The organism is Ruegeria halocynthiae (genome assembly GCF_000743705.1).
Lineage (GTDB): Bacteria > Pseudomonadota > Alphaproteobacteria > Rhodobacterales > Rhodobacteraceae > Ruegeria > Ruegeria halocynthiae_B.
The window spans coordinates 1-115343 of record NZ_JQEZ01000003.1; the positions used below are offsets into that span (position 1 = coordinate 1).

Annotated in this window: 95 protein-coding genes (1 of these 95 running past the window's edge); 51 read left to right on the top strand and 44 right to left on the bottom strand. The window is 59.3% G+C overall.

Features of this window, described 5'->3' with window-relative positions:
- The 6 genes from gcvT to glyA form a co-directional block, all read right to left on the bottom strand.
- A partial coding sequence (gcvT, locus tag JT51_RS10915) for a glycine cleavage system aminomethyltransferase GcvT (RefSeq protein WP_037314029.1) occupies positions 1 to 831 on the bottom strand: 831 nt, incomplete at its 3' end.
- A 16-nt stretch (positions 832 to 847) separates the two neighbouring features.
- Complete coding sequence (locus tag JT51_RS10920; protein WP_037312269.1) at positions 848 to 1270, bottom strand: universal stress protein; 423 nt, start codon at positions 1268 to 1270, stop codon at positions 848 to 850.
- A gap of 78 nt (positions 1271 to 1348) precedes the next feature.
- Positions 1349 to 2767: an alanine/glycine:cation symporter family protein gene (locus JT51_RS10925; RefSeq protein ID WP_037312272.1), complete on the bottom strand. Its 1419-nt coding sequence runs from the start codon at positions 2765 to 2767 to the stop codon at positions 1349 to 1351.
- Between the two features lie 25 nt (positions 2768 to 2792).
- Positions 2793 to 3737, bottom strand: a complete 945-nt coding sequence (gene lipA, locus JT51_RS10930) for a lipoyl synthase (RefSeq protein WP_037312275.1) — start codon at positions 3735 to 3737, stop codon at positions 2793 to 2795.
- Positions 3738 to 3751: 14 nt separating this feature from the next.
- A complete protein-coding gene (lpdA, locus tag JT51_RS10935; protein WP_037312278.1) occupies positions 3752 to 5134 on the bottom strand; it encodes a dihydrolipoyl dehydrogenase in 1383 nt (460 codons plus the stop codon).
- Positions 5135 to 5145: 11 nt separating this feature from the next.
- Positions 5146 to 6399, bottom strand: a complete 1254-nt coding sequence (gene glyA, locus JT51_RS10940; protein WP_037312281.1) for a serine hydroxymethyltransferase — start codon at positions 6397 to 6399, stop codon at positions 5146 to 5148.
- Between the two features lie 146 nt (positions 6400 to 6545).
- Here glyA and JT51_RS10945 point away from each other — a divergent pair, with 146 nt between their 5' ends.
- The 8 genes from JT51_RS10945 (at position 6546) to JT51_RS10980 (ending at position 14762) form a co-directional block, all read left to right on the top strand.
- The gene (locus JT51_RS10945; protein WP_037312283.1) at positions 6546 to 7151 is read left to right on the top strand and encodes a helix-turn-helix domain-containing protein; all 606 of its coding nucleotides are present in this window, start codon (positions 6546 to 6548) and stop codon (positions 7149 to 7151) included.
- 203 nt (positions 7152 to 7354) lie between these two features.
- The gene (locus JT51_RS10950; RefSeq protein WP_037312285.1) at positions 7355 to 8980 is read left to right on the top strand and encodes an AMP-binding protein; all 1626 of its coding nucleotides are present in this window, start codon (positions 7355 to 7357) and stop codon (positions 8978 to 8980) included.
- A 137-nt stretch (positions 8981 to 9117) separates the two neighbouring features.
- Positions 9118 to 9822, top strand: a complete 705-nt coding sequence (locus JT51_RS10955) for a TetR/AcrR family transcriptional regulator (protein ID WP_037312288.1) — start codon at positions 9118 to 9120, stop codon at positions 9820 to 9822.
- Between the two features lie 224 nt (positions 9823 to 10046).
- Positions 10047 to 10511, top strand: a complete 465-nt coding sequence (locus tag JT51_RS10960; protein WP_037314039.1) for a MaoC family dehydratase — start codon at positions 10047 to 10049, stop codon at positions 10509 to 10511.
- Positions 10512 to 10520: 9 nt separating this feature from the next.
- Positions 10521 to 12155, top strand: a complete 1635-nt coding sequence (locus JT51_RS10965) for a PHA/PHB synthase family protein (protein ID WP_051927505.1) — start codon at positions 10521 to 10523, stop codon at positions 12153 to 12155.
- Positions 12156 to 12166: 11 nt separating this feature from the next.
- Positions 12167 to 12982: a poly(3-hydroxyalkanoate) depolymerase gene (gene phaZ, locus JT51_RS10970; RefSeq protein WP_152563331.1), complete on the top strand. Its 816-nt coding sequence runs from the start codon at positions 12167 to 12169 to the stop codon at positions 12980 to 12982.
- Between the two features lie 11 nt (positions 12983 to 12993).
- Entirely contained in the window at positions 12994 to 14247 is a 1254-nt protein-coding gene (locus JT51_RS10975) for a DUF445 domain-containing protein (protein ID WP_037312294.1), read from the top strand.
- A gap of 104 nt (positions 14248 to 14351) precedes the next feature.
- Positions 14352 to 14762, top strand: coding sequence for a phasin family protein (locus JT51_RS10980; protein WP_037312297.1), 411 nt, complete (start codon positions 14352 to 14354; stop codon positions 14760 to 14762).
- Positions 14763 to 14852: 90 nt separating this feature from the next.
- Here JT51_RS10980 and JT51_RS10985 read toward each other — a convergent pair whose 3' ends face one another.
- The 5 genes from JT51_RS10985 to cyoA are packed head-to-tail and all read right to left on the bottom strand — an operon-like array spanning position 14853 to position 19685.
- Positions 14853 to 15566, bottom strand: coding sequence for an SURF1 family protein (locus tag JT51_RS10985; RefSeq protein WP_037312300.1), 714 nt, complete (start codon positions 15564 to 15566; stop codon positions 14853 to 14855).
- Entirely contained in the window at positions 15563 to 15919 is a 357-nt protein-coding gene (cyoD, locus tag JT51_RS10990) for a cytochrome o ubiquinol oxidase subunit IV (protein ID WP_051927507.1), read from the bottom strand. The genes JT51_RS10985 and cyoD overlap by 4 nt, the downstream gene beginning before the upstream one ends.
- Positions 15916 to 16557, bottom strand: coding sequence for a cytochrome o ubiquinol oxidase subunit III (gene cyoC / locus JT51_RS10995; RefSeq protein WP_037312305.1), 642 nt, complete (start codon positions 16555 to 16557; stop codon positions 15916 to 15918). The genes cyoD and cyoC overlap by 4 nt, the downstream gene beginning before the upstream one ends.
- The gene (cyoB, locus tag JT51_RS11000; protein ID WP_051927508.1) at positions 16557 to 18590 is read right to left on the bottom strand and encodes a cytochrome o ubiquinol oxidase subunit I; all 2034 of its coding nucleotides are present in this window, start codon (positions 18588 to 18590) and stop codon (positions 16557 to 16559) included. The genes cyoC and cyoB overlap by 1 nt, the downstream gene beginning before the upstream one ends.
- A 33-nt stretch (positions 18591 to 18623) precedes the next feature.
- Positions 18624 to 19685 carry a ubiquinol oxidase subunit II gene (gene cyoA, locus JT51_RS11005; RefSeq protein ID WP_037312307.1) on the bottom strand — a complete coding sequence of 354 codons (1062 nt, stop codon included), beginning with the start codon at positions 19683 to 19685 and terminating at the stop codon, positions 18624 to 18626.
- Positions 19686 to 19872: 187 nt separating this feature from the next.
- Here cyoA and JT51_RS11010 point away from each other — a divergent pair, with 187 nt between their 5' ends.
- Both JT51_RS11010 and JT51_RS11015 read left to right on the top strand, forming a co-directional pair.
- Positions 19873 to 21132 carry an MFS transporter gene (locus tag JT51_RS11010; RefSeq protein WP_037312310.1) on the top strand — a complete coding sequence of 420 codons (1260 nt, stop codon included), beginning with the start codon at positions 19873 to 19875 and terminating at the stop codon, positions 21130 to 21132.
- 103 nt (positions 21133 to 21235) lie between these two features.
- Positions 21236 to 21715 carry a MarR family winged helix-turn-helix transcriptional regulator gene (locus JT51_RS11015; protein WP_081894661.1) on the top strand — a complete coding sequence of 160 codons (480 nt, stop codon included), beginning with the start codon at positions 21236 to 21238 and terminating at the stop codon, positions 21713 to 21715.
- 36 nt (positions 21716 to 21751) lie between these two features.
- Here JT51_RS11015 and JT51_RS11020 read toward each other — a convergent pair whose 3' ends face one another.
- The 7 genes from JT51_RS11020 to JT51_RS11050 form a co-directional block, all read right to left on the bottom strand.
- The gene (locus JT51_RS11020; RefSeq protein ID WP_037312314.1) at positions 21752 to 23803 is read right to left on the bottom strand and encodes a TonB-dependent receptor domain-containing protein; all 2052 of its coding nucleotides are present in this window, start codon (positions 23801 to 23803) and stop codon (positions 21752 to 21754) included.
- 132 nt (positions 23804 to 23935) lie between these two features.
- Positions 23936 to 24688: an ABC transporter ATP-binding protein gene (locus JT51_RS11025; RefSeq protein WP_037312317.1), complete on the bottom strand. Its 753-nt coding sequence runs from the start codon at positions 24686 to 24688 to the stop codon at positions 23936 to 23938.
- Positions 24685 to 25623, bottom strand: coding sequence for an iron chelate uptake ABC transporter family permease subunit (locus tag JT51_RS11030; protein ID WP_235216163.1), 939 nt, complete (start codon positions 25621 to 25623; stop codon positions 24685 to 24687). The genes JT51_RS11025 and JT51_RS11030 overlap by 4 nt, the downstream gene beginning before the upstream one ends.
- Complete coding sequence (locus JT51_RS11035; protein WP_037312324.1) at positions 25613 to 26554, bottom strand: iron chelate uptake ABC transporter family permease subunit; 942 nt, start codon at positions 26552 to 26554, stop codon at positions 25613 to 25615. Before JT51_RS11035 ends, JT51_RS11030 begins: the two co-directional genes overlap by 11 nt.
- 1 nt (position 26555) lies before the next feature.
- On the bottom strand, positions 26556 to 27452 hold the full coding sequence (locus JT51_RS11040; protein ID WP_037314055.1) for a siderophore ABC transporter substrate-binding protein: 897 nt from the start codon (positions 27450 to 27452) through the stop codon (positions 26556 to 26558).
- A 242-nt stretch (positions 27453 to 27694) separates the two neighbouring features.
- Complete coding sequence (locus JT51_RS11045) at positions 27695 to 28267, bottom strand: UbiX family flavin prenyltransferase (protein WP_037312327.1); 573 nt, start codon at positions 28265 to 28267, stop codon at positions 27695 to 27697.
- Positions 28264 to 29763 carry a UbiD family decarboxylase gene (locus JT51_RS11050; protein WP_037312332.1) on the bottom strand — a complete coding sequence of 500 codons (1500 nt, stop codon included), beginning with the start codon at positions 29761 to 29763 and terminating at the stop codon, positions 28264 to 28266. Before JT51_RS11050 ends, JT51_RS11045 begins: the two co-directional genes overlap by 4 nt.
- 145 nt (positions 29764 to 29908) lie before the next feature.
- On the opposite strand from JT51_RS11050, the gene ubiT reads away from it, so the two are divergent.
- Genes ubiT through JT51_RS11075 form a run of 5 tightly spaced genes read left to right on the top strand, consistent with a single transcriptional unit; the run spans position 29909 to position 34064 of the window.
- A complete protein-coding gene (ubiT, locus tag JT51_RS11055) occupies positions 29909 to 30451 on the top strand; it encodes a ubiquinone anaerobic biosynthesis accessory factor UbiT (protein ID WP_235216164.1) in 543 nt (180 codons plus the stop codon).
- On the top strand, positions 30451 to 31428 hold the full coding sequence (ubiU, locus tag JT51_RS11060; protein WP_037312335.1) for a ubiquinone anaerobic biosynthesis protein UbiU: 978 nt from the start codon (positions 30451 to 30453) through the stop codon (positions 31426 to 31428). The genes ubiT and ubiU overlap by 1 nt, the downstream gene beginning before the upstream one ends.
- A gap of 4 nt (positions 31429 to 31432) precedes the next feature.
- Positions 31433 to 32335, top strand: coding sequence for a ubiquinone anaerobic biosynthesis protein UbiV (gene ubiV, locus JT51_RS11065; protein ID WP_037312338.1), 903 nt, complete (start codon positions 31433 to 31435; stop codon positions 32333 to 32335).
- A complete protein-coding gene (locus tag JT51_RS11070) occupies positions 32311 to 33567 on the top strand; it encodes an NnrS family protein (RefSeq protein WP_081894662.1) in 1257 nt (418 codons plus the stop codon). Before ubiV ends, JT51_RS11070 begins: the two co-directional genes overlap by 25 nt.
- Positions 33564 to 34064, top strand: a complete 501-nt coding sequence (locus JT51_RS11075) for a DUF2478 domain-containing protein (protein WP_037312344.1) — start codon at positions 33564 to 33566, stop codon at positions 34062 to 34064. Before JT51_RS11070 ends, JT51_RS11075 begins: the two co-directional genes overlap by 4 nt.
- 21 nt (positions 34065 to 34085) lie before the next feature.
- On the opposite strand, the gene JT51_RS11080 is transcribed toward JT51_RS11075, so the two are convergent.
- The 3 genes from JT51_RS11080 to JT51_RS11090 all read right to left on the bottom strand — a co-directional run bounded on the left by JT51_RS11080 (position 34086) and on the right by JT51_RS11090 (position 39288).
- Entirely contained in the window at positions 34086 to 34943 is an 858-nt protein-coding gene (locus JT51_RS11080) for an ABC transporter six-transmembrane domain-containing protein (protein ID WP_037312347.1), read from the bottom strand.
- Between the two features lie 64 nt (positions 34944 to 35007).
- Positions 35008 to 38136: an efflux RND transporter permease subunit gene (locus JT51_RS11085; protein ID WP_037312350.1), complete on the bottom strand. Its 3129-nt coding sequence runs from the start codon at positions 38134 to 38136 to the stop codon at positions 35008 to 35010.
- A 3-nt stretch (positions 38137 to 38139) separates the two neighbouring features.
- A complete protein-coding gene (locus tag JT51_RS11090; RefSeq protein WP_037312353.1) occupies positions 38140 to 39288 on the bottom strand; it encodes an efflux RND transporter periplasmic adaptor subunit in 1149 nt (382 codons plus the stop codon).
- A 102-nt stretch (positions 39289 to 39390) separates the two neighbouring features.
- On the opposite strand from JT51_RS11090, the gene JT51_RS11095 reads away from it, so the two are divergent.
- Entirely contained in the window at positions 39391 to 40005 is a 615-nt protein-coding gene (locus tag JT51_RS11095) for a TetR/AcrR family transcriptional regulator (RefSeq protein ID WP_037312356.1), read from the top strand.
- A 16-nt stretch (positions 40006 to 40021) separates the two neighbouring features.
- Here the strand turns inward: JT51_RS11095 and JT51_RS11100 are convergent, their stop codons facing one another.
- On the bottom strand, positions 40022 to 40816 hold the full coding sequence (locus tag JT51_RS11100) for a 3-methyl-2-oxobutanoate hydroxymethyltransferase (protein ID WP_037312360.1): 795 nt from the start codon (positions 40814 to 40816) through the stop codon (positions 40022 to 40024).
- Positions 40813 to 41793, bottom strand: a complete 981-nt coding sequence (locus JT51_RS11105; protein WP_037312362.1) for a sterol desaturase family protein — start codon at positions 41791 to 41793, stop codon at positions 40813 to 40815. The genes JT51_RS11100 and JT51_RS11105 overlap by 4 nt, the downstream gene beginning before the upstream one ends.
- A gap of 122 nt (positions 41794 to 41915) precedes the next feature.
- Here JT51_RS11105 and JT51_RS11110 point away from each other — a divergent pair, with 122 nt between their 5' ends.
- The 3 genes from JT51_RS11110 (at position 41916) to JT51_RS11120 (ending at position 45083) form a co-directional block, all read left to right on the top strand.
- Complete coding sequence (locus tag JT51_RS11110; protein WP_235216165.1) at positions 41916 to 42818, top strand: LysR substrate-binding domain-containing protein; 903 nt, start codon at positions 41916 to 41918, stop codon at positions 42816 to 42818.
- 97 nt (positions 42819 to 42915) lie between these two features.
- Positions 42916 to 43695, top strand: coding sequence for an IclR family transcriptional regulator (locus JT51_RS21230; RefSeq protein WP_051927510.1), 780 nt, complete (start codon positions 42916 to 42918; stop codon positions 43693 to 43695).
- A gap of 35 nt (positions 43696 to 43730) precedes the next feature.
- A complete protein-coding gene (locus JT51_RS11120) occupies positions 43731 to 45083 on the top strand; it encodes an aminotransferase class III-fold pyridoxal phosphate-dependent enzyme (RefSeq protein WP_037314061.1) in 1353 nt (450 codons plus the stop codon).
- Positions 45084 to 45109: 26 nt separating this feature from the next.
- Here JT51_RS11120 and hpaR read toward each other — a convergent pair whose 3' ends face one another.
- Positions 45110 to 45550, bottom strand: a complete 441-nt coding sequence (hpaR, locus tag JT51_RS11125) for a homoprotocatechuate degradation operon regulator HpaR (protein ID WP_037312368.1) — start codon at positions 45548 to 45550, stop codon at positions 45110 to 45112.
- A 106-nt stretch (positions 45551 to 45656) separates the two neighbouring features.
- Here hpaR and JT51_RS11130 point away from each other — a divergent pair, with 106 nt between their 5' ends.
- The 16 genes from JT51_RS11130 to JT51_RS11205 all read left to right on the top strand — a co-directional run bounded on the left by JT51_RS11130 (position 45657) and on the right by JT51_RS11205 (position 63479).
- Complete coding sequence (locus tag JT51_RS11130; protein WP_037312371.1) at positions 45657 to 46055, top strand: 5-carboxymethyl-2-hydroxymuconate Delta-isomerase; 399 nt, start codon at positions 45657 to 45659, stop codon at positions 46053 to 46055.
- 3 nt (positions 46056 to 46058) lie between these two features.
- Positions 46059 to 47570, top strand: coding sequence for a 5-carboxymethyl-2-hydroxymuconate semialdehyde dehydrogenase (gene hpaE / locus JT51_RS11135; RefSeq protein ID WP_037312374.1), 1512 nt, complete (start codon positions 46059 to 46061; stop codon positions 47568 to 47570).
- A 54-nt stretch (positions 47571 to 47624) separates the two neighbouring features.
- Complete coding sequence (gene hpaD / locus JT51_RS11140) at positions 47625 to 48608, top strand: 3,4-dihydroxyphenylacetate 2,3-dioxygenase (RefSeq protein WP_037312377.1); 984 nt, start codon at positions 47625 to 47627, stop codon at positions 48606 to 48608.
- Between the two features lie 9 nt (positions 48609 to 48617).
- Complete coding sequence (locus tag JT51_RS11145; protein WP_037312392.1) at positions 48618 to 49496, top strand: fumarylacetoacetate hydrolase family protein; 879 nt, start codon at positions 48618 to 48620, stop codon at positions 49494 to 49496.
- On the top strand, positions 49493 to 50293 hold the full coding sequence (gene hpaH / locus JT51_RS11150) for a 2-oxo-hept-4-ene-1,7-dioate hydratase (RefSeq protein WP_037312395.1): 801 nt from the start codon (positions 49493 to 49495) through the stop codon (positions 50291 to 50293). The genes JT51_RS11145 and hpaH overlap by 4 nt, the downstream gene beginning before the upstream one ends.
- A gap of 12 nt (positions 50294 to 50305) precedes the next feature.
- A complete protein-coding gene (locus tag JT51_RS11155; RefSeq protein ID WP_037312399.1) occupies positions 50306 to 51361 on the top strand; it encodes an aldolase/citrate lyase family protein in 1056 nt (351 codons plus the stop codon).
- Positions 51362 to 51435: 74 nt separating this feature from the next.
- On the top strand, positions 51436 to 51789 hold the full coding sequence (locus JT51_RS11160; RefSeq protein WP_152563334.1) for a hypothetical protein: 354 nt from the start codon (positions 51436 to 51438) through the stop codon (positions 51787 to 51789).
- A gap of 110 nt (positions 51790 to 51899) precedes the next feature.
- A complete protein-coding gene (locus JT51_RS11165) occupies positions 51900 to 52664 on the top strand; it encodes an IclR family transcriptional regulator (RefSeq protein ID WP_051927511.1) in 765 nt (254 codons plus the stop codon).
- Positions 52665 to 52854: 190 nt separating this feature from the next.
- The gene (locus JT51_RS11170) at positions 52855 to 55317 is read left to right on the top strand and encodes an FAD-dependent oxidoreductase (protein WP_037312404.1); all 2463 of its coding nucleotides are present in this window, start codon (positions 52855 to 52857) and stop codon (positions 55315 to 55317) included.
- A gap of 25 nt (positions 55318 to 55342) precedes the next feature.
- The gene (locus JT51_RS11175) at positions 55343 to 56584 is read left to right on the top strand and encodes a Tm-1-like ATP-binding domain-containing protein (protein WP_037312408.1); all 1242 of its coding nucleotides are present in this window, start codon (positions 55343 to 55345) and stop codon (positions 56582 to 56584) included.
- A 42-nt stretch (positions 56585 to 56626) separates the two neighbouring features.
- Positions 56627 to 57559: a tripartite tricarboxylate transporter substrate-binding protein gene (locus JT51_RS11180; protein WP_037312412.1), complete on the top strand. Its 933-nt coding sequence runs from the start codon at positions 56627 to 56629 to the stop codon at positions 57557 to 57559.
- A gap of 78 nt (positions 57560 to 57637) precedes the next feature.
- A complete protein-coding gene (locus JT51_RS11185; protein ID WP_037312417.1) occupies positions 57638 to 58177 on the top strand; it encodes a tripartite tricarboxylate transporter TctB family protein in 540 nt (179 codons plus the stop codon).
- Between the two features lie 7 nt (positions 58178 to 58184).
- Positions 58185 to 59711 carry a tripartite tricarboxylate transporter permease gene (locus tag JT51_RS11190; protein ID WP_037312420.1) on the top strand — a complete coding sequence of 509 codons (1527 nt, stop codon included), beginning with the start codon at positions 58185 to 58187 and terminating at the stop codon, positions 59709 to 59711.
- A gap of 4 nt (positions 59712 to 59715) precedes the next feature.
- A complete protein-coding gene (locus JT51_RS11195; RefSeq protein ID WP_037312423.1) occupies positions 59716 to 61203 on the top strand; it encodes an aldehyde dehydrogenase in 1488 nt (495 codons plus the stop codon).
- 15 nt (positions 61204 to 61218) lie between these two features.
- Positions 61219 to 62514, top strand: a complete 1296-nt coding sequence (locus JT51_RS11200) for an aspartate aminotransferase family protein (protein ID WP_152563335.1) — start codon at positions 61219 to 61221, stop codon at positions 62512 to 62514.
- Entirely contained in the window at positions 62511 to 63479 is a 969-nt protein-coding gene (locus JT51_RS11205) for a phosphotransferase enzyme family protein (RefSeq protein ID WP_051927513.1), read from the top strand. The genes JT51_RS11200 and JT51_RS11205 overlap by 4 nt, the downstream gene beginning before the upstream one ends.
- Positions 63480 to 63518: 39 nt before the next feature.
- Here the strand turns inward: JT51_RS11205 and JT51_RS11210 are convergent, their stop codons facing one another.
- A complete protein-coding gene (locus tag JT51_RS11210) occupies positions 63519 to 63956 on the bottom strand; it encodes a RidA family protein (RefSeq protein WP_037312428.1) in 438 nt (145 codons plus the stop codon).
- Between the two features lie 85 nt (positions 63957 to 64041).
- On the opposite strand from JT51_RS11210, the gene JT51_RS11215 reads away from it, so the two are divergent.
- Entirely contained in the window at positions 64042 to 64761 is a 720-nt protein-coding gene (locus JT51_RS11215) for a helix-turn-helix transcriptional regulator (RefSeq protein ID WP_037312431.1), read from the top strand.
- A gap of 46 nt (positions 64762 to 64807) precedes the next feature.
- On the opposite strand, the gene JT51_RS11220 is transcribed toward JT51_RS11215, so the two are convergent.
- The 4 genes from JT51_RS11220 to JT51_RS11235 form a co-directional block, all read right to left on the bottom strand.
- A complete protein-coding gene (locus JT51_RS11220; protein WP_037312432.1) occupies positions 64808 to 66859 on the bottom strand; it encodes an ABC transporter ATP-binding protein in 2052 nt (683 codons plus the stop codon).
- 10 nt (positions 66860 to 66869) lie between these two features.
- Complete coding sequence (locus JT51_RS11225; RefSeq protein ID WP_037312435.1) at positions 66870 to 67712, bottom strand: ABC transporter permease; 843 nt, start codon at positions 67710 to 67712, stop codon at positions 66870 to 66872.
- Position 67713: 1 nt separating this feature from the next.
- Positions 67714 to 68664 carry an ABC transporter permease gene (locus tag JT51_RS11230; RefSeq protein ID WP_037312438.1) on the bottom strand — a complete coding sequence of 317 codons (951 nt, stop codon included), beginning with the start codon at positions 68662 to 68664 and terminating at the stop codon, positions 67714 to 67716.
- A 91-nt stretch (positions 68665 to 68755) separates the two neighbouring features.
- The gene (locus JT51_RS11235) at positions 68756 to 70252 is read right to left on the bottom strand and encodes an ABC transporter substrate-binding protein (protein WP_037312440.1); all 1497 of its coding nucleotides are present in this window, start codon (positions 70250 to 70252) and stop codon (positions 68756 to 68758) included.
- Positions 70253 to 70551: 299 nt separating this feature from the next.
- On the opposite strand from JT51_RS11235, the gene JT51_RS11240 reads away from it, so the two are divergent.
- Entirely contained in the window at positions 70552 to 71214 is a 663-nt protein-coding gene (locus tag JT51_RS11240) for a L,D-transpeptidase (protein ID WP_037314069.1), read from the top strand.
- A 24-nt stretch (positions 71215 to 71238) separates the two neighbouring features.
- Here JT51_RS11240 and JT51_RS11245 read toward each other — a convergent pair whose 3' ends face one another.
- A complete protein-coding gene (locus JT51_RS11245; protein WP_037312443.1) occupies positions 71239 to 71511 on the bottom strand; it encodes a hypothetical protein in 273 nt (90 codons plus the stop codon).
- A gap of 333 nt (positions 71512 to 71844) precedes the next feature.
- Here JT51_RS11245 and JT51_RS11250 point away from each other — a divergent pair, with 333 nt between their 5' ends.
- From JT51_RS11250 to JT51_RS11260, 3 genes are all read left to right on the top strand, one after another.
- The gene (locus JT51_RS11250) at positions 71845 to 73245 is read left to right on the top strand and encodes a DUF4856 domain-containing protein (protein WP_037312448.1); all 1401 of its coding nucleotides are present in this window, start codon (positions 71845 to 71847) and stop codon (positions 73243 to 73245) included.
- Positions 73175 to 74350: a sterol desaturase family protein gene (locus JT51_RS11255; RefSeq protein WP_235216166.1), complete on the top strand. Its 1176-nt coding sequence runs from the start codon at positions 73175 to 73177 to the stop codon at positions 74348 to 74350. The genes JT51_RS11250 and JT51_RS11255 overlap by 71 nt, the downstream gene beginning before the upstream one ends.
- An 87-nt stretch (positions 74351 to 74437) precedes the next feature.
- Positions 74438 to 74692 (top strand): DUF1289 domain-containing protein, encoded by a 255-nt coding sequence (locus JT51_RS11260; RefSeq protein ID WP_037312451.1) that lies wholly within the window; start codon positions 74438 to 74440, stop codon positions 74690 to 74692.
- Position 74693: 1 nt separating this feature from the next.
- Here JT51_RS11260 and JT51_RS11265 read toward each other — a convergent pair whose 3' ends face one another.
- The 3 genes from JT51_RS11265 to JT51_RS11275 all read right to left on the bottom strand — a co-directional run bounded on the left by JT51_RS11265 (position 74694) and on the right by JT51_RS11275 (position 77569).
- Positions 74694 to 75164: a Dps family protein gene (locus JT51_RS11265; RefSeq protein WP_037312454.1), complete on the bottom strand. Its 471-nt coding sequence runs from the start codon at positions 75162 to 75164 to the stop codon at positions 74694 to 74696.
- 104 nt (positions 75165 to 75268) lie between these two features.
- On the bottom strand, positions 75269 to 75622 hold the full coding sequence (locus tag JT51_RS11270) for a hypothetical protein (RefSeq protein ID WP_051927514.1): 354 nt from the start codon (positions 75620 to 75622) through the stop codon (positions 75269 to 75271).
- 267 nt (positions 75623 to 75889) lie between these two features.
- Complete coding sequence (locus JT51_RS11275) at positions 75890 to 77569, bottom strand: tetratricopeptide repeat protein (protein WP_037312458.1); 1680 nt, start codon at positions 77567 to 77569, stop codon at positions 75890 to 75892.
- Positions 77570 to 77811: 242 nt separating this feature from the next.
- On the opposite strand from JT51_RS11275, the gene JT51_RS11280 reads away from it, so the two are divergent.
- Positions 77812 to 79866 (top strand): alkyl/aryl-sulfatase, encoded by a 2055-nt coding sequence (locus JT51_RS11280; protein ID WP_081894665.1) that lies wholly within the window; start codon positions 77812 to 77814, stop codon positions 79864 to 79866.
- A 168-nt stretch (positions 79867 to 80034) separates the two neighbouring features.
- On the opposite strand, the gene queF is transcribed toward JT51_RS11280, so the two are convergent.
- The 8 genes from queF to JT51_RS11320 form a co-directional block, all read right to left on the bottom strand.
- Entirely contained in the window at positions 80035 to 80496 is a 462-nt protein-coding gene (gene queF, locus JT51_RS11285; protein WP_037314076.1) for a preQ(1) synthase, read from the bottom strand.
- A gap of 16 nt (positions 80497 to 80512) precedes the next feature.
- Complete coding sequence (queE, locus tag JT51_RS11290; protein WP_037312461.1) at positions 80513 to 81214, bottom strand: 7-carboxy-7-deazaguanine synthase QueE; 702 nt, start codon at positions 81212 to 81214, stop codon at positions 80513 to 80515.
- On the bottom strand, positions 81211 to 81564 hold the full coding sequence (gene queD / locus JT51_RS11295) for a 6-carboxytetrahydropterin synthase QueD (RefSeq protein ID WP_037312464.1): 354 nt from the start codon (positions 81562 to 81564) through the stop codon (positions 81211 to 81213). Before queD ends, queE begins: the two co-directional genes overlap by 4 nt.
- Positions 81564 to 82262: a 7-cyano-7-deazaguanine synthase QueC gene (gene queC / locus JT51_RS11300; protein ID WP_037312467.1), complete on the bottom strand. Its 699-nt coding sequence runs from the start codon at positions 82260 to 82262 to the stop codon at positions 81564 to 81566. Before queC ends, queD begins: the two co-directional genes overlap by 1 nt.
- A gap of 498 nt (positions 82263 to 82760) precedes the next feature.
- Complete coding sequence (locus tag JT51_RS11305; RefSeq protein ID WP_160175179.1) at positions 82761 to 83240, bottom strand: invasion associated locus B family protein; 480 nt, start codon at positions 83238 to 83240, stop codon at positions 82761 to 82763.
- A gap of 18 nt (positions 83241 to 83258) precedes the next feature.
- Entirely contained in the window at positions 83259 to 96584 is a 13326-nt protein-coding gene (locus JT51_RS11310) for an autotransporter outer membrane beta-barrel domain-containing protein (protein WP_037312472.1), read from the bottom strand.
- Between the two features lie 690 nt (positions 96585 to 97274).
- The gene (locus tag JT51_RS11315) at positions 97275 to 100349 is read right to left on the bottom strand and encodes an efflux RND transporter permease subunit (RefSeq protein WP_081894667.1); all 3075 of its coding nucleotides are present in this window, start codon (positions 100347 to 100349) and stop codon (positions 97275 to 97277) included.
- Positions 100350 to 100357: 8 nt separating this feature from the next.
- Positions 100358 to 101464 carry an efflux RND transporter periplasmic adaptor subunit gene (locus tag JT51_RS11320; RefSeq protein ID WP_160175180.1) on the bottom strand — a complete coding sequence of 369 codons (1107 nt, stop codon included), beginning with the start codon at positions 101462 to 101464 and terminating at the stop codon, positions 100358 to 100360.
- Positions 101465 to 101782: 318 nt separating this feature from the next.
- On the opposite strand from JT51_RS11320, the gene JT51_RS11325 reads away from it, so the two are divergent.
- From JT51_RS11325 to JT51_RS11335, 3 genes are read left to right on the top strand one after another with little or no spacing between them, the layout of a single operon-like run.
- Positions 101783 to 103879, top strand: coding sequence for a family 1 glycosylhydrolase (locus JT51_RS11325; protein WP_037314080.1), 2097 nt, complete (start codon positions 101783 to 101785; stop codon positions 103877 to 103879).
- Between the two features lie 37 nt (positions 103880 to 103916).
- Positions 103917 to 104843, top strand: coding sequence for a carbohydrate kinase family protein (locus JT51_RS11330; RefSeq protein WP_037312477.1), 927 nt, complete (start codon positions 103917 to 103919; stop codon positions 104841 to 104843).
- A 16-nt stretch (positions 104844 to 104859) separates the two neighbouring features.
- Positions 104860 to 105525: a D-lyxose/D-mannose family sugar isomerase gene (locus JT51_RS11335; protein WP_037314081.1), complete on the top strand. Its 666-nt coding sequence runs from the start codon at positions 104860 to 104862 to the stop codon at positions 105523 to 105525.
- An 18-nt stretch (positions 105526 to 105543) separates the two neighbouring features.
- Here the strand turns inward: JT51_RS11335 and JT51_RS11340 are convergent, their stop codons facing one another.
- Positions 105544 to 106515: a LacI family DNA-binding transcriptional regulator gene (locus JT51_RS11340; RefSeq protein ID WP_235216167.1), complete on the bottom strand. Its 972-nt coding sequence runs from the start codon at positions 106513 to 106515 to the stop codon at positions 105544 to 105546.
- Between the two features lie 262 nt (positions 106516 to 106777).
- Here JT51_RS11340 and JT51_RS11345 point away from each other — a divergent pair, with 262 nt between their 5' ends.
- The 7 genes from JT51_RS11345 to JT51_RS11375 all read left to right on the top strand — a co-directional run bounded on the left by JT51_RS11345 (position 106778) and on the right by JT51_RS11375 (position 112897).
- Positions 106778 to 108082, top strand: coding sequence for an extracellular solute-binding protein (locus tag JT51_RS11345; protein ID WP_037312483.1), 1305 nt, complete (start codon positions 106778 to 106780; stop codon positions 108080 to 108082).
- A gap of 71 nt (positions 108083 to 108153) precedes the next feature.
- Positions 108154 to 109035, top strand: a complete 882-nt coding sequence (locus JT51_RS11350; RefSeq protein ID WP_037312487.1) for an ABC transporter permease subunit — start codon at positions 108154 to 108156, stop codon at positions 109033 to 109035.
- Positions 109036 to 109046: 11 nt separating this feature from the next.
- Positions 109047 to 109940, top strand: a complete 894-nt coding sequence (gene ugpE, locus JT51_RS11355) for a sn-glycerol-3-phosphate ABC transporter permease UgpE (protein WP_037312490.1) — start codon at positions 109047 to 109049, stop codon at positions 109938 to 109940.
- An 11-nt stretch (positions 109941 to 109951) separates the two neighbouring features.
- Positions 109952 to 110998 (top strand): ABC transporter ATP-binding protein, encoded by a 1047-nt coding sequence (locus JT51_RS11360; protein ID WP_037312493.1) that lies wholly within the window; start codon positions 109952 to 109954, stop codon positions 110996 to 110998.
- The gene (locus tag JT51_RS11365) at positions 110998 to 111993 is read left to right on the top strand and encodes an endonuclease/exonuclease/phosphatase family protein (protein WP_037314082.1); all 996 of its coding nucleotides are present in this window, start codon (positions 110998 to 111000) and stop codon (positions 111991 to 111993) included. The genes JT51_RS11360 and JT51_RS11365 overlap by 1 nt, the downstream gene beginning before the upstream one ends.
- A gap of 155 nt (positions 111994 to 112148) precedes the next feature.
- Positions 112149 to 112424, top strand: a complete 276-nt coding sequence (locus JT51_RS11370; RefSeq protein ID WP_152563337.1) for a hypothetical protein — start codon at positions 112149 to 112151, stop codon at positions 112422 to 112424.
- 11 nt (positions 112425 to 112435) lie between these two features.
- On the top strand, positions 112436 to 112897 hold the full coding sequence (locus tag JT51_RS11375) for a hypothetical protein (RefSeq protein WP_037312499.1): 462 nt from the start codon (positions 112436 to 112438) through the stop codon (positions 112895 to 112897).
- Between the two features lie 11 nt (positions 112898 to 112908).
- Here the strand turns inward: JT51_RS11375 and JT51_RS11380 are convergent, their stop codons facing one another.
- The gene (locus tag JT51_RS11380; RefSeq protein WP_037312501.1) at positions 112909 to 114081 is read right to left on the bottom strand and encodes an acetate/propionate family kinase; all 1173 of its coding nucleotides are present in this window, start codon (positions 114079 to 114081) and stop codon (positions 112909 to 112911) included.
- Positions 114074 to 115343, bottom strand: the 3' portion of a protein-coding gene (locus JT51_RS11385) for a bifunctional enoyl-CoA hydratase/phosphate acetyltransferase (RefSeq protein ID WP_037312504.1). The gene runs 125 nt beyond the window's last position; 1270 of the gene's 1395 nt are visible here — the last part of the coding sequence; its start codon lies off the right edge, out of view — the gene reads right to left on this strand; its stop codon occupies positions 114074 to 114076. Before JT51_RS11385 ends, JT51_RS11380 begins: the two co-directional genes overlap by 8 nt.

Sequence of the window (115343 nt, forward strand, 5' to 3'; positions counted from 1 at the left end):
TTCGGCCAGCTCKTTCTGCACGCGCTCGGCGCCCGGGAAACCGCCCTCTTCCTTGCGCCGCTTCTGGATCGCCCAGCCAAGGCTGCCTTCGTTCGGCGAGGTCCTCTGGTCGATGTCATTGCCATAGAGACACAGACCCGCCTCAAGCCGCAGGCTGTCGCGCGCGCCCAGACCCGCCGGTTCGCAATCCTCATGCGCCAGGAACGCCTTGGTGACCTCGATCGCCTGGTCCTCGGGGATCGAAATCTCGTACCCGTCCTCGCCCGTGTATCCCAGACGCGAGATACGGCATTCAACGCCATTGATGTCGGCCACGATGGTTTCCATGAACTTCATATCGCGGGCCGCAGGGCACAGCGCGCCCACCACATCCTCGGCCTTGGGGCCCTGGACCGCCACCAGCGCGCGGTCGAAGATCTCGATCACTTCGACGCCGTCCAGATGGGCTTTCATATGCGGAATATCCTGATGCCGCAGCGCCGCGTTCACCACCACAAAATAATGATCCCCCGCATTCGACACGATCAGATCATCCATGATCCCGCCATCCGCGTTGGTGAAAAACCCATACCGCGCCTTGCCGGGCTTCAGCGTCGCATAAGCCTGCGGGCACAGCGCCTCAAGCTTCTCACCCACATTCTCGCCGCGCAGGATCACCTGACCCATATGGCTCACATCAAAAACCGCCGCCTTCTCCCGGCAATGCTGATGCTCTCCCATAATACCCAATGGATACTGAACAGGCATCTCCCAGCCCGCAAAATCAACCAACTTACCCCCCAACTCAACATGCAAAGCGTGGAGAGGAGTGCGTTTCGGTGCGTCCGTCATGTCAGCGTCCTTTCAATCAGCGAGAATTGTCGCGAACGACCATGACGGTGCAATGCGCATTGCGCACGACACGGGCCAGGTTCGGGCCAATCTCGTAATTCGGGAAATCGCCTTTGGTGGAAGCCATGACGATCAGATCAAAGCCCTCTTTGTGGGCAAGCTTCAGAATTTCACGGTAGACGCTGCCTTCTTCGACGTGAACAGGCACATCTGCGGCATTGGCGTGATCCAGAATAGCCTGAACCGCATTGCGCACATGGTCTTTGGCACCGGCACCATAGTTGGCGGGCAGGTTCGGCAGCTGGATGATCTCAGGGATGACGGAGACCGTGTGCAGTTCCGCCCCATAGAACTTTGCCTGTTCCAGGGCAGCCGGCAGCGCATTTTTCCACGAGCGGTCATCGGTGTGATCAATCGGCAGCAGGATTTTCGTGGCCATCACGTCTCTCCTCGAGATAGGAATTCAGATTAACGACGGGGGGCCGGGATGGCCCCCCGATTTGATATCTAGGCCTGATTATTCGGCAGCGGTGCCGCCAGGCTCTTCGGATTTGCCACCCGAGGCGAAGAACTCCTTCGTCAGTTTGAAGACGATCGGGCTCAGCAATGCCAGGGCGATCAGGTTCGGGATGGCCATCATGGCGTTCAGCGTGTCAGCCAGCAGCCAGACAAAGCCAAGATCGGCCGTCGCACCAAAGTAGATCGCAACGATCCACAAGACGCGGTAGGGGATCAGGGATTTGACGCCCAGCAGGAACTCGACACATTTTTCGCCATAGAACGACCAGCCGAGGATGGTAGTGAAGGCAAAGATCGACAGAGCGATGGCGATCAGGTGTCCGCCGAAACCAGGCAGGGTAGTTTCAAATGCCAGCCGGGTCAGCGCTGCACCTGAAATTGCCTGATAACCTTCTGTCTCGCCGTTGGCCAGGAAATCAGCCACTGACGCATCCAACGCTCCAGAAGCGATGATCGCCAGACCGGTGATTGAACAGACGATGATCGTATCGATAAACGTCCCCAGCATAGCGATCAGGCCCTGATTGACCGGACCTTTGGTTTCGGCTGCGGCATGCGCGATCGGAGCCGAGCCCAGACCAGCTTCATTAGAAAATACGCCGCGTGCCACGCCAAAGCGAATGGCCAGCCAGACAGCTGCACCAGCTGCACCGCCTTTTGCGGCCCAGGGGGTAAAGGCATAGGCAAAGACTTCGCCGAGCGCTTCACCGATAGCGCCGATATTGAGGAGCAGAACCACCAATCCAAAGAAGATATAGGCGACCGCCATAAAGGGAACCAGCTTACCGGCAACCGCACCGATGCGTGTGATACCACCCAGAATAACGCCTGCCGTCAGAACCATCAGTACAATGCCGGTTACCGAGGTGTTGACGCCCCAGTTCGATTCCAGAACCTGCGCGACGCCATTGGCCTGCACACCGTTACCAATGCCAAAGGCCGCAATCGCGCCGAACAGAGCAAATGCACCGCCCAGCCAGGCCCATTTCGCACCAAGGCCGTTTTTAATGTAGTACATCGGGCCGCCGACAAAGTTGCCCAGCTCATCCTTTTCGCGATATTTCACGGCAAGAACAGCTTCGGCATATTTGGTGGCCATGCCCACCAGGGCGGTCATCCACATCCAGAACAAAGCACCTGGACCGCCCAGGAAGACAGCAGTGGCCACACCGGCGATGTTACCGGTACCGATGGTTGCTGACAGCGACGTCATCAGCGCGTTGAACGGGCTGATCTGACCGTCACCCTGACCTTCGCGACCAGCAAACAACAGCTTGAAGCCGGTGCCGACACGCAGGATCGGCATGAATTTCAGGCCGACCTGCAGAAAAAAGCCGACACCCAGGATCAAGGCGAGCATGGGTGCACCCCACACCACGCCGTTGATCCAGCCGACTATTGAGTTTAACGCTTCCATGGTTTCCCTCCCAATTGCGTTTGATTTATGCCCCGTCTGCGATGGCCCGTTGGCGGGCCTGCTTAAGGGCGGCAAAGTCTTCGTCCGCGTGGAACGATGAACGTGTCAGCGGCGTGGCGGACACATGCAGAAAGCCCTTGGATCGGGCGATCTGTTCCAGTTGGGCGAACTCCTCCGGTGACCAGAAACGATCAATCGGATGGTGTTTCGCGGTCGGTTGCAGATATTGACCGACCGTCAGAAAATCGACATTGGCGGCGCGCAGGTCATCCATAACCTGACGCACGTCATTCAGCGTCTCACCCAGCCCAACCATCAGGCCGGACTTGGTAAAAATCTCGGGGTTGGCACGTTTGGCGTCATCCAACAGTCGCAACGAGGTATAGTAACGCGCGCCGGGGCGGACCGTCGGATACAGGTGCGGAACGGTTTCCAGATTGTGGTTGAATACGTCCGGCGCGGCATCGAACACCATATCGGCGGCGGCCCCTTTGCCAAGAAAGTCCGGCGTCAGCACTTCGACGGTGGTGCCGGGGTTCTGGTGACGCACGGCGCGGATCGTTTGTGCGATATGGTCTGCACCGCCATCACCCAGATCATCGCGGTCCACCGAAGTTATCACCACATGGCGCAGGCCCAGCTTTTTCACCGCGGCCGCAACCCGCCCCGGCTCAAACAGGTCCAGTGCATCCGGGCGACCTGTCGAGACATTGCAGAAGGAACAGCCACGGGTGCAAACCTCGCCCATGATCATCATGGTGGCGTGACGCTTGGACCAGCATTCGCCAATATTGGGGCACGCGGCCTCTTCGCAGACTGTTGCCAGATTGTGATCCCGCATCAGGCGACGGGTCTCGTAATACTCTGCGCTTTCGACTTTTTTCTTGCGAATCCACTTTGGCTTACGTGGGATAACGCTGTCGGCCTTTTTGGCCTTTTCCGGGTGGCGAGGGCGAAGCTGGATGGTCATCTGGCTGCTCCGGTTCAGGCGTGAATTGCGCGGCCCATGGTGTCGAGGCAGGCTTCCTTGACTGCTTCGCCCATGGCCGGGTGTGCGTGGCAGGTGGCAGCGACTTCGGCAACGGTTGCGCCTTTAGTCATAGCGAGGACCAGTTCTGCAATCAAATCACCGCCATGTGCGCCACAGATGTGTCCACCCAGGATTTTACCGTTCGCATCCGCCAACACTTTGACAGCGCCGTCCGTCTCACCGATCGAGCGTGCCCGCGAGTTGGCCATGAATGCGAATTTGCCGACGGAGTATTCGATGCCAGCCTCTTTCAACGCTTCTTCGGTCTGACCGACCGAGGCAACCTCGGGGTCGGTGTAAACCACGCCGGGCACGGTGTTGTAATCGACATGACCGGCTTCGCCAGCCAGCAATTCGACACAGGCAACGCCGTCTTCTTCGGCCTTATGCGCCAGCATCGGGCCGGGGACGCAATCGCCGATCGCATAGATGCCCGGAACCGAGGTTCGGAATGTTTCGTCCACTTCGACAAAACCGCGCGCGTTGATGGCAACGCCCAGCTCCTCCAGCCCCAAACCACGAGTGACAGGGCGGCGGCCGACTGCGATCAGGACCTTGTCTGCCTCAATCACTTCTTCCTTGTCCTTTCCGACGCGATCCACGGTCAGGCTCAGACCTGCTTCCGTCTTGTCGACGGATTTCAGGGCACGGCCCAGTTGAAACTTCAACCCGCGCTTGGACAGGGCACGCTGCGCAAGCTTGGCAGTCTCACCATCAATGCCCGGCAGCACGCGGTCAAGATATTCTACAACCGTAACTTTTGCGCCTAGGCGCGCCCAGACCTGCCCCAGCTCCAGCCCGATCACGCCTGCGCCGATCACGACCAGATGTTCCGGCACGCTGTCCAGCGCAATCGCGCCGGTCGAGCTGAGGATGTCCTGCTCGTCGATCTCAATCCCTGGAAGAGACGTTGGCTCAGACCCGGTGGCGATCAGGATATTTTTCGCCTCGTGGATGTCATCACCCACCTTGACCTGACCAGCGGCAGGGATGCTGGCCCAGCCTTCGATCAGTTCAACGCCGTTTTTCTTGAACAGGAACGCGATCCCCTTGGTCAGATCGCCTACGATCTTGTCCTTGCGCCCCATCATCGCGGACACGTCGATGCTGGCCCCTTCGACCGCAATGCCGTGAGAGGAGAGATGTGCAATTTCGGCATATTTGGCCGAAGAGGTCAGCAACGCTTTGGAGGGGATGCACCCCACATTCAGACATGTCCCGCCGAGCGCGTCGCGGCCTTCGACACAAGCCACTTTCAGGCCCAGTTGCGCCGCACGGATCGCGGCGACATAGCCGCCCGGTCCGCCCCCGATGACAATCAGATCATAGGTGGTCATTTGGTCTTCTCTCAGTAAATCGGGTGGCTTGCGCACAGGGCGCGGACTTTCTCGAGGGTTTCCCGTTCGACGGCTTCATCACCGTCGGGGGACTGTGCCAGCGCGTCCAGAACATTGCCGATCAGGTGGCCGATCTGTTGGAACTCCTGGGGGCCAAAGCCGCGACTGCATCCTGCGGCGGTGCCCAGACGGATACCGCTGGTGATAGTGGGTTTTTCCGGATCACCCGGAACGCTGTTCTTGTTGCAGGTAAAACCTGCCCGTTCCAGCGCGGCCTCGGCATCCTTGCCTGTGACGCCAATGGGGCGCAGATCGACCAGCATCAGGTGGTTTTCAGTGCCACCCGAGACGATATCACACCCGCGCGCCATCATCACATTGGCCAAAGCCGACGCGCTGTCGACAACACGCTGCATGTATTCCTTGAATTCCGGTTTCAGCGCTTCGCCAAAGGCAACTGCCTTGCCCGCGATCACGTGCATCAGGGGACCACCCTGAAGACCGGGGAACACGGCCGAATTCATTTTCTTCGCCAGCGCCTCGTCATTGGTCAGGATGATCCCGCCGCGCGGACCGCGCAGGGTCTTGTGCGTCGTCGACGTCACCACATGCGCATGGCCAATGGGCGAAGGGTGCAGGCCGGTTGCGACCAACCCAGCAATATGGGCCATGTCCGCCAGCAGCCAGGCTCCGACCTCATCCGCGATCTGGCGGAACCGGGCAAAGTCGATCTTTTGCGAATAGGCCGATGCACCGGCAATGATCATCTTGGGCTTTTCAGCCTTGGCCAGCGCTTCGACCTGATCATAGTCGATCAGACCCGCATCCGTCAGACCATACTGGATCGGGCGGAACCATTTGCCGGACTGGGCGGGTTTCGCGCCGTGGGTCAGGTGACCACCGGCATCCAGGGACATGCCCAGAATCGTGTCACCGGGGCTGAGCAGGGCCAATTTGACGGCACCGTTGGCCTGTGCGCCGGAATGCGGCTGGACGTTGGCGAATTCGCAGCCAAACAGCTGTTTCAGCCGGTTGATGGCTTCGGCCTCGACCTCATCCACATATTCGCATCCACCATAGTAACGGCGGCCGGGATAACCTTCGGCGTATTTGTTGGTCAGAACCGAGCCTTGTGCGTCAATCACAGCTTGTGAGACGATGTTCTCGGATGCGATCAATTCGATCTGTTCAGCCTGGCGGGTTGCTTCGCGCGCAATGGACGCAGCAATTACCGGGTCGGACGTAGTCAGGGGCGTTTTAAACATGGTTTCCTCCTCCGAAACCGAATCCTTGTCAGGAACTATGTTTCCTATAGTGGAAAAATGTTCCGTCTGGCAACATATTTCGCGTATTTGTGATATTGTGCGCATTTGAGGAAACTCCTAAGCTTTTGGAAAATGGGGGGAGTAATATGTCTGGGGAATATCGGAGCGATACGCCCAGTCCTGACGAACAGGACGATGGCGCGGCTTTGGGGCGGTCCATCCGCGATGCGCGCCGTGCAAAAGGCTGGACCCTGGAGGAAGCAGGCCGGGCTGCGGGTATCGGCCGATCAACCCTTTCGAAGATCGAAAACAACCAGACCAGACCAAGTTTCGACATTGTCCGCCGCCTGACCCAGGCACTGGACATGAACACGCCGCAGCTGTTCCTGCAATCGGGTCAGACCGGCATTTCCGGACGGCGAGATTTCACGCCGAAAGGTGAAGGCGAGATACGGAACACACCAACCTATCTGCACGAATTGCTGTGCACCGAGCTGACCAGCAAGCAGATGCTGCCCTATATCGCCACCATCAAGGCGCGCGACATTTCCGAGTTCGACACCTGGATCAGGCATTCCGGCGAAGAATTCATGTTTGTGCTCAGCGGCGAGTTAACCTTTATCTCAGAACACTATCGGCCGCTGGCGATGAAAGCGGGCGATTCACTCTATTACGACAGCGGAATGGGGCATGGCTGTATTTCAACCAGCCCGCAAGATGCCCAGGTTCTTTGGGTGTCGCTGGACTCGTGATCAGGGCGCTGATCCGACCGCTTGCGTGATCCAAAAGCGCCCTCAATAATCGCGTTGCGAAATTCCGAAACCATGTTGCACACTGCGGCTGTCACGCAAGCTTTGGCTTGCCGGTTCGTGAATCCACAGGAATAATCTGTCTGAGGCGAAGGCGGTTAGTACCTCAGCCAAAAAACATATTAAGGCCCCACAGGAGGAAAATTTTGAAACATTGGCTTAAGACCTATGATGAAGATGTCCCGGAGGAGATCGATCCGCATGCCTATCCGTCGATCGTTGCTATGTTCGAGGACGCGGCGGCCAAATACAAAGACAATGCGGCCTATGAATGTTTCGGCACGTCGATAACCTATGGCGCGGTCGAGGAGCAGTCGCGCGCGGTTGCGGCTTATCTCCAGAACGAGCTGGGGGTCAAAAAAGGCGACCGGATCGCGCTGATGGCCCCGAACATCTTTGCCTTTCCTGTTGCGATGCTGGGCATTCTTCGGGCCGGTGCGTGTCAGGTCAATGTCAATCCGCTGTATACGCCGCGCGAGCTGGAACATCAGCTGAACGATTCCGGGGCCGAGACGATCATTATCTTCAGCGGATGCACACAGGCGCTGGCTGAGATCATCGGCAACACCTCGGTCAGCAAGGTCATTACCGTCGATCTGGGCGACGCTGCAAACCTGCCCATTCCGTCGCCGCCGGTCGATGATCGGCTGCAAGGCACCACGGCCTTTTCGGACGTTCTGACCGCAGGTGCAGGGATGCAGTACACGCCGGTCGATCTGAACGGCGATGATCTGCTGTTCTTTCAATATACTGGCGGCACTACTGGCCCGTCCAAGGGCGCTGTTCTGAATCACCGCAACGTGGTCGCCAACCTTGAACAATACAAAGCCTTTCTGCCCAAAGCCTGCGTCGAGGCGGAAGAGGTGATGTTGGTCGCCCTGCCCCTGTATCATATCTTCGGTCTGACGTTGTCTTTGGCCTATCTGTCGCTGGGCTGCCGGATGGTACTGATCCCGAACCCGCGCGACCCCGATGCCTTCATCGCCGCGATCAAGGACGCGGGCATCACGATCTTCCCGGCCGTCAACACCCTGTTTGCCGGTCTGGCAATGCACCCGGGCATGAAAGAGGTCGATTTCTCGCGCCTCAAGCTGTCCATCGGTGGCGGGGCGGCGGTTATCGAAACCGTCTCACACAACTGGAAGAACCTGACGGGTCAACACATCACCGAAGGGTACGGGCTGTCCGAAACCTCGCCGCTGTTGACCATCGTCCCTTTTGACGTCGAAGACTTTACCGGATCATGCGGCTTGCCGGTCTCGTCCACCCATATCAAACTGCTGGACGACAACGACAACCCCGCGCCAATTGGTGAGCGCGGCGAAATCTGTGCCGCCGGGCCACAGGTCATGTCGGGGTATTGGAACAAGCCTGACGCAAATGACTCGGCCTTTACAGCCGACGGCTATTTCCGCACCGGCGATATCGGCGTATTTGACGAGGACGGGTATCTGCGCATCGTGGACCGCAAGAAAGACATGATCATCGTGTCCGGGTTCAACGTGTTCCCCAATGAGATTGAGGCCGTGGTCACCGAAGTGGATGGCGTTGCGGAATGTGCCTGCATCGGGGTGCCCGATGAGAAAACCGGCGAATCCATCAGTGTCTTTATCGTCAGGAAACCGGGGGCCGAGGTGACCTCGGACGCGGTCATATCGCATTGCCGCAACGAAATGACCGCCTATAAGACCCCGCGCAAGGTCACCTTTGTTGATGAGCTTCCGAAATCCAGTGTCGGCAAGATCCTGCGCCGCGAATTGCGGGACGCCTGAAGCCAAAACAAGAAACGGTTGCACCTGTGCCAACATGGCATCAGGCGCAACCGAACCAAGCATGAATTCAATTGTTAGTATATTAGACATCTTATTCTAGTATTGAGGTTCCCGTCATAATTTGAGATGACAGACGGATGAGCAGTACAAAACACGTTCATTCCGAAAATGCGGTGCCCAAGGATACCGACCTTGCCGACGCGCCACGGGCGCGCGCGGTCGAACAGACATATAAGCCAGCCCGGCAAAAGCGCAGCGTCCAGTCAGAACAAAAACTGCTTGCTGCTGCCGAAGCTCTGTTTGCGGATCACGGGTTCGAAGGCACCAAGGTCGGCGATATCATCAAAAAATCTGGGTGCTCTATCGGATCATTCTATCACCGGTTCGGTGACAAGGACGGGCTCGCCAAGGTAATGGTGGATCGCTACATCACCGACGCGGTCGAAATCATCGGGGCGTCAGACTTCAGTAAATCGAAGCATGGCGACCTCAGGACCATGTTGCGCTTTCTGTCCCAGATTTCCTGTGCGTTCATGACCACCAGATTAGGGGTCTACCGCGCCGCGCACCGTCTGGCGCAAAATGATCCAGAGATCTGGACCGATACCGGAAACCTGTCCGTCCTGTTGCGCAATCGGGTCGTGGAATTCCTGCCCGCCTTCGAAGATGAAATCAAAGCCCCCGATCCAGAAGCTGCGATGACACAGGCGTTGCAGCTTATCCTGCTTGTGATCCTTCAGACCCGGCTGGGGTCGGGCGCACTGTTTCCGCGCGACGACGATACGTTGTTGAATATGCTGACCAATGCCGCGTTGGGCATCCTCAGCGACGGCGCGACCTGACGCCCGTCCAAAAACCTCCCTCCCTCTTGCGATACACACAAAAACAGCTTGGATCAGCGATGTAAGCTGACCTAGGCTGAGTTGTGCTGCCCAGTCTTGTGCCGCAACGTTAGAGTTGCTCGGTTTTGACGCCGCGCATATTGGAACTGAAATTGAAATTCTATTTTTAAGACCAGTCCCCACGCCTCGTGGTGTGTGACAACCAGAACCAGGAGAAACACATTTTGCCCGCGCCAGAGAACTATACGACCCGCACCCTGAAGGATCACATCGGCCACGACTTTGGCCTGTCCGACCCGATTCATGTGGATCAGCCCAAGATCAACGGCTTTGCCGATGTGACCGGGGATCATCAGTGGATTCACGTCGATGTCGAAAAGGCCAACCACAGCCCGTTTGGCGGAACCATCGCCCACGGGTTTCTGACCCTGTCTTTGCTGGCTGCCGCAACGGAAACATCAGGAATTGTCCCCTCTGACGCCAAAGCAGTGCTAAACTACGGTCTGGATAAGGCGCGTTTTCTTGCCCCCGTTCCGGCTGGTGCAACAGTACGCTCCCGGTTCAAACTGGCCGGTGTCGAAGACAAAGGGGCAGGCAATCAGCTGATACGGCTTGAGGCGACGCTTCAGGCTGATGGGTCCGACAAGCCCGCCGTCGTTGCCGAACTTTTGGCAATGGTTATTGGATAGGAGGCGGCAATGCCCAAGAAGACAATCGAAACATCTGCTGACCTTTTCAAAGCCATGAGCCAGTTCTACACGGCCTCGCTGCAGCAGCCCGACAAACTGTTTCAAGCCTATTCCGAGGTTGCTCAGAACACTTTTGCCAGTCTGACAGGCACGTCCGAGATCGCGCCCGCCAAGGGCGACAAGCGGTTTTTGGACCCGATCTGGACGTCGAACCCTGCCTATAAGGCGATGATGCAAACCTATCTGACCTGGTCAAACGGCCTGAACGATTGGGTGAATTCGCTGGACATCGACGGCCGCGACAAACTGCGCGCACAGCTCTTGTCTTCGATGTTGACCGACAGCATGGCACCAACCAACATGCTTATGGGCAACCCTTCGGCCATGAAGATGACCCTCGAGAAGGGCGGCAAGAACCTGGTCGACGGTGCCAAGCATTTCATCGACGACATGATCAACAACAACGGGCTGCCATCCATGGTGGACAAGTCCAAGTTTGAAGTGGGCGGAAACCTCGGCACCAGCGAAGGCGAGGTCATCTATCGCGAAGAACGGCTGGAGCTGATCCAGTACAAACCCACCACCGAAAAGGTGTTTAAGCGACCGATTTTCATCGTTCCGCCTCAGATCAACAAATTCTACATCTGGGATCTTACGCCCAACCGGTCGGTGATCGAATACCTGCGGAACAAGGGCCACCAGATTTTCATCGTCAGCTGGCGCAATCCGGGGGCAGAGCATGCCGACTGGGGCATGGACAGCTATGTTGAATCCCTTGACCGCGCGTCCGAGGTAGCCTGCGAGATTTCGAAATCCAAGGACCTGAACCTGATCGGCGCTTGCTCGGGCGGGCTGACGACGGCGCTGTTGCTGTCCTACTGGTCGGCAAAAGGGATCGAACGCGCCAACTCGCTGACCCTTTTGGTCGCGGTACTGGACACAGAAGGGGCCAAGAACACGACGATGGGGCTGTTTGCCAATGTCGAAACGCTGGAAGTGGCGCGGATGTTCACCCGCTCCAAAGGTGTCCTGCCCGGCAAGGATCTGCAAAAAGCCTTTGCCTGGTTGCGCCCCAATGATCTGATCTGGGCCTATTGGGTCAACAACTATCTGCTGGGCAACGAACCGCCCGCGTTCGACATTCTGTTCTGGAACGCCGACACGACCAACCTGCCATCCGCCTTCCACACCGATATGCTGGACATCCTGCAAAAAGGTGGCGCACGTCAAGGCGCCGATATTGATGTGCTTGATACCAAGATGGACCTTGGCGCGGTCGACTGCGACAAGTTCGTAGTCGGGGGCACGACGGATCACATCACGCCATGGGACGGGTGTTATCTGTCGATGCAGGCCTTTGGTGGTGACAACGAGTTTGTTCTGAGCCAGTCTGGCCACATCCAGGCAATTGTTAACCCGCCGGGCAACCCGAAGGCAAAGTTCATGACGAACAAGGGAAAACACTCAACTCCGGAAGAGTTCCAGGCCGGTGGCGAGATGAACCCGGGCACCTGGTGGGATTATTGGGCCATTTGGTTGGAAGAGCGTGCAGGCGATCAGGTCAAGGCGCCAAAAACTCTGGGCTCGGCCAAGTACAAATCATTGGCGCAATCGCCCGGCACCTATGTTCATGAAAACGTGTAAGAGGAGTTCCTTTGGATATTGAAAGCCAGACAATGACTGCGATGGGCCAGGATTGGAACGTCGCGGTTTTGGGCCCTGCCGACGCAGAGCGGACGATCCTGCTGTGCAATGGCATTGGCGCCAGTGTTGAAACGATCGGTCCTTTCGTCGACCATTTCAAACGCACACGGCTCATAGCTTTTGATGTTCCGGGTGTCGGTCGGTCACCGACACCGTTTTCCCCTTACAGGTTCTCAAATCTGACCCGGATGCTGAACAACATCCTTGATCAGTTGGGCGTGGGGAAAGTCGACGTTTTCGGCGTGTCCTGGGGCGGAGGTCTGGCACAGCAATTCGCCATTGATTTTCAGGATCGCTGCAACACTCTGATCCTTGCCGCGACCGCACCGGGGATGATCATGGTGCCGGGCAATATCAACGTATTGTCCAAAATGGCCACGCCCAAGCGATACACCGACCCTGAATACATGCTGAAGGTCGGGGCCGAGATTTATGGCGGTGAAGTTGCATTTAATCAGGAACTGCTGAAAGACCATGCCATGGCGATGAAGGCGGGCGATACGCGGGGTTACCTATATCAACTTTTGGCCGGTGCCGGTTGGACCAGCTATTTCCAGCTGCCAAAGGTCAAGCTTCCGACGCTGATTCTGATGGGCGAGGATGACCCGTTGGTGCCGCCGGTCAACGGCCGGATTCTGGCCAGCCGCCTGCCAAACGCCACGCTTGAAATGGTGTCCTGCGGTCACATGTTCGTTCTGACACAAGCCGAACAGATCGCCGACCGGATCGAGGAATTCATCCATGAAGACGCAATGGTTGATGGCTGAAGATTACCACCATGTCTGCGACCAGCACAGGGCTTGACGCCGACAAAGCAGCCGGAACGCGCCGCGTTCGCAGGGTGGCGACCGGCATACTGATTTTTCTGACTCTGGTCTATGCGGCCAGTTTCACGGTCACCGATCCGCCTGTCTGGCTGCGTCTGATCCGGGCGATGGCCGAGGCGGGCATGGTTGGTGGTCTGGCCGATTGGTTCGCGGTCGAAGCACTGTTCAGGCATCCGCTGCGCATCCCGATCCCGCATACCGCGCTGCTGCCGAAAAACCAGAAACGGGCGGCGGGCAATATCGCCCGGTTCATCGACGAATACTTTCTGGTTCCCGATCAGGTGCTGGCACGGATACAGCAATTTAACCCGGTACACCGGCTGGCCGGGTGGCTGACCCGGCCCGAAAACGCCCAGATGGTTGCGCGAGAACTGTCCCAGCTGTTGCAGCTTGTGGTGAAAAGCCAGTCGCGCGGCGCCGCCTTTAGCAAAGCCACCAAAATCGTTCGGGGGTTGCTGCTGACATCCGTAACCCCGGCTGATCTGGCGCAGAACCTGTCCCGGCTGCTCAAAGATTCGGCCCGCGGCAGGATATTGGACGAAATCCTGCTTGAGGTGCGCAACGTCGTCGACCAGAACCGCGACAAGGTCACGGAACTGGTACAGGAACACAGCCGCTGGTGGATCGCATCCTCGGTGGACAAAGGGATCGTCAGGTTGCTAGTCGATGGCATCCTGTCACTGTTGGACGAACTTTCAGACGAAAAATCCGAGCTGCGGCAGGAATTCAATTCATCCATCGAGCAGTTTGTGGACAGCTTTCAGAATGCCGGGCGGATCGAGGGTTATATTGCCGAAGGTGTACAGCAATACGCGGATTCACCGGAATTCGCGGCCACGGTCCAATCCGTAGGCGAGGCCATCCTGTCGCGCATTGAACGCGGTTTCGAAGAACACCCCGAGCAGGCCGGAGAGTTTCTGGCCGACGCGGTGCGCGAATTTGCCCAGATGCTTTTGGAACAGCCAGAGCTTGAGCAGAAGTTGAACGCGCGTCTGGAAAGCGGCCTTGCAACCGTGCTGCAAGAAGCGCGCCCGGCTATCGTACGCTATGCGACGCAGGTTATCTCGGACTGGGACAGCGCCGATCTGGTCAACCGAATCGAACTTGAGGTTGGGCAGGACTTGCAGTTCATCCGCATCAACGGGGCGGTTCTGGGCGCTTTGGTCGGTGGATTCCTGTATTTGATCACGTTGGGCGTTCATTAAGCGGGCTTGGCCTCCGATGTTACGCCGCGTCGCAGCACAAATATGTTGCAGTGCAGCATTTCAGTTCCTAAATTCAGCTCAATTGATTGAAATGGAGATATCCGATGACAGCCAAGACCGTTAAATCGACCACCGAAACCAAAACCGCCGAAGCCAAAGTTGCCACCACGGCACTGGATTCGGCAACAAATGCCAGCAAAGCGCTGACCGGCCTGTTCAATGCCTATTTCACGTCAGGCCGCAAAGCCATCGAAGGTATCATCGAAGTCGACAAAGCGCTGCTTGGTTACGCCAAAGAGGCAGTCACCGGCTACGTCGAGCTGAGCAAAGACACGGTTCAGGCCAAATGCCTGAATGACGTTCTGGACCTGCACGCGGCACACGCGCACTCGCGCATCGAGGCAACTGCCGCGAACGCCCGCGAAGTTGTTGAGCTGACCAAGGACAAAGCCAAAGAAGCATATGCGCCGGTGAAAGAAGTCATCGACACATATCGTCCGGGCAAAGCTGCTTAATTCAGACGCTAAGATCTGATTGAAAGCGCCGATGAAACAAGGGTTTCATCGGCGCTTTTTTTGTTGGAAGAACCAGGAATGGTTTCCGATTCACAATCGGCGTGCGACACGACCGGACCAAATAAGATAGGCCAGCGCGGCGGCGAACAGGGCCGCCATTGCGTACCATGTCAGGGCATAGGCCAGATGCGGGTTGCGAAATCGGACGACCGTCAGCCCCCCGCGAGGCCAGGTGCCTGATGCCCCCTGATGATCCGCATCAATGAAATAGGGTAAGGTTGGCCCAAGGTTCAAAGCCTTGGACATGGCCATCGGATCGCGCGACACCCAGCGGCCCGCTGCCGGATCGTTGCGTTCCAGCAAAGTGCCGCCCGACACCCCAGGACGCAACAGCCCGGTGATCGGCAGGCTCAGCGGTGACCAATCCGCAGGGTTCTGCACCTCAGCAGGCACATAGCCGCGATTGACCCACAACACACCCCGATCCGTCTTTATCGGTGACATCACCCAATATCCGGGGCCGCTGCCTGTGACCGCTTTGACCAGAACAGCCGGTTGATCCAGTAAACGACCGTCAACAGAGGCTCGCAGATAGGCGTGTTGGTGCGGATCAAATGGCGTGGGCACGCCTGCAGGCTCACCAAAGGCGCGCGCATCAACGGCGGCGATCAGCTCCTGTTTCCAGACCAACCGCCGGACCTGCCAGTTGCCCAGCAGAACGAACACGACAATCAACACCGCCGACACACCCAACAGCGCAGCCGTGACCCAAAGGGGCTGACGGGCGGTGTTTCCGTCGGTCATGGCAGGTTTCGAACCCTCTCGATCTGTTCGTGGGCGGGCATCATGTTTTCATCCAGATTGAACATGACCCAGATCGACCCGGCCATCACAATCACCAACAGCAGAATGGTCAGGCCCATTGACATGACCTGCCAACCGGCCTCGACCTTAAGCGAGACATGCAGGAAATAGTGGATATGGACCATCATCTGCGTCGCCCCCATGGCAAAGATGATCGCCACCGCCCAGGCGGTGTTATCCATCACGTCGCCCAGAACGATCCAGAATGGGATCAGGGTCAGAACCACCGACAACAGAAATCCGACGACATAGGATTTAAAGGTACCGTGACCGCCTTTTGCGTGATCGCTCATAGCAGGACCCCCGTGAGATAGACCAAGGAAAAGACGCCGATCCAGATCAGATCGAGGAAGTGCCAGAACAGGCTCAGGCACATGACCCGGCGTTTGTTCTCATGTGTCAGGCCCCGTTGACCCAATTGCATCAAAAGGACAATCAACCAGATACTGCCGCCCAGAACGTGCAGCCCGTGTGTGCCCACCAGAAAGAAGAACGACGACAAAAAGGCGCTGGCCATCGGGGTTGCCCCGATATGCCACAGGTGGCTGAACTCCTGAAACTCGAGGTACAGGAACCCCGCCCCGAAAAGCCCGGTGACGATCAACCACAGAACCGTGCCGCGCAGGTCGTCCATGTCCATCCGCAGCACCGCAAACCCGTAGGTGATCGACGAAAACAGCAGTGCGAAGGTGGCCAGCAGGATTTTTTCGATTTCGAACAGATCCGCCGGAGCGGGGCCAGCCGCATAATTTTGCCCCAGCACGGCATATGTGGCAAAGAGGATGCCGAAGATCAGGCAATCGCTCATCAGGTAAATCCAGAACCCCAGCATGGTTCCGGTTTCATGGTGATGCTCACCATGGTCGTCCCCGTGATGGGGGTCTTCGATCACAAAGAACTCTTTGGGTGGGTTCGCGCCTGTATCCGACATTATTCTGCTGCCCCCGCCAGCGCCTGAGTGCGCTGATCTTCGATGTCTTTGACCTCATCCGCCGGAACGTAATAATCGCGGTCGTAGTTGAACGTGTGCCCGATGCCATACACCAGCGTTGCGGCAAAGCTGACGGCGGCCAGCCACCAGATATGCCAGACCAGCGCAAAGCCCATCACGGTCAGAAGCCCGGCCATCACAACGCCCGTGGCCGTATAGCGCGGCATGTGGATCGGCACGAAGCCTTCGGTCGGGCGCACAAAGCCTTCGCGCTTCATCTGGGTGAATGCGTCCAGCTCGTGAACGCGCGGGGTGAAGGCAAAATTGTAGTAGGGCGGCGGCGAGGATGTCGACCATTCCAGTGTTCGCCCACCCCACGGATCACCCGTTGTGTCGCGCAATTCGTCCCGCCTGCGGATCGACACGTAGATCTGCACCAGAAACGCCCCGATCCCCGCTGCAATAAACAGCGCGCCGAACAGGGCGATGACGAAATAGATCGAATAGAACGTATCCTCGAACTGGCTGAGGCGGCGGGTGACGCCCATCAGACCCAGAACGTACAGCGGCATGAAGGCCAGGTAAAAGCCGATCAACCAGCACCAGAAGCTGACTTTGCCCCAGAACGGTTCCAGCTTGAACCCGAACGCCTTGGGCCACCAATAAATGATACCTGCAAAGATACCGAACACCACGCCACCGATGATTACGTTATGGAAATGCGCGATCAGAAACAGCGAGTTGTGCAAAACATAGTCCGCTGGCGGCACCGCCAGCAGCACGCCGGTCATACCACCCAGAACGAAGGTCAGCATGAACCCCATGACCCACAGCATCGGCGTTTCGAACCGGATACGGCCTTTGTACATGGTGAACAGCCAGTTGAATATCTTGGCCCCTGTGGGGATCGAGATGACCATCGTGGTGATGCCAAAAAAGGCGTTCACATTGGCCCCTGCCCCCATGGTAAAGAAATGGTGCAGCCAAACCAGATAGCTGAGGATCATGATCACGCAAGTGGCGTAAACCATAGAGGTATAGCCAAACAGGCGCTTGCCGGTGAAGGTGGGCACGATCTCGGAAAAGATGCCAAAGATCGGCAGGATCAGAATGTACACCTCGGGGTGGCCCCAAATCCAGATGAGGTTCACGTACATCATCGGATTGCCGCCCAGATCATTGGTAAAGAAATGGGTGCCCAGATAGCGATCCGCCGTCAACAGCGCCAGCGTGGCCGTCAGCACCGGGAAAGTCGCCACGATCAGGATGTTGGTACACAGCGCAGTCCAGGTGAAAACCGGCATTTTCATCAACGTCATGCCCGGCGCGCGCATCTTGACGATGGTGACCACCAGGTTGATCCCCGACAGGGTCGTACCGATGCCCGCGATGTTCAGCGACCACAGGTAATAGTCCATGCCAACGCTGGGGCTGTAATCCAGCCCGGAAAACGGCGCATAGGCCAGCCATCCGGCGGTCGAAAATTCGCCGATGAACAGCGACATCATGATCAGCACCGCACCCGACACCGTCAGCCAGAAGCTGAGGTTGTTGAGAAACGGAAAAGCAACGTCGCGCGCACCGATCTGTAACGGCATGACATAGTTCATGAAGCCGGTGACAAAGGGCATCGCGACGAAAAAGATCATGATCACGCCATGGGCGGTAAATATCTGATCATAGTGGTGGGCGTTCAAAAACCCCTCACCCCCGCTGGCGGCGATGGCCTGATGGCCGCGCATCATCAGCGCATCGGCAAAGCCACGCAACAGCATGACCAGGCCCAGAACCATATACATGATCCCGATCTTCTTGTGGTCGATGCTGGTGAACCACTCTTTCCACAGGTAGCCCCATAGCCGGAAATAGGTCAGCGCGCCGACGACGGCTCCCCCTCCGATTGCTACCACAATAAAGGTGTAAAGGATGATCGGTTCGTAAAAGGGAAACACGCCCCACGACAGTTTGCCAAAGATCGGATCAACCCCGGTTGCCCGGGCAATACCATCAGCGGCTTCGTTAGATAGCGACATCGCGTTATCTTTCCGTTTCTTATTCGTTTCAGGTCAGTTAGCGGACGCCGGAGGAACCAACGTCATCGCTGTGATGATTTCATTTTCGCGCAGGCGCATTTCCGGGCGGATCATCGCCATCAACGCACCGGGATCGTCGGCCGAACACAGCCCGCGGAACATCTCGCGGTTCCACAGCCCCTCAAGGCCGCCGCCGCCCAACGCGTCCACCATCATCATGTCGTTCAGGCACAATGAATTGTCGTCGATGCACAGGTTCACGATCTTGTCCCACAGCCCGTCTTCAACTGTGTCGTAATAGGTTATGGGGTGCGAAATGCTGGGCTGGTCCAATTGCGCCAGTGTTTCCCTGTCCAGTTCCACCCCCTGCGCCTGCACCTGCGCGACCCAGGCGTCGAAATCCGCCTGCGTCTTGCCGTGGAACTTGAATCGCATCTGGGAAAAACCCTCGCCGCTGTAATTGGCCGAGAATCCGTCATAAACGCCGGGTTTGTTGATCACGGCGTTCAGTTCGGTCTGCATTCCGGACATGGCATAAATCTGACCGGCCAAAGCGGGCACAAAGAACGAGTTCATAACCGTGGTCGAGGTGATCTCAAACCGAATTGGACGGTCCACCACCGCAGCCACTTCGTTGACAGTTGCGATGCCCTGTTCAGGGTAGATGAACAACCATTTCCAATCCATTGCCGAGACCTGAATCACCATAGGCTCGACTTGCGGATCAATCGCCTCGGCAGCGGATACGCGGCGCAGCGGTTCGAACGGGTCCAACCGGTGGGTGGCGACATAGGTCAGGCCCGCCAGACAGATGATAATCGCCAGCGGCACGGACCAGATGATGATTTCCAGACTGGTCGAATGATCCCAATCCGGCTCATAGGTCGCCTCTTTGTTGGATTCGCGGTATTTCCACGCAAAGAACACGGTCAACGCCATCACCGGGAGGATGATGATCAGCATCAGCACCGTTGAATACAGAATCAGGTCGGCCTGCTGTGCGGCGACATCACCTGACGGATTTAGGACAACCAGATCGCATCCTGACAATGCGAAGACCGACAGCAGCGCTGTCGAAAGAAATGCACGCTTCATGTTTTTGCGTCTCTTGGATCGGCTTTGGATGGAAATTTTGCTAAGCTGGCAAGACATATATTGAACCTCGGCTAGCGTGACCCCTTGTGCAAGCTTTTCAGCCGTGCTGCAATGCGACAAAAGATGACCCTAACACTTACCTTTGGCGTGACGCTCCGGAAACGATGGGTCAAAACAGGAGTATAGCATGTCCGGCGTTGAAGACACATACCGCTACACCGCTACGATCGACGAGGTGATCACCACGGTCGTCATGGCGCGCGTGACCGACTTTTTTGGCTTCTTTGTCTATGCGATTGCCTCGGCCCTTGTGTTTCCACGTCTGTTTTTTCCAATGCTGGACCCGTTGGCGGGCACATTGGCATCCTTTGCGATTTTTTCGCTGGCCTTTCTGGCGCGCCCGGTCGCCAGTCTTGCCGGGCGCACGCTGCAATACAAAATTGGCCGTGTCGGCAAAGTCACCTTGGCACTGGTTCTGTTGGGGACCGCCACGGTCGCGATCGGATTGCTGCCTGGCTATGACAAAATCGGCTGGCTGGCCCCTGTCCTGCTGGCAGTCTTGCGCATCCTTCAGGGCCTTGGCCTGGGTGGTGCCTGGGACGGACTGACGCTGCAATTGCAGAACGCCGCCCCTGCGGACCGCAAGGGCCGCTATGCGATGGTGCCGCAGTTGGGTGGCCCGGTCGGGTTCGTCGTCGCAGCCGCAATCTTCTTTGTCCTGAACGGGTTCCTGACCGAAGAAGAGTTTCTGAAGTGGGGCTGGCGCTTTGCCTTTTTTGCGGTGATGGCGGTGAATGTGGTGTCGCTTTTTGCGCGGGTCAGGTTGCTGAATTCCGATTTGGGGGTCGAACCCGAAGTCATGCAATCAGCCCCCCTGCCCGAGCTTGTCCGCACCGAAGGCAAAACCATCTTTCTGTCAGCCTGCCTGCCACTGGCCAGTTATGCCCTGTTTCACATGGTCACCGTGTTCCCGTTGGCGTTTGCCGCGATTTACGAGCGGTATGAAATCACCGAAGTTCTGACCGTGCAGTTGATCGGCGGGGCGCTGGCGGTGCTGACCGTGATCGCGTCGGGATTGCTGGCGGATCGCTATAACCGGCGTACGGTAATCCGGCTTAGCACGATCTTGATCGTAGTCCTTGGGCTGATGATCCAGACATTGGCGTCTTATCCTTACATGTACATTCTGTTCGGCTTTATGGTGCTGGGGCTGGCCTATGGGCAGGCCAGCGCCATTGTGCCGCAACGGTTTTCAACCAGATACCGCTATTCCGGGTCCGCGATGGCAACCAACCTGTCGTGGATCATCGGTGCCGCGTTTGCCCCGTTGATCGGCATTGGCCTGACGGCGGCATTCGGATTGTGGGCTGCGGGGTTGTATCTGTTGTCCGGGGCGCTTGTTACCTTTGCCGCATTGCACCTGTTGAACAAACACAATCCAGCGTGATCGGTTGTTAGCGCGGACACCATGTTCAACCGCGCCCGGGCATGCCAAGAAAGGACACACGTAATCAATCCGACCTCGGCATGACCATAAGGCAGGACCTCCATTGGCGCCCATCCCATCCCAATCAGAAGACGCGCTGTTTTTTGGCGATGATCAGGATTGCATCAGCTATAACCGTGTCTGGTTCAACCTGATCCGCGCGCACCGCAGGCTTTATCCCCGTATTACCAAGGCGCTGAAAACCTGCGGGATAAAGGACCCGATCTGGTTCGAGATTCTGCTGGAGGTCGAGCGCGCCGGACCCGAGGGTCAACCAATGAGCGCGCTGGAAGAAAAACTGTTCGTTCCGCAGTATGCCCTGTCCCGCCACGTGACCCGGCTGGAAAAAGAGGGGGTCTTGCGGCGCGAACATATCGCTGATGTCCGGCGCAAGCAGATCCTGTTTCTGACCGAGAAGGGGCAAGGCATGCACGCGCGTATCTGGCCCGTGTATTGGGAAGCGATACAGGCTGAAATCGGGCCGCATCTGAATGTCGAAGATGCTTACAAACTGGCCCGATTGCTGATCAATTTGTTGCCCTGAAACTGCCCTTGCGCGCAGTTTCAGGACCAAGGTTTCCTAGAACCTTGCGACGGCTTCAACCACCACGGTCCGGCCCGGCTCTTTCAGCGGGATCAGCGCGGTGTCGTAATCCGCGCCATAGGTCGCACGGTCCGAGTAATCCTGATCGAACAGGTTATTGACCGACAGGCGCAACGTCAGATTGGGCAAGGTCGGCGGTGTGTACTCACCATAGACATTGACGACCGTATAACCTTTCAGACCCGAACAAGTGTCACAGATCTTGGTTGAATCATTGTCAAAGGCCACGTCCAGTGTCGCACCAAACTGGGCGTGCCATTGCGGTACATATTGCTGCACTTGCAGAGCAACACGCTGCCCGATCGGAGTGCCGAAACCAAAGGCCTGCGATTCATAAGTACCGGGGTTTTGGCCGTTGATTTTGAGATTTGCGTTTGTGTAGGTCAAGCGCATCGAGCCGTTGTACCAGCTATAGCCAGCATCAAGGTTAAAGCCCTGGCTGCGGACTTCGGCTGAATTGTGTCGATTCATGTTGGACCGGCGGTCGAACCGCATCACGCGGGCGTTGTCGATGGTGGTCCGGAACAATTCGCCCGACACCCGGAAGGCACCGGATTCCCAATCGACCCCAAGGTTGATGTTTTTACCGCGCGACGATTCAAAGCCGGTGTAATCGGTTCTCCAGAATTTATAGTTGTCTTCGATCTGATAGCCGCCGAATACGTTCGAATAGCCTGCACGCAGCGACAGGGTATCAATCACGAAGTAAGTAGCCGACAAGTTATAGCTTCCGCCTGAATCGCTCAGCTTGGTGCCGTCGACTCCGGTGAAATCCTGCCAGTCATAACGCGCACCGGTCGAGATGCGCCACTTGTCCGTGGGGTCGAACCGGGCCTGTGTAAAGATCCCGACGTTCTTGCCGCGTTCTTTCAGCGTATAAGTCGGCGCTTTAAAGGTCGAATCCTTGTCATAGGCATCTAGGCCCGCAACGATCGAACCGCCGCCCAGAAAGCCCCCATCCAGGTGGAATGTATTCTGCACCTTCCCCGACAGGGTGCTGGATTTTCCGTCAAAATCGCGATCCCTGCGTTCCACTTCGGCGTCGGAATATCCGATCACGACCTGCGGATCCCAAAGACCACCCGCCTGCGTGTTGGAATATTGCAGCGAATAGCTGGACCGCGTCGTGTCATACGGCACCAGGTTCATGACACGGGGCGGGGCCCAGTTGCCGAAATTGGGCTTGTCGTTGCGGCGTTCGGAATCCTGAATGCGCTGGCCGGACAGTTCGATACGATCACCTTGATCGCCCTCATAGGCGAATTTCAAAAGCCCGGTTTGCATGTCAGCGGCGGTGCCTTGCGTCCTGTTACCGTCACCATCTTCATAAGGGTTACCCGTGGTCGAGCGCGCATAACCGAGGGCCTCGAACCCACTGCCGCGCGTTGCCAAAACCAGGGACCGTGCAAAGGTGCTGCCATTGTCGGCATAGCTCAGCCGGGCTGTCCCTGCGGCGTTGCGGCCGTCTTCGATCACATCGGCGGCGTCCACGGTTTCCAGGATCACCGCACCGGCGGTTGCGTTGGGGCCGGTATCAGCCGCGGCGATGCCCGGGTCAACCCGAACGAACTTCAGCATCCCCGGATCGAAAACCGTGGCGCTGGTGTGGTGGAACACCCGGTTGTTCTGCAACGCCCCGTCGATCTGTGTGGTCAGGTTGATCAGGTCGATCCCGTTGACATAGATTTTCTGAGTCAGCGGGATGGCACCACCAACCGACACGTTCGAGATCCCTTCGAACAGGTCGCGTGCATTGCCCAGACGGGCGTTTTCGACCTCGGCGTCGGACAGATAGATGGACGCGCCCCGGTCAGCGTCCTGGCCCAACGGGTCGCGATCCCGAACGGTGATCGGGTCCAGCGAAAAGACGTCGCCTTCGGGGGCGTCTGAAGTCGCGGTTTCGGATTTTTCTTCGACCGTCACATCCGTTGCTTCGGCTTCTTGCGCAAAGGCAGAAGCCCCGAACAACAGCGACAGGGCCGATCCGCACAGCAGGCTGGTGCGAACCGCGTTGAATTTATCAGGCATTTGAGTGATCCCGTGTGTTTGCTTGCGACCTGGCTGGCTCGTGTCGCGAGCGGGCGGGGAATTCGCGCTCCCTTTAGGGGCTGGGATGCTGACATGCAAGTGCATGTTAACGCGATCATGTGGGACGTGGCGTTAAACCAACACCACCGGCCGCCCCCCGACGACTGCAACCTCGGCCCCGGTCTGAAACACCTCGCGCAGCAGCGCCGAATTCACGATTTCACGCGGGGTGCCATCAGCAACAACCACCCCTTGTTTCAACGCAATAATGCGGTCGGCATAGGCCGCAGCGTAATTGATGTCATGCACGACGATCACCACCGTTCTGCCCTGCGCTGTCACCAGATCGCGAAGCAGGGTCATCAGCGCCCGAGATGCAGAGATATCAAGGTTGTTCAGCGGCTCATCCAGCAGCAGGTACTCGGTATCCTGCGCAAAGGCCATGGCAACAAAAGCCCGTTGTCGCTGACCACCCGACAGATTCTCAAGCTGACGGTCGGCGATGGCCGTAAGTTCAAACTGACCGATTACTGCATCAACCCGGTCGCGGTCTTCTGCACGGGGACGGCCCTTATGATAGGGATAGCGGCCGAACCCGACCAGATCACGCACCGTCAACCGGCTGGCCACGCTCAGGTCCTGCGGCAGGATCGCCAGTTGCCGCGCCAGCACGTCATCAGCGGTCTTACCGATTTGCAAACCGTCGATTGAAATGCTGCCCGATTGCAGCGGAACCAATCGCGCGACCAGGGACAGCAAGGTCGACTTTCCCGCCCCGTTCGGCCCCACCAGCGCAACCAGACCCCCTTTTTCCAGCCGCAGCGACACATCTGACAGGATCGGGTGCCCGGCGATTTGGTATGAGAGGTTTTCGATTTCAATCATCGCAGGCTCCGCAACAGCAAAAACAGGAAAATCAGGCCGCCCAGGAACTCGACCACGACGCTCAGCGGGGTGCTGAGATCCAGAAGCCGTTCCATCACGGTCTGGCCCCCGACAAGGATGATCGACGCAATCAGCGCCGCCGCCGGCAACAGGTCTCCATGGCGCGCGGACGGGATGATCAGATAGGTCAGGCTGGTCACCAGAATCCCGAAAAAGGCCACCGGCCCCACCAGCGCGGTTGAGACTGAAACCAGAACCGACACCAGCAAAAGAACCTGCCATTGCGCCTTGTGGGGTGGCTCGCCCAGCGATGTGGACAACACCGGCCCAAGCGGCAGGACATCCAGTCGATATCGCATCCGCCACACCGCCGCCCCAGCCGCCAGACAAAATCCGGTCGCCACGGCCAACAGGCCGGTATCGACATTGGAAAACCGCGCGAAGGATGCCGCCTGCACCACCGCATATTCATTCGGGTCAATCACCCGCCGAAAATAGGCGGTGAGCGAGTGAAACAGGACCGCCAGAACAACGCCGGTCAGGATCAGGCGCATCATGTCACCCTCGCCCGCCCGCAGAACCACACGGAACAGCAACAGTGACGCGCCGCACATCCAGACCACATTTGCCACCATCATACCTTGTGGCGGCAGGCCCTGATAGGTCCGCGCGCCTATGGCCCAGACCAGGCCCGTCAGCAACAGCAGATACAGCGCGTCGAACCCCATGACCGAGGGCGTCAGGATGCGATTTCCGGTTATGGTCTGAAATATCACGGTCGCCCAAGACACGGCAAAGCCAACCAGCAACAATGCCGCCAGCTTCTGGCCGCGAAAGGCCAGTATAAAGCCCCAGTCGCCCCTGACGCCCAGACTCAGATAAGCGGCGCAACATAGGGCTAACAGCCCGGCCAGCAGGAACAACCTAACGCGCAAGCCGGGACCCGCCATATAGCAGCCACAGAAACACAATCGCACCGACAATGCCGATCACCGTGCCAACCGGCATTTCAAACGGATAGATCACCATACGCCCCAGCAGATCTGCGGCCAGCACCAATGCCGCCCCGGCCATCGCGGTCATCGGCAAGGACCGGCGCAGGCTGTCGCCGGTAAATTGGCTGACAAGATTGGGTACCACCAGCCCGACAAACGGGATCATGCCAACCGTCACAACGGTCAGCCCGGTCACGACCGAAATCATGATCAGCCCCAGAACCACGACCTGAGCATAATTCAGACCCAGATTCAGGCTGACCGCCTCACCCAGCCCGATGATCGAAAACTGATCTGCCACCAGATAGCTCAGGGCGGCGGCAAGACCGGCCAGCCACAGCAACTCATACCGGCCACGCAACGTGCCCGAGAACTCTCCGTTCATCCAGATTTCGATGAATTGCAGCATGTCCGCCTGATAGGCCACATAGGTCACGGCGGCCCCGACCACTCCGCCATAGATCAGCCCCACCAATGGCACCAGCAAGGGCTGGGTCGGCGGCAGGCGACGGATGATGACAAAGAACAGCAACGACCCGCCCAGGGCGGTGATCGACGCCATGGCCATCTTGAACCCGATGGGGGCCGCCGGGACCAGAACAGCCGTCATCAGAATACCTAACGCAGCGCTTTGCCCCGTGCCGGAAGTCATCGGTTCGACAAAGCGGTTGCGCGCGATCTGCTGCATGATCTGGCCTGCGATTGCCAGCGACGCGCCAGTCAGCAGTGTGGCCACCGTTCGGGGAAAGCGGCTGTCCCGGATCAGGGGCCAGACCTCGTCAGGCCGGGTGCTGCGCAAGTCGATCACCCCGACAAACAATGAGGCGCAGGCCAGCGCGCACAGCGCCAACAGGCAAAACCATCGTATCATGTCAGCTGGGCGAAAAGCCGGTGATCAGATCGTCCAGCGTGCGCATCATCGACTGGATGCCGCCTCCGGCAATATAGATGTCGGCGGCGTTCAGATAAATCACCTGCCGGGATTGCCATGCCTTTGTCTGCTGAACCAGCGCGTTATCCAGCGTTGCGCGGGCGCTGTCGCCCGGTTGGCCGATGGCCGCCAGCCGGTCTACCACGATCAACCAGTCAGGGTCGGTGTCGCGGATAAACTCGAACGAGATCGCCTCGCCGTGGACCGCCGCACCGATTTCGGGGGCCGCTTCGGGCAGGCCGACGTCATGGTGCAACCAGCCAAACCGACCCCCGGACCCATAGGCGCTGATCTTGGGGCCGTTGGTCATGACGATCAGCACATCACCCTTACCACGGGCCGCAACGCCAGCCTGTTCCAACCGGTCAGAGAATGCCTTTTCCAACGCGGCGGCCTCATCCGATTTTCCGAAAATCCGACCATAATCCCGCAGCCGCGCCAAGGCGTCGCCCGTCAGATCTGCCCCGATGGTCATGTCGATGCTAGGTGCGATACGGGACATGTTGGTCAACTGATCCGACGTACGGCTGCCGACAATGATCAAATCCGGTGCCAACGCATGCACACCTTCGAAATCCGGCTCCCAGAATGTCCCCAGATCGGTGGCATTCTGCAAGACGCCATCCAGATAATCGACATAAAGCCCGTCAACCGTGCCGGCGATCGGGATCCCCAGCGCATTCAGCGTATCGGCTGCGGCAACGTCGAATACCGCGATTCTTTCCGGATGCTGAGGAACCTGCGCCGGGCCGCGAAAGGTTGTGACATCCAGGGGGTCAGCCAGGCCCGTGCTGGCAAGTATTGTGGTCAGGGCAATTGCTGTCAGGCGGCCAAGCATCATCAGTCCTCAGATCATTTCCGGGGTTCAGGTCAGGTATGAAGCTGGCGAGATGCAATTGCATGTGACTGGCGCGCGATTTCTTGCACATCTGGCCAGTGAACTCAATCCGGCCATTTGAACTGGTTGGCATTTCTGCGGATGTTCCACCGACCCCGGGTCGTACTGTCATCTGTTAAGGATTGCCAAATCACAGCCCCGGCGACTTGATGTTCAAGCGTGGCGTTGGCTGATCTCACCCATTATGCCGTTGACAACCACCGCTTGGCCACCGGCGGGCAAACCCCCAGGCAATCGACGGCGCGGGCCGCGATTTGGTCGACAATCTCGGTCAGGTCACGCGGCCCAAGATAGAATGCCGGAACCGGAGGCAGAATGACGGCACCCATTTCCGTCGCGGCGGTCATGTTTCGCAGATGCGCCAGCGTCAGAGGCGCTTCGCGGGTCAGCAGCACCAGCCGCCTGCGTTCCTTGAGCTGCACGCTGGCCGCGCGGGTCAGCAGATTATCGTCCAGCCCGTGCGAGATCGCGGCAAGGGATCGCATCGAACAGGGCGCAACGATCATGCCCGCCACCGGGACCGAACCCGACGCAATGCTGGCGCCGACATCGTCGTTGGCATGGCAGCGGGTTACCAGATCGCGCAGCTCATCCAATGCATCTGCACCGCATTCCTGCGCCAGTGTCAGATGGGCGGCCCTGCTGACAACCAGATCGACCTCGACCTCCAGTTTCGAAAACCAGCGGGCAATCGCAAGGGCGAGGGCTGCGCCTGACGCGCCCGAGACACCCAATATGACGCGGTGTTCGGTCATTGGTGCAACCCCGGCAGAATCCGGTCGACCAGATTGGATGCAAAGGCGGCGCTTGCGTCCGAAATTTGCATGACCTGCCCCCATTCGCGCTGTGTTTCACTGCCGATCTTGGTGGTGGCATCCAAGCCCATCTTGCCCGCCAAACCGGGCTGGGGTGAGGCGAAATCAAGGTAATCCATAGGTGTATTTTCCAACAACATCACGTCCCGGGCAGGGTCCATACGCGTGGCCAGCGCCCAGGCTATGTCGTCCCAGTTTCTGGGGTCGATATCCGAATCCACGGCCACAATCATTTTGGTATAGCTGAACTGCGGCAACATCCCCCACAGCGCCATCATGACCCTGCGTGCCTGCCCCGGATACCGCTTGTCGATACTGACGACCGCAATACGGTATGAGCAGGCAGCGGGCGGCAACCACAGATCCCGCACCTCAGGAATCTGGGCACGGATTGTCGGCAAGGCCAGTTGATTGAACACCTCACCGATGATCGCGGGTTCATCCGGCGGACGGCCGGTATAGGTGGACAGATAAAGAGGCGCTTCGCGATGGGTGACCGCGCTGACCTGCATCACTGGAAAGGGCTCCGCCGGGTTATAGTACCCGGTGTGGTCGCCAAAGGGGCCTTCGGGGGCGGTTTCGCTGGGGGACACCCAGCCTTCCAAGATGATTTCCGCATCTGCCGGAACCAAAAGCGGCAGGGTCTTTGCCAGCACCATCTTAGGGCGCGCACCAGTCAGCGCGCCCGCAAAGGTCAGCTCGGACACTGCCTCCGGCAGCGGCAGCGCCGCCGAAAGCAAAGTTGCAGGGTTTGCGCCCAGAACAATGGCCACAGGCATCTTTTCGTTGTGCTGGACCCAGCTACGATGATGGGCGGCCCCGCCGCGATGCGGCAGCCAACGCATGATCAGGCGGTTTTGGTCCAGAACCTGAACGCGGTAGACACCCGCATTATAGCTGCTCGCATTGTCCGGCTGACCGCCATAGGGCCGGGTTACAACCACCGGCCAGGTGATAAGCGGCCCAGCATCGCCCGGCCAATGGGTCTGAATCGGCAGCGCGGTCAACTCTACATCGGACCCGCAGCGGACCACGTCCTGAACCGGTGCCTTTCGAACCGATTTGGGCCGGGTCGCAAGGGCAGCTTTCAACATGGGCCACCGCGAAAACGCATCGCGCAGACCGTCTGGAGGCGCGGGCGCGCGAAGTGCAGCAAGAAACGCCCCCAGGTCATTCAGACCCTCAACCGAAACGCCCAACCCAGCCGCGACCCGCGCGGCGGTGCCAAACAGATTGACCACCACAGGGATTTCTGACCGCCTGCCCTTGTCCAGCATGGGCTGATCGAATTGCAGAACCGGCCCGCCCGCCTCTAACACGGTGCGGTGGACCGCTGTCATCTGATGACGAACCGACACCGGATCAGGGACAGCTTTGAATTGATCGGTATCTGCGCACCACCTGAGAAAATGGCGAAGAGTAGGATGTGAGGGCATGGTGCGACCAAGAAGGCTTCGGTGAACTTTCTTTGCCCTATCAGCCAAACCGGGCGGCGGAATTGACAACAGTCAATTTCCCGCACTCAAGACCGGCCTACCAAGACGCAACTGGTCACCCTTGTCGAGACAGCAGGAGGTCTGTTTGTCCCATCCTCAAAATCCGATCCCGCATTGCCCTGCCGCGTTGGCGGCGATGCTGCGGGTTGTCCCGCTTGCGCCTTTATCGCTTTCGCTGACTGTGTTTTCGCGTCGGATCGCACAGAACAATCCCGGCCTGGTCCAACGCCTTGGTGAATATGACCGGACAGGTTTTGTTCTTGATCCAACTGACCTGCCGATAGTGATGTGCCTGAATCCCAATGGTGGGTTGCCAAAGGTGACACTCTGTCGACAACCATCAAAGGGGGCCGCACGTATTTCCGGCCCTCTGGCCGCGCTGCTTGGGTTGGTTCACGGGGCGTTTGATGGCGACGCGCTGTTTTTCTCGCGCGATTTGGTGGTTGAGGGCGACACCGGCGCGGCCCTGGCCCTGCGCAACGCAATCGACGATGCGGAGCTGAATTTGGCGCAAGAGGCCACCGCATTGTCCGGCCCGTTTGCACGGCCTGTTCAGCAGTTGATCGCTTTTGCAGAACGTCAGACCGGGCTGTGCCTGAACCGGCCCGAGGACAGCGTGATATGGTAATGGAAATTGTTTGCCCGGCGGGCACACCCGCCGCCCTGCGCGCCGCTGTCAAAGCCGGGGCGCATACCGTTTATTGCGGCTTTAACGATGAAACCAATGCGCGCAATTTCCCTGGCCTGAACTTCAGCAGGTCAGAAATGCGCGACGGGGTGGCCTTTGCCCATGACCACGGCGCCAAGGTGCTGGTGGCCATCAATACCTTTCCCCGCGCCGGGGACGAGGTGATCTGGCACCACGCGATCAGCGATGCGGATGCCTGTGGTGCAAACGCTGTGATCCTGGCTGATCCCGGCCTGCTGGACCACGCATCGCGCAATCACCCGCGTTTGCGCAGGCATCTTTCGGTGCAGGCGGCGGCGGCCAACGCCGATATCATCAACTTTTACGCCAAGACCTTCGATGTAAAACGGGTGGTGCTGCCACGGGTCCTGTCGGTGCCGGAAATCGCCGCCATCAATGCTGAAACAACAGTAGAAACCGAAGTGTTCGTCTTTGGCGGGTTATGTGTCATGGCAGAAGGCCGCTGCTCACTGTCTTCTTACGCGACCGGGTTGTCGCCGAACATGAACGGCGTCTGCTCACCAGCCAGCCACGTTGACTATGCCGAAGATCAGGGGGCGCTGGATGCCCGACTGGGCGGATACCTCATCCACCGGGTCGAAAAAGGCCAACCCGCCCCCTATCCGACCCTGTGCAAGGGGTGTTTCTCGGCCGGGGACAAAACCGGGCACCTGTTCGAAGACCCTGTCAGCCTGAACGCCGAAAGGTTGATCCCGCAATTGCACAAGGCTGGTGTGACCGCCCTCAAGATCGAGGGTCGGCAGCGGTCGAAATCCTATGTTGCACAGGTCGTGCGCAATTTTCGGGCAGCGGTTGACGCGCTTGAAGCCGGTCGCCCCTTGCCCGAAGGCATGTTGGCCCGCCTGTCCGAAGGTCAGGCAATGACAACTGGTGCCTACAAAAAAACATGGAGATAGCACGATGGACCTGACAATCGGGCCGAACCAGTTCTTTTGGGCCGCCGACCGCTGGAGCGAGTTTTACGACGATCTGGCCCAAGCGCCCGCAAACCGCGTCGTGATCGGAGAACTTGTCTGCTCGAAACGGTTGCCCTTTTATCAGGATCGAATTCCCGAGGCGGTATCGCGCCTGCTTGAAGCCGGAAAAGAAGTAGCCCTGACCAGCCTTGCACTGGTGACGCTAAAGCGTGAACGCAAACTGACCACAGAATTGGCCGAGATGGGTGTAACGGTGGAAATCAACGACCTGACGGTGCTGGCCTATCTGCCCGAAGGGTGCGCGTTCTGGGTTGGGCCGCTGGTGAATGTGTACAACGAGGGCACCCTGCGGTGGTTGGCCGCGCGGGGTGCAAAGCGTGTTTGCCTGCCACCAGAGCTGCCGCTTGAATCGGTTGCGACACTGGTCCGGGCAGCAGAGGATCTGGGCGTCGCGATCGAAGTCTGGGGTCACGGGCGGTTGCCGCTGGCAATCTCGGGGCGTTGCTATCATGCGCGCCTGCATGGCCGCACCAAGGACAATTGCCAATTCGCCTGCGAGGAAGATGCTGATGGGCTGGATGTGCTGACCCGGGACGGCAAGCCCTTTATGGCGACGAACGGCGTGCAGACCCTGTCAGACAGCTATGCCTGCACGGATTATCAGATTGAAACGCTGCGATCCGCGGGCGTGTCGGCCCTGCGGCTTTCACCGCACTCCAACGGGTTTACGCGGCTTTGCACACTGTATCGCCAACGTATCGACCACAATCTGGCACCGGGCGATCTGGCGCATGAAATTCTATCCACCAATCCCGGCACACGCCTGAGCGATGGGTTTCTGACAGGGGAATTTGGCGCAGAATGGTCCGGTACCAAACCGCAATGATCCCAGCCTCGGGTGAAAACAGGGCCTTTCAGGATTTCTGGGAGGCCCCTCATCGCCCGCTGTTTCTTGCGGCGTTTCTATGCGCCCTGTTTACCGTGGCCTGGTGGCCGCTTGGCGTCACATTGGGCGTTCCCTCCCCAGCCTTTGAACCGGCGGCGATCTGGCATATCCACGAGCTGATTTTCGGATTTGCCGGTGCTGCGATTGGCGGATACCTGTTGACGGCCCTGCCGGGTTGGACCGCAACCCCACCGGTGCGCGGGGGCCTGCTGAAGGCGCTGGTACTGATCTGGCTGCTTGCGCGTCTTGCCCTGGCGCTGTCGCTCCATGTTCCGCACGCGCTGCCGATCTTGTTCAATGCCGGATATTTTCTGTTGTTGGCCGCAATCCTCGGCGCCCGCCTGATCTCAGCGGGTTCACACCTCAAGCTCGGCTATGTGTTTGCGGTTGCAGCACTTGGGTTAGGGGAAGTTCTGTTTGCCACAGTGGCGCTGAGCGAAAGGCCATGGGCAAGCCTGACGCTGGTTCCTGCTGTGCTGACCGGTCTGGTTTTGCTGATGGCCAGTGTCGGGATGCGGGCCATCCCGGCCTTTACCCAAAACTGGTTTGCGCGAAACGGGCAAGCTTTTAAAATTAATCGGGATGCGCCCGTGGTTCAGGTGCTGTTGGTGGCCTGCATAGTCATGATGCTGATCGGGTGGGATGACATGGCAAACGCCACGATGATCAGCGCCGGAATGGCATTGCTATGGGTCATGCGCCGGTGGCACGGCCTGTCTGTTTTGTCTGACCCGCTACTAGCCGCCCTTCATCTGGCATTCCTATGGCTGTCTCTGGGGCTGATCGTTGTCGGCTTGGCGGGCCTCGCCCCGGCAATCTATCCCGCGTCTGACGCGCTTCACGCCATTACCATTGGCGGGATGTCTGGTTTGATCATGGCCGTCTCGGGGCGGGCGGCGGCCCATACCGAAAGCGGGGACATGCAGGCGACGCCGGGATTCATCGCGGGCGTCGTGCTGATCTGGGCCGCAACATGGGTTCGGCTGGCGGCACCTGTCTTTCCCGGCGCATCCTTAGAGTTCGCCGCAGCCGCAATATGGTGTATTGCCTGGGTATCCTTCGTTGTCGGTTTCCTACCGGCACTGACCGGCCCGGTGCGGCGTCCGGTCCTAAGCGGGCGGCGGCATGGCGAATTGACGGAAATCATCACGACAGAAAGGACAGGGCAATGAAGATCGCAAGCATCTCTTCGCAAAAGCAGGGTGAAACCGACCGGTTGCTGGCAGAACTGGCCACCGATTTGCAATCCAGCGGACTGAAACTGCGAGGGATCGTCAAGGATCTGAGCTATGCTGCCCTGCACCAGAACGGATGCGACATGAGCGTTCGGGTGCTGCCAGAGGGACCGATCATCAAGATCACCCAGAACCTTGGCCAGGGATCGGATGCGTGTCGTCTTGACCCTGCCGCCCTTGTGCAGGCGGTGGCTCAGGTCGAACAGGGCGGCTTTGATGATGTAGATCTGTTCATTCTGAACAAATTTGGCCCCGAGGAAGCCGCAGGCAGAGGTTTTCGCGCTGTGATGGGAACCGCACTGGAACGCGACATTCCGGTATTGGTGGGTGTGAGTCCCGCGAACAGGCAGGCATTCCAGACGTTTGCAGGCGGCCTGTCAAAAGAGCTGCCGGACAACCGCGAGGCACTCTGGCGCTGGTGCACCAAACCCTGATCTGGCGGACAAACCCGGTGTTCAAGTCACCTGTCGACCTTCCAGCCGCGCTGTGATTTCCGACAGGCGCGACCAGGCTTGCAAGGTGATCGGCAATGCCAGCGCCGCCTCGGCGAACTCCCACGTATAGCTGACGATCGAAAAGATCGCACCGGGGGTGACCGTCAGGAACTGGGTCGCGTACCAAAGGTTGAACAGGACCAAAGCGATCAACAGGATGAAGATCAGACCATACAGTACCGCCTCGGTGTCCGAAAGTTTGACCTCGAACCGGCGTATGCGTCTTAGGTGGTGATGCACCGGGTTGTTGCGGCGCGTTTCAAGTATCCGCACCTGTCGTTCCATCTGTTCATTCAACGCTCCGTTCAACCGGTGAAAACTGGTATGGAACAGCGCGTAGGTCAGGACCATGACGAGAATGACCGCGCAGGCCGCAAGGGCCAGTACCGGCGAAAAGAAAAAGAGCAGGATCGCAGAAACGACAAACTGCACCACACCGGCCAGCGCGGCAGGCAATGTCTCTTCCAGAAAATCGGCAAGTTCACGGCCCATGCCGATCCGGGCGTTCAGTGACGAAATGGGCAGGCTTGCGAACCGGGCCGCAAGCGCCTTTCCCATTTCAACGCGAACGGTTCCGTAGACCCGTGTGTCATATACCCGCCGGGCCACACCAATGACGATCAGGGCCGCCAGCAGTGCGGCCAGATGCACAAAGGCCAAAAATTCGTGATCAAGCAACCCGTCGATGGCAAATCCGATGAACAGCGGGATCAGAACCGTGATCCCGGTTTCCGCCAGGATCAGGAGCCACGTCATCCCGACCCTCCAGCGAAACACATCCAAAAGGGTTCTGATGGTCAGACGTCGATCTTTCAACATGGCGCATTGCCGTCTGTGAGCAGGCCCATCACCGGGCGACGGCAGAGAGGTGGTAAAATCCGGATCATCCTGTGGCCCTCTGGTTGTCGGATTGCCGCGCGGCAGGTTTGAACACCGCAATGACATCTTCCGAAATGGCAATCAGCACCGGAACAAGCACCAGCATCAGGGCGGTGCCGAACAATTCGCCAAATGCCAGAGAAATCGCCGCTGGGATCAGGTATTGCGCCTGCTCGGATGTTTCGGTCAACAAGGGCAGCAAGCCAATCACGGTTGTTGCCGTTGTCAGAAAGATCGCCTTGAAACGGCCGATGCCCGCCGTGTGCAACGCGGCATTCACCAGCAGACCTTCGTCACGGGCCTGATTGTACCGGGTGATCATGACAAGACTGTCATTCACGATGACCCCGGTCAGCGCCAGCATCCCGAAGAAGGAAAACAGCGACAGGGACACGCCCATGATCAGGTGCCCGACGGCCGCGGCGACAAAACCGAAGGGGACGATGGCCAGAATGACAAAGGGCTGCCAATAGCTTTTCAGCGGTACGGCCATCAGCACATAGATCAGCACCGCAGCCAACAGCAGCGCGCGCTTGAGCCCGCCGCTGATGTCCGACATCTCCTCCAACTCACCTGCGGGCAGGACAGTCACACTGGGGTACTTGGCGTTGAGCTGCGGGACAAGCTGTTCGAACACCGCCTGCCCCACCTCTTCGGGCGCGACAATCGCGCGGTCGATTGCGGCGGCCACGATGTTCATCCGCTTGCCGTCACGGCGATTGACGACCCCCGATGCATAGGTGCCTTCGATTTCAGCCACGGTTTCCAGCGGCACCCATGCACCGTTTGCACTGCGCAATCGGGTTTGCATCAGATCGGCCAGAGTATCGCGGTTTTCGCGCGCGTTTTGCACAACAACGCGTATCTCGGACCCGTCGCGGCGTACCTTGGTCACCTCAGAGCCACCAAAGCCGTATCCGATCTGACTGGCCAGCGTTTCAGCGTTGAACCCAAGATGCCGCGCGTCCGGGCGCAGGCGCAGCTTCAGCTCGGGTTGGCCGCCGACAAGGCCGTCGCGAACGTTGGTCACGCCATCAATATTGGACAGAAACGCCTGCATCTCGGCGCTTGCCTGTCGCAGCAGGTCTTCGTCCTTGGACGACAAACGGATGCGAAACCCGCCCGCCAGAATTTCCGACCCCGTGAATTCCAGCTCTGTCGCGCCCTCAACCTCGCCCACGCGTGTGCGCCAGTCACGGACGACTTTCAGGATCGGAACGTCCGGGCGTTGTGCGACCGGGATCATCTCGGCGTAGATTTGGGCGCTGCCGGCGCTGTTGATGATCGTAAACACCGTCTGAACCGGCGGAACGGCCATGCCTGCATCTGCGGCCAGATCGGCGCTCACCTGTTCCAACGCGGCCTCGATCCGGTTTACGTTGGCCCGGGTCAGCGAAAAAGGCGCGCGGGCGTCCATTTCAAGGTTCATCGTGATGACCTGACCGGGAACCTCGGGGAAGAACACGGTTCTGAGCTTGCCCTTGTACATCAGGCCCAGCCCCAACGCCGCGGCGGCCACAAACAGGATCAGCACCGCGTAACGCTGACGCACCGCCGCGACAAGAATGGGCTGATAGATGTGATCCCGGACCCAATGCAACCCGCCCTGCGCGGCGTCCTGAACCCGCCCCCAAATCCGCGTCAGTAGATAGCGGCGTTCATGCCCCATCGGGATTTGTGCCAGATGCGCAGGCAGGATGAACTTGCTTTCGATAAGGGAAAACACCAGCGTCAGGATTACGACACCCGCAAACCCCGCCAGCACTTTGCCCAGTGGGTTATCGATCAATAGCATCGGAAAGAAGGCCGCAATCGTGGTCAGCACCCCGAAGACGGTGGCGACGGCCACGCGGTCCACGCCGCGCTCTGTATCGCGGATCGGATCGTTGCCCTTGCGCCGTTCGTCATAGACACTTTCGCCCACAACGACGGCGTCATCCACCAATATGCCCAATGCAAGGACCAGGCCAAACGTGGTGACATCATTCAGCGAATAATCAACCCATTTGGACCCCGAAACCGCAATCGCCCCCAGGATCGAAACCGGGATGCCCATAGCGACCCAAAATGCCAGCCGGACATTCAGAAACACCGACAGCATGAGGGTCACCAGAATTAGCCCCTGCACCCCGTTGGATCGCAACAGCGCAAGTCGATCCGCGATGTATCCGGCGCTGTCGCCCCAAACCTCGACCTGAATCTGAGGCGGCATCTGGCGGCTGAACTCTGCGACGGTGCTGCGTACCACCTCACTGATCTCAAGCAGGTTTTCCTTTTGCCCGACCAGAACCTCCATGCCGACTGTTGGGTTGCCGTTCAGGCGAAACAGATAATCTCCGTCCTGAAACCCGTCTTCGATGGTTGCAATATCCCCCAGTGGGACAAATGATCCGTCGCCGCGTTCGATAATGGGAACGGCTGCGTATTCGGGAACGTATTTTGCCCTGTTGTCGGCCCGCAGGAAGATGGTGCCCCCCTCGGTGCGCAGACGCCCGGCTTGAAACGTCAATGAATTCGCGTCTATGGCGCGGGTAACGTCCGAGACTGTCAGGCCAAAGTGGCGCAATCGGGCCGGGTCGATCTCAATCCGCATCTCGCGCGGGATCAAGCCCCAGATTTGCAGGCGCGACAGTTCCGGCTGTGCCAGAAACTCTTCTTTCAATCGTTGCGCCAGGGTCTGCAATGTGGCCGGGTCGGTTTGCCCGTGAAGGTTCACATAAAGCGCCGGAAAGTCAAAACCCGAGGCTTCGATCACAGGGCGGCGGGCGGAATCCGGAAGGTCGGTCAACCCGTCGATGCGAATGCGAACCCGGTCCAGAACGGCTTGCAGTTTCTCACCACCTGCCCGGCGGACGGTGACCGTGCTCAGCCCGTTTTCGGACCGCGACGTGACGTTGCGGACGCCTTCCAGCCCTTCCAGCGCCTGTTCCACCTTCTGCGTCACAAGTTCGTCGACCTGTTCCGCGGTTGCATCCGGGTATTCGATCGTGATGGTCACGCTTTCGGGCGGGATGCGGGGAAAGCCCTCGATACGGATGTTCATCAGGGTTTGCACCCCAAGAAACAGGATCAGGGCCATCATCAGGTTTGCAGCGACGGGGTTGCGGATGAACCAGGAGGTCAACGCGTGCATGACTTACCCCTCAACCGCGTGTGGCGTGACATGCTGGCCCGGCAGGAACGAGGCCAGAGGGTTTTTTGCCACGCGCCACGGCCCCCGCCCTTGCGGTGCGTCAATCGTGATTGTCCCTTCACTGCGGAACAGGATGTTTGGACTGATCCGCTGTAACCGGTTGTCTTCCGCCACCAGCCAGATGTTACCGGCGCGGGTCAGGGTGCTTTCGGGCAAGGTCAGTGTATCCTCGATCAGGCGGCCCGAAATCAGGACGCGCAGGAAATCCCCGGCAAGAATGCGGTCGTCCGGCTCGGCCACTTCCAGAAAGACGCGCACCTGCCGGGTGTTCTGATCCAGAAAACCACCCCCACGGCGCACCCGTGCCTGCCCCAGCGGCGCGCCCGTGCGATGCACCAGATCGGCCAAAGTGCCAGAAATGGGTTGTTCCACCAGCGCCCAGTCTGGCTGGCTGAACTCGGCGACCAGTTCGAACCGCCGGTCGTCGGACAGATGCAGCAAGGCATCACCCGGGGCCACCGTTTGCCCCAAACTGGCAAAGCGGCGCGTGACAAACCCGGAAAAAGGCGCGGTCACGTCTGTTTCGGACAATTCGCTTTGCGCCGCCTTCAGGCGCGATTGCGCGGCCGTCACCGACTTTTCAGCAATCCACAACTGCGGCAAACGCAGGGCCAACTCGGTAGGAGGCTCAACCCCGTCGCGTTCGAATTGCCGTCGGGCCACGGTCACATCGTTTTGCGCGCGCAACAGCTCTAACCTGGCTTGCTCCAACTCCATCTCGGCTGCGGCAACAGCACTTTCATAGGGGGCTTTTTCGATCGCAAACAATGGATCACCGCGTGAGACTTGAGCCCCCGCCAGCGCCGCATCATGCACTGCGATGATACGCCCGGAAATTGCCGTCCGCAGCTCAGCATCCCAAAGCGGCCGAACCTCGGCAAAGGCCGAAACCTGTGCCCGCACCGTTTCCGCCGTTACTTCGACCACCGAAACTTTGGGGGGTGGTGGAGAGGTTTGCGAAGACTGGACGTCTATTGTGTCTTCCGTTTCGAACAGCACAACGACAATTGCGATCAAAACAGCCAGGGCAAGCCCGATCCAAAGCCATCGGCGCAAAGGTTTTGGCGTCGTCTCAGCAGGAGTATCGGTCATTGTTCGGCCTTTCCCTCGGCAAGCGAATCCAACGTGTCTTGTGTTGGTTGGTTAAGTGTCATATACTATGAACGATCGTTCGTTCAATATTGAAACTGATAAATGACAGAAGACCGGAACAAGCCGACATCCAGCCGGGATAAAGCGTCTGCAAAGCGGCGCAATCAGATATTGGAAGCGGCGGTCATGTGCTTTCTTGAGCGCGGGTATCATCAGACCGGCGTGCGCGACATTGCAGCCCGCGCTGGTGTCAGCCTTGGCAACCTCTACAACCATTTTTCGGGCAAGCACGATGTGCTTGTCAAATTTGCCATGCTGGAACGTCAGGAGATGGAGCCTTTCCTGAAAATCCTGTCCGCGCATTCACCCGCGCCGAAAGTTCTGGAAAAGTTCATAGGTGCGTATGCCAAATATCTGGCCGTACCGGAAAATGTTATTCTGACGCTCGAAGTATCCAGCGAGGCCGTGCGCCAACCGGACATCGCGCAGTTGTTCATCGAAAACCGGGCAGAGCTGACCAACAGCCTGTCCACTCTCTTGCAAAGAGGAACGGATGTCGGTGATTTCAGGAAACTGCCCGATCCGACGCAGGCCGCGCAGATGATATTGGACGTGCTGGAAGGCAGCGCCTATCACAGTGTGTTGTCCGAAGTCCCAATGCGCAAATTCGCCGGAAGCGTAAAGGATTTCATTCTGTCTTCGGTTTTGCCGCGTTGACGAGCCTGCCCGGCCGTTAATCCTGCGCCATCTGATCCAGAACATTGACAAGAATGGCTTCATCAATCTCAACCGTGTGCGACATTGCCGGAAAAGCGCCTGAATTCACATCGTCAATATATTCGCGATAGGCGGCGACACGCTCGGCCTGAAGCCGGTCACGTTCGGCGGCGAAATTGCGATAGGCTTTGGCGTGGCGCGGGAAATGACCCCGGTTTTCACCCAGCAAGTCGGCCGAAAACAGGTATTGCGCGTCACAATCCCCGCCCGAACCAAGCGAAAGGGTCAGCATCGACGTTCGTTTGGTGATTTCAGCCGCCAACCGGGCCGGGATCACCTCCATCTCAACCGCATAGGCCCCGGCGTTTTCAAAATCCTGCACCTCGCGCCGAAGCTGCAAGGCCTGTTCCTGAGTCTTGCCAACCGCGCGATACCCACCGGTCCAGGTTGCCTTGGGCGGGACCAGCCCGACATGGCAGATCACGGGCACACCTTCGCGCGCAAGGGTTTCGACCACCGCAGGGCTCATCCCGCAATAGATCGACTGGGCGCCCGCCGCCATCGCGGCCATTGCATCGCGCAGGGCCTCGGTGGCATTGGCATGTTTGCCCCAGGGCAGACCATACTGAAAATGCGTATTCGGAACAGCCGCCGCGAAATGCGCCCGTTCGGGAATGAAGGCAGTGCCGATCATGTCCATCCCAGCCTCGGCGGCGGCGATGGCCTCTTCTTCGCGGGCGACCTGCACGAAGGAAATCTGGCGCACGCCCTTCAACGCGCGCAGATCCATGATGGTCAGTGCCTTGCTCATTTACCCATGATCCTTTTGCGCCGTTCCTGCATCTTTTCATTCGCCGTGACCGTGCCATCGTGAAACGACCCGAACCACTTGTCCCACGGCATCTCAAGGCTGCCATAGTTACATTCGAAATAGCGGTGGTGCATTTGGTGATGGAACGTACCAAGGGCCAGCCGGTTCTGATCCTTGACCAGCAACCCCTGATATCCAGTATGGGTCGAAACCGCCGTCAGCGTGTAATACTGAAGGTGGAAAATGATGTGCAGCGGATGCGCGCCGACCAGAAAATGGATGAACACCGAGCCCAGATAGATGGCGTGTTCCACCGGGTGCATCGACATGCCCGACCATGGCCCCACATTGATGTTACGGTGATGCAGGGAATGCACGTGCTTATACAGAAAGGGGATGTGGATCAGCCGGTGAATCCAGTAAAAATAAAAGCTTTCCCAAAGAGGGATCAGCAGAAACAGGGCCGCGAACCAAATCGGATTTGCCGCCCAAGTCAGCAGCGGCATAAACCCGTTGGCCAGCGACCAGAACATGATCACCTCATACAGCGTCCAGAAGAACACGCCCGAACCCAGCGTCCAGAACATATTGTCCCGTATCTGCCCGCCCAGCGTGAACTGACGCCCTTTGACCATCAGGGGGCGCGGATCGTATTTAAGTTTCTTCCCTTGTTTCGAGTAAGTATAGAACCACAGGTGCAGCGACCCGGCGACGACAAAGATCAGCGCGAAGTTCCACGCATAGATCTCGGCGATCCAGCCAAAGGCGAGGGTCTTGGTTTCCTCCAGCGGTGGCTGCACCCAGAAATAGCTGATCATGGCAATGCCAAGCACAATCAGTTTTTCGGATATCAGAAACCAGGAATTCCAAACCCATTTCAGCATCTCGGCGGGCCGCAACGGCCATGTGAAAAACGGAGAGACCTTTATCGGGACCTCAGGTAAATGGTTCCAGCCCTTGAGTTCGGTATCAGACATGCGGATTTCCTGCCAACGGGGATGATGCACAGTTTGACACAGCACCCTTCCCGTGAAAAATAGAATGAACTGATGATCTACATCTGTTTTTCCGAGGTTTAATGACTGTCTCGCTACGCTCCATGAGGTATTTCACCACGGCGCTTGCGCGCGGCAGCATCTCGCAGGCCGCGGCAGAGCTGAACGTGGCGGCATCCGCCGTCTCGGCGGCCATTGACCAGATTGAGGCACAGCTACAGCTGCAACTGGTGAACCGGGTCCGCTCCAAGGGCATTACAGCCACCGCAAGCGGCCGGGTGATGGAGCGTAAATTCGCGCGCCTGCTGGAAGAATATGACGCCGTGATGCAGGAGGGGTCGGAACTGAAGCAGGCCATGAAAGGAGAGTTGCGGATTGGGTATTACGCCCCTGTCGCCCCGGCATTTCTGCCTGCAATCCTGACCTCGCTTTCCGGGCCTGACGACAATATCACGCTTCATTTCGAAGAATGCGACAATGACCGCGCACAGGATGGGCTGTTGGCGGGTGACTTTGACGCGATCCTGTTTGTGTCAGACTTTGCCCGACCGCAGGTCTCATTCGACCTGCTGATTGAGGCACCCGCCTATTGTTTGGCTCCGGCGGATCATCCGCTGGCCCGGCAACAGAATGTGCAACTGGCCGATCTGAGCCGGGAAAGGCTGATCGTGCTCAACCGACCGGTTGCGGTGGATTATTACCGCCGGTTGTTCGATGGGACAGGCCAGAACCCGACGCCTTTTGCTTATGCGAATTCGACCGAAATGGTACGCAGCCTTGTCGGGGCAGGCTACGGGTGCGCGGTATTGAACATGATACCCACAACTGACCTAAGCTATGGCGGTCACCCGCTTGTTGCTTTGCCAATCACCGATCCCCTGCCGCCGCTGTCTTTGGCCCTTGGGTATGACAAATCCAAACCACGCCGCATCGTCCGTCATTTCGCCCAACAGTGCCGGGTGTACTTTCGCGATGGCACCGGGCGTCAGCATATTGTGGCGCCGTAAGTACGCTCCATAGGTTCATATAATGAACCGACGGTTCATAAACATTGCATTCCTCATTTCCTTCTGCCAGTTTGCCCGGACGGAAGAGAGAGTTTGAATGGGAACCGCGCAAAACGCCCTGAAGCTGCTGGATTTGTTTTCCATCACTCAGCCCGAAATCGGGCTGAGTCAGATCGCGCGGCTGACGGGAACCAACAAAGCCACTGCTTTGCGCCACTTGCGCGCGCTTGAGGCATCAGGCCTGATCGAACAGAACCCCGCAACCAAATCCTATGCCATCGGCCCGGCGGCCCTGCGGCTTGCGGCGCTGCGCAAAATCGCGGTTCCCGGGTTAGAGGGCGCGCGGCTCAGAATGCAGGTGGCCATGCATGAGGTCGGCGAAAGTCTGCACCTTTCTTTTCTGGAAAACGGCGCTTTGAAAACCGCGCTGTTGGTTGAAACGACACAACACAGCGTGCGTGTCAGCCTTGACCCTTCGGCGATCATACCCATCAATGCGACCGCTTCGGGCCTGAGCATACTAAGCTTTGGCCCCGCCAGCCTGTTACAGCAGTTGGATCAGGACAACCTGCCTTCGTATACCGAGCAGACCATCATCGACCCCAACACCCTGCAAAAGCGGATCAAGCAGACCCTGCAAAGGGGCTGGTCGGACATCAGCAGCGGGTATGAATTAGGCGTGCACGGGTTCGCTGCGCCTGTCTTTGGTATTGACCGTGTGGCGATAGGCACAATTGCCTTCGCCGTCCCCGAAAACCGCGCAACCGACGCGGGGCGGCCTGCCCTGCTGCAGGCGCTTCACACCCTCTCGGGCGATCTGACCGCAGAATTCGGCGGCCAGAACCCCGAGGATTTTCCCACCCAGTTCTACCCGTGACTGACGGGCTGACATTGCTTCCGGAGACGCCAGAGATGAAAGATTCCAACTTTCTGAAGGAAAACAACGCCCGCCATTTCTGGCATCCGATGGCGCATCCTGCCGACAGTCAGAACAACCCACCCACCATCCTGACCGGGGGCGACGGGGTCAGCATTGTGGATGTGGATGGGCACAAGACCATCGACGCAGTTGGCGGGCTGTGGAACGTCAACCTGGGCTATTCCTGTGATCCGGTGAAACAGGCCATTACCGATCAGCTGAACGCACTGCCCTATTATTCGACCTTCCGTGGCACCAGCAATGACAAGGCGATTGAGCTGTCTTATGAGTTGGCGCAATTCTTTGCGCCAGACGGGCTGACGCGCGCGTTCTTTACATCGGGTGGGTCGGATTCGGTTGAAATTGCGCTGAAGCTGGCGCGCCAATATCACAAGCTGCGCGGGCAAGAGAGTCGCACCAAGTTTATCAGCCTGAAACAAGGCTATCACGGTACGCATTTCGCCGCCGCCTCGGTCAATGGCAATCAGAAGTTCCGCGCGGCTTATGAGCCGATGATGCCCGGCTGTTTCCACATCCCCGCGCCGTGGACATATCGCAACCCGTTTGACGAAACTGATCCCGCGCGTCTGGCGCAGCTTTGCGTCAAGGCGTTGGAGGCCGAGATTGCCTTTCAGGGTCCAAACACGGTTGCGGCCTTCATCATGGAACCGGTTCTGGGCGCGGGCGGTGTGATCCCGCCGCATGAAAGTTTCATGCCTATGGTGCGCGAGGTTTGTTCGAAACATGGGGTGCTGCTGATCGCGGACGAAATCATCACCGCCTTTGGCCGCACCGGCAGTGAAAGCGGCGCGCGGCACTGGGGCGTGCAGCCAGACATCATGGCAACGGCCAAGGCGATCACCAATGGCTATTTCCCCTTTGGCGCGGCGATGATTTCCGGCTCGGTGGCCGAGGTGTTCGAGAGTGACACCACCGGCAAGGCCTCGGTCGATCAGGGTTATACCTATTCCGGCCACCCGGTCGGTGCGGCTGCGGCTTTGGCGGCCTTGTCCGAGATCAACCGGCTGCGCATCTGGGAAAATGCCGCCGCACGAGGGGATGAACTGTTTGCCGGTTTGCAGGCGCTGTACCAGAAATACGACGTGATCGGGGATGTGCGCGGGGGCGAGGGCTTGATGTGTGCCATTGAGCTGGTTTCGGACCGTGGCACCAAAGCCCCCATCGCTAAGCATCTGCCGTTGCAGGTGCAAAAGGCGGCCTATGAGGATGGCGTCATGATCCGCGTGTCGGGCAACAACATCATCCTGTCGCCGCCGCTGATCGTCACTCCGGACGACGTAGCCAGGATCTTGTCGGGGCTGGAGACCGGATTGGCAGCGCTGTGAGCACCGCCCCTGTCCAACAGGGGATGTCAGATTTTGACGGCCTGCAATTCCTCAAGAAGGTTCAGCAGGTGATCCAGCTTTTCCCGGCCCAGCTGGGCCTCGATATTGCTGGAAATCACCAGCGAGGCCAAAAGGTTTTCTTCCAGAATCCCGCGGCCTTCGTCGGTGATCTTCACCTTGGTGCAGCGCTTGTCATGATTGTCCTGGCGTCGGGTGATCTGCCCGTCCGCCTCCATCGTGCGCAAAATACGGGTGAGGCTGGGCAGCAGCAGGCAGGCCTCGTGGGCGATAGTGCTTTGTTCGACTTCGCCCAATTCGTCCAGAACACGCAGGATGCGCCACTTCTGCTCGGTCATGGGTATGTTCTGCAGCATGTCCCGAACGGGCGCCATAACGGTTTCGCGGGCTCGCAGCAGCGCAATCGGCAGCGAGCGGGAGGTGCTTTTGGTATAGCTTTGGCTGGTCATGCTGCCTTCTAGAGCGCGAATTTCAGAATTGCAAAGATTAACAAAGCAAGTTCTTGACAGGCGGTGACTCATTTTGTTAACATGTTTACTAATTCGAGGAGGGCCTATGCCACATTTCCACGTCGATTATTCCGGCAATCTGGAGGATTGCATCGACATGCATGGCTTGTGTGAATGTATCCGGGCAACGGCCGCAGGGATCGACACGTTTCCGATTCCGGGCATCCGCGTTCGTGCCACGCGGGTCGACCATTACGCCATTGCCGACGGCAATCCTGACCATGGGTTCATCGACATTTCGGTCCGCCTGCGCGCAGGCCGTCCGGACGATGTGAAACAGGACGCGACCCAACGCATTTTTCAGGCGGTTCAGACCTTTCTGGAACCGACGCTGGCACAGTATTCCATCGCGCTCTCGCTTGAGATGCGCGACATCGACCCCGCCCTTTCGCCCAAAACCGGCACCATCCGGGACCATCTGGCCAAAGCCACGCAGGAGAGCTGACGCATGAGCGCACTGGACACGAATATCGAGAAACTGGCAGGCTTTCTGGCGCGGTTCCAGGACACCGGCATCAAAAACCGCATCGCCGGTCAGGATTGTGACGGTGCGGGTGGTGTGTTTCAGACCCGCTCGCCGGTGGACAGATCGGTGATCTGCGATGTCGCCCATGGCACCGCGCAGGATATCGACGTCGCGGCCAAAGCTGCGGCGGATGCCTTTCCGGCGTGGCGGGACATGCCCGCGACCCAGCGGCGCAAGATCCTGCTGAACGTGGCAGACGCGATCGAGGCCCGCGCCGAGGAAATTGCGCTGTGCGAATGTTGGGACACCGGCCAGACCATCCGTTTTATGTCCAAGGCGGCGCTGCGCGGGGCCGAAAACTTTCGGTTTTTCGCCGATCAGGTGGTTCAGGCCTGCGACGGGCAGCATCTGAAATCGCCGACCCTGATGAATGTCACTTCGCGGGTGCCCATCGGCCCGGTTGGCGTGATCACCCCTTGGAATACGCCCTTCATGCTGTCGACATGGAAGATCGCCCCGGCACTGGCTGCGGGGTGCACCGTGGTCCATAAACCCGCCGAGGATTCGCCGCTGACCGCCCGGCTGCTGGTCGAGATCGCCGAGGAGGCCGGGCTGCCCAAAGGCATTCTGAACACCGTGAACGGATATGGCCCGGATGCGGGCAAGGCATTGTGCGAACACCCGCTGCTGAAGGCCATCGCCTTTGTCGGCGAAAGCCGCACCGGCAGCGAGATCGTCAAACAGGGTGCCGACACCCTGAAGCGCAACCATCTGGAACTGGGTGGAAAAAACCCGGTGATCGTCTTTGGCGATGCTGATCTGGACCGGGCGTTGGATGCGGTGATCTTCATGATCTATTCGATCAACGGGGAACGCTGCACCTCATCCTCGCGGCTGTTGATACAGGACACCATCAAAGACAAGTTCGAGGCGCAGTTGATCGAACGTGTGAACCGGATCAAGGTTGGCCACCCGCTGGACCCTGCGACTGAGATTGGCCCGCTGGTCACGCAAAAGCACTTTGACAAGGTCGCCAGCTATTTCGACATCGCGCGGCAGGATGGTGCCACCGTCGCCGCGGGCGGAGAAACGCTGGGCGATACCGGCTTTTTCCTGCGCCCGACCTTGTTCACCAACGCCACCAACGACATGCGCATCGCGCGTGAGGAAATCTTTGGCCCGGTTCTGACCTCGATCCCGTTTTCCACCGAGGACGAGGCGCTGCGCATCGCCAATGACACCCAATATGGGCTGACCGGTTATGTCTGGACCAATGACCTGACCCGCGCCCTGCGGTTCACCGACAGGCTTGAGGCCGGGATGATTTGGGTGAATTCGGAAAACGTCCGCCACCTGCCGACCCCCTTTGGCGGGGTCAAGGCATCGGGCATGGGCCGCGACGGCGGCGACTGGAGCTTTGAGTTCTATATGGAGCAAAAGCACATCGGCTTTGCCACCGGCCCGCACAAGATCATGCAATTGGGCAAGGCCTGACAGCCCGCCCCAAGGAATAAACGCGCAAGACAACGCCAGCTTCAGGAGGCTTCCATGCCCGTTCCCGCCCCCAACTTATATCCCGATTTCAACACCATCCGGCTGAGCCATGTGTGCCTGAACGTCAGTGACCTGGCGGCCTCGCGCAAGTTCTATTCCGAGGTTCTGGGCCTTCAGGTCTCGGATGAAAGCGACAGCCATGTCTATCTGCGCGCGATGGAAGAACGCGGCCATCATTGCGTGATCCTGCAAAAGTCCGATCAGCCCGGCACGGTCGAAGTCATGGGGTTCAAAACATTTGACGAGGCCGATCTGGACCGGGCCGAGGCCTATTTCAAATCCAAAGGCCGCCCCACCGAATGGGTCGAACGTCCTTATCAGGGGCGCACGTTGCTGACCTCGGACAATATTGGCATCCCGCTGGAGTTCTATCACAAGATGGACCAGCTGGAGCCGATCCACCAGAAATATGCGCTGTATCGTGGGGTGAAACCGCTGCGGATCGACCATTTCAACTGTTTCTCGACCAATGTCGATGACAGCGTGGCGTTCTACAGCGATTTCGGTTTTCGGGTGACGGAATACACCGAAGACGAAGACAGCAAGCGCCTGTGGGCGGCGTGGCTGCACCGCAAAGGCGGCGTGCATGACATGGCGTTTACCAATGGCACCGGTCCGCGCATGCATCACGTGGCCTTTTGGGTGCCGACGCCGCTGAACATCATCGACTTGCTCGATCTGATGTCGACCACCGGATATGTCGACAATATCGAACGCGGACCGGGGCGGCACGGCATTTCCAACGCGTTCTTCCTGTATATCCTTGACCCCGACGGCCACCGGATCGAGATCTATTGCTCGGATTATCAGACCGTCGACCCAGATCTGGAGCCGATCAAATGGGATCTGAAAGACCCGCAGCGCCAGACGCTGTGGGGCGCGCCCGCACCGCGCAGCTGGTTCGAACACGGTACGCCCTTTGTCGGCACCGCCGTGACTGAGGCTGAGCTGTCCGCCTCGCCCATCGTTGCACCATAGGGGAAAACCATGACCGCGACGCATGACCCTGGCTTGCCACGCTTTGCCACCTTTAATTCCAATGGCGAAACCTATTTCGGCGCAATCACCGACGACGGCGCAATCGCGCTGAACGACGCCTTTCCCGACCACGCCAGCCTGTATGAGGTGATCGCCGCCGGCGCATTCGATCAGATGGCCTCCGCGGCGACAGGCCGGGCGGTGACCCACCGGGATTTCACCTATGAGATGGTGATGCCGGACGTCCGGCGCATCCTGTGCGTGGGCGTGAACTTTCCCGACCGCAACGCGGAATACAAGGATGGCAGCGCGCAGCCAAAATACATGTCGCTGTTCCCCCGTTTTGCCAGCGGCTTTACCGGCCACGGGCAGCCTTTGATCCGGCCCCCGGAGAACCACACACTGGATTACGAGGGCGAGGTCGCCATTGTCATCGGCAAAACTGGTCGCCGCATTTCGCAGGCCGACGCCTATGACCACATCGGCGCGCTGACCCTGTGCAACGAAGGTACGATCCGCGACTGGGTGCGCCACGCCAAGTTCAATGTCACGCAGGGCAAGAACTGGGACAATTCCGGTGCCATCGGCCCGTGGCTGGTGCCCTTTACCGACGCAGCGCAGCTGGATGACGCCCGCATCCAGACCCGCGTGAATGGTGAACTGCGTCAGGACGACACCCTGAACCGGATGATGTTCCCGATCCGGCGTGAGATCGAATATATCTCGACCTTCATGACCTTGCAGCCGGGCGATATCATCGTCACCGGCACGCCCACCGGGGCCGGTGCGCGGTTCGACCCGCCAAAGTACCTGACCCCGGGCGATGTGGTTGAAATCTCGGTCAACGGGATCGGCACCCTGCGCAACAGTGTCGAGGATGAACAGTGACCCCGGATGATCACGCCCGCGCGGCCGCCGATTTGCTGCGGGCCGAACGGACCGGGGAGCAGATCGGGTTGCTGACCCTGCGCCACCCGGAAATGGGAATGGATGATGCTTATGCGGTGCAGAATGCCCTGTACCGTCAGAAGCTGGCCGAAGGGCGCAGGGTGATCGGCTGGAAGATCGGGCTGACCTCAAAAGCGATGCAATACGCGTTGAACATCGACATTCCCGACAGCGGGATCCTATTCGATGACATGGTATTCGACCACGGCGCAACCGTGCCTGCGGGTCGGTTCATCCAGCCCCGGATCGAGGCTGAGATCGCCTTTGTCATGAAATCCCCAGTGGGCGGGGCCAGTGTCAGCCGCGCCGATATCATCGCCGCCACGGATTATGTCGCACCGTCCATCGAGATTCTGGATACGCGTATCCAGCGGGTCGATCCCGCGACCGGCAAGGCGCGCGCCGTCTTTGACACGATCAGCGACAATGCCGCCAATGCCGGTGTGGTGCTGGGCCAGGAACGCCACGCCATCGACGCCTTTGACCTGCGCTGGGTCGGCGCGCTGACGTTCCGCAATGGCGAGATTGAGGAGACCGGTCTGGGGGCCGGCGTCCTGAACGACCCGGTCGAAAGCGTTGTCTGGCTGGCGCGGCGCATGGCGCACTATGGCCAAAGCATCGAACCGGGTCAGGTGATCCTGTCGGGCAGTTTCATCCGCCCAATCGAATGCCCGCCGGGGTCCGAGATCGCAGCGGATTTCGGGCCTTTCGGGTCGGTTGGCATCAATTTCGCATAAAGGAGCCGCGCTATGCCCGCGCCACAGAATGCCTTCAAGGCTGCGCTGAAAGCCGGTCAGCCGCAGATCGGTTGCTGGGTCGGGATGGCAAATGCCTATGCCGCCGAGATTGCCGCAACCGCCGGGTTCGACTGGCTGCTGGTTGATGGCGAACACGCGCCGAACGACCTGCGCACAATTCTGGAACAGGTGCGGGTGATAGAAGCATCGGCCAGCCACTCAGTCGCGCGCCTGCCTGTTGGCGAGGCCTGGATGATCAAGCAATATCTGGATGCGGGGGTGCAAACCCTGTTGGTGCCTATGGTCGAAAGCGGCGAACAGGCGCAGGATTTGGCGCGCGCAGTGCGCTATCCGCCTAAGGGTGTGCGGGGCGTGGGATCGGCGCTGGCGCGGGCCTCGCGTTTTGCGGCAATTCCCGACTATCTGACAACTGCGGATGATCAGATCTGCCTGCTGGTGCAGGTGGAAAATCGCGCCGGACTGGCGGCGTTGGATGACATTCTGGCCACCGATGTCGATGGGGTGTTTATCGGCCCGTCCGATCTGGCGGCAGATATGGGCCATATCGGCAATGCCGGTCATCCGGATGTGGTCGCGGCCGTTCAGGATGCGATGCGCCGTATCGTGGCCGCGGGCAAGTCCGCCGGGATTCTGACGCTGGACCCAGCGATGCAACGCGCCTGCCTTGATCTGGGCGCGACATTTGTGGCCACCGGCATCGACGTTACATTGTTTGCCGGGGCGATGCGCAATGCAGCCAAGGCCGGGTTGACCCTGCTGCCCGATCAAACCGCCTCGGGCACCGCCCAGACTCAATCCGGCAGCAAATACCTGCAGCAACTGTGCAAGCACTGGTCCCACAAGGCCGAGGTGTCCTTTGACGCGCATCAGGGCAGCGTTTCCTATGCGGATGGCCACAGGGTTGCCATGCGGGCGGATGACACAAGCTTGACGGTCACAGCGGAAACCGGTCCACGGGACGACATCGCCCGATGGAAAGACGTTATCGAACGCCATCTGGCCCGGTTTGCGTTTCGCGAGGAATTCCGGATCGACTGGTCCGATTGATGGGCACCAACCCGCGGCGCGCTGAAAGGAAAATGGTTTGGCTTCCGATCCCATCTACGTCATCGGCGATTTTCATGGTCAATTGGACATGCCTGAAGATGCGCTATTGCGTGTCGCGAAGATTGGCGTGCCGAATGCAGGGATCGTTTTTTCTGGGCGATTGCACGGATTGGGGGCCACAAAGCCGCGCCGCACTTGAACTGCTGCATCAAGGCCAAGTTGATGGGCACAACAGGATATTCCTGCGTGGCAATCGCGACCAGATGTGCGCCTTGTTTCTTGAGGAGTACCCCCGAAACGATACCGCAAGCCGTGCCGCAAGCGCATCGGGAATTTCTGACGGGGCTGCCAGTGAAATAGCCTGCTGTTCGTACACGCAATCCTTCAACCGGGTGTCGCGTTGGGCGAACAGCACCCCAACGACCTGATCTGAATTCGTCACCAGTTTCTGGGGTACAAAGCCCCTACCCTTGGCTTGCCGTATTGGCTCACCGGAAAATCCGTCTAGACTGTCCGGAACCCAAAAAAAGGCCGCGCCGTGAAAACCGTAGACAAAGCGATGACCCTGCTGCGCCAGTTTTCGCTGGAGCATCTTGAAATCGGCCTGAACGATCTTGCCCGCGCCACTGGCGAGGACAAGGCCGTGACCCGCCGGCTGCTGCTGTCGCTTATCAAACACGGGTTTATCGAGCAAAACCCAGAGAACCGGAAATACCGGCTTGGGCATGGTTTCCTGTCGCTGGCCCGGCTGCGTGAGGCCACCGTGCCCATGGTCAAGGCGACACAGGTCGTGACCCAATGGCTGTCGGCGCAGGCCAGCGAAACCGTTCACGTGGGCATTCCCGGCGAAACCGGCATGTCAACGGCGTCTTTCACGCTGCCTCCGCGTGGTAATGTGATCAACTTTCGCCCGGCCGAAACCTATCCGTTTCATTCCTCATCCTCGGGGCTTGCGTTTTTGTCCTTTTGTTCGGCGGATACCCGGGAACGGTTGCTGAATCTCAAACGCGAAAAGCTGACGCGCTTTACGGTCACGGATCGCGACGCGCTGTTGACCCTGATCGCCCAGACCCGCGGCCGCGGCTATGCCTTCAGCAGCAACACTGTCGACGAAGGGGTCGCCAGTGTCGCGATGCCCTATTTCGCCGACGGCAAAGACCCGGCCGGCACCATTGCGATTGCGGTTCCGGATCATTTGATCGACGAGCCTCGCCGCGAAGAGCTGGCGGCCCTGCTGGGCACTGCAATCGAAAAGCTTGAGATCGCCTTGACCGGACATTCGCGGCTTTCCACACCCCGGTAATCCAGCGGGAAAGCGCTCGGAAATCACCAGGTGCTATAATCGCACCTTTGGTGCAAGAAGTTATGAGATGCCGCGTCTATCTGCGACAAATTTCAGGCGAACAGCAAAGCCCGGCGATGGGTGACCTTCCTGCTGTATTTGATCGGAAATCTGTGAATTGCCTGCGCAGCGGGCTGAAAGAACGTTGGTGATGACGAACTCAATTCCTGAACAAGCCCCGGTTGTCATCATTGGCGGCGGCATCATCGGTGTTTCGACGCTGTATCATCTGGCGAAACGCGGTGTGCCTGCCGTTCTGATCGAACGCCGCAAGATCGCCAGTGGCACGACGTGGCACGCCGCCGGGATCGTCGGGCAGCTGCGCGACAGCACCGCGCAGACCGAGCTGGGCAAATACACCGCCCGGCTTTTCCGCGAGTTGGAGCAGGAAACCGGTCAGGCCACCGGCTATAAACCCAACGGCACAATCAATCTGGCCATTGGCGATGTCCGGCACGAACAGCTGTTGCGCAGCCACGATCATGCGGTTCGGATGGGGATCGAGACCTTTCTGATGTCGCAGGCCGAATTGAAAGAGAAATGGCCGTGGATCGAAGCCGATGATGTGAAATCGGCGTTTTTCGTACCATCGAACGGTCAGGTGAACCCGCTGGATGTAACCGTGGCCATGACCAAGGGCGCGCGCGCGTTGGGTGCGCAGGTGTTCGAAGACACCAAGGTCAATCAGTTGGTCATTCGCGACGGCAAGGTTGCGGGGGTCGAGACCGACAAGGGCGTGATTGCAACCGACAAGGTGCTGCTGGCGGGCGGCATGTGGAGCCATCTGTTTGCCAAGGCCCATGGCGTCACCGTGCCGCTGCACGCGACCGAGCATTTCTATATCGTCACCGAACCGGTGGACGGGTTGCCCAAGACCCAGCCAATCCTGAACATCGCCGAGGAAAGGACATACTGGAAAGAGGACACCGGCAAGCTGCTGATCGGCTCGTTCGAAAAGCGCGGTAAACCCTATGGCCACGATGGCATCCCCGAGGATTTCGAGTTTGACGAGCTGCCCTTTGACATGGACCACGTCGAACCTTGTCTGGAGAAGATGTTCGAACGCATGCCCGCCCTGGGTGAGATGGGTATTCAGACCTTCTTCAACGGCCCCGAAAGCTTTACCCCCGATGGCCGCCCCTATTTGGGCCCAACCAGTGAGATCGCGGGGCTGTATGTGGCCACTGGCATGAACTCCAACGGAATTCTGAATTCCGGCGGGGTCGGCCTGACCATGGCCGAATGGATGACGGATGGCACACCGTCGCGTGGGATGGGGCCGATGCTGGCCCGCCGGGCGCACCCGTTTCAGCGCAACACCAAATACAATCACGACCGCAGCGCGGAATCTGTGGGCTTTCACTATGGCGTGTCATGGGTCGGGCGGCAGATTCATTCGGCGCGCGGCGTGCGCCGGGTTCCGCTGCATGACCGCCTGAAAGACGCGGGCGCAACCTTTGCCGAGCGTATTGGGTGGGAAATGCCGATGTATTTCGACCCCGACAAGAAAGGCTGGAACGAAGAGCCGAACCTGTGGTGGAAGGACTGGGCCCCTCATGTGCAGGCCGAATGTCTGGCGGCGCGCGATGCGGCGGTTCTGATTGATCAGTCGATGTATTCCAAGATTCAGGTGCAGGGGCCGGATGCGGTCCGGGCGCTGAACCGGGTCTGCGGGGCCGAGATGGATGTGGATGTGGGCGTTTCGGTCTATACCCAGTTCCTGAACGCACGCGGCGGGATCGAGGCGGATGTGACCGTGACCCGCACCGCGCCCGAGTGTTTCATGGTCATCACCGGCCATCCCAGCCAGGTGCGCGATCAGGGTTGGATCAGGGATCATGCAGACCCCGACTGGCGGTTCGAGGTTTTCGACGCCACCTCGGGCTATGGTCTGATTTCGATCCACGGACCGAAATCGCGCGCGATTCTGGCGGCGATTTCGGGGGATGATCTGTCGAATGATGCCTTCCCCTTTGGTGCCGCCCGCGAGATTGACATGGCCTATGCGCGGGGCTGGGCCATCCGCCGGTCATTTTTGGGCGAGCTGGGGTATGAGCTGATGATCCCCACCGAATTTGTGGCCGGGGTCTATGAGGCGCTGATGCAGGCGGGACAACCCCATGGGCTGCGCCATATGGGCATGTTTGCGATGAACGCCTGTCGGTTGGAAAAAGGGTTCCGCCATTTCGGCCATGATATCGCCGAGGATGACACGCCGTATGAAACCGGGCTGGGTTTTGCGGTGGCGCTGGACAAGCACGACGGGTTTCTGGGCCAGACGGCTCTGCGCAACCAAAAGGCCGGTGGCCCGGCCACCAAATACCGGACGGTTTCGTGTATTGTAGACGGGGTCGGGGCGCAGAAAGGCCCTTATCTGATCCACAATGAGCCGGTGTGGAAAGACGGGCAAATCGTTGGCCATGTAACCTCGGGCGACTGGGGGTTCCGGCTGCAGGCGATGGTGGGTCTGGCCAGCCTGCACCGCAACGAGGGCGTGTCCAAGGCCTGGATCGACGAAGGGGGGTTCGAGGTGCAAATCGCCGGACAGATGTATCCGCTGAAGGCACAGCTGGCCCCTTATTACGACCCGAAGGGAGAGATCATGCGCGGATAGACCCCGCGCTGTGAGGGAGGAGATCATGGCGGACAAGACCATTCTGGTTGTCGGCACATACGATACAAAAAACGATGAACTTGAGTTCATCGCAGGCAAGATCCGCGCCTTGGGCGGCGGTGTTCTGACGCTGGATGTCAGCGTTCTGGGCGACCCGTCACAGCCCACTGATTTTTCGAAACATGATGTCGCTGGGGCGGGCGGCAGTTCGATTCAGGCAGCGGTTGACAGTGGCAGCGAACATGTTGCGATGAACATCATGTCGGACGGGGCCTGCGCGCTGGCGCGGCAATTGCACGACGCGGGCCGCATTGACGGGGTTCTTATTCTGGGCGGCACCATGGGCACCGATCTGGCGCTGGATGTCTGTCAGGCGCTGCCGATCGGGGTGCCGAAATACGTGGTGTCCACCGTATCTTTCTCGGCCCTGATCCCGGCCGAGCGCCTGTCCCCCGATATTCAGATGATCCTGTGGGCGGGGGGTCTTTATGGGTTGAACGCGATCTGCAAATCCTCGCTGGCGCAAGCCGCTGGGGCCGTTCTGGGGGCAGCCCGCGCTGCTGAACCGGCGGTCAGTGGCCGCCCGGTGGTGGGGATCACGTCGCTTGGGACATCCTGCCTGAAATACATCAAGACCCTCAAACCCGCGCTGGAGGAGCGCGGATATGAGGTTGCCGTCTTTCACGCCATGGGCATGGGCGGCATGGCGTTTGAACAGATCGCCAGCCAGAACGGTTTTGTCTGCGTGATGGATTTCGCGGGCTGTGAGCTGGGCAATCTGCTGGCCGGGTCGGTGGTGAACGCAGGCCGTGACCGGCATCGCGGGGCCGGACGCGCCGGTATCCCGCAGATCGTGGCCCCCGGCTGCATGGACCTGATCGACTTTGCCGGGTGGCAGGATATCCCCGAGCGGTTCCTGGATCGCCCGATCCACACCCATAACAAGCTGGTCAAGAACACCTTTTACAACGCCGAAGAACGGCGCGAAATCGCGCGTGAGCTGAACAAAAGGCTGGGCGAAAGCGCGGCCCCCACCCATCTGATCATCCCGCGCGGCGGGATCGAGGAATGGGACCGCCCCGGTGGTGATTGCCACGACCCCGAAGGGCTGACCGCCTTTATCACGGAACTGGGCTCCAGCGTTGCGCCGTCGGTGCAGGCAACGGAGCTGGACGCCCATATCAACGACCCGGAATTCAGCGCCGCTGCATTGCAGATTTTCGACCACTGGGTCGAAAAGGGGATCATTCCCGCAGGCAAACACTGAGGACCGCAACAAACAACAAAATACGTCATTAGGGAGGAAACTATGACAAACACATTCAAACTCGCCATCGCGGCGTCCCTGCTAAGCGCCACAGCGGCTTTTGCGGAATACCCCGAAAAACCGGTGTCTTTCGTGGTCCCGTTCCCGCCCGGTGATCTTGAGGACGTGCTGACCCGTCTGATCGCCGACAAGTTTCAGGAAATGTACGACGTGCCTGCCGCCGTTGTGAACAAGCCCGGTGGCGGCGGCGGCCCGTTCCCCGGCGCGGTCGAAGTGGCGGGCGCACCGGCGGATGGCTATACCGTCGGCTCATTCGTGATCGACGTGCCCGTGGTTGGCCCTGAAATCGGCATCCCCGAACTGAGCCCCAACCCGTTCGAGCCGGTCGGCATTTTCATGACCTATCCCTTCGTGATCGCCACGCTGAAAAGCCAGCCCTATTCCTCGTGGGAGGAATTGGCGGATTATGGCAAGGACAACGACGTGTCCCTGGGTCACTACGGATCGTTTCTGGCACCAACTCAGGTGACCTTTGCAGCGGCGACCAAGACCGGATGGGATTTCTCGTCCGAGGCGGCGTTTGACCTGCTGGATTGCAACGTTTTGGCCTCGGGTGATGTGGATATCGTCAACGCCACCATCCAGACCCTGCTGCCATGTATCGACGACCTGACCATTCTGGCCACCATCGGCGAGGACCGCACCCCGCTGACGCCGGATGCCCGCACCGTGGGTGAGATCGTCCCCGAGCTGCCGCTGTCGCTGTGGAACGGGCTGTTTGTGCCCAAGGGAACCCCGGCGGATGCGCGCGAAAAGATCGAAGCCGCCGCCAAAGCCGCGCTGGAATCGGACGCCGCCAAGAACCTGTCGCAGGAAACCGGCGTGCTGATCTATTGGAAAGATGCCGATGCGTCCAACGCGCAGATCGAGGCTGATATCCAAGTGAACGGCGAAATCGCCAAACTGCTTGAGTAATGCCTGATCAGAGAGGGGCAGAGCTGCCCCTCTCATATAGGATGCAACAGTTTCACTCCCGGACGCGAGGGGCCAGTCATGTCAAAAATCAAGGTGTTTCAGGATCTGTTCCAACGGTATCGGCGGCCTGGTGATCAGGTTTTTGCGGTGGCTTTCCTGCTGTTCGCACTGTTCCTGCTCAGCCAGTTGGGTGCGCAGACCGATACGGTCAAACGCACCAAATGGTTCGGCCAGCCCTCGCTCTGGCCCAGTATCGCGGTTTGGGGCATGGTGGTCTTCGGGGGCTTTCACGCGCTCAGCGTGGTTGTCTCGCCGCGCCTTCCGGGGCGCTGGAAAGAGGTCGTATTCTGGCTGCGGTCTTTGGAATACGTGCTGTATTTTCTGGTCTATGTGGTTCTAGTGCCGCTGTCCGGCTATTTGCCGACCACGCTTGCCTTCACATTGTTTCTGGCGCTGCGGGCGGGGTTCCGCAGTTGGCAGGCACTGGGATTGTCGGTGTTTTTCGGGCTGTGCGTCGCGGTGATCTTTCGCGGGTTCCTGCAGGTCAAAATCCCTGCCGGGCGGGTTTACGAATACCTGCCGGACACCATCCGCGCCTTTGCGCTGACCTATCTCTGAGGTTGACATGGACACACTTTTTTCCGGAATAACCCTTCTGGCGCAATGGGATGTCCTTGTGGCGCTGGTCATCGGCTCCATCGGCGGCGTGATCATTGGCGCATTGCCGGGCGTTGGCCCTGCGGTTGCGATTGCCATCCTTCTGCCCGCCACCTTCGCGTTCGAGCCGCTTGTCGGCCTGACGCTGCTTTTGGGGATTTACGGCAGTTCGATGTATGGCGGCGCCATTCCTGCGATCCTCATCAATACACCCGGCACGCCGGTCAACGCGCTGACCACCTATGACGGCTATCCCATGACCAAACGCGGGCAGGGGCACCGGGCGTTGTCGTTGGCCTATACCGCATCGTTCTTTGGCGGCATATTCTCGGTCGTCTGTTTGATTGTGCTGTCGCCGCTGTTGGCTTTGATTGCACCGCATTTCGGCAGCCGAGAGATATTTCTGGCCGCTTTCATGGGCATTTTGCTGGTTGTGGTGGCCCATCGGGGGCAAACGTTTGCAGCCGGGATGCTGGCCTGTCTGGGCATCTTCCTGAACACCGTCGGGCTGGAGCCCGTGAAATACACCCGCCGCTTTACCTTTGAGCAAAGCTGGCTGACCTCGGGGTTCGATCTGATCGTGGTGGTGCTGGGCCTGTTTGCCATCAGTCAGGCTTTCCTGCTGCTGATCGAAAAAGACCACGCCCCGGAAAACACCCACGTCGAAGGCAGCATGTTCGCCGGGGTGAAAGAGCTGCTGGGGATCAAGCGCATCGCCTCTGTTTCGTCCTCCCTCGGAGTGCTGATGGGCATGATCCCCGGCGTTGGCGAATTCACCGCACAGTTCTTGTCCTACACCTATGCGCAGAAAAGCTCGAAAGAGCCTGAGAAGTTCGGCGACGGCTCACCCGAAGGTCTGGTCGCGTCCGAGGCCGCCAATAACGCGGTGCCCGGTGCGGCGATGATCCCGCTGCTGGCTTTGGGCATCCCGGGTGAGGCGCTGACCGCGATGATGCTGTCAGTGTTCTACGTCCATAACGTGATCCCCGGACCGCAATTGTTCGAGCAGCAGCTTGATTTCGTCATGGCGCTGTATGTGGCGCTGATCCTGTTGAATGTGATTGTGCTGGTGTTCCTGCTGTTCTCAACCAATCTGCTGTTGAAGATCATTCAGATCCCGACCCGGTTTCTGGGCATCATGATCCTGACGCTGTCGTTTATCGGGGTCTATTCGCTGCGCAATTCGATCACCGATTGCGCGGTTGCCGCCGGGTTTGGCGTGTTCGGCCTGATCCTGAAGCGGCTGAACCTGCCGATTGTGCCGATCATTCTGGGCATGGTTCTGGGCGGTATCATGGAGGTCAAGCTGCGCAGCGCCATGGCGGCGGTGAAAACACCGATTGATTTCATCAGTCGGCCTATTGCGGCGATCATCTTTGTGATGATCATCGGCATCCTGATCCTGCACATCCGGACCCTGATCATCGAATACAAGGAACGCCGCAGACCCGAACCTGTCGGGCCTGACTATGAACACTCCAGCCAGCAGGGATGACGACATGCTGACCCAAGACAAGATCGACGCCCTGCGGAACACCACCATTCCGCCACAGGGTCATTTCATCGACGGGCAGCCCGTGCCCGCGATGGCAGGAGGTACGCTGGACGTGCTGTCGCCCATCGACGGTCAGGTGCTGACGCAAATCGCCGAGGGCCGCCCCGAGGATATGGAACGCGCCATCGCTTCGGCCCGCGCCGCCTTTGAGGACGGGCGCTGGTCGCGGATGCCCCCAGCGGCGCGCAAGAAGGTGCTGATGCGGCTTGGCGATCTGATCGAGGACCGCGCGCTGGACCTGGCCGTTCGCGGCGTGCGCGACAATGGCACCGAGATCACGATGGCCATCAAAGCCGAAGCATTGTCAGCGGCGCAGACCTTTCGGTATTATGGTGAGGCGATTGACAAGATCTATGGTCAGGTCGCCCCCACCGCCGACAACGTTCTGGGTCTGGTGCATCATGCGCCCATTGGGGTTGTTGGGGCCATCGTGCCGTGGAACTTCCCCCTGATGATCGGCAGTTGGAAGATCGCACCGGCGCTGGCGGCGGGCAATTCCATCGTGTTGAAACCGGCGGAAAGCGCCTCGCTGTCGCTGCTGGCCATCGCGGAATTGGCGGTCGAGGCGGGCCTACCCGAAGGCGTGTTCAACGTCGTCACCGGCAAGGGCAGCGTTGTCGGCGAAACCCTGGCGCTGTCCATGGATGTGGACATCATGGTGTTCACCGGATCGGGTGCCACGGGGCGGCGGTTGCTGGAATATTCGGCGCGATCGAACCTGAAGCGTTGCTATCTTGAGCTGGGCGGCAAATCCCCCAACATCATCTTCAACGACGCCCCCGATCTGGCGCAGGCGGCCAAGGTTTCAGCCGCTGGTATTTTCCGCAACTCCGGTCAGGTTTGCGTCGCCGGTTCGCGCCTGCTGGTGCAGGAGGACATCGCCGAGGATTTCGTGGCGGAAATGGCGCGCCATGCCGAGGCGTTTGAGGTTGGTAACCCGCTCGACATGACCAGCCAGATCGGCGCGGTTCATTCCCTGTCCGAGTTGGAGGCCAATCTGGATTTCGTTACCCGCGCCACGGCCGAGGGTGCCGCTTGTCGTACGGGTGGCGCGCGGATTTTGGCGGACACGGGCGGTTATTACATGCAGCCCACGATCATGACCGGCGTCAAACCGGACAACGACCTGTTCCAGAACGAGGTGTTCGGCCCGGTGCTGTCCGTGACGACATTTCGGGATGAGGCTGAGGCGGTGCAACTGGCGAATGCCACCGTCTATGGGCTGGCGGCGGGGGTATGGACGGCCAACCTTAGCCGGGCGCACCGGATGGTCGATCGCATCCGCGCCGGGGTGGTGCATGTCAACACCTATGGCGGCTCGGACCTGACGGTGCCGTTGGGCGGCGTGCGGCAATCGGGCAACGGCCACGACAAGTCACTGCATGCGCTTGAAAAGTACTTCGACCTGAAATCCGCCTGGATTCAACTCTGACACGGGATGACCCGCATGACCCTACCTCCAAAATCCGCAGAGCTGATGGAGCGGCGCGCCAAGCTGCTTGGCCCAAATGTATCGACTTTCTATGACGATCCCGTCCATATCGTGAAGGGCGAGGGCGTCTGGCTGTGGGATGCGGACGGGCGCAAGTATCTGGATTGCTACAACAACGTCCCGCATGTGGGCCATTGCAACCCAAGGGTGGTGGAGGCGATCTGCCGTCAGGCCAGTACGCTGAACACCCACACACGGTACCTGCATGACGGCATTCTGGATTATGTGGAAAAGCTGACGGGCACCATGGATGCGTCGCTGGATACGGCCATTCTGACCTGCACCGGGTCCGAGGCCAACGATATCGCCCTGCGCATGGCCGAAGGCATGACCGGCAAGCGCGGCATTATCGCCACGGACGCCACCTATCACGGCAATACCTCTCTGGTCAGCCAGCTAAGCCAGTCGAACGTGCCCACCGTTGGCTTTGGGCTGGGCCAGTTCTTTCGCTTTGTCGAGGCCCCCGACAGCTATCGCAACCCGGACCCGGACGGGGTGAAATTTGCCGACGCAGTGGCCGAGCAGATTGCCGAGCATGAGAAATCCGGCATCGGGTTTGCCGCGCTTGTGGTCTGCCCCTATTTCCTGAACGAGGGCTTTCCGGATCACCCCGACGGCTGGCTGAAACCCGTGGCCGAGGTGGTGCACAAGGCCGGTGGTCTGCTGATCTGTGATGAGGTTCAGTCGGGCTTTGGCCGCACCGGAACCCACATGTGGGCGCATCAGAAAATGGGCGTGGTGCCGGATGTGATGACGCTGGGCAAACCGATGGCCAACGGGCATCCGGTTGGTGCGGTGGTGACGCGGTCCGAAATCCTGACAAGGTTCCGCAAGGGGTACCGGTATTTCAACACTTTCGGGGGCAATCCGGTATCCTGCGCCGCCGCAATGGCTGTGTTGGAGGAGATCGAGGACAAGAGCCTGATCGCAAACGCCAAAACCGTTGGGGATCACGCCCGTGCACGGCTGATGGGATTGCAGCAGAAATACGATTTCATTGGGGATGTGCGTGGCTCGGGCCTGATATTCGGGGCTGAAATGGTTCTGGACCGCGCCAGCAAAACCCCCGCAAGCGACTTTACCGACAGGGTGATCAATGCAATGCGCCATCGCGGTATCATTCATTCCAAGCTGGGGCGTCACAAGAACACGCTGAAAATCCGCCCACCGATGCCGTTTTCCATCGAAAACGCCGATCTTCTGTTTGACACGCTGGACGAGGTTCTGGCCGAAACTCCGTTTGAATCATGAATGCAGTTGTCGAACAGGCACTGGTGCTGTGGGACATGACCGATGCCGCATATCGCCTGATCGCCGCGCGCGAAAATCAGGTATTTCGGGTGGATCATGGCGACCGTTCATTCGCCATGCGGCTGCACCGGAAAGGGTACCGAACCGATTCCGAGTTGCGCTCGGAATTGCAGTGGATGGATGCCGTGGCGCAGGGCGGCGTGCATGTCCCCAACCCGATCCCGTCACGTTCGGGTGCCTTTCTGCATGTGGTTGATGGCTATCAGATCGACATTCTGACTTGGCTGTCAGGAGCCCCTGTCGGCAAAACCGGTGCGGCGTTGAAGCTGTCCGACCGTACCGGCCTGTTCCACAAAATCGGACAGGAAATGGCCCGGCTGCACGCGATCTCGGACGTCTGGACGCCGCCGCAGGGGTTTGTCCGCTGTTCCTGGGACCGCAAGGGGTTGTTGGGCCCGTCACCACTGTGGGACAGGTTCTGGGACAACCCCACACTGAACGACAGTGACCGCGCATTGTTCACTGAGCTGCGCCAGGTTGCGGACACCATGCTGGCGCGGATCGAAGAGGATTTGGACTTTGGGCTGATCCACGCTGATCTGGTACGCGAAAATGTCATGCTGGATGGTGATCGGGTTCAACTGATTGATTTCGACGATGCCGGGTTCGGGTTCCGACTGTTCGACCTTGCCACGACGCTGATCAAGAACATGCGCGAAGAGGATTACCCCGATCTGCACGACGCGCTGATTGTGGGCTACCGGTCAGTGCGCGACATTGACCTGTCGGAGCTGGAGCTGTTCATCGTGCTCAGATCTGCAACCTATGTTGGCTGGATCATAACCCGGATGGATGAGGACGGCGCAAAGCTGCGCAATGATCGTTTCATCCGCACCACACGGGATTTGGCACGGGACTATCTGGCACGGGTGTCCGGGCGTTCAACGCACCGAAACGGCACATAGGGGTGCCGTTTCAGCGGCCCGTCGGGTTATCCTCCGTCCTCAATCCATGGCGACGATGGCTTCGACTTCGAACAGCATCGGGTCGATCGCAAGCTTAGGCACGGGAACCAGCGTTTGCGCGGGCAGCCTGTCCCCGAAAACCTGAGTGACAGCTTTGGTCAGCACGCCCAGCTTCGCCATATCATGATCCACCACATAGACGGTAAGCTTGACCACCCGATCCACGCCAACGCCAAGCGCATCAAGAACGGCAAGCAAATTGTCATACGACTGCGCAACCTGCGTCCCGAAGTCAGGCGAGAGACCTCCGTCAGCGTCCTGACCGCCCTGCCCTGAGATAAATGCCAGCCGCCCAGCGGTGGGTGCGACAACAGCAGTGCTGTAGCCATTTGGTGTCGGGTCACCAAGCTGTGGCGGGTTTACGATGGTTGGCACCCGATCTGTTCCGATCTGTTCGAAATGGCTCTGATGGGTCATGCTTTTTCTCCTTGTTACGCAATCTACGAACCCGCATAAAGGTATTCAGTGCCATTTTCTGGCACCATAAAACCGGATTGTGCAAATGACTATTCGCCTGCGACATGACGCCATTGTCCGCACGCTGAGGCGTAATGGGACGGCAACGGTCGAAGAACTGGCCCAAGCGGTCGGTGCCTCAAGGCGCACAGTCCTGCGCGACATCAGTGCGCTGCGGGATCAGGGTTTTGTTATTCATTCCGAACCCGGGCGCGGCGGCGGGGTTCAGCTTGACCCGCAATCGGTTCAGACCACCGCGCGCCTGTCCGTAACCGAAGTTTTCGCGCTGCTCATCAGTGTAGCGGCAATGCGTGCAGCCCGGACCCTGCCCTTTTCAGACTTGGCTGACGCGGGTCTGGCCAAGATCGAAAAAGCACTGCCAGCCGACAAGGTCAGGGATTTGCGCACCATTCTGGATTGTCTGCATGTCGGGCAGCTGTCGCCCAAGCAGGATATAGGTGACATGGGCACGATTGACCCGGCCCTGCTGCCTGCCTTCGAGGTGGCCTTTCTTCAACGGCTGAACCTACGCTTTTGCTATCACGACGCGAAAGGGGCACAGTCCCATCGTGAGGTGGAGCCGCAGGCAATGCTGATCCTGCCCCCCTTGTGGTATCTTGTTGCCTGGGACCCGGTCCGCGATGATTTTCGGCATTTTCGTATGGATCGGATCACGAGCCCCGAGGTCAACGAGGGCGCAAGATTCCGGCGCAGGCATGTGCCCTTTGAGAACGATGTTTGCCCCTTTAACGAGTTATCGCCCTAAGCCCTCCGACCGCCATCAGGGGCGATCAGAGCGCGTGTATCATGGTTTATCCACCCACCATCTCTGCCAGTTTCCGCGGCTGCATCTGTGGAACCTTCTGAGGTTTTTCATCCAGCGTTTCGGCGTCCAGATGGCAGTGAATGACATGCCCGTCCGCCATTTCGCGTTCTGGCGGCACAATGGTGTCGCAGACCTTGCCGATCCGACGCGGGCAGCGCCGCTGGAACGGGCATCCGCTGGCGGGTGGTGATTTCTCGGTCACGTCATCGGCCAGCAGCTTGGGCGCGACATCCGGATCGGGTTCCAGAACTGCGCCCATCAAAGTCTGTGTATAGGGGTGATAGGGCGGCGCATATACAGCCGCCGCAGGTCCGATTTCGCACACCCGCCCCTGATACAACACCGCCACCCGGTCCGACACTGCGCGCACCACCGCCAGATCATGGCTGACAAATATATAGGATGATCCGTTTTCCCGTTGCAGCCGGGTCAACAGGGCCAAGGCGGCGGCCTGCACGGATACATCCAATGCCGAGGTTACCTCATCACACAAGGTCACCTCGGGGTTGGCCGCAAAGGCGCGCGCAACACCGACACGCTGTTTTTCACCGCCGGACAATTGGCCGGGGAACCGCGACAGGTACCGCGCGGGCAGACGTACGGCCTCCAACAGTTCTTCGGCACGGGCTTGCGCCTCGGCCCCTTTCATCCCGTGGTACAACCGCAGGGGCGCACCCAGAATTTCAGCAATGGTCTGGCGCGGATTCAACGAGGCATCCGCATTCTGAAAAATCATCTGCACCCGACGCAGGGTTTCCCGATCCCGGCGCGAAACCGGCATGGACAGGCTTTCGCCCTTGCCCAGCGTCACGGAACCGGCCTGTGTCCCCACCAACCCGGCAACAGCCCGCAAAATGGTGGATTTTCCGGACCCGCTTTCGCCAACCAACCCCAGAGTCTCGCCTTTTTTCAGCGCGAAATCCACGCGTTCGACCGTGGGTGTTTTGACAGGGCGTTTGAACAGGCGGTCCAGCAGCCCGGGTTTTGTATAGCTGATTGCAACATCGCTCAGCGCCAGCGCCAGGGTCGTTTGAATGTCAGGTTCACGATGCGTTCGGGGTCGTGGCATGTCCGGCATATCGGCGTGCAGACAGCGCACTTGCGACGCGTTCATCCGCACCAGATCAGGCACAGCACTGCGGCAATCGCCCTGAACGATGGGACAGCGGTCGGCGAAGGCGCAGCCTGTCAGCTCGGACCCCACCGCAGGCGGCGTCCCCGGCATTGAGGCGGGCAGGCCCGGCTCCTCCAACCTTGGGATCGAGGCCAAAAGGCCACGGGTATAGGGGTGTTTGGGCGCACGAAGCACATCGCGGGTGGGCCCTTCTTCGGCCAGTTGTCCGGCGTACATCACCGCCACGCGGTCGGCGACGCGGGCGATGACCCCCATGTCGTGGCTGACATAGATCATCGCCACACCCACTTCGCGGGCCAGGGTGCGCAGAAACTCAAGAATATGGGCCTGCGTCGTGACGTCCAGCCCGGTTGTCGGCTCATCCAACAACAGCGCCTTGGCATTGCCCGCCAGCGCCATGGCCACTGCGGCCCGCTGTTGCTGCCCGCCCGACAACTCATGCGGATAGCGTTGGGCCATGTCCGCCGGGCTGGGCAGACGGACACGCGCCAGCAATTCGACAACACGGTCCGCACGCTGCGCCGCGTTCAAATCTGCGTGCAGCCTCAGCGCCTCGTCGATCTGTTGTCCAATCCTGAGCGTCGGAGTCAAAGCCTGACCGGCATTCTGCGGGATCAGCGCGATGGCCCCACCCCGCAGCCGGGCGCGGTCCTTTTCCGACAGGGCAAACATGTCGCGCCCGTCGAAAACAACCCGGCCGCCAAACACCGACAGGCCGGATTTCAGATACCCCATCATCGCCAGCGCCACGGTCGATTTGCCCGAGCCGCTTTCGCCGACAATGCCCAGCGTTTCCCCCGCCGCCAGCTCCAGCGAGACGCCCCGCAGGATGGGGCCCTGACGCCCTCCCTTGGCGGTAAATCCCAGCGAAAGGTCTTCGATCTTGATCAGTGGTTTGGTCATTTCTCGTCCCTCACACGGCGATGGCGGTTGCCCGGTCAAGGCCAAGCGCTTTGCCCACGGCGTCAGCCAGCAGATTGATTCCGATGATCAGCGAACTCAGCGCCAGACACGGCCAGAACACGCCCCACGGAGCCGTGGACAGCAGTCCGCGTTCCTGCGCCACCATCAATCCCCAATCGGGTGTGGGCGGCGTTGCCCCAAAGCCCAGAAACGACAGCGAGGAAAACGCCAGCAGCATCCAGCTCCAGCGCATCGCCCCTTCGACCAGCAGAATGTCGCTGAGGTTGGGGAACATCTCGCGCGTGATGATGGGCCACAGTTTTTCGCCCCGCGCCTTTGCGGCGGTGATGAAATCGCGCGCGGCCACCTGCATCGCGGCCCCCCGCACCACCCGCAGCACGGCAACGCCGTAAAAGAACCCCAGGGTCGGAATGATGGTAACCGGCCCCGCCCCGCCGATCGAGATGATCAGCAGCAGGAACAGCAACCACGGCACCGACAGGAACGCATCGACAATCCGCATCGCGTATTCATCGACGCGACCACCGACCGTACCAAAGAAGATACCGGCAAACCCACCCCACAGCGTGGCAACGACGGCGGCGGCAAAGGTCACCGCAATCGCCAGACGTCCGCCATAAATCACGCGGGAAAACACATCGCGGCCCAAGGTATCCGTACCCATCCAATGGGTGGATGACGGGGCCAGCAGGATGGCATCGGCATTCTGCATCGTGGGGTCATAGGGGGCCAGCCACGGTGCCAGCACCGCCATAAGCACATGGCATAAGGTCAATGTCAGACCAATCGCCCCCGAAGGTCGCGCAGCCACATTCTGAATCAGGGCAAGCATATCAGTGTCCTTTCCGGCGCAGGCGCGGGTCCAGCGCCAGTGCGGCCAGATCGGCCAGCAGATTGACGCCCACGTAAATGACCGAGAAGATCAGCGCGATGGCCTGAACCAGCGGCAGATCGCGGTCAAAGATGGCCTGGATCATCAAGGTGCCCAGACCGGGATAATTGAAGACCTTTTCCACAACGACCACACCGGCCAGCAGCCAGGCGATGGTCAACGCGATCACGTTCAGCGCCGGGATCATCGCGTTGGGAACGACGTGTTTGCGGATGATCTGACGCTCGGGCACGCCTTTCAGACGCGCCATCTGCACATAATCACTGGTCATCACGTCGATCACGCTGGCGCGCATCATCCGCATGATATGCGCGATCAGAACCGCGCTTAACACCAATACCGGCAGCACGATGTTGGGCAGCATCTGCATCAGCCCCGCGTTGGGTGGCAGAATGGTTACCGCCGGGAACCATTGCAGCGTGATGGCAAAGACATAAATCAGCGCCGTCGCGGTCACGAATTCGGGGATCGTCATTGCCAGCATCGCCGCACCCGACAGCGACAGATCCAATGGCCTGTCGCGCCGAACCCCGGCGACTATTCCAAGAAAAATTGCCAGCGGAATGGCGATCAGTGCGGCGATCCCCCCCAATAGCGCCGTGTTACGGAACCTTTCCCGGATCAACTCGTTGATCGGTTTGCGTTTCTTCAGGGAATAGCCAAAGTCACCCTGCACAGCCCCCGACACCCACTCGCCGTAGCGGACCAGCGCCGGACGATCCAGCCCCTGTTGCTCGATGCAGCGCTCTAGCCGCGGCCCCTGGGCAAAACGTTGCAGAAATGAGGTGCAGACATTGCCCGGCAGGGCCTCGACGGCGGCGAACATGATCATCGACACAAAGGCGATGGTGAACGCCGCAAAACCAATGCGGCGCAGTATCAGGGATGGCATGGGCTGACCCTATTTTTCAGTCAAATGGCAGCGCGGCCTGTTTTGAACAACAGGCCGCACCAAAAGAGATCGGACCACCGGTCCGCCGCAATTACGAGTCCGAGCCGGACTTTGCGATGCCTTCATAACGGATCGAGAAATCCTCGACCGGCTGAACGCCCGACAGCTTCGCGCTGAACGCGCGCACGGTGTTCAGGTGTACCGGGATGAAGGACCCACCGTTTTCCCAAAGCTCTTTCTGCAGTTCGCCATACAGCGCCTTGCGCTTGTCGAAATCCAGTTCAGACCGGGCCGCGTCAAGCTTGGCGTCAAAATCGGGGCTGGTCCAGGCGGTTTCATTCCAGGTCGCGGACGAGCGGTAGGCCTCGTTCAGGATCTGGTCTGCCGGGCGTTGCGACCAACCGGTGGCAAAGAAGGGTTCTTTCATCCACACATCGCCCCAATATCCGTCCGCCGGGGCCGGAACCAGTTCGATGGTGATGCCCGCATCCTTGGCCTGATTTTGCAGAACTTCGGCCATTTTCACGGCCCCTTCGGAAATGTCGGACACGAACAGCTCGACCGTCAGACCATCAGCATAGCCAGCCTCGGCCAGCAGCGCCTTGGCACCTTCGATGTCGCGGGGGCAGTCGATCTCGGCGCGGTACTGGTCGCCGGACCAGACGGGGTGGTCGCACGAGGTGATATAGCCATCCTTGCCGTAAACCAGCTTGCCCAGAGCATCGCGATCAGCCGACATGCGGATCGCCTTACGCACGCGCGGGTCATTGAGCGGTTCAATCTGCGTGTTCATCACCAGACCCACCCAACGACCGGTCGGGACCGACTGAACGGTGAAGTTCGGGTTGTTGGCAAACAGCGGAACCTGCTCGGCCGATAGCGCATAGATAAAGTCGATCTGCCCGGCTTGCAGCGCGGCCACCCGCGCATCCTGATCGGCGATGGCGATCAGCTCAAGGTTCTCGGTGCCGACGGTGCCGCCGTAATAGTTGTCGAACCGCGTAAAGGTGGTGGTGCCCAGCGGATCGAAATCCACCATCTGGAACGGGCCGGTGCCAACGCCGCTTTCACACAGGGCGTCCAGATCGTTACCGCAGGTTTCTGCATCCAGCATCCTGATCCGGTAATCCATGACCAGCAGCGGGAAATCGGCGTGGGATTGTTTCAGAACGACCTTGACGGTCAGCGGATCAATCACCTCGACGCGGTCAATCACCTCCATCACGCCCTTGGTGGGGCTGTCGATGGCCTCAGACTGGGTGCGCATCAGCGAAAACGCGACATCTTCGGCGGTGAAGGCATTGGCGTTGTGAAAGGTCACGTCCGGGCGCAGGTTAAAGGTCCATTCGCGGGCGTCCGGGGTTGCCTCCCAGCTCAGCGCCAGATCGGCCGAGGGACGGCCATCGTCGCCCTGACGCACCAGGCGGGAATAGACGTTCTGGATCGCCTCATAAAACCGTTGGGGCGAGATCGGGTCCATGGACTCGGACCCGCCATAGCCCAGCTCATGGGGAATGCGCAGCGTTTCAGCTGGTGCCGCAGCGCCAAGCACGGCAATGGCGGCCGAGAGCAGGAGAGATTTTTTCATGTCGTTGCCTTCAGGTGAAAATCGGGGAGGCTTGAGGAGTGCGCTCCCATCCGGTGCATGGCCATTAGGTGTCGATGGTAACGGATTCATGTCACTTTGCTGAAACTATGATGACGTCGCGCATTAGCCCGCGCAGCCAAAGGGTCAAATGGATGCGGGCACAAGGGACACAGGTTGTCGCTATATTTCCCGTGTTGGGAAAACCAGTTGAAGCACCATCGGATAAACACGCTATGCTGGGACTTTGACCGCAGGGCCGATAGGGCCATGAAACGTGATTGAAAACCTGGATCAGAACCATGCTGACAAGACGCCATTTCATTCAGACAACCACCGCGCTGTTTTCAGCGTCGATATCCAGCCCGCTGTTGGCAAACAGTGCACCGACCGGTTCGCAAAGGGCATCCTGGGATGCGCAGGTCACCCCGCCCGGGTATAATGCCGCCACATCCAACCCGTGGGGTGTGCATGACCGCTTTTTGCCACGGCGGGTCAACGCAAATGAGGGTCTGGTGCCCGGCGACATTCACGTCGATGCGGTCGCGCGGTACCTCTACCTTATCGAAGACGGCGGCACGGCGATGCGCTATGGCGTGGCCATCGCCCGTGGCAATCTGTACGAGCCGGGAACCTATGACATCCGGCGCAAGGCCAAATGGCCACGCTGGACACCAACAGCGTCGATGATCAAGCGCAACCCGGAGTATGCGGAATTCAAAGACGGGATGAAACCCGGGCCAAAGAATGCGCTGGGGTCCAGGGCGCTGTATCTGTACGTCGGAAACCGCGACACATACCTGAGGATTCACGGAACTCCGCAACCCAAAAGCATCGGGGGTCGTGCAAGTTCAGGCTGTGTGCGGATGATCATGGCCCACATCAACGATCTGTACCCGACCGTCAAAGTGGGCGCGACCGCATATCTGTACCCGGCCGACAACAGCCCCACCGCTCGCACTTAGATATCAGGAAACCACGGGTGGCAGTTACGCTTCGCGTACCGCGCAAATCGGGCCGCCGCTTGCGGCACGCAACGGGACCAGCGTTGTTTCAACCGGCCCGCTGTGCTCGTACCAAAAACAGTTGTCCTCGGGCACAAGGCGCGCGGTCGTCAGATCCTGCCCCGGCGCAGCCAGAGCGACAACAGATTCCGGCAGGTTTCCAATTCTGTTTGCAGACCCACCAGCCCCAGACCATTGATCAGTACACCCGGCTGCAAGCGACAGCCCTGCGACAGCGATAAGAATATGTTTCGGCATAAAGTCGTTTCGACCTCGATTACGAATCCCTGTTGGAAAGGTTGCATCCGCACTGATGACCCGCAAGGCAAAATGACGCCGACCCGAGGTCAGAGATGGGCAGAACAACGGCGAACTGCGGGGGAGCCGTTTGACCTTCCAGGGGGTGCGTGACGTTATCGCGGAAGCGTGATTTCGTCCGGATACAGCCATGTAACCCGTCGTTTCTGCACCCAATGGCATGAGTTGGGGCCAAAGGACATTAAATCACCTTGACTCGCACCTCATTTAGCTGACTAAAAGCATCAGGAAATTATTTCCGATTCAAATAGTCGGATAAGAACGAGGACCCCGATGCTGAAATCCAAACTGAACCTTACAACCGCAATCGTCCTTTCAACACTGCTAAGCGGTGCGGCACTTGCCGATCAGGCCTATGGTCCGTTCCCTGTCACTGTGAAAGGGTATGAGGGCGACAAGACCAACTCGGTTTCCTATTCCGGTCAGATCGCGCGTCACGTGCTGCATGACAGCCTGAAGAAAGCGGCAGGCAAAGGCGACGGCGGTCACAACGCGGCCGAGGTCGAAGCGCTGATGCTGGCCTATTTCAACGGCTCCGATGAAGACCTGGCTATCATCGCCCCTGCGTCCAAAGACGGCTTTCCAGTCAAGCAGGCGACTGTGAATGAGATTTCCAAAGGCAAGAACATCTCGGGCAAATTCTACAACGGCGCGATGACCGCATGGCCGGGCAACAAATCGGGTGTCGACGTGGCACTGCAAATGATCAACCTGGCAGCGGCTTCAAACCAGGGGTATGATCCGGTGAACGGAATGGACTGGGGTCAGCTGATCTCAAAATTCACGCTGGGCGCGATGGCTTACAATCAGGCTGTCGACAATTATCTGGACGAAAAGCTGGAAGCAGGCACCAAGCCCAACGACAAGCCGTATAAAGAAGGCGCGCATTACACTGGCAAGGAACATTCCTGGGATGAGGCGTTCGGTTACTTCGGTGCTGCGGCGCACTCGGTCAGCCTGTCGCCCGAGCAGAACTATGCCGTGTCCAAGCAGAAAGACCTGGCCGCAGCCGACGCCAATGGCGATGACGTCATCGATCTGAAAACCGAAATGGTCTTTGGCCCGGCCTATTACGCCGCCGGTGCCGACAAGGGTGGCAACAAGAACACCCAATATATGGTCACCATTTTCAACGCCTTCCGCGACGGCCGTGCGCTGATCGCATCGGCCAATGGCGAGGCGCTGACCGACGCGCAGCGTGCCGAGCTGAAGAACTATGCCGATATCATCGAAACCAACTGGGAAAAGACTCTGGCCGAGGCCACGTTCAAATATGCCGGTTCGGTCTACAAGGATATCGACAAGATCAAATCCGGTGAAGACAGCGACAAGGCCCTGCGCAACTATGTCAAGCACTGGGGTGAGCTGAAAGGCTTTTCGATGGCGCTGCAATCGGGCAAGAACAACCTGGGTGCGGCTGCGATCGACATGAACTGGCTGATCGGCTTTGGCCCGGCGATGCCCGATGGCAAGATGGTGTCGGACATCGATGCGGGCGGCAACTTTGTTCGTGACCGCGAGATGACGCTGGATGACTATCAGGTCAACATGCTGAAGGTTCAGAAACTGCTGATCGACACCTTTGGCATCGAAAGCCGCGCCAATGATGCAACGGCTGATCTGGCGGCGCTGGCTGAAAAGCTGGGCACCACCGAATCCGCTGAAAGCGACTAAGGCATACACCATACCAACCCGGCGGCCATCGGGTCGCCGGGGCTTTGCCGAAAGGCGACCATTGGAAATTCTGGATCACATAGGATCGGTCTTTGCTGACTTTTCAAACCCAAAGAAGCGCGTCTTCTTTGGGTATCTGCTTTTGACGATCCTGATTGCGCTGGTCTGGCTGGTTGCGGTCCGCCGGGCGTCGATCCGTGCAGCCTTGCATGAGGTCTTTGATCGCAAGGTGCTGTTTTCGGCATCCTCTCTGGCGGATTACAAGATTTTTGTGATCAACCGCGTGTTTACCATGTTCATATCGCCGCTGCTTGTGTCGCAATTGGCGATTGCGACCGCTCTGTACTATGCCTTGCATGACGTGGATTTCCTGCAACGCGGCCTGTTCGCAGGCACCCCCAAAGGTGTGATCATCGCGCTGTTCACGGCCACAATCTTTGTCGTCGACGATCTTACCAAATATCTTATGCATCGCTGGATGCACCGCTGGCCGCTGCTGTGGGCCATCCACAAGGTCCACCATTCCGCCGAGACGATGACACCGATCACCGTCTATCGTGTTCACCCTTTGGAAGGGGTGCTGTACGGGCTGCGCGCGGCTGTGGCGCAGGGCACCGTGATGGCAAGCTTTCTGTTTTTCTTCGGCAATGCGGTGGATCTGCATACCGTTCTGGGCGTCAACATCCTGTCGTTTGTGTTCCACGTCACCGGGTCCAACCTGCGGCATTCGCATATCTCGATCCGGTACTGGCGGTGGCTAGAGCATCTGTTGATCTCTCCTGCACAGCATCAAGTGCATCACTCCATCGCGCGTGAACATCACGACAAGAACTTTGGGGTGGCCTTTGCGGTCTGGGATTGGATGTTTGGATCGCTTCACCTGTCCGAACAGGGCCGGAAACTGAAGTTCGGCCTGAAAGCGTCCGAGGCGCACCCCTCGCGCCTGCTCGATATCTATTTCCGCCCGTTTGGCGACATGGCCCGGTATCTTCGCCGCAGGGCACGCAGGCTGCACGAACGTCTGCGCCCCCAAGCCGCCAGGAATTCTGCGGCATCAGGTCGGGACAAACCCATCCCGGCTGTGGCAAGAACAGACCCTGGTTGACCTACACACCTCGACAACCGGGCGCAGTTCGACCACAAAAGCGTTTGACACCGCATCAATCACCAGCCTTTTCCGCGAGTTCCCTTGATGAGCAAGAAAGTCCCGTCACCCTGTATTGACGTGTGCAAGTTCCGCCGCGAAGGCCATTGCATTGGCTGCTCGATGACCAAAAGCCAGAAGAAGCTGTTCAAGTCGATCAAACGGCCCGACCATCAAGAGGCATTTGTTGAGATGCTGATCGGTCAGCAGGATTCAATGGGCCGGTACACCCATTGGGGACCGGCCTATCTGAAAAAACTGAAAAAGAAGAAAGCCAAGGTGAAATTCACCCTGGCAGACTAATTCAACGCAGGTGAGAGCGCAGGAACCACGCGAATTTTTCGTGGGTCTGGCCACGGCTGATGCACAGATCCTCGGTCAGGGTGTCGCCATGTTCAGCTGCCAGCTCTCCGGCTCCGGCCAGTGTCGCGGCCAATGTGACCTGCGCATCCAGCATCATCTTGATCATCTCTTTGTCGGATGCGTCACCTTCATGCTCGCTGACCTTCGAGCGTTTCAGCATTCCCGCCAATGTACCCTCGGCGTGGGCGTCCAGCGCCTTGACGCGCTCGGCCAGATCATCCTGCGCGACAAAATGGTCTTCATAGATTTTCTGGAACAGATCATGCAGCGGGCCAAACCCCATTCCCGTCACGTTCCAGTGAAAGTTCTGGGCCAGCATGGTGGTCACTGCGGTTTCAGCAACGGATTGGTTCAGAGCTTCCGCAATCGCGGCACGCGAGTCGGTTGTCAGGTCAACAGCGGTCTGGGTCATTGGAATCACCTTTGGTTCTGTGGTTAATAAACTGCTCTAATAACAGCGGCTTGACCCATATTTAGAGGATCAGAAAAAGAATCCAAGTACTTTTTAGAATTATTCTAAATCCGATGGAATTCCTCGGAAATAGACCGGATCAGAAACGCCAGGTTTCGTTGGGTCCAGCGCGGAACGCGGGACTGAATGAGAAAGCGGAAACTGTCATCATCTTCACGCTCGACAGCCTCGAACAGACGGCCCAGCCAGGCTTCGTCAAAGGACAGCTCATCTGTGCCGGGGCGAAAGAAGACCGGTCTTTGCGTGACAGCTTGCCGAAAGCCCCGCATCAACGTTTCGGCATGGCGCATCTGTGCATCCGCCGGATCGGCTAGAAGCAGGGCGCAGGCTTGATCCAGATCGACCCGCGCCGCAGACCGGCATTTCAGGGCCACCATTCGCAGGTGATTGATGATCATCCAGGACCGATCTGCCAACGGTGAACGAGGCGGGGCACAAGGATGTTCTGTGCATTGGAAACTGACTGCCTGCATGATGTTGGACCGCTTGTTTTCTATCAGACAGTATATAGATGCCCGTCATTAATCCGACAATAGTTGTAAGGTATATGTGAGGCAAGGGCTGATCACAGAGGTTGGACGCCTACCACTCTTTGGAAAAATGGTGGAATACACACTCCCCGGCCACCCCCAAGTGTGCGATTCCAAACGGCACCTGCTGTTGGGTTAAGGCTGCAACCCGGCCTTTTGCAGGCTGTCGATCAACTTGCGCTGATACTCTGTGTTCAATTGCCAGATGGAAAGAACGCTTGTTGCCTCGACGGCAAACTCCGGGCGGCGCAGCAACAATTCCTCCAAAGCGGCGCGGGCGTCCGAATGGTTTCCCAGTTCCGCATTCAGCGCGGCGCGCCACAGATGGGTCCAAAAGAAATTGGGCATGTCGATTTGGTCCAACTGCGTCAGCGCCGCCGGATACGCGCCCTGATCGAACAGGTAGAATACCTGCGGAAAACGATACCACTGAGGATGCACCGGGTTCAGGGCAATTGCCCTGTCGACAATGGCCAGACCCTCGTTCCAATCGCCGCTAAAGGCCAACCGCATCCCGTAATGCGCCAGAATAGCGGTATCGTTGGGGTTGAGGGCCATCGCCCGCTGCCCGGCCTCTCGAAACCCTGCGATGTCACCCCGGGCAAACCGCACGTTCGCCAACATCAAATGACCCGCCGCAAGGTTTGGATCGATTCCCACTGCCCGCCGCGCCGCAGTCTCGGCCGCACCCAGAACCTGCGTTTGGTCACCGCCCAGACGAAATCGGATTTGCTGAAGATACAGGTTCGACAGCACGGCCCAGGCCTCGGCATAATTGGGGGACTTCTCCAGCGCACCCAAAATGCAGGATTTGACCTCTGCGTGGCGAGTCAGGTCGATGTTGATCTGATAGCTGTAATACCCAAGCACGCAATCATAGGCATCACGACTGTCGGGTGGGGTGCGGATGGCATCGCGCATCGCCTCTTGTGTCAGCAGGCCGTATTTTCCGGCCAGCTTACCGACCACATCGCGGATGACGCTGTCCTGAACGGCATAGATTTCGCGCGAGGTATTGCCAATCGTATAGCTTTGGACCCAGGCATAACGCTGATCCTTCAGGTCAATCAGACGGGCTGACAGACGCAGAGTATCTCCTGTCTCCATCACGCTGCCCTCTAACGCGAAATCGGCACCGAATTCGGATCGCAGAAGCTGGGTGTCGATATCGCCGCTGGCAAACCGCCGGGTGCTGCCAAGCGGCAATACCCAGATATCGCGAAACCTGATCAATTCCGAGGTCAGTTGCTGCGTCAGGCCATCGGCGAAATACGCAGGCCCGTCGCCCAGTGTTTCGATGGGCAGCACAGCCACCACCGGCCCCTTGGGCATGTCCGGATTAAATGCGGCGCGGGTGTCGCGCAAATGAAACAGGCCCCAGAACAATCCGGCCAGCACCAGAACCACCGCACCAATCAGCACGACGGGACCATACCGCCGCCCAGCTTCGGAAGAGGGTTCCGCCGATGTTGGCTGTGTCTGCGGCACAGGTTCGAAACGGGGCGCATAGCCGCCCTTGGGAATGGACAGGCGCAGCGGATCGTTGCGCCCGGCCCCGGCGTAATAGCCGTCAATGTCCTGTCGCAGGCGCCGCGCCTCAAGCCGGACGATCGGGTCTATCTGCTGGTCGAAACTTGCATCCCGGTCAAACACCGACATGGCGATGGATACGCCTTTGATCTGATCGGCCCGCCCGGCCAGATATTCTTCGACGATATAGCCGAGAAAGGCCCGGCGTTTGGGTGTCGCCGCAAAGTCGGGATGCGCCAGAAGGCGCTGCACCTGCGCGCGAATTTCACCTTCGGAAGGAGTCACCTGAAATCACCCTGTTCCGGCAAAAAGCCGGTAAAAACACTGCATTGCGCAGGTTCTTACAGTGGTTTCATTCCATGTAGCAACATGTTTGCACTTCCGCGGCCGAATTCTGTGGCTATGAGGGCCAAACCGCTGGCCGCATCGGTCAGCCCGGCGGGACGGGTTTGACCCTCGTGGCTCGCCCCGCCGAGGCCCCTGCGCCGAATTCGCATTTAAACCCCTTCGATAGGAACCGTTTACATATGGCACGCCGAAACATTCTGTTTTTGACCACCGCCCTGCTGGCGCTGACCGCCAGCGTTACCTCTGCGCAGGAACATTTCGACCCCAAGGGCAAGCTCCCGTCGGATTACACCGTCGAAATTCAGAAAAACCTGCGCGCCACCCTGCCCTTTGACGATCAGCGGGACTTTGAAGAAAGCCGCAAGGGCCTGATCGCGGTGCCCGACTATCGCCAGATCAAGACCGAGGACGGCACCGTTGCATGGGACATCGGCAGCTATGACTACCTGCTGGAAGAAGGTCAGGAATTCGATTCCATCCACCCCTCGTTGCAGCGTCAGGCCATTTTGAACATGAACTACGGTCTGTTCGAAATCCTCGACGACAAAATCTATCAGGTGCGCGGATTCGATCTGTCGAACATTTCGTTCATTCGCGGCGAAACTGGCTGGATCATCTTTGACCCGCTCGCGTCCAAGGAAACCGCCGCAGCGGCGCTGAAATTGCTGAACGACACGGTTGGGGAACTGCCAGTCAAGGCGGTGATCTATTCCCACTCGCACGCGGATCATTACGGCGGTGTGCGCGGCGTGATCACCGACGAAGACGTGGCCAACGGCGTCGAAGTCATCGCACCTGCCGGGTTCATGGAACATGCCGTGTCCGAAAATGTCTATGCAGGTAACGTGATGAACCGTCGCCTGTTTTTCCAATACGGCGTGCTGCTGCCGCGCAGCCCCTATGGTCACGTCGACCAGTCGATCGGCAAGAACATCTCGGCCGGGACCACCGGCTTGATCGAGCCGACCCGCTATGTCTCGGACGATTACGAAGAGATCACCATCGACGGCGTGCGCATGGTGTTCCAGAACACCCCAGGGACAGAGGCTCCGGCGGAAATGAACACCTATTTCCCCGACCTCAAGGCGTTCTGGGCAGCCGAGAATATCACCGGCACGATTCATAATATTTATACCCTGCGCGGTGCGCTGGTTCGGGATGCGTTGATGTGGTCCAAACACATCAACGATGCGTTGTACGAGTTCGGCCAAGAGACAGAGGTGATGTTCGCCTCTCACTCTTGGCCAAGGTTCGGCAACGACCGCATTCAAGAAGTGATGCGGGCGCAGCGCGATACCTATGCCAACCTCAACAACGGGGTGCTGAATCTGGCCAACAAAGGCGTGACCGTCAACGAGGTCCACAACGTCTATGAAGTGCCGCAAAGCCTGCAGGCCCAATGGGCGGCCCGCAGCTATCACGGTTCGGTCGAACACAACAGCCGCGCGGTGATCAATCGCTATCTGGGCTATTGGGATGCCAACCCGACCACTCTGACCCCCCTTTCGCCCGCCGACAGCGCCCCGCTGTATGTCGAGATGATGGGTGGCGCTGAACCGATCCTGACCAAGGGCCAGGAACTGGTGGACAGCGGAAAATACCTGGAAGCGACCGAGATCCTGAACAAACTGGTCTATGCCGAGCCGCAGAACCAGCAAGCCAAGGACCTGCTGGCCGATGCCTTCGAACAGATCGGATACCAAAAGGAAAGCCCCTCGGTCCGCAACTCATTCCTGGGTGCCGCCTATGAGCTGCGTAATGGCATCCCGAAGGGTGCAACGATCGAAACCACCGGTCCCGATACGATCAAGGCGATGCAGACAAGCATGTGGCTGGATTTCCTGGGCATTCGCGTCAACAGCGCCAAAGCCATGGATATGGAGTTCACTATCAATCTGGCGATCCCCGACCGGGACGAAAACATCGTGGTTGAAATGAGCAACGCGACCCTGACCCATATCGTTGATCAGGTGGCCAAAAACGCCGATCTGTCGATCAGCCTGAACCGCGCCGATCTGGAAAAAGTCATGACGGGTGAGCGCAAGCTGGTTGATATGCTGGCCGATGGGACCGCGCAGTCCGAAGGCAATGTCGATGTGGTGACACAACTGGCCTCGACCCTGGATCAGTTCGACATCGGGTTCGAGTTGATGCCCGGCACCGGCGCACAGGATCTGACGCCCGCGTCCAACGACTTTGCCCAGCCGCCTCTGGCCAATTCCAACGGCGGCTAATCCGGTTTGGATTTATGAAAACGGTTCGGGGCCTTGGCCCCGGACCCTGCGGTACCGGATTAGCTGGTACAGTCCAAAGCCTGATTTGACATGTCTCCCAAGCTCACACGTGACGGGTTTTGATTGCGCAAAGCGCCACCGGAAACGCCCGCCCCAACGGCGGTAAGCTCAGCCGCGTCCGCGATAGGGTGGAACCCCCTGATCGGGAATCCAGACGCCTTCGGGCAGCGCACCGGTTTGCCAGAACACGTCAATCGGGATACCACCGCGCGGATACCAATAGCCGCCGATGCGCAGCCAGCGGGGTTCCAGAAAATCCTGCAACCGGCGCGCGATCGAGATGGTGCAGTCCTCGTGGAAGGCGCCGTGATTGCGGAAAGCCCCCAGGAACAGTTTCAGGGATTTGCTTTCCACCAGCCATTCGCCCGGCACATAGTCGATGACCAAATGCGCAAAATCCGGCTGTCCGGTCATCGGGCAGAGAGAGGTAAATTCCGGCGCAGTAAAGCGCACGTTGTAATCCACATCGGCCTGCGGGTTCTGAACGCGTTCTAGAACCGCATCGTCGGGGTTGGTCGGCAGGACAGTGTCGCCGCCCAGCTGGGTGAGGTTGCTGTAAATATCGCTCATGTCTGTCTCCTTTTGGTCAGACGCCGCGTTTGTTGCCCCAGACCAGCACATGCAGCTGGGGCAGGATACGAGGGGTGAACCATCCGATCCCGAGGGTCTTGTCGATCAGCCATTCCAGCCGTCCGGTGGCCTGGTTCAGATCAACGGGCAGGTCGGGGTCCGTTTCCGGGTTTCCGGGTTGCAGATACAGGGGCAGATCGGGAAAACGCGCGGCCACGTCCCGCGCCCATTCAAAATCGGTGTCGTCAAAGATCACGATCTTCAGCGCCGTTTTTTCCGGGCGCACAACCAGACAGGCCCGAAATGCCTCCCAATCCATTGTCTCGCCGCTGCTGGGGGGTTTTGGGCTAAGCACAAGCATCGACAGATCGGCGAACCAGGGTTTGGCCACGGACCCCTGAGTTTCACAGGCGAATCCATACCCCTCGGCCACGCCGCGCCGGATCAGCGGGGCGAAATCCTGAATGGCCGGATTGCCACCGGACAGCGAAACGGTCAGAGGCCGCCCGCCGGACAGACGCTGCACCTCGGCCCAGACGGCATCAGTATCCATCGCGGCCCAATTATGGCGAAAGGCGCTGTCAACCGCGTGCAGGCTGTCGCACCACGAGCAGCGGAAATCGCACCCTCCGGTTCGCACGAACACGGTGGGCTGGCCGATCAGCGCGCCTTCGCCCTGTACGGTAGGGCCAAAGATTTCGGCAATACGCAGGGTCATGGTCGGTACTCGGCCCAGGTTTTGGGGGTCTCGGATACTTTCACCGCTGCGGTCTCGGGCCAGCGCACGGCACACCAGTCAAAGAAATGGCGCGCCATATTTTCTGCGGTGCTCACGCAATTCAGCACGTCATTCAGGTGCCGGTGGTCGAAGGTGTCGTCGATATAGGTCTTGAGCGGTTTCAGCTCGTGATAGTCCCGAACAAACCCATCGCTGTTCAGATCGGCCGCGGCCAGCTCTACCACGACGATGTAATTGTGCCCGTGCATCCGCGCGCATTGGTGGTCGTCGGGCAGGTGGGTCAGCTGGTGCGAGGCCGAAAAGTGGAATTCCTTGGTGATCCGGTACATCAGCCCTGTTTCCTTTCCACAGCCTGACGCCAGAAATCCGGGTCTTGATAGGTGGTTGGGTCGTCAACGCCGGCCAGATCAAACGCCTCGCGCCGTTCAACACAGGTGCCGCAGCGGCCGCAATGCAGATCGCCACCCTTGTAGCAGGACCATGTTTCCGCAAACGGCGTGTTCACCCGGGCGCCTTCGGTCACGATATCGGCCTTGGTGCGATGAACGAAAGGCACGTGCAGGGACACATCCGCATACCCAGCAAGCGCCGCGCGCTGCATGGTGTCGAAGGCGTTGGTAAAACCAGGGCGGCAATCGGGGTAGATGAAGTGATCGCCGCCATGGACGGCTGCCGCCACGGCATCATCGCCCTGCGCTGCGGCAACGCCATAGGCGATGGTCAGCATGATGGCATTTCGATTGGGTACGACGGTGACCTTCATGGTCTCTTCTTCGTAATGCCCGTCCGGCACCTCAAGATCGTCGGTCAACGCGGACCCGGTCAGCGACGCCCCGACCGAGCGCAGGTCGATCACGTGATGCGGCACACCCAGACGCGAGGCGCAGGCGGCGGCAAAGTCCAGCTCTTTGGTGTGGCGTTGGCCATAGTCAAACGACACCAACCGCGACAGGTTACCCTGATCCGCCAGCACATGCGCCAGGGAAACGGAATCCAGTCCGCCGGAGCAGACCAAAGCAGTTTTCATTTTGTCAGTCCTTGTTTTGATAACCGGGTAGGCTGCGACCGGCGGGCGGATCGCTACGGTATTTCCGGCGCAAGCACAATACCGCGTTCCGTCTTTGGCCAACGCATTGTCGTTGGAATTACCAAATTGTCTGTTCTTGACGTTCTTGTTACCTGCTCTGAAAGAACGTCTGACCAATCATGCCACACGAAAAGGGCATGCGCTTGCCGCACGAAGTCATCGCTAATGCTGGTTGGGCGTATCACCGCTCTGGGTTAAACCCACTGGTCGACAATTCGCGAGTTGCATCCGACGGGACTGACCAAAAGGCGCGGCAGGTGGAATATGGACAATATCGCAATTGCGATCCGGGGCAGGAAAAATTGCTTTGGCGCGCCATAGATACGGATCAAAGGACACATAGGAGCCTTAACAATGCGATCAAAGTTTCGCGCAGACCGATCCGAATACAAAAGAAGATCGTAAGCCGGGTGCAAAGGTGGCACCCGGCCCCGGTTGTTAGGGCAGCAGATCAGATGTCTGGCTAAACCCTGTCAAATCGAACCCGAACGAGATCGGTTCTCTGGCACTGTTTTGGGCTTCGATCTTCAATTGATTGCCCGCACGCATCGCTGACATCCATTCCGAAGTTACAGCGGATCGGGCAAAACAGCCTTGCGCCTCACAGGTCAGAAATTCCAGGTTTGCGACTTCGGTATCGTCGACTTTTGCAACCAGACCTTCGGAAAACAGCAGCCCGAATGGCAGGGTCAGCACGGCTTCAGCTTCGTCTTTTCCGGCCGTTTTTACAAACGCAACAGAAGCCAGCCGCTGATTGCTTTCACTCAGAACAATGCTTTGGGTCATTTCGCAGACCAACTCACCCCCGGTGACCAGATTGCTGCAGTTGACCGACCACGGTGGAGCCTCGCTTTGCTGCGCGGCCAGAGGTTGTACCATTCCCAATGACACCCCCAAGGCGCATACCCAAGTTTTCATTCTGCTGTCCCTCATTGATTAGAATTGTACCCCAAGGCCCAAACCGACCTGCAAGGCTCTGGTCGAGTCCCCGAACATATGATCAATGCTCAGGTTTATGAAACTGCTGTCATCCAGCGCAAACAGTCCCAACCGGGCCGACACCAGCCCATGGGCATTGCCGATAAAGCTGGTATTTGTGAACCCCCCGTCCGACGAGCTGGCACCATCGAAACCAGCGGTCACCGAGACGGTATCGTGGGACGAGATAATCGCCCCCATCCGGAAACTCGCCCGCAGCTTTTGTGTGCCGCTAAGGGTTTGTTCCGTTCCGATCTCAAGCGACGGCGTCAGGGAATAGATCATGTCGCTGTCGTCCTGCAGAACAATCCCCGACAGGGTTGCGTCGCCATTGCTTTCCGTGGCCAGACGCGTGGCGTCGACTGTGACACCGGGCTTCAGATATGATCCGCCGCCCGCAAACCTGTGATCATAGGCAAAGCTCAGGCGCAGGTTTTGGTGGTTCATCTTGTGTTTGATCGTGCTGACGCCAACCGTATCCACAACGGTACCATTCGGCAGCACCCCACTGAACCCGCCCGAACGCTGCGTGTCATAGTCCGACCAGCCGCCTGACAGCATGGCCGCCATCTCCCACGCACCGACATATTTGGTCAGCGACGCACCCAGATTGAACCGGTCGCCGGTTGCATTGTATTGGGATCCGTTCCGCAGGCTCATCTGGTCGTGACCCAAGGCGAAACCGGCATACAGTTCATCCCCGACCGGCATTCGGATACCCGCTGACAGGTTGGTGTTGGTTATGTCCAACTCCTCGTGGATGCCGGTTTGATCGCGGTCATAAAAGGATCTTCCGCCCGAGAACCAGACACACCGGCGCGGATCGTCGCCGGACTGATAGTCTGTGTAACGCTCGCAATCGTGCAGAACATCAGCGAAAATCCGGGTGCCGTTATAGGCATCAACCGCATCAGCGGCGTAATCCGCAGTTGAGTAACTGTCGATTGCGGCGATAACCTCAGCCTCGGTCTGCATGTTCCCGATCAGGGCGAATTGCTCGCCCTGTGCGGCCGACCCCTGCCCGTTCAGAACCCGATTGATATAGTCCCCCGCAGCGGCCTGATTGGCGTTCATCCCCGCGGTCGAATAATCCGGCGTGATCACCAGATCAATCGAGCTGCCGTCCGACGTAGACCCGTTCAGACCGATGGAATAATCCAGCACTACAGTGTCCTGAATGATCGTTCCCGCATCCGCCGCGTTGCCATCGGGGTTGATGATGACCAGAGGCAGGGCACGTTGCAGCGTATTGAGCTGCGGCAACACCGTACCGCCAATCGACGCATCCCCGGTGGCATTGACCAGATCGCTGCGCCCGCCCGACGCCCCTGAGGTCAGGAAGTACACATCAAAGGTCGACGTCGCCGTTGTGCCAAAGGCAAGGCTTCCGTTCAGGTTCGTGGTCTGGCTGACATTGCCGGTGAAGACAAAGTCACCTGATTGGGATGTGGCGGACAAAGGTGTGTTCATGCCCCAGTTGGCGCCCAGAACCAGATTGCCGTTCACCTGCATTTGCCCGGCCGCGCCCAGATCAATGGTATCAAGCGCATAGAACGCACCGCCATCTTCGACCGTCAGGCCGTTCGTGCCCCCACCCAGGTTCAGGTTCCCAAGCGCCGCACCCGCAAGCGAGACTTGCTCGTTGCCCGTGCCGCCATTCATGATCTGATCGTTTCCAGCAACCAGGACCGTATCTTGGGACAGGGTCAGCACATTGTTGGCGCCGCCATCCACAACGATTGACGCAATCGAATCCGTCTGGCCGGTGCCACCCATGACAACACCATCAAACCCAAGTGTGATCGCGTCCGCACCGTCGCGCCCGTCGGATTGCGCGAATACACCGATGCCGCCTTCGCCGACGGACAGGACATTGCCGTCCAGGGTCATGTCGATGGCCCCACCGGCCCCGGCCCCGCCAGCCGAACCACGATAGACCGAGTCCACCATACCGCCGCCGCCGCCCAGAGACTGCGCCACGATGCCAATGGCGTTTTCCCCGGTGGTCACGATGTTTCCGGATTGCGTGAAATCAATATCGCCACCGTCACCGCCATTGTTGTCCGACAATGTCACAGCGATTCTGCTGGCCTCCATGTCAGTCGAGACCAGACCGCCGCCGCCACCAATGCTTTGGATGACAAACCCGTGCGAGCCCATGCCACTTGTGGTCACATCGCCGGTGTTGGAGAAATCGACCGCACCGCCATCGCCAGTTGAACCATCCTGCGCGCCCAGTGTCACATCCGCGCGGCCCAGCCCGGCCATGACAACCTCGCCGCCGCCCGCGCCGATGCTCTGGACGCTTTGGCCAAAGGATCGGTCACCGCTGGTGAACAGATCCCCGTCCAACGTCAGGGTGATCGCACCGCCATCGTTGTTGAAGCTTGGATCAGAGCCCAGGATCACCGACGCTGCCTTTTCGCTGCCCGCTTCGCCGTCGCCTTCGCTGTTCAGCACAAGTTTGCCGCCGCCACCACCGATGGATTGTGTCGCACCGGCAGAGGAGAAAGCCCCATCCGTGCCGACATCGCCCGTCCGGTTGCCATTGACATCACCACCGCTGGCGTCATCCGTATCAATCGCGCCCAGACGTGCGGTGATGTCGATGCCGTCGCCGTCCTGAACAGCAACGTTGGTCGCGGATGTACCGCCGCCGCCGCCGATGCTCTGCAACATCAAAGCTGTCGATCTGTCGCTTTTCGTCACGATGTTGCCGGTGTGGGATTGCGCAACCTGATTGCCGGCCATGCCCGATACGTCGTCACCACCCAGTGCGATATCGCTGCTGATAACGCTGCCGGTCGCGCCAGCGGTCGCTGTCGTGAAGTCGACAGAGGTATCGACATTGCCGCCGCCGCCATTCACCGATTGCACGAACACCGCTTCGCTGCCCTCACCATTGACCAAGATGTCTCCGGTCGAGTTGACGGTCACAGTACCCACCGATCCGGTCGATCCCTCACGCGCACCCAGTGCTTGTGAGATGGTGTAATCCAGCGTCGAGACCAGCGGCGAAGAGACCGAATACCCGGCGTTGCCGCCGCCGCCGCCAACCGACTGCGCATAGATACCAAAGCCGTTTTCGGCATTCACGATAATGGTGCCGGTGTGGTTGACCGTGACGTCGCCGCCATCTGCACCCGATCCACCTGAACCGCCAATGGCAATCTTGGAATAGGACTTGCCGGTCATGGTGTTCTTGAGGTCATTCACATCCATGGCAACAGCCAGTCCGCCATTGCCGCCCCCACCGCCAACGGATTGCGCGTAAATGCCATAGGCGCTTGCCCCATCAACCTGGATATTCCCGGTGTTTGTGACAACCACGTTGCCCGCAACATTGCCGCTGCCGCCCGATCCGCCGATGTTCAACTGCGCGGTGGGCGAACTGCTGTCGCCTGTCTTGAGGCGCAGCGTGCCCGTGATCGAGCTGCCGCCGTTGCCGCCGCCGCCGCCAATCGACTGCGCAAAGATGCCATGGGCACCATCGCCGGTTGTCATGATCGTTCCCGCGTTGGTCACCGTAACGGTGCTGCCGGTGCCACCGGTACCGCCCGATCCACCCAGACCGAATTGCAGCGCACGCCGCGTGCTGGCCTCGGCCCCGCCATAGCGCCCATCGACCGAAATCGTCGAGCCGCCGTTGCCGCCACCGCCGCCGATGGATTGCGCAAAGATGCCGTGGCTTTCCGTGCCAGAGGTCAAAATTGTCCCGTCGGTTTCGTTGACCACTGTAACCGTACTGGCGGATGCGCCCGATCCACCAGTGCCGCCGATCAGAATGGCGTTTGTCGTCGCCCCGTCCGAGGAACGGCCCAGAATGATATTGCGCACCTGTTGCGCATCACCACCGCCGCCGCCGACAGACTGCGCATAAATGCCAACGGATTTATCGCCCTTGGTCTGGATCACATCGCGGTTCGTAACTGAAACCGCCGCAGAACTTGCCCCCGTGCCACCGTTGCCACCAACCGACAGGGTTGCCGTGTTTCCGATGTCTTTGCGCAGGCTGATGATCCGGTTTTCGACCACACCACCCATGCCGCCACCACCGCCAACAGACTGGGCGAAAATGCCATGAGACATCGTACCCGCAGTGCTGATCATCGCGTCGCTGACCACGGTCACAGTGTCCGAGGTCATGCCATCGCCACCCGTGCCGCCGATGTTGATCGACGCCGTGGTGCCAACCGTCGACGGTTTGACCAGTGCTTTGATGGTGTCGAGGTTCGATTGACCCGCCTGCACCATGCCCCCAGTGCCACCGGCGCCACCAATGGATTGCGCCATCAGGCCGATTGAACGGTCACCGAAGGTCGCGATTTGCGCGGTGTTGGTCACGTCTACTTTGCCGCCAACGCCACCGGTGCCACCTGTGCCCCCGATGGATAGCGCAATCGAAATGCCCTTACCGGCCGAGTTGCTGGCCTTGCCGCCATTGCCTCCGCCGCCACCGACGGACTGGGCAAACACGCCGTGGGCATCCGCGCCCTGCGTGACCACAGTTCCGGCCACAACGGATGTGACATCGCCCGCTGCCCCGCCTGTGCCGCCTTCAAGACCGACCGACAGGCTGGCCTTGTTGCCTTTGCTGTCGCCAGATTTGGGCGTTCCGATGCTGACCGAGGTCGATGTCGAATTGCCGCCACCGTTGCCGATGGACTGGGCAAAAAAACCGTATGAGCGGTCGCCCGTGGTGCCGATGATACCGTTTGAGCTGGCAAAGACATTGCCGCCGCTGCCCCCGGTGCCGCCGGTGCGACCAATCTGAATGTTCACATTGCCACCATCGACCGCAGTCGAAACCGAGTTGTAACCGGCATTGCCACCGCCGCCGCCAACGGACTGCGCGAACAGACCGTGGGAATCCGCCCCGATGGTGGTGACGTTGCCGGTGTTGCGAACATCGACCGAACCGCCAGTGCCGCCCTCACCCGTGCCGCCGCCGATGGCCAGGCCAAAGCCTTTGTTGGTCGCGTCCGAGGCCAGCTCGTAGGTCATGCCAAGGTTCAGGGCCGCGTTGCCGCCGCCACCGCCGATGGATTGACCAAAGATCCCATGGCTGCTGTCTTGCTTGGTAAGGACATCGCCGTAATGGTCGATATCCACCGTCCCGCCGTTGCCTGCAGTTCCGGCATCGCCACCGATGGCGATGACCGCCGAAACGCCGGTTTTGTTGCCCGAGGAATCCGCCGGGTTGGTTTTGCCCTCAAGCTCATCCAGTACATTGTTGTAATTGGCGATCACTGAATCATCGACGCCCGAGTTGGTCGGCGTCTTGCGGTCGGTTGAATCGCCGGTCCCGCCGTTGCTTTGGTTGCCGGTTGTTTTGCTGATGCCCACCACCGCGTTGATCCCGGCATCGCCGCCGCCGCCGCCGATGCTCGACGCCTCGATCCCGTGCGAACCAACACCATCGGTTACGATTGTGCCCGCCGCAAGAGCGGCTGACCCACGCGCGACGGTCACATCGCCTGCATCACCGCCGCCACCGCCAAACCCGCCGATGCCCATCGCGATGGGAGAGCTGTCCTTGGTGCCGACAAAGGTCGCGTTGATCCCGCCGGTGCCACCACCGCCGCCAATGCTTTGGGCAAAGATACCGCGGGCGTGATACCCATTTGTCGCAATATTGCCAGTTTGCGTTACGGATACATCACCGGCATGTGCCCCGGTGCCACCGTGACCGCCCAGACCACCTACGATGCTCAGGTCGGTCTTGCCGCTGGAATTGTTGGAATCGCCATAGTTCAGCTGTCCGGTCACATTCAGCGCGCCGTTACCGCCGCCGCCCGCGATGGATTGCGCCAGAACGCCGTGTTTCCAGTTGCCCGCGACCGAAACCGCGCCAGTGTGATCCACCGCCACATTACCCGAAACATTGCCGTCACCGCCAAAGCCGCCAACGCCAAAGGTCACCGAGGGGATCTTGCCATCCTTGCTCAGGGCGATACCGCCTGACACGTTCAGACCGCCATTGCCGCCGCCGCCGCCAATGGATTGCGCCATCAGACCGGCGGACCCGTCGGTATCCGGCTTTTCTTCGTTGAACACACCCATGTCGATAAACAGGCGCTCGAGCCCGAAGGTCGAGGTCAATTCTTCGGTTTCATCAACGATCGTATCGCCCAGGAAATCACGCAGTTTGTCTTCAAAGGTGGTGTCGCTGGGGATCGAGATATCGTCCGGGTTCGTCGAAACAATGATGTTCGCCTGGCTTGTGACCGTGACGTCGCCCGCCTTGCCCCCGTTGCCGGCAAACCCGCCAACGCCCACGATAAGCGAGCTGTCGGACACGATACCGCCCGACACGTTCAGGCCGCCATTGCCACCGCCGCCGCCAACTGATTGCGCCAACAGGCCGGATTGCCCGGTGCCATGCGCCATGATCGTGCTGCCCGCGCCGATGTTGACGTCGACATTTCCGGCATCACCACCACCGCCGCCAAAGCCACCGACACCCACAACAACAGCATAAGATTTGCTGCTGTCCGTCAGACCCGCACCGGGTTTACCGCTGATCGCAATGCCACCAGACACATTGGTGCCACCGTTGCCGCCACCGCCGCCAAGGCTTTGTGCAATGATGCCGCTGGCGCCTTTGCTTTCATCAATGGCAAATGAACCGTCCGCTTGCTGCACCATCGGAACCGCCTGCACGTTGCCGGTAAAGTCCAGATCAACCGCGCTTGCGTTGCCGCCCGATCCGCCAAAACCGCCAACACCAGCCGCGACCGAAAAGATCGTGTCCGAACCCGATGGTTTGGTCAACGCCAGACTGCCCGAGATATTCACGCCGCCGGTTCCGCCGCCGCCGCCAAGGCTCTGCGCCAACAGACCGTGCGATCCGTCACCAGTAGTCATGACGTCGCTTTCCACATCCAGCTTCACAGTACCGGCGTCACCGCCACCGCCGCCAAAACCACCAAGGCCCAAAGCAACCGCAGCGCCGGATTTACCCGTCAGGTTGACCGCGCCAGATACGTTAAGGCCGCCATTGCCGCCGCCGCCGCCGACCGATTGCGCCATGACACCGATGCTGTCCGCGCCCGTCGTGACCACCGAGGTTGTATCGCTGCCATCCGTGCTGGACCGCAGGGTGCTGATCACGTTACCTGCATTGCCCGCACCACCGCCAAAGCCGCCAACACCCAGGCTGATCGCGCCGCCGTTTTGCTGACTGATCCCCAGCGAGGCCGAGATATTCGTGCCGCCATTGCCGCCACCACCACCAAGGCTTTGGGTCAGGATGGCGGTGCTGCGGTCTCCGCTTGTGCCGACACCGCCGGTGATGGTGGATTGAACCAGCGCCCCGGCATCTGCGCCGCCGCCGCCAAATCCGCCAACACCGATGCCCACCGCCGCATTCGTCGTCCGCGACAGGGACAAGGCGGCCGAGATGTTCGTGCCACCATTGCCGCCGCCGCCGCCAAGGCTTTGCGTCAGAATTCCAACCGAGTCATCCCCGGTTGTTGTGACCTTCCCGGTGACTTGCTGCGTGACATTGTCCGCCGCGCCGCCATCACCGCCAAAACCGCCAACACCGATGCCAAGACCGCCCGAGAAGTTGCTGGCCACTGAAATCGCGCCGGAAATATTGGTAGCCCCATTGCCGCCACCGCCGCCAAGGCTCTGCGCGATGATACCAGCCGAGCGTGTGCCCGACGTTTCGACGGTGCCGTCAAACGTATTATCGACCACACCGCTGGTGCCACCGCTGCCGCCAAAGCCGCCGACACCGATACCTGCTGCGCCCGAACCCGTGCGGGCAATGCTGATCGCGCCCGAGATATTGACGCCGCCATTGCCGCCGCCACCGCCGACGGACTGAACCAGAACACCGGTTGCGTTTTCACCGGTCGTGGTCACATCGCCGGTGACCGACCCAGTGGCCGAGCTGGCATTGCCGCCATCGCCACCGGAACCACCGATGCCGACGCCGACGGCTCCGCCGCCGGTGCCCGAAAGGTTCACCGCCGCCGAAACATTCAGCCCGCCATTGCCGCCGCCACCCGCGGCGGATTGCACCAGAACGCCGCTAGAATTGTCGCCCGCCGTGGTGACATTGCCGACAACCGTACCGCTGGCCGTATCGGAATTGCCGCCATCGCCGCCGCTGCCACCAAGGCCGACCGATGCGCCGCCCGATCCTTTTCCGGCCACCGTGACCGTGGCGGATATATTCATGCCGCCATTACCGCCACCGCCGCCAAGACTTTGTACGATAACACCGCCCGAGTCGTTGCCCTGCGTCGATACATTGCCGGTCAGCGTCGCCCCGGCCGTGCCCGCATTACCGCCGGTTCCGGCAGCACCACCAAGGCCAACCGATGCGCCACCCGACCCGGTGCCCGCCGCCGCCACCGCGACCGAGATGTTCATGCCGCCGTTACCGCCACCGCCACCTACGGATTGCGCCAGCAGACCAGACGAGGTTTCACCCAAAGTCACAATGTTCCCGGTGACGTTTGCCGTGACCGCCGATGCGTCGCCGCCACCCGTGCCGCGACCGCCCAGGCCCACGGCTGCCGCTCCGGCCCCCGTGCCTGCGCCGCCCACCGATGCCGAGACGTTGAACCCACCGTTGCCACCGCCGCCGCCGATGGATTGCGCCACGATCGCACTCGACTGTGCGCCTTCGGTCTGAACGTCATTTGCAACTGTCAGGCTGACAACGCCGCCATTGCCGCCGCCACCGCCCGAGCCGCCCAGACCAACACTGATTGCGCCCGCGCCGGTGCCCGCCCCTGCAAGGGCAGGTGATACGTTGAATCCGCCGTTGCCGCCGCCGCCGCCAACCGATTGCGCCAGAATGCCGACCGATGCGTCGCCTCTGGTCACCACATTGGCCGTGGTGCTGGCCGTGACCAGACTGCCGTCGCCGCCGCCTGCGCCCGAACCACCCAAACCGACGGATACGGCACCCGCACCCGTTCCGGCACCCGATACAGTTGGGGCCACATTAAAGCCGCCATTGCCGCCACCGCCGCCGATGGACTGCGCAACAAAACCGCCTGAGGCAAAGCCATCCGTCAGAATTGTCCCATTCGACGTCAACGTGACGTTGCCGCCTTTGCCGCCCGTGTCGCCCGAACCACCAAGACCAACACTGACCGCGCCGCTGGCCGTGCCTGCACCGGACAGGGTTGCAGAAACATTAAACCCGCCGTTGCCGCCGCCACCGCCGATGGATTGTGCCACAACACCGGATGACTGGTCGCCGCGAGTCTCAACCGCATTGTTGGATGTGGCGATAACGGTGCTGCCGTCGCCGCCGCCTGCGCCCGAGCCACCCAGCCCGACTGAAACCGCGCCTCCGGCTGTGCCCGAACCCTGAACCGAGGCGCTGACGTTGAACCCGCCATTGCCGCCACCGCCGCCAATGGATTGCGCCAAAAATGCCGTGGCCGAGTCGCCCTGCGTCAGGATCGTACCGTTTGACGTCAGCGTGACTGCACCGCCATTGCCGCCGCCGTCGCCGGTTCCGCCCAGTCCGACGCTAACCGCGCCAGAGCCTACGCCAGCACCCGCCCCGGTGCCCGAGACGTTAAAGCCGCCGTTGCCGCCGCCACCGCCGATGGATTGCGCCACGACACCGGATGACCGGTCTCCGGCAGTGACAATAGAATTCGCAGTCGTCAGACTGACCGACCCGCCAACCGCGCCACTGCCGCCGTCGCCACCCAGCCCGACCGAGACCGCGCCGCTGGCAACCCCTGCCCCGGCCAGCGAGGCGCTGACGTTAAAGCCGCCGTTGCCGCCGCCGCCGCCGACCGATTGTGCCAGAACAGCAGTAGAATCTGCGCCGCCGGTGCTGACAGTTCCCGTGACCCGACCTGTTACAGACTGTCCGATACCACCGCCAGAGCCGCCGCCGCCAAGCCCCACCGTGACGGCACCGCCACCTGCACCTGCTCCTGCGATCCCGGCCGTGACGTTGAAGCCACCATTACCGCCGCCACCGCCGATGGATTGGAACACGACGCCGCCCGAATTGTCGGAAAGCGTGGTGACATTTCCGGCCACCTGGCCTTCGACCACGCCGCCATTGCCGCCCGAGGTTCCGTCTCCGCCCAATCCGACACCGATTGCTCCGGCTCCGGCCCCACCTGCCGCCACGCCTGCGGTGACGTTGAAGCCTCCATTACCACCGCCGCCACCGACGGACTGGATCACAACCCCGGTCGAGCGCAGCCCTTCGGTGCGCACATCACCATTGACGCGAACACCGGTTACAGTGCCGCCGATACCACCGCTGCCACCATCACCGCCAAGCCCGACACCAACAGTTCCGGCACCGGCACCGCCAGCGGCCAGCCCGGCCGCAACACTAAACCCGCCATTGCCGCCGCCGCCGCCAATGGATTGTACGATGATAGCTCCGGAATCGTCGCCGCGTGTCGTTACATCTGCGTCTACCTGCGCGGTCACGTTCCCGCCTGCGCCACCGCCGCCAGACTTGCCGCCAAGGCCCACGCTGACCGACCCGGCCGCCGCGCCACCGATATCGGCGCTGGCTCCGACGCTGTAGCCGCCATTGCCGCCACCACCACCGACGGATTGTGCCACAACGCCGCTGGAGAATGCTCCGCTGGTCTCAATCGTGGTGCCGCCCGCGACCAGAGTGACATCGCCACCGGTTCCGGCACCGCCGCCATCGCCGCCTATGCCGACGTTGATGCCCACAGCGGCCCCGGCGCTTGCGCTGATCCCGGCGGCGATGCTGCCACCACCATTACCGCCACCGCCGCCAACGGATTGCGCGATCATCGCGCTGGAGTTCGTTCCGGTCGTCGCGACGTTAGCATTGGTGTACACCTGCACATCCCCGCCATTGCCAGCACTGCCGCCCTGACCACCGATCCCGACCGAGACATTGCCGGAAAACAGGGCCGAGGCCCCGCCAGTCGCGGCCACAGCCAGACCGCCATTGCCACCGCCGCCGCCGACAGACTGGAACAACATACCCGTCGATCTGTTGCCGGTTGTGACAACCGTGCCCTCGAACCCTGCGGCTGTTGCCACTCCACTGCTGTTGAATTGTCCGACCGTGACAGACCCGCCGTCGCCGCCCGAGCCGCCATCGCCACCGACACCAACGGCCAGAGACCCCGAAACCGGGCCGCCGGATACTGCGACCGAAACAGCATACCCGCCGTTGCCGCCACCGCCGCCAACGGATTGCAACATGACACCGATGGCGTCATCCCCCCCGGTTTGTACCGACGCCGAGCCGCTGCCGCTGATCGTCACGTCGCCGCCGTCGCCGCCATTGCCCGCCGAGCCGCCGACCGACACCGAGGCCGCGCCAAAGGCCCCAACAGCCACGGAAACTGCACCGCCGCCATTGCCGCCACCACCGCCAACGGATTGCGCAAAAACACCTGTTGATCGATCGCCCGAGGTCCGGATAGCCGACGGCTGACTACTGTCGGTGTTGGACAAGGTGACATCCACGTCACCACCAGCACCGCCTGTCCCGCCATCACCGCCAATGGCCACGCCCACAAATGCGCCAACTGATCCGGACGATCCGCCATTGCCGCCGCCGCCGCCAATCGACTGGGCCAAAATGCCCATCGCATCATCGCCAACCGTGGTGATGATCCCGTCATTCACGATGGTAACGGTTGATCCGCTACCGCCGCCATTGCCGTTGCCGCCAACCGAGACCATGCCGCCGGACGATCCGCCGTCACCGCCGCCGCCGCCAATGGACTGTGCGATGATACCGCGCGCACCATCGCCTCCGGTTTGGATACTCCCCAGATTGGTCACGCTGACCGCAGCCCCCGCGCCCCCTTTGGATCCCGTGCCGCCGATTGCGACCAGTCCATATGTGTTTGCGCCCGTGCCACCGCTGCCGCCAATAGATTGCGCCATAACCCCGTCGGCACCCTCGCCCGAGGTCAGAATACTGCCGGACCCCTGCACCGTGACACTGACGGCGCTGCCGCTGCCGCCGTTCGATCCGACACCGCCCAGAGACAAGGACACCAGCCCGCCCGCAGTTCCACCCGAACCGCCGCCGCCGCCAATTGACTGGGCGACGATCCCGCGCGAGAAATCGCCCTGCGTTTCAATTGCACCACCATGCGAGACTATGACCTGCCCGCCGTCGCCGCCATTATCCGCACCACCGATCAAGGACACCAACAGGTTGCCGCTGGTGCCCGCAGACCCGCCGGACCCACCGATGGACTGGGCATAAATCCCGTTTGCATAATCACCTGTGGTCAGAATGCTGGCGGTCGAGGCCGTATTGACCGTAACCGTACCGCCACTGCCACCAAATCCGCCGTCACCCGACGATCCGACCAGGCCCCATTGCGCCCCACCATTGCCGCCATTGTTGGACACACTCAGCGCATAGATGCCATCGGCGGATTCACCGGTTGTGGAAATCTCACCCCTCTGGGTGACGGTCACATTGCCGCCATCGGAAGAATGCCCTCCGGTGCCGCCGCCGGGGGCTGCGAAACCGCTGCCGCCATTGCCAGCCTCACCGCTTCGGCTGAATGCGAAAATACCGTCGTTGTCGCTGCCTGATGTCTGAATCGTGCTGCTGGTCGCCTGCGTCGCGTTGACGGTGCCGCCTTTGCCGCCATCACCCCCATCGCGCCCATCCCAGAAACTCAGGTACGAATCGCCGCCATTGCCGCCATCACCGCCAACACTGCCGACCTGCCACCCAATATTGCTGCTTGCGTTGACGTCCGCGGTCAGGGTTTTGGTTTGCGTTGGACCATTCGAACCATTCCCGCCCGAGCTTGGCGGAACAACCAACGCGCCGTCCCGGCCATTGCTGCCATCCTGGCCGTAGACAACCTGGCTCACACCATTTGGACCTGAGACATCCTGAGGGGGCGTAACAGCACCTGGCGTTCCGGTGCTGTTGAAATTGCTGTCGTACTGCGAACGGGTCAGCTGCGTGGACAGGCTGCCGGTGCCCGAGGCCCCCGAGTTGCTGATTTGGGCTGTAGTTCCGCTAACGGAAACAATACTGAAAGCCAGCGGCGGATTGTCGGAATTGTAAATCGTGTCACCAGCGCCTTTGACCAGAAAAACGTAACCGTCAGCCGTTTCCACAAAAGCGGTCGTACCAGCCGTGGGCGTTGATGCCGGGTCCACGATCAGCGCGCTGACGGTCGTATCCATACCGGTTACAGGGTTAGTGACAGTGTCGCCGACTTTCGAGGCCGACGTCGGCGCCGCATGCAAAGATGTTGAAATTAGAACAGAAATTGAGATCGCAATCAGCAGATTGAATTTCGTAGTCACTCTTGAACCCCGCAACCGAGCTTACCAAAACGGACGGGCATTGGCCGTGTTCTCGAAGAACAACAACCTACGATTCAAGCTGACCCCATCACCATACAAAGCAGATTATGTACAAGTTTAAGGAGATTAAAAATTCATTCTTTAATCTTCTGTAAATTCGCCCCGGCCATGGCTCAAATGCAACATTTGAGAGGCACCTTTGAACAAAATGGCCAAGATGGCAGCCCACATTGCCCCACCAGTTTCATACCGAAAACCGTCCCCTGGCTTTCACAGAGCACGGCCAATGGACGTGAACCCGGCCCCCGCCTCATTTGCCCCGCATCACCAACAACTGATTTTGCGCCCTTGCCGGAAAAAATGCAGGTATTGCGACTTTGAACGTCTCACCTGTTTCAATATGCCCAGAGACACCCTGTTGGCAAAAACAGGCAGCTCATCTTGCGTCGGCGCAGACAACCCCTGCGAAAGTCCCGGTTTACCCGGGCGGTTCTTTTGGGCTGTGCTGGGATGAACATCGTTGCAACCCATAAATCCGATCAAAGCCTTGTCACAATAATCTGGGGGGCACTTCGATTGTGTTCTCTTGGGCGACCTGCTGGAACAGAGCGGTGCGCAAAGTGGTATCAGCCCGCCAATCTGTGGAGATCAGCAGGCTGGGCGTCGGTTCACGGCAACCCAAAGCTTTCGTCAGGTTGCAGCTGACTGCGCCGGGTCAGATGTATTTCCTACATGTTGATTGCGGAAAAACAGATAGTAGCAGCTGGGCACAAAGAACAGCGACACCGGCGTGGCCAGCAATAGCCCACCGATCATCAGCGTGGCCATCGGCTCGAACAGCGCACCGCCCGACAGCGACATGGGCACAAGTCCCAAAATTGTCGTCAATGATGTCAGCATGATCGGGCTCAGCCGCTTTTCCGAGGCCGTTTTGATCGCCGTCAACAAGTCCATCGTCTGACGCTCGATGTCGATCTGGTCGATCAGAACGATTGCGTTGTTGATGATGATCCCCATCAGCGACAACAATCCAAGGATCGCAAAGAACGACATGGGCTGACCCAGCACATACAGACCCAGTGGCGCACCAATCACGATCAGAGGGATCGTCATCAACGTCATGCCGACCCGCCGGAACGAGTTGAACTGGAACATCAGCGCAATCAGCATCACCGCCAGCGCAGGCGGTAGACCTGCCAGCAGGATGCCGTTGGTCTCGGCCGCATCACTGATCTCGCCACCGATCTCGATCGAGTATTCGGGGCCAAGGTCCAATGCGTCCAATGTCGGCTGAAGTTCCGCCAGCACTTCGTACGCAGACAGCGTGCTGCTTTTGCCCTGAATCTTGATCTGACGTTCCTGGTTTTCACGGCGCAGCTGTGAAAACTCCATTTCCAGATCGAAAGTCGCCAGCGACTCGATGGACACCAGTTGGTTGTTGCCGTTGGGCAGGTTGAAATTCGCCAGATCCTCAAGACTATCGCGGAAGCTTTCCCCGGCCCGGATTACGATTGGAATGCTCTTGTCACCTTCGCGGTAGACGGACAGTTGCGAACCGGAAAAGAACGCGTCCAGCGCCTGCGAGATGTTCTCGGAGGTGATCCCCTGCTCGCGCACTTTGTTCTGCGCGATATCGACCACGATCTTGAGGACTTTGTTGCCCCAGTTGTTTTCAAAGAAAGTGATGTCGGGAACCTCGGCAAACGCCGCCTCGACCGTACGGGCAGAGCTCAGCAGGACATCCGCATCCGGACCGCTGATCTTGACCTCGACAATCCCGGATTCCGCACCCCCCATCGACAGGCGCGTCACGCGTGTCTGCGCCTCGGGGTGGTTTTCGATCAGATAGCGGCGTGCGCGTTCTGCGGCGTCCACCGCGCCCTCAAAACTCTGCGTGTTCACAAGGATAAACGCCGAGGCCGGGTTGGTATCCGCAGGGTTCAGTGCCAGATAAAAGCGCGGGCCGCCGTTGCCGACAAACAAGGTGGTGCTATCGACTTCGGGGTTGATGGTTTCGTCCTTCAGCCATTGATCGACCTCAAGCGCGCGCGCTTCAGTTTCCTGGATGGCCGTACCTTTGGGCATGTTGAAATAGATCAGATATTCGGCCCGTTCGCTCAGCGGGAATTGTTCGTTCTTGAGCGCACCAAACACACCCGAGGTCAGCAATACCAGCGCATAAGCGGCGGGAATGACCAGCACGCCCCAGCGGATCAGACGCCCGTTGATGCTGGAATACAGGCGCACCAACAATCCAGTTTCCTGACTGTCTTTGGCCTTGGACGGCCGCAGGAAGATCGCACACAGATAGGGCAAAATGTAATGCGCGCTTAGCCATGATCCCAACAGCATCAGGCCAACAACGGCACCCAGCGGAAAGGCAAACTCGCCATTGCTGCCCTTGAGGATGAACATCGGAATGAATGCCGAGATTGTGGTGATCGAGGCCACAGCCAGCGGGACAAAAAACTGGCCCCCTGCCCCAATTGCCGCCTCATTGGGCGCAGCGCCTTCATCCAGACGCCGCTGGATGTCCTGCACGACAACGACGCCGTTATCGACCAGCAGACCCAACGAAATAATCACGGCGGCGATCGAAATCTGTTCGATGCTGATCCCCAGAAGCTTCATGCCGATCAGGGCAAACATCATCGCAAACGGCACGATGCTGGACACCACAAGCGAGGCCCGAAGCCCCAGAAACAGCGCCATGACCAGAAACACCACGCCAAAGGTCTGACCGACATTGGACAGGGCATTGTTGATGGCCTTGGTGACATTGGTTTCCTGAAAGGTTGAGAACGCATAGGTGATACCGATGGGTTGACGGTTTTCCAGATCCTGCAACCGGTCTTTCAGGGTTGCGCCAAGGACCTGAATGTCCACGCCGGGGCTCATTTCAACCGCCAGCATCAGCGCTTCTTGACCGTTGAAATAGATCGGAGCCTCTTTTGGATCGGCATAGCCACGGCGCACCGTCATCAAATCCTTCAGGCGCAGATATCCCGCCTGCCCCTCTACCGTCGTCAGGACGTTCTCGACATCTTCGACAGATTGCAATTCGCCATTGGCTTCGATCACGATATCCGTGCCATCCGCCTGCAATTGACCGGCCGGAAGGATCACGTTCTGTGCCCGCAAGTCCTGCAACACAGAATCAAGCTGCACACCGATGGTGGCCAGCTTGCGCCCGTCAAGCTCCAACCAGATGCGTTCCTGCTGTTGCCCAAGGATCGAAACCTTGCTGATGCCGGAAATCAGATACAGCTGCTGACGCAGATCGTCTGCGGCATCCCACAGCTCGGCATTGGTATAGCCATCGCCGGTAATGGCGATTGTGGCGATGGCTACGTCGCCATAGTTGGTGTTGACCTGCGGGCCGACCGTGCCAGGCGGCAAAATCTGCGCGACATCCCGCATCTTGTTGCGAATGTCCTGAAACACACCCTGCAGTTCGGATTTCGTTGTTTCGTCGTAAATCTCAAGGTTGATTTCCAGATTGCCCGTGGAAATCAGCGTGTTGATCTTCTTGATCTCGCCAATCTCGCGCAGCGACCGTTCAATCGGTTTGGCAATCAGGTTCTCCATTCGGTTCGGGGACATGCCCGGAAACTGCGCCGTCACCACCGCCGCACGAATGGTCAGTTCGGGGTTTTCCCGTTTTGACAGGCTGAAATAAGTGGAAAGGCCCATCATGGCCAAACACAGGATGACCAGCACCGTTAGCCGACTTTTTTCGATACCGAAACGCGTCAGAAAATCCATCTGCCCACTCACTTATCTGCAAGCAGCTTGACGCGCATGCCTTCACGCAGGAACGGAACGCCTGCGGATGCCACGCGCATTCCAGGCTCCAACCCTTCAGAGACCAAAAGCTTGTTGTCGCGTACGCCAACGATCAGAATCTTATGCTTTTTGACAGTCGATTCCGATTCATCGAACACATACACTTCTGCCGAAACCGGGTCCGTTTCGAGCGCACCCTGTTCAAACTTCGAGCTTTCAGCCAGCGCCGAAAGCGGGATCGAATATCCGGGTGCTTCGCTCAACGTGATTTCCAGCGAGGCTTCGGCGGCCATTCCAGCGCGTACATCTGCCGGTGCATCGGCGATGGAAACCACGACCGGGAAAGACGACACCCGGTCCGCGCGCGCGCCAATTTCGGTGATTGTACCCTCCAGCACCGTGCTGGGGCGGGCAGCCAGACGCACCTTGGCGGGTTGACCCAGTGTTATGACGTTGAGAACGTCGAAGTTTATCGTAAACTTCACCTCAAACGCGTCGGTCTTATAGATCGTGGCCACGGGCGCGCCCTGATTGACGTTGTTGAAAGAGTCCACGTTAACCGTATTCAGGATGCCGTCGAAGGGTGCCACAAGAGTAGTTTTCCGCAACTCTTCCTGCGCCAGCTTCAATGCACTGCGCGCCTGCGCCAGGCCGGCATCGGCGGACGTCTTGGCGGTTTCGGCATTCTCAAGGGCGACCTTTGTGGTAGAGCCACGCTCAAACAGCGTCTGCTGCCGTTCAAGAGCATCGGCAGTGTTCCGCGCTTCGGCCTCGGCCTGACGGATTTGCGATTCTGCCTGGCTGACATTCAGATTGAACGAAGTTTTCTCAAGCTCGGCCAGAACATCGCCCTTGCGCACCACCTGCCCGACATTCAGACGCACCTGTCCCAGCTTGCCGCCGGTTTCAAACGACAGCGTGCTGATATCGGCAGGAACCAGTACGGAGGGATAGTTGAGTTGCATGGTTGCACTGGTTTCTTCGATCAAAACCGTCTTCAACCCACGCACCACGTCCTGTGCATGTGCCGCTGAAGCAATAACAAACGTAAGCGCCAATGCGCCGACAAGATCGGGCAAGCATCTAAACTTCATAAACATCTCCAACTGCACCTTGTTCACGCTGGGCCTGACATCTGGATATGCCGCAAAGCAAATCGAGATACCAAAGCCGGGACGCCCAATACAAACGTGGTCTGCAACTTACAAGAGTGACCATCAAGTCACAGTTGCGTTACGCTACCGAACCGGCACGGTCCCGCCTCTGCCTGACACCCGACAGCAAGCAACACCGTCGTCGTCGCCGTTGTTATTAGCGGACCAATGGCCGACGGTATGGTGCAATCTCTGGATTGCCAAAGGCCGAACTGATACATGGAAAATCACTGGCCCCGCCCCCAACAGGTTGTGATCATGAAGAATATGCGCGCCGATTTTCCCAAGAATTTCCTCTTTGGTGTCACGACCTTTGGCGGCCAGACCCAAAGCCGCGCCGATCAGAACACATTCACAGCCCCCAACGGCACGGAAACGCCTGACGAAATGGATCGCTGTTTGCGGTCCCTAGATCTGGTTCAGAGCGCGGGGTTTGACTGCCTTCAATTTTCAATCAGCTGGACCCGCGTCCTGCCCGAAGGGCGTGGCCTGATGGATCAGAGTGGTCTGGATTTCTATGACCAACTGGCCGACGCGTTGTCAGAACGCGGCATTCGCCCCTGTGCAATCCTGGATCATCGTGAACTGCCCCCCTCGCTGTCGGATCTTGGCGGCTGGCGGAATCGCGATATCGCTGACTGGTTCGCTGATTTCACCGAAACCATCATGGGCCGCATCGGTGACCGCATGTTCAGCGTTGCGCCGTTCACCAAACCTGCTGGCATCGGATGGCACAGTCATTTTGATAATACCCTCACGCCCGACATGCGTGCAACCGCTCGTGCGATGCATCACGCTCTGCTGGCTCATGGTCGGGCTATCGAGGCCATGCGCGGGTTGGGAATGACCAATTTAGGTGCGGTTTTCGATTTGGAATGGGCTGACCCCGCCGATGACTTGCGCAATCGGTTTTTTCTGGATGGCGTGCTCAACGGAGCTTATCCAAAAGACGTGTTGGACCATCTGGAACCCTATCTTCCAACTGGTTGGCAGCAGGACTTTGACGCAATCGGGCGACCTATCGACTGGTGCGGGCTGACCTCTGGCACGTGGAAACTGGCGGCTTCATCTGGTGCTGTAGAGACCGACCCGCAAGATGCCCCCCAGATACTGCGCCGTATCATGCGAGATTACACCAAAGAATTGCCGATCTATATCACCGCAAACAGCCAACCCGGCGGTGATCTCCGTCAGGATGAAGTCCAAACGGAGTCTCTGGATCAACATCTGAATGTGGTTCATGCGGCATTGGAATTGGGCGTACCAGCCAAGGGCTACTTTTTGCGCCCCGTATCAGAGTATGCTTTCAACGCCCTAAAATCCGCACTGGCCGGGGGATCTGTTTCTGAACCGCTGGCACAACCCGCCGGTACCATACAGGCGCATTGGAATCTGGTTGCCGATATCGGTGGTACAAATACACGACTGGGCGTGATCTCGAACGGTGAACTTGTAGATCTGCGCAAATATCCCACGGGGGCCTTGCCCGAGCTGTTGGACGCCTTTCACACCCTGCGGGACGAGGTCGGAACTGACCCGCGCGCCGTGGTCGCCGCCGGAGCGGGGCCTGTGAACAACGGCACAATTCGCCTGACGAATGCGCAGCTTGATCTGTCAGAAGACGACATCGGGCAAGCCACAGGCGCGCGGCATACATTTGTGATCAACGATTTTACCGCCGCCGCGTGGTCCGTTGCTGAAATCACTGGGGATGAGGTTCAGGTTCTGCAGGGTGCCCCAACTCCGCCCGTCGGCACTCGCCTTGTCGTTGGTCCCGGCACCGGCCTTGGGGTCGGAGCGCTGGTGCATTCCGAAGGCCGCTATCACACGGCATCCGGCGAAGGCGGCCATATCGGCCTATCCCCGCGTCATGTCGATGAGGTCGAAGTCTTTGGCGCAGCGCGTCACATCGCGGCTGAATGTTTTTTTGACGACAGCCTGACGCTTGAGGCTGAAATGTTCCTCAGCGGCACTGGCCTGCCCATTCTGTACCGGGCCGTCGGAATGGCTGCCGGGCAGACCGACACGCCCATTCGCAGCGCCAAGGATATCCTACACGACGCTCAGGCAGGAACCGACCCGATTGCGCAGAAAACGGCGCATATGTTCACCACCCATCTTGGGGCTTTGATGGGGGATCTTGCGGTTGCCTACATGCCCACGGGTGGCGTTTTCCTTGTTGGCGGGGTCGCTGAAAAGAACCGCTGGCTGTTCAAGGACGCGTTCCGCGATGCCTTCAATGCGGGAGGACGATTCAGCGGGTTGCGCCGGTCGATGAACCTTTATGTATCCGAGCAAGCGGAGTTTGGCATTGTTGGCGCTAACAATTTCTGTAAAAGTGCGCTTGCGCGGTAAGTTTGCCGCCTGATCACGCAAACAGAAAGGACCCGGCATGATCCTGTGCTGCGGCGAAGCCCTGATTGACATGATCGCTGCCCCGACCGTTTCGGGCGAACAGGGATTTGTGCCACACTCTGGCGGGGCTGTGTTCAATACCGCCATCGCGCTGGGGCGGTTGGGAGTACCCGCTGGAATGCTGACGGGTCTGTCCACGGATATGTTCGGGCAACAGTTGGCAAAGGCGCTGCAGGCCAGCCATGTCGACGCAAGCCACGTGATCCGGTCAGACCGCCCCACCACATTGGCTTTTGCGCAATTACTATATGGACACGCGACTTACAGCTTTATAGACGAAAACTCGGCCGGTCGGATGCTGACACCCGAAGATATGCCAGACCAACTGCCCGCAATTTCGGCACTGTTTTTTGGGGGTATCAGCCTGGCCTGTGAACCCAGCGCCAACGCTTATGCCGCCCTGTTGAATCGACATGGGTCGGATCGTGCTGTCATGTTGGACCCAAACATCAGACCGGGTTTTGTGCAGGACCAAACCCGCTATCGCACTCGCCTGAACGGCATGATTGCCCAAGCCGACATCGTGAAGGTTTCGGACGAAGACCTGGACTGGATCATTCCCGGCCCCGAACCCCTTGCCGAAAAGGTCCCTCTGTTGCTGCAGGCCGGGCCTGCCGTTGTCATCGTGACCAAAGGCCGTGATGGTGCAACAGGGTATCTGGCCGACGGGTCGGAAATCGCGGTGCCCGCGACCCCGGTTGAGGTTGTCGATACGATCGGTGCCGGGGACACGATTAATGCGGGTATTCTGGCTGCACTGGACAACGCGGGTCAACTGACCAAATCCGGCCTGCGCGGTCTGAGCACCGAAAACCTGCGCGCAGCGCTTGCCAATGGTTCCAAGGTGGCCGCAATCACCGTATCCCGCGCCGGAGCAAACCCGCCCTGGGCGGATGAGCTTTGACCCAAAAGGGACACAGATGAAACGATCAGACATCAACCACATCAAATCTCAGGCCGAGGAGTTTATCCGCTCATTCGGGACCGTTCTGCCCCCTTTTGCGGACTGGTCACCCGACCAGTTGCGCAGCGCGCAGGCAAAGAACATTCGGGATCGTGGGCTTGGCTGGGACATAACCGATTATGGTCAGGGCCGGTTCGACGAACTGGGCCTGTTCCTGTTCACGCTGCGCAACGGCGATGTTCGCGACCTGGCCAATGGTCAGGGCATGCTTTACGCCGAAAAACTGCTGGTCTCACGGGACAAGCAGCTTTCCCCGATGCACCGCCATGTCGTCAAAGCCGAAGATATCATCAACCGGGGCGGCGGTGATCTGATCATGGAAATCTACGCCTCTGACACGCAGGGCGGGATTGACCGGGAAACACCCGTTGTCGTTCCCAGTGACGGCTGTCCTGTCACGATCCAGCCCGGCGAGCTGATGCGGCTTAAACCGGGTCAGAGCGTGACCCTGATGCCCGGTATCTGGCATGCCTTCTGGGCGGAAAAGGGGGATTGCCTGATTGGCGAAGTGTCGACAGTCAATGACGACCGCACGGACAACATTTTCGAAGACCCCATCCCCCGTTTCGCAACCATCGAAGAAGACGCCACGCCCGATTTTCTGCTGGTGGCAGATTACTGAGGGCAGCCCGTTCAGTAATCAATGAGTGCCACGCGGAACGAAATATGGGTCTATCAGGATCGTTTCACTGGCCTTGTTGGGGTTGGTCAACCGCTGATCCAGCAACCAGATCACCCGTTCGACCGCCTCATCGACCGGATTGCAGACCGTTGAAAGGTCAAAAGTCGGCCACCGCGCCATTTCAATGTCGTCAAACCCAACGACGGACAAGGATTCGGGCACCGCGATCCCCATCTCTCGGGCGGCGGTCAGGGCACCGATCGCCGATGCATCATTCGCGCAGACCAGCGCATCCAGCGTGTTTTCCCGCAACAATTTTTTTGCCGCGTTAAATCCGGCCTCAACCGTAAACTCGCCCTTGGCTTCTGCGATCAGCGTCAAACCCGCCTGGTCCAAAACCTCGACCAATCCGGACCTGCGGCCTGAGGACGATGAAAGTTTCTCGGGGCCCGCGACAAATCCGAACCGCGTGCGGCCCGCATCCACCAACACCCGAGCCGCAATACGTGCCCCTTCGGCATTGCGGCAACAGACGTTGTCGACGCCCCTGGCTTCGACGATCCGACCCGACGAAATCATCGGAACCCCGATCTTGCTGCACTGAGTTACAAGCTCGCTCTGCATACTGCCGCCGCGCAGGATCAGGGCGTCCAGCGGATAGCGCAAAACCTGGTGAATGGCTCTTTCGGTGGATTGATCACCGCCATCAATCAGAATCGGCCATTTGTTCAACGCGTTCAGCTCACCCACCAGGGCCGTCACGAATTCGGTGTCATATGCGCTGCGCATATTGCCGACAAAAACGGCCACCAGATGCGAACGTCCGCCTTTCAGACCAGCCGCCAACGCGTTTGGCTGATATCCCATTCTGGCTGCCACTTCACGGATTCGCTTCCGTTTATCCGCATCCAGATATGTGCCCGGAGTAAATGCGCGTGACACGGACGAACGCGATACACCCGCCGCATCCGCCACGGTCTGCGCTGTCACCCGCCGCGGTCTTTTGATTGAAATATCTTTTTCGTCAATCACCCTAAGTGGTCCCCTAAATCTGATTAATTTCTCAATATTGCTGAAAATCTTTCACTGAACTGTCACATGACCTGCGTATGTGACCACGTGTGCACAGCCTGTGTATCACATTCGGGGAACATCCCCGACTGAATCTGACTTTTAAAGCTGCAAGGGGCAAATGCCCTGCAACCTGGGGCACTTACCTGCCAACAGGGATGCTACCGTACCGGAGTATGAAATGACCAACCTGAAACTCTGCGCAACCGCTGCCACCATCGCGTTCACCGCGACCGCAGCCTTTGCTGAAACCGAAATCACCTGGTGGCACGCAATGGGCGGTCAGCTGGGTGAGACCGTCAACCAAATCGCACAGGACTTCAACGCAAGCCAGGACGAATACAAGATCACTCCGATCTACAAAGGCAGCTACGAAGAGACCCTGACCGCAGGCATCGCCGCCTTCCGCGCGGGCGAACAGCCCAACGTCATGCAGGTGTTTGACGCCGGTGCTGCCACGGTGATCGGCGCCAAGGGCGCGACTATCCCGGTTCAGGATCTGCTGTCCAACAATGGTGCCGACTTCGACATCAACGACTATATCGCGGGCGTTCGCTATTTCTATGCCGACAGTGACGGCAAGATGATCGGCATGCCGTTCAACTCGTCCACCCCGATCATGTATTACAATATCGACGCGCTGGAAGCCGCCGGTGTAACCCCGCCGAAAACCTGGGAAGAGTTCCAGTCGACCACCGCTCCGGCGTTGAAAGACGCGGGCTATGTCGCCCTCAGCCAGTCGCACCTGCCCTGGATCTTTACCGAAAACTTCATGTCGCGTCACGATCTGCCGTTTGCGACCAATAACAACGGATATGACGGTACCGACACTGAAATCCTGGTCAACAATGACGCGATCAAGGCCCATTTCACCGCTGTCAGCGAGTGGAAAGAAAACGGCATGTTCGAATGGTACGGCACCGGCTGGGGCGACAACCAGAAACCGTTCGAAGAAGGCAAGGTTGCCATCTGGCTGGGTTCGTCGGGTTCCTTCGGTGGTTTGCTGCAAAAAGACCTGCCGTTCGAGTTCAGCGCGGTTGAGCTGCCGTATTGGGAAGCCGTCACCACCGAACCGACCCAAACCTTCATCGGTGGCGCAGCCCTGTTTGCCATGTCCGGCAAATCCGACGAAGAAAACAAGGCAACCGCCGAATTCTTCCGCTTTCTGACTGCGCCTGAAACCCAGTACTTCTGGCATCAGGAAACCGGTTATGTGCCGATCACCGAGGCCGCCTATGAAGTTGCCAAGAAAGACGGCCACTATGACCGTTTCCCGGCCGCCGAAGTCGGCATCACCCAACTGTCGGCCAAAGCCGGTGAAAACACCAAAGGCTATCGCATGGGTTTCTATGTCCAGATCCGCGACATCATGAACCGCGAATATGGCCGCATCCTGACTGGTGAAACCGACGTGGAAACCGCATTCAAGACCATCGAGGCTGAAGCCAACGCACTGTTGGCCCGCTTTGCCAAGACCCAGAGCTAAACTCTGAATCACCCCCAGGATGGTCGCGCCGCTTTGGCGCGGCCATCGTTCTTTTTGACAACGGACACCTTATGAAACGCGCGGGCTTCGACAATATTTGGCTACCAGTGGCGCTGCTGCTGCCGCAACTGATGATCATCGCCATCTTCTTTTATTGGCCTGCGGGCTGGGCGCTGCAGTCATCGTTCTTCCTTCAGGACCCGTTCGGGTTTGGTTCAACCTACGTCGGGGCAGAAAACTATACCTCGCTGCTGGGCAATGATCAGTACAAGCGCATCGCCTGGTTCACGGTTGTCTTTTCGGTGCTTGTCACCTTTTTCTCGCTGGCCATTGCGCTGTTGCTGGCCGTCAAGGCCGACAAGGTGCTGCGCGGGGCCCGGACCTATCGGACGCTGTTGATGTGGGTCTATGCCATCGCCCCGCCGGTGGCCGGTTTCCTTGGCATCTTGTTCTTTGACCAAAGCACCGGACCGTTGACCAAGTTCTTTCAGATGTTCGGCTGGGATTTCAAACTGGGCGTCGATTACAACGCGACGGCAACAGCGATGGTCATCGTGGCCGTGTGGAAGCAAATCCCGGTCAACTTCATCTTCTTCCTGTCGGGCTTGCAATCCATCCCGCGTTCCGTGCGCGAGGCGGCGATGATCGACAATCGTTCCGCCACCGGCCGGTTCTGGCAGGTGACCTTTCCGCTGCTGGCGCCCACGGCGTTCTTTTTGCTGATCATCAACATCACCTACGCGCTGTTCGACACCTTCGGCATCATTGATGCGCTGATGAAGGGTGAGCCAGGCAACAACCCGATGACGCTGGTCTACAAGGTCTATATCGACGGCTTTCGCGGTAATGATCTTGGCGGATCGTCGGCTCAGTCGGTTGTCCTGATGGCCCTTGTTCTGATCCTGACCGTCTTTCAGTTCCGGCTGCTTGAACGCCGGATTCACTATACCTGAGGGGGCTTATCGTGGCTGACACAACACTTGAAACACCCGCTGTAATTCCCCATCGCCGCAAAATCCGCTGGGGCACGGTCGGGGACCACGCGGTTCTGATCCTTGGATCGCTGCTGATGATCCTGCCGCCGCTTTTGGCGCTGACCACGGCCAGTCATGATGCGGTGACGATCCACCGCGAAGGGCTGCAACTGACGCTGGGCGACGATCTGGGCAAGAACTTTCATGCCGCCATGTTCGAAAAGGGCGGGTTCACCCAAACGGTCGATGGCATGTTGATGCTGATGAACTCGTTCATTCTGGGCGTGGGCTTTGCGGTTGGCAAAATTGTCATCTCGATGATGGCGGCCTATGCGATTGTCTATTTCCGCCTGCGGTTCGCAACGCTGGCATTCTGGATCATCTTCACCACCCTGCTGCTGCCGCTTGAGGTGCGCATCCTGCCATCTTACGAAGCGATCCAGAAGCTGGGTCTGACCAACACCTATACCGGGTTGATCGTGCCCCTGATCGCCTCGGCCACTGGAACCTTCTTTTTCCGGCAGTTCTTTATGTCGGTGCCCGAAGAACTGGCCGAGGCCGCCCGCATTGATGGCGCAGGTCCGTGGAAGTTCTTTGTCGACATCCTCGTCCCGCTCAGCCAGACGATGATCGCGGCGATCTTCATCATCATGTTTGTCTTTGGCTGGAACCAGTATCTGTGGCCAACCCTGATCACCACCGATGAAAGCTTTTTCACGCTGGTTCGCGGTATCAAGCAGATCGTCCTGTCCTATACCGACAGTCAGATCCCCGAGCACGGGCAGGCACTGGCGTTGGCTATCGTGGCGATGATCCCGCCCGTGGTGATCGTCGTCTTTTTCCAGAACTGGTTCGTCAAGGGCCTTACAGAATCCGACAAATAAGGAATACGCGCATGGCTCAGGTCAGTTTAGAGGGCATCCGCAAGGTCTATCCCAATGGCTACAACGCGGTCGAAACCACCAGTTTCAACATTCGCGATGGCGAGTTCGTCGTGCTTGTTGGCCCATCAGGGTGCGGCAAGTCCACCTTGCTGCGGATGATTGCAGGGCTGGAGGATATCACCGAAGGTGTGCTGAAGATCGGCGACCGGGTGGTGAACGATGTGGACCCGGCAGATCGGGACATCGCGATGGTGTTCCAAAACTACGCCCTGTACCCGCATATGACAGTCCGCAAGAATATCGGCTACGGGCTGAAAAACCGGGGCATCCCGGCGTCCGAGATTGACGCCAAGGTTCAGGACGCGGCCAAGATGCTGAATCTGACCGAATATCTGGATCGCAAACCGGCGCAATTGTCGGGCGGTCAGCGTCAGCGGGTTGCCATGGGCCGCGCCGTGGTCCGCGACCCGGCCCTGTTCCTGTTTGACGAGCCGCTGTCAAACCTGGATGCGAAACTACGCAACCAGATGCGGATCGAGATCAAGGCTCTGCAACGCCGCCTTGGAACCACGGCGGTTTATGTCACCCACGATCAGGTCGAAGCGATGACCATGGCCGACCGTATCATCGTGCTGAACGCGGGCCGGATCGAACAGATCGGCACACCGTCCGAGATTTATCACAACCCGGCTTCAACCTTTGTCGCCTCGTTCATGGGTGCGCCGCCGATGAATTTGATCGACGCCCAGGTCGATCAGGGGCAAGTTCGGATCAATGGGTACAACAGGGTGATGCCCGCACCCGCTGCGCATTCCGGCCCGGTGACCATGGGCATCCGCCCCGAAGACGTTACGCTGAACGCAGATGGCGATATCCGCTTTCACGTCGACATTCTGGAGGAGCTGGGTGCCCACCGCCTGCTGCACGGCGCCATCGCCGATCAACCGTTCACCGTGATGGTCAACAAGGATCATGCGGCGGACATCGGGGAAACAGGCATCAGCCTGAAGCCCGACGCGCTTAGGTTGTTCGACATGGAAACAGGCCAAAAGCTGTGATCACGAACACCGTTGACGCCCTGCCCGCAGTCACTGCGACCCAGCGGGCCGGGATCCTTGCTGGGCCTCGGACAGCCGAAGCCCACCGGGCATTGTTGGCGGGTGTTCCGGCTATGAATACGCTGCAACTGGGTGGGGCCGCGCAGGCCTCGACATTGCCGGCCGAATTCACCGTGGCCGCCTGGAATGTAGAGCGTTGTCTTTTCCCCGAAGCGACTGCGGCGCATCTGGGCAAAATCTCACCCGACATTGTTCTGTTGTCCGAGGTCGATCACGGTATGGCGCGCACCGCGCAGCGCCACACGACCGAGGTGATGGCCAACGCAATGTCCATGACCTATGCCTTTGGGGTCGAATTCTACGAACTGGGTCTGGGTGGCGAGAGCGAACGCCATTTCTGCGCGGATGACTTCAACGCTTTGGGCTGGCACGGCAATGCGATCCTGTCTTCGGTCCCGTTCCAACGCACCGCGCTGATCCGGCTTGACGATCATGGGCATTGGTTCGCGGCTGACGCCCGTGCATGCGATCCTGATCAACCGCGTATCGGTGGTCGCGTCGCCATCGCGGGGATTGTTGCAACCGAGACCGGATCACTCTGTGTCGTCTCCACCCATCTGGAAAGCAATGCTGACGTCCCGCACCGGCGCCACCAATTCGAACGGCTGCTGGATGCGGTCGACAGGTTTGCCCCTGATATGCCCGTCATCATTGGCGGCGACCTGAACACCGGAAACCACCTGCCGCCCGATTTCGACTGGCGGCGGGAAACTTTGTTCGATCTGGCTGAAACCCGGGGCTATTCATGGTCTTTCACGGCCCAGGGCATTACGACACGGCCCAGCCTGATAACTCCGCACCCGGACCGCGCGATGAAGCTGGACTGGCTGGCCGCGCGTGGCCTGACATGCCGGGACAACGGAGTGCTGTCGTCAATCTCGGACGAGGGCACTCCTCTGTCCGACCATGACTGCGTTTGGTGCCGGGCCTGCTGAACCCTGCACAATTGGCATGATCCAGCGGCAAAGCCACGCCCAAACAGCCCGCATGGAACCGGGTAATTCTGCCTGCCAACAGATAAGTCCCTTTTCCTAAACCGGAAAAGGGCATTAACATGGACCGGACAACCACAGGAGGAAGGACCGGTCTGATGGTTACCAAAGCAGAGCTTGAAGCCCAGGTTGCTGAGCTGCGCCGTCAACTGGCCGCGCAATCCGCCGCAAACGCCAATGCACATTCGACGGATCAAGACGCATCGGCAAATCCGCATGATACGATGGCCGACAAAATTGCCGATAACATCGACACCTGGTCCACCCAGATCGAAGACGCGCTGACCGAGTTGGAGGACCTGCCGCACAAAAAGCCGGTTCTGTTTGCACTTGGCATTTTCACGCTTGGCTATCTGCTTGGCCGATCCCGGTAGGAGCCCCTGACATGAGCCGTATTTCCCGCAATATCTCGATCATTCTGCGCGCCGAAAGGTTGATTGCCCAAAGACATGTCACCGTTGCGGCAAAACGCACCGGATTCTATGCCGCCGCCGGGCTGGCGGTTGGATTGGCGGTCGTCATGCTGAACGTGGCCGGGTTCTTCTGGTTGTCCGCGACACTGTCGAAACCGCTGGCCGCAGTGATTATGGCCGGGGCCAATCTGGTACTTGCCGTCATTCTGGGGCTGTTTGCCAATTCGCTGAACGCGGATACGGACACATCAGCCGCTGTCGAGCTGAGGGACATGGCCCTGCAAGACATTGAAACCGAAATCACGGACGGGCTGTCAGAGGCCCGCAACACCATGGCCAGCATCCGACGGGACCCTGTCGGCACCCTGACCCCCGAGGTGTTCAGCGTCATCCTGAGAACCCTGATCAAATACGCCCGCAGCCGAAAGGAATAGGCTGACCGGCGTTACTGAATCATCTTGGCTGCGGCGCGCGCGATGACCATTTCCTCGTTTGTGGGAATGGACAGGATGCGAACGCGGCTGAAATCCGTCGACAGCACCGTGCCGCCATCTGCATTTCGGTTGTGATCCATTTCGATCCCGATCCACCGCATTCCGTCACATACCATCTGTCGGATCTGGGCCGCGTTTTCCCCGACACCGCCGGTGAACACCAGTGCGTCGATCCCTTCCAGCGCAGCGGACAAGGCCCCCAGTTCACGCCGAATTCGGAACACGTAATAGTCGATGGCCCTGCGCGCCTCGGGCGTGTCCGCCGCCAGCAACGTTCGCATGTCAGATGAGATACCCGACAAGCCCAGCAAACCAGATTTGCGGTAAAGAACCTCGGCTATTTCGTCAGCCGTCATCCCGTCCTGCTGCATCATGTAAAGGACCACACCCGGATCCAACTGACCGCTGCGTGTGCCCATCGGCAAACCATCCAACGCCGAAAACCCCATGGTCGAGGCCACGGCCCGCCCGCCCGAGATCGCGCACATCGACGCACCGTTACCCAGATGCGCAACAACCACGCGACCTTCGTACAGGCCCGGCGCGATTTCCTTTAGCTTTTGCGAGATATAGTCATAGCTCAGCCCGTGGAACCCGTACCTGCGTACACCCTTGTCATAGTAGCTTTGCGGCAAGGCGAACGTATCGTTCACCCAAGGATGCGTGCGGTGAAACGCGGTGTCGAAACAGGCCACCTGAACGGTGCCGGGAAAGGCCGCGCTGGCCGCGCGGATACCGGCTAGGCTGTAGGGTTGGTGCAGCGGCGCAAAGGGGATGAAACCGGTCAGGGTCTCGATCACGCTGTCATCGACCAGAACCGGTTCGGAATACACCGTTCCACCATGCACAACCCGGTGACCGATCGCGCGCACCTGAATGTCCGGAAGGTATTCCTGTGCCATTTCCAGAAAGGCGTGGATGGCTTCATCGTGGCTATTGGTGTCGGTCAACGCCCGGTCAACTGACCGTCCACCCGCGGATTGTGCCAGCAGGCGCGGCGCATCGCCCAACCGCTCAATCTGACCACGCCAGCGCATGCTGGGCCGGTTACCCTCTACCAGTTCATACAGTGCGAATTTCAAAGAAGAGGACCCAGCATTCAGTGCCAGAATATGGTCAGCCATTGATTTTGCCCCTGGTCGCAAATGAATGCAAAGCCGCCACCGCACAAGAAGCCAGACGCGATGCGTCATCATCCGCGCGCGATGTCAGAATGATCGGCGCGGCTGCCCCCACCACTATTCCAGCGGCTTCAGCATGAGAGATATAGGTCAACTGTTTCGCCACCATATTCCCCGCTTCGATGTTCGGGGCCACCAGAATATCAGCCGCCCCGGCAACCTCTGACGTGATGCCCTTGGTGCGGGCGGCGTTCAGATCGACCGCGTTGTCCATTGCCAGCGGGCCATCGACCAAACCACCTTTGATCTGGCCACGTTCAGCCATTTTGGACAGTAGCGCCGCATCAACCGACGACGGCATGTGCGGATTGATCGTCTCAACCGCTGACAGCACGCCAACCTTTGGGGTTTCAATGCCGATAGAGTGTGCCAGATGGATGGCGTTCTGAACGATATCCGCCTTGGTTTCCAAATCGGGGGCGATGTTGACCGCAGCGTCCGTGACCATAATTGGCCGCGACATGCCGGGCACGTCCATCACAAACACATGCGACAGCCGCCGCCCCGTCCGCAGGCCCTTTTCACGGCGCAGCACCGCGTGCAGCAGGACATCCGTATGCAAATGCCCCTTCATCAGAGTCCGCGCCTTGCCTTCGACCACCAGATCCACCGCGCGATGGGCGGCAATCTCGTGGCTGCGGGCCTCGATAATTTCGATCCCCGACAGATCCGCGCCCAGTTCAGCCGCAGCAGCGGCGATCTTGTCGGGATCACCCACAAGGATCGGGGTGATGATGCTGTTGGAATACCCCAGCAGCGCCCCGCCCAATGAGTTCGGTTCTTCGGGCGCGACCACTGCGGTTGGCATCGGGTCCAGCGGCCTTGCCTTGACAAGCAAGGCGTCGAAATGCCGATGGCGCTGCACGACAAGACCCGGCACTTCGATGGAATCAAACTCCAGATGCTGGGTCGGTGGCGTGACCTGCACCTCACCGCTGAGGATCAGGGCGTTATCCCCGGTCCGGCGCACTTCGGCGGCGCACAGCAAATCGCCATCTTCGCGCTTTTCGGTCACCGAAACAAACGCTGTCAGCTCATCCCCGGCAACGACGGAGATGTGAAATGTCAGATTCGCCCGGCGAGTCTGAGTGCCCGCGCCCGGAAGGATATTCCCAAGTACAGCGCCCACCAGACCGGCTGGCCACAACGCCGGGGCCACCGCTTCGGGGTGCCCGTCGCCGTCACCGTCATAGCTGGCCAAATGC

Excerpts from the sequence above, each read along its gene's own strand:
- JT51_RS10920 (WP_037312269.1), bottom strand. The coding sequence starts at position 1,270 with ATGGCCACGAAAATCCTGCTGCCGATTGATCACACCGATGACCGCTCG.
- JT51_RS10925 (WP_037312272.1), bottom strand. The coding sequence starts at position 2,767 with ATGGAAGCGTTAAACTCAATAGTCGGCTGGATCAACGGCGTGGTGTGG.
- lipA (WP_037312275.1), bottom strand. The coding sequence starts at position 3,737 with ATGACCATCCAGCTTCGCCCTCGCCACCCGGAAAAGGCCAAAAAGGCC.
- lpdA (WP_037312278.1), bottom strand. The coding sequence starts at position 5,134 with ATGACCACCTATGATCTGATTGTCATCGGGGGCGGACCGGGCGGCTAT.
- glyA (WP_037312281.1), bottom strand. The coding sequence starts at position 6,399 with ATGTTTAAAACGCCCCTGACTACGTCCGACCCGGTAATTGCTGCGTCC.
- JT51_RS10945 (WP_037312283.1), top strand. The coding sequence starts at position 6,546 with ATGTCTGGGGAATATCGGAGCGATACGCCCAGTCCTGACGAACAGGAC.
- JT51_RS10955 (WP_037312288.1), top strand. The coding sequence starts at position 9,118 with ATGAGCAGTACAAAACACGTTCATTCCGAAAATGCGGTGCCCAAGGAT.
- JT51_RS10965 (WP_051927505.1), top strand. The coding sequence starts at position 10,521 with ATGCCCAAGAAGACAATCGAAACATCTGCTGACCTTTTCAAAGCCATG.
- JT51_RS10975 (WP_037312294.1), top strand. The coding sequence starts at position 12,994 with ATGTCTGCGACCAGCACAGGGCTTGACGCCGACAAAGCAGCCGGAACG.
- JT51_RS10980 (WP_037312297.1), top strand. The coding sequence starts at position 14,352 with ATGACAGCCAAGACCGTTAAATCGACCACCGAAACCAAAACCGCCGAA.
- JT51_RS10985 (WP_037312300.1), bottom strand. The coding sequence starts at position 15,566 with ATGACCGACGGAAACACCGCCCGTCAGCCCCTTTGGGTCACGGCTGCG.
- cyoD (WP_051927507.1), bottom strand. The coding sequence starts at position 15,919 with ATGAGCGATCACGCAAAAGGCGGTCACGGTACCTTTAAATCCTATGTC.
- cyoC (WP_037312305.1), bottom strand. The coding sequence starts at position 16,557 with ATGTCGGATACAGGCGCGAACCCACCCAAAGAGTTCTTTGTGATCGAA.
- cyoB (WP_051927508.1), bottom strand. The coding sequence starts at position 18,590 with ATGTCGCTATCTAACGAAGCCGCTGATGGTATTGCCCGGGCAACCGGG.
- cyoA (WP_037312307.1), bottom strand. The coding sequence starts at position 19,685 with ATGAAGCGTGCATTTCTTTCGACAGCGCTGCTGTCGGTCTTCGCATTG.
- JT51_RS11010 (WP_037312310.1), top strand. The coding sequence starts at position 19,873 with ATGTCCGGCGTTGAAGACACATACCGCTACACCGCTACGATCGACGAG.
- JT51_RS11020 (WP_037312314.1), bottom strand. The coding sequence starts at position 23,803 with ATGCCTGATAAATTCAACGCGGTTCGCACCAGCCTGCTGTGCGGATCG.
- JT51_RS11025 (WP_037312317.1), bottom strand. The coding sequence starts at position 24,688 with ATGATTGAAATCGAAAACCTCTCATACCAAATCGCCGGGCACCCGATC.
- JT51_RS11035 (WP_037312324.1), bottom strand. The coding sequence starts at position 26,554 with ATGATACGATGGTTTTGCCTGTTGGCGCTGTGCGCGCTGGCCTGCGCC.
- JT51_RS11040 (WP_037314055.1), bottom strand. The coding sequence starts at position 27,452 with ATGCTTGGCCGCCTGACAGCAATTGCCCTGACCACAATACTTGCCAGC.
- JT51_RS11045 (WP_037312327.1), bottom strand. The coding sequence starts at position 28,267 with ATGACCGAACACCGCGTCATATTGGGTGTCTCGGGCGCGTCAGGCGCA.
- JT51_RS11050 (WP_037312332.1), bottom strand. The coding sequence starts at position 29,763 with ATGCCCTCACATCCTACTCTTCGCCATTTTCTCAGGTGGTGCGCAGAT.
- ubiU (WP_037312335.1), top strand. The coding sequence starts at position 30,451 with ATGGAAATTGTTTGCCCGGCGGGCACACCCGCCGCCCTGCGCGCCGCT.
- ubiV (WP_037312338.1), top strand. The coding sequence starts at position 31,433 with ATGGACCTGACAATCGGGCCGAACCAGTTCTTTTGGGCCGCCGACCGC.
- JT51_RS11070 (WP_081894662.1), top strand. The coding sequence starts at position 32,311 with ATGGTCCGGTACCAAACCGCAATGATCCCAGCCTCGGGTGAAAACAGG.
- JT51_RS11075 (WP_037312344.1), top strand. The coding sequence starts at position 33,564 with ATGAAGATCGCAAGCATCTCTTCGCAAAAGCAGGGTGAAACCGACCGG.
- JT51_RS11080 (WP_037312347.1), bottom strand. The coding sequence starts at position 34,943 with ATGTTGAAAGATCGACGTCTGACCATCAGAACCCTTTTGGATGTGTTT.
- JT51_RS11085 (WP_037312350.1), bottom strand. The coding sequence starts at position 38,136 with ATGCACGCGTTGACCTCCTGGTTCATCCGCAACCCCGTCGCTGCAAAC.
- JT51_RS11090 (WP_037312353.1), bottom strand. The coding sequence starts at position 39,288 with ATGACCGATACTCCTGCTGAGACGACGCCAAAACCTTTGCGCCGATGG.
- JT51_RS11095 (WP_037312356.1), top strand. The coding sequence starts at position 39,391 with ATGACAGAAGACCGGAACAAGCCGACATCCAGCCGGGATAAAGCGTCT.
- JT51_RS11100 (WP_037312360.1), bottom strand. The coding sequence starts at position 40,816 with ATGAGCAAGGCACTGACCATCATGGATCTGCGCGCGTTGAAGGGCGTG.
- JT51_RS11105 (WP_037312362.1), bottom strand. The coding sequence starts at position 41,793 with ATGTCTGATACCGAACTCAAGGGCTGGAACCATTTACCTGAGGTCCCG.
- JT51_RS11110 (WP_235216165.1), top strand. The coding sequence starts at position 41,916 with ATGAGGTATTTCACCACGGCGCTTGCGCGCGGCAGCATCTCGCAGGCC.
- JT51_RS21230 (WP_051927510.1), top strand. The coding sequence starts at position 42,916 with ATGGGAACCGCGCAAAACGCCCTGAAGCTGCTGGATTTGTTTTCCATC.
- JT51_RS11120 (WP_037314061.1), top strand. The coding sequence starts at position 43,731 with ATGAAAGATTCCAACTTTCTGAAGGAAAACAACGCCCGCCATTTCTGG.
- hpaR (WP_037312368.1), bottom strand. The coding sequence starts at position 45,550 with ATGACCAGCCAAAGCTATACCAAAAGCACCTCCCGCTCGCTGCCGATT.
- JT51_RS11130 (WP_037312371.1), top strand. The coding sequence starts at position 45,657 with ATGCCACATTTCCACGTCGATTATTCCGGCAATCTGGAGGATTGCATC.
- hpaE (WP_037312374.1), top strand. The coding sequence starts at position 46,059 with ATGAGCGCACTGGACACGAATATCGAGAAACTGGCAGGCTTTCTGGCG.
- hpaD (WP_037312377.1), top strand. The coding sequence starts at position 47,625 with ATGCCCGTTCCCGCCCCCAACTTATATCCCGATTTCAACACCATCCGG.
- JT51_RS11145 (WP_037312392.1), top strand. The coding sequence starts at position 48,618 with ATGACCGCGACGCATGACCCTGGCTTGCCACGCTTTGCCACCTTTAAT.
- JT51_RS11155 (WP_037312399.1), top strand. The coding sequence starts at position 50,306 with ATGCCCGCGCCACAGAATGCCTTCAAGGCTGCGCTGAAAGCCGGTCAG.
- JT51_RS11160 (WP_152563334.1), top strand. The coding sequence starts at position 51,436 with ATGGTCAATTGGACATGCCTGAAGATGCGCTATTGCGTGTCGCGAAGA.
- JT51_RS11170 (WP_037312404.1), top strand. The coding sequence starts at position 52,855 with ATGACGAACTCAATTCCTGAACAAGCCCCGGTTGTCATCATTGGCGGC.
- JT51_RS11175 (WP_037312408.1), top strand. The coding sequence starts at position 55,343 with ATGGCGGACAAGACCATTCTGGTTGTCGGCACATACGATACAAAAAAC.
- JT51_RS11180 (WP_037312412.1), top strand. The coding sequence starts at position 56,627 with ATGACAAACACATTCAAACTCGCCATCGCGGCGTCCCTGCTAAGCGCC.
- JT51_RS11185 (WP_037312417.1), top strand. The coding sequence starts at position 57,638 with ATGTCAAAAATCAAGGTGTTTCAGGATCTGTTCCAACGGTATCGGCGG.
- JT51_RS11190 (WP_037312420.1), top strand. The coding sequence starts at position 58,185 with ATGGACACACTTTTTTCCGGAATAACCCTTCTGGCGCAATGGGATGTC.
- JT51_RS11195 (WP_037312423.1), top strand. The coding sequence starts at position 59,716 with ATGCTGACCCAAGACAAGATCGACGCCCTGCGGAACACCACCATTCCG.
- JT51_RS11200 (WP_152563335.1), top strand. The coding sequence starts at position 61,219 with ATGACCCTACCTCCAAAATCCGCAGAGCTGATGGAGCGGCGCGCCAAG.
- JT51_RS11205 (WP_051927513.1), top strand. The coding sequence starts at position 62,511 with ATGAATGCAGTTGTCGAACAGGCACTGGTGCTGTGGGACATGACCGAT.
- JT51_RS11210 (WP_037312428.1), bottom strand. The coding sequence starts at position 63,956 with ATGACCCATCAGAGCCATTTCGAACAGATCGGAACAGATCGGGTGCCA.
- JT51_RS11215 (WP_037312431.1), top strand. The coding sequence starts at position 64,042 with ATGACTATTCGCCTGCGACATGACGCCATTGTCCGCACGCTGAGGCGT.
- JT51_RS11220 (WP_037312432.1), bottom strand. The coding sequence starts at position 66,859 with ATGACCAAACCACTGATCAAGATCGAAGACCTTTCGCTGGGATTTACC.
- JT51_RS11225 (WP_037312435.1), bottom strand. The coding sequence starts at position 67,712 with ATGCTTGCCCTGATTCAGAATGTGGCTGCGCGACCTTCGGGGGCGATT.
- JT51_RS11230 (WP_037312438.1), bottom strand. The coding sequence starts at position 68,664 with ATGCCATCCCTGATACTGCGCCGCATTGGTTTTGCGGCGTTCACCATC.
- JT51_RS11235 (WP_037312440.1), bottom strand. The coding sequence starts at position 70,252 with ATGAAAAAATCTCTCCTGCTCTCGGCCGCCATTGCCGTGCTTGGCGCT.
- JT51_RS11240 (WP_037314069.1), top strand. The coding sequence starts at position 70,552 with ATGCTGACAAGACGCCATTTCATTCAGACAACCACCGCGCTGTTTTCA.
- JT51_RS11245 (WP_037312443.1), bottom strand. The coding sequence starts at position 71,511 with ATGCCGAAACATATTCTTATCGCTGTCGCAGGGCTGTCGCTTGCAGCC.
- JT51_RS11250 (WP_037312448.1), top strand. The coding sequence starts at position 71,845 with ATGCTGAAATCCAAACTGAACCTTACAACCGCAATCGTCCTTTCAACA.
- JT51_RS11255 (WP_235216166.1), top strand. The coding sequence starts at position 73,175 with ATGATGCAACGGCTGATCTGGCGGCGCTGGCTGAAAAGCTGGGCACCA.
- JT51_RS11260 (WP_037312451.1), top strand. The coding sequence starts at position 74,438 with ATGAGCAAGAAAGTCCCGTCACCCTGTATTGACGTGTGCAAGTTCCGC.
- JT51_RS11265 (WP_037312454.1), bottom strand. The coding sequence starts at position 75,164 with ATGACCCAGACCGCTGTTGACCTGACAACCGACTCGCGTGCCGCGATT.
- JT51_RS11270 (WP_051927514.1), bottom strand. The coding sequence starts at position 75,622 with ATGATCATCAATCACCTGCGAATGGTGGCCCTGAAATGCCGGTCTGCG.
- JT51_RS11280 (WP_081894665.1), top strand. The coding sequence starts at position 77,812 with ATGGCACGCCGAAACATTCTGTTTTTGACCACCGCCCTGCTGGCGCTG.
- queF (WP_037314076.1), bottom strand. The coding sequence starts at position 80,496 with ATGAGCGATATTTACAGCAACCTCACCCAGCTGGGCGGCGACACTGTC.
- queE (WP_037312461.1), bottom strand. The coding sequence starts at position 81,214 with ATGACCCTGCGTATTGCCGAAATCTTTGGCCCTACCGTACAGGGCGAA.
- queD (WP_037312464.1), bottom strand. The coding sequence starts at position 81,564 with ATGTACCGGATCACCAAGGAATTCCACTTTTCGGCCTCGCACCAGCTG.
- queC (WP_037312467.1), bottom strand. The coding sequence starts at position 82,262 with ATGAAAACTGCTTTGGTCTGCTCCGGCGGACTGGATTCCGTTTCCCTG.
- JT51_RS11305 (WP_160175179.1), bottom strand. The coding sequence starts at position 83,240 with ATGAAAACTTGGGTATGCGCCTTGGGGGTGTCATTGGGAATGGTACAA.
- JT51_RS11315 (WP_081894667.1), bottom strand. The coding sequence starts at position 100,349 with ATGGATTTTCTGACGCGTTTCGGTATCGAAAAAAGTCGGCTAACGGTG.
- JT51_RS11320 (WP_160175180.1), bottom strand. The coding sequence starts at position 101,464 with ATGAAGTTTAGATGCTTGCCCGATCTTGTCGGCGCATTGGCGCTTACG.
- JT51_RS11325 (WP_037314080.1), top strand. The coding sequence starts at position 101,783 with ATGAAGAATATGCGCGCCGATTTTCCCAAGAATTTCCTCTTTGGTGTC.
- JT51_RS11330 (WP_037312477.1), top strand. The coding sequence starts at position 103,917 with ATGATCCTGTGCTGCGGCGAAGCCCTGATTGACATGATCGCTGCCCCG.
- JT51_RS11335 (WP_037314081.1), top strand. The coding sequence starts at position 104,860 with ATGAAACGATCAGACATCAACCACATCAAATCTCAGGCCGAGGAGTTT.
- JT51_RS11345 (WP_037312483.1), top strand. The coding sequence starts at position 106,778 with ATGACCAACCTGAAACTCTGCGCAACCGCTGCCACCATCGCGTTCACC.
- JT51_RS11350 (WP_037312487.1), top strand. The coding sequence starts at position 108,154 with ATGAAACGCGCGGGCTTCGACAATATTTGGCTACCAGTGGCGCTGCTG.
- JT51_RS11360 (WP_037312493.1), top strand. The coding sequence starts at position 109,952 with ATGGCTCAGGTCAGTTTAGAGGGCATCCGCAAGGTCTATCCCAATGGC.
- JT51_RS11370 (WP_152563337.1), top strand. The coding sequence starts at position 112,149 with ATGGTTACCAAAGCAGAGCTTGAAGCCCAGGTTGCTGAGCTGCGCCGT.
- JT51_RS11375 (WP_037312499.1), top strand. The coding sequence starts at position 112,436 with ATGAGCCGTATTTCCCGCAATATCTCGATCATTCTGCGCGCCGAAAGG.
- JT51_RS11380 (WP_037312501.1), bottom strand. The coding sequence starts at position 114,081 with ATGGCTGACCATATTCTGGCACTGAATGCTGGGTCCTCTTCTTTGAAA.